Raw genomic sequence first — 115,343 nt, forward strand, 5'->3', positions numbered from 1 at the left:
CCGCATCTGGTAGAACTTCAGAAGAAACATAAAGAGAAACTCCAGATCGTCGCCATCCATGCCCAACAGCCTATGACACTCGGCGAACGGTCGATGCTCGAAAAGAGATTTCACTTCAACTATCCGATTTACGAGTACATGAACAACCAGGATTTCGTACAGTACATCTCCCACCGGGCGCAATGGAGCGGCGCTCTTCCCTTCTCCATCATTTTCGATAAACACGGAAGTGCCGCGAAGATCATCCCCGGCTATGCACCGAAAGAGGACCTAGAGAAATTCATCGGTTTTTTGATAGAACAGAAATAGGCTGCCCACGTTTCAAAAGCAGCCGGTAACCGACGATACCGGCTACGACCATCAACGATGAAAGCAGCTGTCCCATCGTCATCCAGCCGCAGCAGATGTACCCAAGCTGAATATCCGGCTGGCGCCAGAATTCGGCGACGAAACGCGCCATTCCGTAAAGGATGGCGTAGAGGGCGATCAACTCACCCTCGAAACGCTGCCGTTTGCGATAAAAAAAGAGAAACAGCGCGATAAGCACCCCTTCCAGAAACGCTTCGTAAAGCTGGGATGGATGGCGAAGTGTCTGGTTGACATAGATACCCCACTGCACATCGGTGACGCGCCCGACAAGCTCCTGATTCAAAAAGTTCCCGATCCGCCCGAAAACGTACCCCACCGGTACACTCAGCGCCACCAGGTCCATCCACATCCAGAACGACGTCCTGCTTTTTCGGACGAAAAGCCACGTCGCAACGACAAAACCGATCACCGCACCATGGTAGCTCATACCGCTGATACCAGTAAAGGTACCACCATGAAAGGGGTTGAAAATCTGCCAGGGATGGGTCAGGTAGTATGTTGTATGAGGGTCGTAAAAGAGGATATATCCAAGTCTCGCTCCGAGGATCACACCGATTTCGACATAGATGAAATAGCTCTCGAGTGTCTTGTCGTCTACGGGATAACGGTCATGTTTGACATACCATTTGGCCGCATAGAGTGCCGTGACGAGCGCCAAAACATACATGATGCCATACCAGTGGACTTTGATCGGACCCATAGTGAAGGCGATCGGGTCGAAATGGTCGTAGATATGCTGCCAGAATTCCACCAATCACCCTTTTTTCGAAACAAAGATCAGCCGGTGTTCATCGTCGAAAATCACAAGATTGCCCGCTTCGTCAAAGTGCCACCATTTTGTCCCTTTCAGCATACCCAAAAACATTCTTTCAACCTCTCCCGCTTCGCCAAGGCAGAACTTTCGGGTCGAGCCGATGGCGGAAAAAGTGATCGCGTTATCGGTCATGGAAACAGTTCCGAAGTAGTTGTTGCATCCTCCGAAGCCGCCCACTCTGTCTCCCTCGTAAAAACGGATCGTTGCAGGATGTTTCAGGAAGATTTCACGATTATCGAAAAGACGCAGTTCCCATGTCGGGCCATAGAGCTTCACTGTACACGCTTTTTCGGGCCGAGCAGATGCGTCGACGGCACAGCCGCTTAGGAAAAAAATCGTTATGAGCCCCAATCCGACAAAAAATTTAGGCATCTGACGCTTCCAGCGCATCGGCGATCAACTCGATCGGGTTTTTGAAAATCGCCTTGCTGTCGGCTTGATAGAGGGCGTTGCCCAACTGCATTCGGCAGGCACTACACTCTGCCGCCACGATGTCGGCACCTGTTGCGTCGATCATCGCCGCTTTAGGCTTGCCTGCCGCTTCGGCCAGGTGAAACTTCTCCGTCTGAATCGTCACACCGCCGAAACCGCAGCATCGGTTCGGATCGCTCATCTCTTTGAGTTCGTAATTTTGCTGAATTAGGTTGCGCGGCTCTTTGTAAATACCCTGCACTTTTCTGGCATGGCACGGATCGTGGTAAGTCACCAGCAAATCACTTTTGACACCTTTTTCTTTTAGTACCTCCGGCAGCTTCGTATGGTTGGCAAGCCACTCAGTCGCCATGAAGATCTTTTCGTTCAGTTTCTCGGCACGAGCCGCCCACTCTTCCTCGCCACGGTTTCTGAAAAAGACAGCCCAGTCATGCTTGATCATCGCCGAACAGGTCGCCTCGGGCACGATGATCGCGTCGACATCGTCGATGAAACTCTCGAAATATTCGATATTCTGTTTCGTCAGTATCTCGACGGTCCTAAAATCTCCGGTAAAGTAGGCGGGTGCCGAACAGCACTTCTGCTCCTTGGCGAAAAAGACGTCGATTTCGAGCGCTTTTAAAATCTTCACGAGGCCGTGGCCGATACCGGTGTAGTTGTAGTTGGCCAAACATCCGATGAAGATCGCCACGCGTCCTTTGCCGCCGTGGTCGATATTTTCAGGATAGGAGTTGAGCACACTCCTGCTCGCCATGCTCGGCAGAAGCCGATCTTTCTTGATGATCGGCAGGTTGAAACGCGGAATCAGCCCGCCGCGTTTTTCGTCCGTCTGCACCGCACACGATTTGAAGACATACCCCAGCTTGCTGGCGATATCCATGATTTTCCGGTGGCGAAGCAGGAAAAAGAAGAGCCGCTTGAACCATGCGATGCCATACTTGTCTGCGATCTCTTTACGCACCTCTTCGATCACCATGTCGGTCGGCAGGTCGTTGGGGCAGACATCGACACAGTTGGTACACAAAAAACAACTCTCGAAGATGTTTTTCGCCGTTCTGTCAAGTTCCAGTTCTCCCCGTTCATGCGCACCAAGAAGATCGATGAATCCACGCGGGCTCGTCACCTCGTCGGGATTGACCTGATGGATCGTACAGACCGGAATGCACTTCCCGCACTTGATGCAGTCGTCGCTGATTTTCGTATATTCAAAAAGATTTTTTGGCTCAGACACCGTAAACCCCTCCCCCATTTTCCATTCTCAATGTTTCATTCTCCATTCGCGAAGCGTCAAACCGTTTTGCTGAAAGTCTTTTTACTTGCCGCATGTTTTTGCATATAGGCATCGAATGGCATCGCGATGTTACGGATGACCAGCGTGCCGGTCTGCGACACCGTAATGGCACTGTCGGTGATGGCTACCAACCCTTCATCGACCATCGGCTGAAGCGCTTCCAGCGCATCGGCGAAATACTCCTTAAAGTCGATACCGAACTGTTTCTCAATCTTTTCAATGTCAAGTTTGAAGTTGCTCATCAAATCCATAATGACCGCTTTTCGGATACGGTCGTCAAGGCTGAGCTCAACACCGCGCCAGAACGGAAGTTTGCCGGCATCGATCGCCGCTTCATACTCGGGAAGCTCTTTATAGTTTTGGGCATAGTAATCCTCACCCTCTCCGATACTCGTAAGCCCAATGCCCAGCAGATCGACACCGCCGCGCGTCGTGTAACCCTGAAAATTACGATGCAACTCGCCTTTCTCGATCGCTTTGAAGAGTTCGTCGTCGGGTTTGGCGAAGTGATCCATCCCGATCATCTTGTAGCCGTTAGTGGTGAAATAATCGATCGTGTGCTGCAAAATCGCCAGCTTCACATCCGGACTGGGGATTGTCGTTTCATCCAGCTTGCGCATTGTCTTTTTAAGCCACGGCACATGGGCGTAGTTGAAGACGGCCAGACGGTCCGGGTCGAGCGAATGTGCCAGTTCCAGCGTCTTTTTGAAGCTCTCCAGCGTCTGGTAGGGCAGCCCGTAAATAAGGTCGATGTTGATACTCTCGACACCATATTTTCTCGCCAGTTCGACCGCCTCTTTCGTGATGTCGTAAGGCTGAATACGGTGGACCGCCTGCTGGACGATCGGCTCGAAGTCCTGCACCCCGAAGCTGATACGCGTGAAGCCGTGCTTTTTTAGTACCTTCATCTGCTCCTCGTTGAAAAAGCGAGGGTCGATTTCGCAGCTCACTTCGGCATCTTCGGTGAAATTGGGGAAGTGCTTCTTGACCGTGTTCATGATCCCGTCGAGCTGCTCGGCGCTGAAGAACGTGGGCGTACCGCCACCGAAGTGAAACTGCACGATGTCGCTCGAACTCTCCATCGTCTGTGAGAGCAGCTCCAGTTCGCGCGTCAGGTAGTCGATGTAGCGGACTTTTTTCTCTTCTTTGGAGGTGAAGACGACGTTGCAGCCACAGAAGTAGCAGGCACTTCGGCAAAACGGCAGATGGATGTAGATGGAGAGTGGCTTTTTCGCATCGCGGTTTTTCAGCTTTTCGACGTAGCGGTCGTAAGTGAAATCTTCGGAAAACTCGACGGCTGTCGGATAGCTTGTATAGCGTGGACCGGGTTTTGAGTATTTGACGAACTGTTTGAAATCGATCATAATATGAGAGCTCCCAGGTAAATTGGGATATTTTCCCATAAATTCGATAAATAAGGGCTAAACCGAAGGCAATAGTTTTATAATTATAAGAAAACATACTCATATCGACAATTAATAATATCAATTTTTATTATATTTTTCAAACAAAAAAAATACACGCCAGCCAACGGGATGGCTACCTCTTCGTCAATGCGAAGCTGGCCACCAAACAGGATGTGGTCATTATCGCAGAAACGAACAAAGGCGCGTTTTACAAAGCGAGCCAATATGTCCGGGTACCGCTCGGCGGATGCGGCTAAGGGGATCTTATGGGTAAAAAATTCAGAGCGGGGGCAAAGATCCTCGACAAAAACTACAAAGTTGGTGATGTCGTCAAAGTACAGACGATCATCATTCACCGGATGAATACGGGTTTCGCCAAAGACAAATCGACGGGAAAACGGCTTTCACAGTTTTACGTCACGAACGAAACGATCTACTATAACGACAAGCGGATCTGCGATTTCGAATTTGGTGTCTCGGCGAGTCACAACCCGAAACTCAAATTTCCGGTCAAAATCACGGGCCCCGTGACCATCAAAGTGGTCTTCGAAGACAATCGGGGCAACGGACAGGAGAAGAGGATCAAAGTCTATCCCAAATAGAACGTCGATTTTAGCTTGCAGCGGCGGTATGACACCATACCGCCCTCCTCATCAATAGTCTCTGACTTTATTCTCTTCCCACGATACACGACACCTTCGATCGCTTTCAAAGCCACCCGTCCGCTGTGCCGCGAACATGCCGGGCATCGGTCCAAAACCGCTCGCAAGAGCAGCGTTTTTGAAAAAAGCGTGACGATCCACTCCCTACAATCCGGCCTCGTCGAGATCCCGTTCGTCGATCTGCAGATCCTTGAGCGAATAGAAGAGATTGGGGTGCTGGCGCTTGATGCTTTTGACGAGATTTTCGAGGTTGACATTGGAAGCTTCGGCGCCACTCTCCTTCAGACGTTTTTGAAGTTCGTGCATCGCGACCGTCCAGACATCGTGAAAATCGATTGGAAGCTCTTTGGCGATCGCCCGCTCGAGGCGCGCTTTGAAGACCTCCTCGCCCATATGCTGGAGCGAATTCATGATTCCCATCATCGCCTCGGCAGAGGAGAGGACCATGAGCTTTCCATCCTCGTCGATGACGAACCATGGCTGTTCGTCACTCCACTTTCCGCGTTTGAGTTCGAGAATTTTATGCTCCCCGTCCTCCCCCGGTTTGATCTCCAGTACCGGCCGTTCCGAGGGTTTCGGCATCCCCAGTTTCTGTGCGACCAGATCGATCTCCTTGAGCTGCTGCTCTGCCGGTAGGTTTTTCAGACTTTTCATATCGCCCTCCATTCAGACCTCGTCCCGTTTTCCGTCGAGCCAGACCATCACACCCTTTTGGGCATGGAGTCGGTTCTCCGCTTCGTCGAAAACGACGCTCTGCGGCCCTTCGAGTACATCTTCGGTCACTTCGAGTCCCCGGTAAGCGGGAAGGCAATGAAGGAAAATGGCGTCGGCGTGGGCCAGTTTCATCATCTTTTCATCGACCGTGTAGCCGGCGAAGTCTCTCAGACGCTTCTCCTTCTCCTCCTCATCGCCCATCGAAACCCATGTGTCGGTCGTCACGACATCCGCACCCGCCACCGCATCTTCGGGGTCGTTCGTAAACAGAAGCGCCGCACCGCTTCGCTGGGCAAACTCCATCGCGTCCACGACGATCTCGGGATTGCATTCGTACCCCTTCGGCGTCGCGATACGAAGTTCGAAACCGAGTTTGGCTGCGAGCATCAGCCAACTGTGCGCCATGTTGTTTCCGTCACCGATATAGGCGACAACCGGATTTCGATCTTTGCCGTGTTCCATCATCGTCATATAGTCGGCCATGAGCTGTACCGGATGGTACTCGTCGGTCAAACCGTTGATAACCGGTACGTTCGAGAAGCTCGCGAACTCTTCGAGTTTGCTCTGGCTGTAGGTTCGTATCATCACCATGTCGCACATACGGCTGATCACACGTGCGGTATCCTTCATCGGCTCGCCACGCCCGAGCTGAATATCGCGTGACGAGAGGAACAGGCCCATCCCGCCCAACTGGTAAATTCCCGTTTCGAAGCTCACACGCGTTCGGGTACTGCTCTTTTCAAAAATCATCGCCAATGTCTGTTTTTCCAGATAAGGCGTAAACCGCTTCGCTTTCACTTCCGCTTTGATGCGAAGCCCCAGTTCGATAATCTCTAAAATCTCTTCTTTCGTATAATCTTTCAGTGTCAAAAAATGTCTCATTACCAAAAATCCTTAATTTTCTCTATCCAAACGGCCGGGGAGTGGTGACTAACGACCAAGAAGCAGCTTTGCCGCTTCCTTCGCATGATAACTAATGATGATGTCCGCGCCTGCGCGCTTGAAACCCAACAGCGTCTCCATCATCACCCGCTCATAGTCGATGACCCCCGCTTTGGCCGCCATCTTCAGCATGCTGTACTCGCCGCTGACGTTGTAGACCGCAAGCGGCAGGTCGCTCGCTTCGCGGATATCGCGGATGATGTCCATGTAAGCCAGCGCCGGCTTGACCATCAAAATGTCCGCCCCCTCGCGCTCGTCTTCGAGACTCTCTAGAATCGCTTCGCGGCGGTTGGCCGGGTCCATCTGGTAGCTACGACGGTCACCGAAGCTCGGCGCGCTCTCCGCCACGTCGCGGAACGGCCCGTAGTAGGCACTTGAAAACTTCGTCGAGTAGCTCATGATCGGGATATGGCTGAAGCCTGCATGGTCAAGCCCCTCACGAATCGCCGTGATCATCCCGTCCATCATGCCGCTGGGGGCGATCATGTCGGCACCCGCTTTGGCATGGACGATCGCCTGTTTGGCGAGGTTTTGGAGTGTTATGTCATTGTCGACCGTCTGCAGCGCAGGGTTGAGCACGCCGCAATGGCCGTGATCGGTGTATTCGCAAAAACAAAGATCGGTAATCACGAGCATATCGGGATGCGCCGCCTTGATTTCACGCAGCGCAGTCGCGATGATCCCATGCTCGCAAAGCGCGTCGCTGCCGACCGAATCCTTCACATCGGGGATGCCGAAAAGGATGATCGCTTCAAGACCCAGCGACTTGAGCGATTCACACTCTTTGACCGCTTCGTCGATGCTCATCTGGAAAACGCCCGGCATCGACGCCACTTCGTTTTTGATTCCCTCGCCGCTTCGAATGAAGAGAGGATAGATAAAGTCGTTCGGTGTCAAAACCGTCTCGCGGACGAGATCACGAAGGACGGGATGGAGCCGCTTGCGTCTGAAACGTGCGAACATGGGCAAAACCTTTACATATGGTATAATCGCAATCAATATTGAAAGCATGTATTTTACCAAAACATTAGGAAAAATCACGAATGAACGTTGAAATCTCCGAAGTCGCCAACCTCCCCACGAAGTTCGGCGACTTCAAAATCCAGGCATTCAAAGAACTTCTCTCCAACGGTTGCTTCAAAGAACACCTGGCCATCTTTACCGACCCGATCCCCGAAACTCCGGTCGTGCGAGTCCACTCCGAATGCCTGACCGGGGACGCGCTCGGAAGCCGCAAATGCGACTGCGGCGAGCAACTCGAATTCGCCCTTCACATGATCCAGAGCCAAGGCGGTATGGTGATCTACCTACGACAGGAAGGGCGAAACATCGGGCTTTTGAACAAAGTCAACGCCTACGCTCTGCAAGACCGCGGGCTCGACACCGTCGCGGCCAACCACCAGCTCGGATTCAGTGCCGACGAACGCACATACGAGATGGTCGAAACGATTCTGGCCCACTTCGAGATCGAAAAGATCCGCCTCCTGACCAACAATCCGAAAAAGATCGAAAGCCTGGAGGGGATCGAAATTGTCGAACGCCTGCCGATTATCGTCGAAGCCAACCCGCACAACATAACCTATCTACAAACAAAAAAAGAGAAGATGGGACACCTGTTTTGAGCCTGAAACGAACAATTGAAAATGTCGGTATCGACCTCTCTGAAACGATCCACAAAAACCTCGACGCTTTTGCCAAACACCTGATGAAGTGGAACCGTATCCACAACCTGACGGGCGCGAAAACCCGTACGGCGATCGATACACAGATCCTCGACTCGATCTGGCCATTGACCTTTCTACCCGAACGCGACTCGCTGCTCGATATAGGCACGGGTGCCGGTTTTCCGGGGATGGTCCTGGCCATCGCTCTGCCCGAAACCGAGTGTACGCTCTGCGAACCGCTTCGAAAGCGAGCGGCGTTTTTACGCTTCATCGCCCGTGAGCTGGGGCTGAAAAACGTCACTGTCGAAGCCAAACGTGTCGAAGCACTCGAGGTACGCCCCTACACGCTCATCACTTCCCGTGCCGTGACCGAGACACCCACCCTCATCGACTGGAGCCGCCCTTTTGTATCGGAAGGTACGCAGATGCTCTTTTACAAAGGAGAGCAGGTTTTCGAAGAGATCGAGGGGCTCGACGCATGTGGCGTCGAACTCATCTCGCGCGACAAGCGCAACTATTTATGGATAAAGGAAGCCTCCAAATGCTGAAAATCGTACTTACCATCGCCGTCATCGCGGCAGTCTATTTCTTTCTGATCAAAAAGCCGAAAGTCACCCAAAAACGACAGGAGCGCGCCGAAGCCGAAAAACGTAAACCCGGCAAAGATGAGGAGATCATGGTCGAGTGCGAAAAGTGTGGCACCTTCGTCAGTTCCCATGAAGCGATCATCGTCGGCGGCAAATACTACTGTTCCAAAAGCTGTGCTGGAGTGAAATGATGATCATTATCGGCCACCCCGATATTCCGTTCGACCCGCTTCACTATGTCGAGCGTATCGAAGAGATTGCCAAAACCCCGCCGAACAGCACATTGTGGCTCGGACCTTTCAGCGGCGCCAAAGCGATCGCAAAACACTGCTTCGAAAATCGCATTGCCTACACGGTGATGGCCGAGTCGGTGAGAGATGCCCTGCTGGCAAACGCTTTGCATGCGCGCTTCATCCTCGCTGACAAGACGCTGGCGCCCAAACTCCAGAAAATCGCCGAAACCTACCTTTTCGATGCCAAAATTATCGTACCGGTTTCCGAAGAGAGCGAGATGGAAGCGATCGCCCAAATGGGAATCGACGGCGTCATTTTTCAAAATGCGATTATTTTCTCTGAATAATCTTGACTTTAGTTGATTTCGATAGTATATTTTAGTCGACAGCACTAAAGAATCGACATGGAAATGGCGAAGCCATATCCTGAATTTTTCACTATTAATTTGAAAGGACTTCAAAATGGAAGCGGTCAAAACCGTTATATTGCTTACATTGATGACCCTTTTGATGGTCTGGATCGGTGGTATCTTCGGCGGTACGAGCGGGATGTTCATCGCCCTGCTGATCGCCGGCGTCATGAACTTTTTCTCATACTTCTACTCCGACAAACTGGTGCTTGCGCACTACCACGCCGTCGAAGTGGACGAACACAGCGCACCCGGGCTCATCGCCATCGTACGCCGCCTGGCCGACAAAGCGGGCCTTCCGATGCCCAAAGTCTACATCATCCCCGAACCCGTACCCAATGCCTTCGCGACGGGACGCAACCCGCAGCATGCGGCGGTGGCGGTGACCGAAGGCTTGCTCGATCTGCTTGACGAAGAGGAGATCGAAGCGGTGCTGGCCCATGAACTCAGCCACGTCTGCCACTACGACATCCTGATCGGAACGATCGCCGCGACAATCGCAGGCGCCATCGCCTGGATCGCCAACATCATGCAGTTCGGTGCCTTTTTCGGCGGCGGGCGCGACGAGAACAGCCCCAACCCGATCGTCATGATCGTTCTTTCGATCATCCTGCCAATCGCGGCAGGTATTATCCAGATGGCGGTAAGCCGAAGCCGCGAATTCGAAGCCGATGCCGGTGCCGCACGCCTGACAGGCCATCCGGAGTGGCTGGAGAGCGCACTCGTCAAACTCGAAAACTACAACCGCCAAGGCATCCTGCCCGAAGCGACGCCCGAGACGGCACATATGTTCATCGTCAACCCCTTCACCGGCAAAGACATCAGTTTCGCCAACCTTTTCAGAACCCATCCGACGACCGAACAGCGCATCGAGCGCCTGGAACAGATCCGACATGAAATGATGGGCGGCCGATGAGCCAGCGCTTTATCAACTACATCAAGTGTGTCGGCACCGGCTCCAAACACAACCGTGACCTGACACATGAAGAGATGCGCGATGCGGTGGCGCAGATACTGAGTCAAGAGGCGGCACCGGAACAGACGGCCGCCTTTCTGCTCGGCTGGCGCCTCAAGCCGGAGAGCGTGGAAGAGTTTCGCGCAGCACTGGAAGTACTCGACGAATCGACCGTGAAGCGTCCTGTCGAAAACGGCCTCGAGCTTGGCTATCCCTTCGACGGCAAAGCCGATAACCCTTACATCTTCACCCTCGCTGCGCCCATGGTCGCCCCATTCGGCCTCAATCTCGTCGTAAATGGCGGCGCCCTGCAGCCCTCCAAAGGGGGTGCGACGGTTCGGGACGTATGCTCCGCCCTGCCACTGCCAGAAAACATCCACTATTTCGACCGTACCGACTACTGCAAACCGCTGGCCGATTTGACACCGATCCGTCAGACACTGGGCCTGCGCACCGGCCTCAATACCATCGAACGCCTTCCGAACGTCGGCATGTGCGATACGGCGCTCATCGGCGTCTTCCACAAACCTTACGTCAAAAAATATGTCGAAATTTTCGGCAACCGCTACAAACGGCTGGTCATCGTCAAAGGGAACGAAGGCACACCCGAAATATTCGGCAAATGCCGCCTCTGGGTCTGTGAAAACGGAAATACCGAAGAGATTCTCCTCGATCCGGCCGATTTCGGTATAGAGTACAAAAAGTCGTTCGATCGCATCGACGAAGCCGAAGCCCTGGAGATGGTGAAAAATCCCTCCGACGGGTTGATGCAGATCGCGAAACTCAACGCCGCCCTTTGGCTCTTCGCCAAAAGCGAAGCCCCAAGTATCGAAGAAGCCTGGACACTGCTGAATGGATAAATTCTCCAATCACGTCAAAAACATTCTCCACGGCTTCTTTCTCGCCGTCGGCACCACGGTCGCCGAGCCGGCCACGATTCTACCGCTGATGGTCAACTACTTCGGTGGCAGTCCGGTGCTCATCGGCTTTTTCAGCGGCCTTCTGCGCGGCGGCGCGGTGCTGATGCAGCTCTTCGCTGCCTACAAAGCGCAACACTACGCCCGTATGCTCCCCTACCTGCGCCGCGTCTTCATCGCCCGCTTCCTGTCGTGGTTTTCGATCGGTGTGGCGATCATGCTCTTTGGTAAAGAGTACCCGACGCTGACCCTCTGGTGCATCGGCATCGGCCTCTTCTTCTTCTCCTTCAGCGCCGGGTTCGGGGCGATCTACTTCCGTGAGATCGTCGCGAAGATTTTCACCCACAAATTCCGCGGCAAGACGATGGCGTGGCGGCAGTTTTTCGCGGGGCTCGGCTCCATTATCAGCGGTGCCGTGGCCGCATATGTCCTCGAAGCTTTCGAACCACCCTACGACTTCGGTTACCTCTTCATGCTCAGCGCCATTCTGATGGGAGTTGGGCTTCTGGCTTTCGCCACTGTCGAAGAGCCCGTCAAGGAGCATTTCGAAACGAAGATCGAATCGTTCACCGGTTTTTTGAAACACGCCCTTGAAATCCTGAAAGCCGACAAACAGCTGCAGACTCAGATTTTGACCTTTCTTTTCGCCTATAGCTACCTCATTGCCCTTCCGTTCATCATCCTCGACGCCAAAGAGACCATCGACCTGACAGGCACCGCCATCGGTCTTCTTATCACGACTCAGATGATCGGTGCGATGGTCAGCAACATCGTCTGGGGGAAACTGGGGGCCGCAGGCCGCTACCGCCTCATCGCCAACATTGCCATCGCGATGCAGCTGGCCGCCGTCGTGCTCGCCTTCTTCGCCGACTCGCTGCCGACCTACATGCTCATCTTCTTCCTTTTCGGTGCCGCCGCCGACGGCAACCGAATCGCCTCGAGCAACCTCATCCTGATCCTGGCACCCGAAGCGAAACGCCCGCTCTACGTCGCTGTGCAGATGAACATCGTCTCGCTCGGAATGTTCTTTTCGATCCTCGGCGGCTTCGTGCTCCATTTCGGCAGTTACACTCTTCTTTACGCCATCGCCGCAGCGGCACTCCTTTTCGCACTGGTCATGTCGTTCCGATTGAAAGATTCGTTGAATTGATGAAAATCATAGATAGCAGGAACCGGATCGGATAAAATGCGGTCAAAAAACAAGGATTCGACCATGTTACGTTTGACCTTTCTGCTGATTGCGGCTCTCGATCTTTTCGCCACCCAGGGCTTCGTCAGTTCCAACGTCTGTAAAAAGTGCCACCCCATCATCTCCAAAGAGTACAGCGCTTCGATGCATAAAAACGCGTCGATCCACAACGATCCGGTCCACAGGGCGGTCTGGGAGAAACACCCGCTGAAAAAGAGCGGAAAGTACGTGTGCGCCTCCTGCCATACGCCAACCGATACGAAAATCATGCAAGCGCTCAAAAGCAAAAAATCCGCTCTGCCGGAAGAGAATGCCATACAGAAAAACGAACCGATCGGCTGTGCCTACTGCCACCGTATTAAAGATATCGAAATCCATGCGAAAGCGAATCTCAATATCCTTAACGAAACACCCAAGTTCTATTACGCTTCGAAAGAGGGCAAGAGCGAAAAGCGCGTCGTCAAGTTCCATGAGGAGAGCAGTTTTTTCGGTCTGAGCAAAAAGACCGCCGGCTCCCCTTTCCATACGATCGATTACGGCAATGAAAACTTTTCCGACGGCAAGATGTGCCTCGGCTGTCACGACCACAAACGCAACGACAAAGGTTTCGCCATCTGTTCGATGGATATCGAAAGCTCCGAAAAAAGTACAAACAACTGTATCAGCTGCCATATGCCACAGGTCGAAGGCTCCTACTCCACGATCGCCAAAAGCAAAACGCATGCCTACCACGGATTCACGGGGCTCCACAACCGGCCCGATATGCTTAAAAGCTACATTACGTTAAAAGCGACTGCGAAAGAGGGGAAACTCTCCGTTACGCTGAAAAACGGTGCCGATCACAAACTTTTCGCCCATCCGCTCCGCCTCGCACAACTGCGTATCGAGATCGGCCGCGATGGCAAAACGATTCGGCTGGAACCGGTCAACTTCTTCACGATACTCGGACATAACGGTAAACCGGCGATGCCATGGAGTGCGGATTCGATTCTGAAACAGAATGTGATCAAAGCGCATGAAGAGAAGCGAATCGACATGGCGTTCACTCCCCGAAAAGGCGACGAAGTACGCGTAACCCTCGGCTACTACATCGTCAATCCGAAAGCCGCCGGAAAACTGGGGATCACCCAAAAAGATTTCACGACATTCCGCACCCTTGTGTCAAAAATCTTCTTTTTCTAGCTGTAAAAATTGTTTTTATGAATATTTATGAATATTTAAGTTCGATTCTTTTATGATCTTATCTATAGTTTAAAATAATAATTCAAGGAGTGAATCGTCATGGGTCTTTCATTCAAAAACAAGATGAGCTCCCTGCTTCTTGCTGCATCGATCACCTTCGTCGGGTGCGGCGGTGGAGGCGGCGGGGGAGGCACTGAGCCGGCCGGAACCATTACGGCCAATGGCGTCACCGTGGTCTCGGGCACGACGGGTAGCCAAACCAGTGGAACCAGTGGCCGTTCGATCTTCAAGACACGCCAAACTTCGGGTACGGAAAGCGCGGCGGTTGCCAGCGTTACCGTCGATACGAACGAAGATGGAATTTTCGATGAAAAAGACCCCACATTCACCTCTAGCGTGGAAAATGGCGCTTTTTCGGTGGAAATTCCCCTTCAAAATCTCGAAAAAACCTATAAAGGCCGCATCAGTGTCATCGCCGACGGCTACGCTCCATACAACAAAATCATCGAAATAAAGGCAGGCCAAACGATCAACGTGCTGGCGGAAGCGGAAAAAATTCCCGTACTCAAAGAGACGGTGAATCTAAGCGATCTCAGTGAATCGGCGAGAATGGGATCCTATATCCGTTTTGGTATTCGCACCACTGCCGACGGTGGAGTGAACTCCTTTTCGAAACTGGTTTCTCTTTCCGAACTCAAAGCCGAAGCGGATGCAAACGCATCGCTTGGAAAAGAGGATCTGGCGACCTATACGTTCCCACTCGCTTCCGTCCCAAAAGAGGTTAAAACACTCGACGTGACGATGCAGGCTTTCGATTCGACGAAACCTGACGAACTGCAGTACTTCCCTGGTGAGTTCAAAGGCAAAGGGCTCTCCAACAAAGCGAATGCGGCAGACGACGAGGTCGGTCTCATATCCGCGGCTTTCGACATGTTCGTCATGAGAGACCAAAACGGCGACCCCGTCAAGCTCATCGAAACGGTGAACGACAAACTCTCTGCCAACGTGGACCTGAGCAATTGCAGTATGAAGTGGGTTCGCCGTATCACTCAGGCACAGGCACAGTTGATCGAAGGGTGGGGCGACTACGACCCATCCACTCCCGAATTCGAAGTACCAATCTGGAGCAACGACAATAGCGAAGGCACGTGGAAATTCGTAGGGGTCGGCAACGCCTACGATCTCAATGGCACCGACCCCTATTTCGAAGTCTGTATACCCGACGAGTGGAATTCGGGCTATCTCAATTGCGACTCCCCCATCTCCTTCACCCAGCCGATAGAAGTCTGTGTCGAAACCTACAACAACAATGGATTCCCTATCGAAGGCCTGCAAGTCTACGCCCAAAAGAGCAGCACCTACACCAGCAGCTATACGGACGCCAATGGCCATACCGTTCTCGAAATCCCCGATGCCGACATCACAGGCTGGAACTTCTACTACAAGGGTGCGATCACTGGATGGAGCGGTGTCGACGTTTCAGCTTCCCCCATCCCAGTAACCGACAATCCGGAATGTGCCTACGAACTCAATGTAACAGGCATTGTCGATCCCTATTCCGCAGGCATCTACGTCACGGCCTACAAAATCGATGGGACACCGGCAGCCAATGAAAACGTCTACCTGAAAAGCACCGACTACTACGACTACTACCACAAAAGCAAAACGACCGATGACGAGGGCAAGGCTTTCTTCAAGGTCAAACCCAACGTTTCCTATACCGCTACGTATCGTGCCGGTTCCGCGAACGTGAAAGTGGATGGCAATCTCGTTCCCCCGGAAACTGCCGATACTGGCCGTTACGCATCCGTGGACGTGAACGATACCAATATCGCACCGAGAGGACACATCTATTTCTATAAAAGCCGCCTCAAACCTTCGGCCGAGCATGTCAAATTCAACCTTTCCGCCAGGGATGCCAACGGCGACACCATCACCATCAAACAGCTGAGCCTCAACGGAACCGTTTTGAAAAACGGCAGCGACTATACGATACTGGATATCTACTCCTACACCAACGGCTATCTCAGTACCATTATGGAACTCAACCTCACCCGGGTTTCACACATCGCGCCACAGGCACTGCAAGTGGGTACATACCGGCTCGAAGCGGTCGTGACCGACGGAACGGCGGAGACACCCATTTCAGGTGAATACAGTGTCGTAGCCAACGCCGCCCCGATCGTCAACGGCGCCACTGCCTACGATGAAAACGGGAGGATGTACAATATCGGCTACCGGCCACTGCCAAGCGAAGGTTTATACGACTTCTATATCTACGCTTTCGATCCCGACGGCGACACCATAACGATTAACGCCAATCTCGACGGTACCCCCCTCGTCTGCAACGGTTTCTACTGCACCGATGCCAACCTCACCGTAGGGGACAGAACGCTTACAGTGACGGCAACCGACAGCGATGGCGCCTCCGGTTCGCATACATTCCGTTTCCATGTGGGCAACCTGCCTCCTCGTATCGCTTCAGCCGGTGCGACAAGAGATATCGTCGATATCAACAACCATGAAAGCTTCAGGCTCTTCGCCTATGCGAACGACCCTGAAGGAGAGAGCGACCTTCTTCTCAAAGCCATCGACCAGAACGGCACGGAGCACAACCTGACGAAGAGTCGGGGAAGCCTCTACCAGAGCGAAGCCATCGAACCTACCGACCCCGGCATCTACATCTACACGATCACGGCGCAAGACTCGAAAGGGGCGCTCTCCGGCGCCGCGACCGTCACGGTGGAGGTGATCGCGAGCAACAGGCCTCCGATCTTCACCAAACAGCCTCACGGAGGCCAAATTACCGTAGGAACGACTCAGACGTTCGAATGTGAAGCGATCGATCCCGAAGGTACGCCGGTAAGCTACAGCTGGAAACTCGACGATGCCGTTTTGCCGGCGACGGGAACCACCCTTTCACACCTTTTCGACGAAACGGGCAACTTTACCGTCACCTGTATCGCGACCGACCTGGACGGTGAAAGCAGCAGCGCTTCGGCGAAGGTCTATGTCATCGATCCGAACCAGAGCGGTACACTGACGGTCAGAACCTCCTTCCCTGGCGTTCTCGTCGGCATCCACGATGCCAGCGACCACTATCGACTCATCGGCTCCAAACGCACCGATTCCAACGGTGTGGCATCCTTCTCGGTCACGGGAGACAGGACCACCTTCTCCGTCACCGTCGAACCATCGATGATCCTCGATACCGACACCGTCTACGAGCTCCTCGTACCCATGCTCGTCAACGACGCCTCCTACAACTGCCGATATGGCGATATCAACATGAGCGAATGCGACAGCGCAGACTGGTGCGCCATCATGACGGCGGATTTTCTCCCGGCGTGGATCATCGATGCGGCACTGATCAAGGGTGGCAACGTCACATCGAGTGATGTCGACGCCAACGGCGACGGCATCGTGACCAGAGACGAATTCCATGCAGCCGCCATCGCCACTCTCGACAAAAACGGAGATGGAGCGCTCAGCCTGAAAGAGATATACGACGATGAAAACATCATTCTTTCACGGATGTACGCCAACGCCCCCGTCAGAACCTACGACATTCCTTTCGGCCCCTGGGGGTACTACACCGAAGGCGAAGAACCCTATTTCTATGAATGTTACGCGAACGAAGACATCGACTTCAACATCACCGTCACGAACGTTCCATCCCCGAACGCATACATCGATATGACCGGATCGTGCTACACCATGGGTTACGAAATCAACGGCTCCTCGTCCACGGCACACATCAAGGCTCGTGCCTACTATACCGACGAAAATGGAACGTACGATTTCGGTATCAAGTTCTCTTTCGCGGACCACAACGTTTCGATCTACCTCGCAACCGACAAGACGGCGGCAGATCTGGCGAACGGCGTGACGCTGGACTATGCGAATTTCGTTCCGTTCGACCGGCTCAAAGATGTCAACATCACCGAGCGTACTACCGAGTGGCTTTGGGTCACTCCGACTTATAAAAACGTGACCCTTGCGACGTACGAACAGTTGCGTGTCGATTATTTGGAGAAAGCCACCATCAGACATTACAAATATCTCGACGACGCCCGCCTGAACTACCCGATAAAGGGGCAGCAATCCATCAACAACCAAACGAAAGGCCATAACGACTACTATGGCGACGGCACGCTCCAAAGCGCTTACGATGGCCGCAACTACGCCTACCTGGACCTGAACATCACGTCTGAAAAAGGTAGCCAAACGGTCCGTTTCGTTGGAAACGACTGGCCCAAGATCGACATGACGACGCTGGACTATCGGACCGATCTTTATACCAGGGAACAAGACAATGAATTCTCTTTCACGTTGATCGACTTCGCCCCCTCTGCCACGATCGATTTCGGCGACGTCAACCTCTCGGAGATCTACCCCCAGACGGTCGCCGACGAAATTCTCTCCTTCGAAGAGAATGAATCGGCATCGCATTCCATGTCGGCCAATGCCGAGGAGTTCAAAAACATGACCTCCTATGAGTTCATCGATATCTTCTTCGACAGCGGATACGGGAAATACTCCTTTTACTTAAACGTTCCCGGCCGATACGTCACCGCTGATGGCCTCTACCAACCGATGGCAGCGTACTCTTCGCTTGGCAAAAAGAAAAAGCCCCATCGAAAAGCCAACCCGTTCACGATTCCTTTCGATCCTCGGCTTCTTCTGAGAAAATAAGACGCCCCCGGCCCATGCCGGGAGCTCTCGCATTGGCTATAATTTCATATGATTCGAATCGAAAGGCATTGGTGCAACCTCTTTCTCTTTTTCCTCTATGCAGCGATCGTATCGGGTTGCCATTCAGGGGGTTCCGAAACAAAAGAGCCGGCATACGGCTACGCCGTCATAGAGGGCCTGCTCGGTGAGGCGAATGTCTCTTTCTTCGATTTGGCATCGGGTGAAGCGATCGCCACTTCCCGGACCGGTGCCTGTTCCTGCAAAACTAGACCGGAGTGCGGGCGTTTCGCCATTCCGGATGCCGTTTCTCTGAACGTTCTATCCAAGCCGATACGTATCGAAGTCGTCGGAGGCTTCGATGCCGCTACCGGAAAACCCTTTACCGGAAGACTCGAAGCGGATATCGAAAGCCCTGTCTCCGATTCCTCCATCACGGTAAGCCCGATGAGTACGCTGCTCCATTTCGTTCAACGCCTGGAGACGAATACCACCGGGGTTATCGAAAGGGTATTCCTCGCTCCCGCGACAGCCGAGAGCTTCTATCGGTTCTCTTTTCCCGACATCCAGAAACTTCCATTCAAAAACCGGATGTTCTACAAGCGTCTGCTCGAAAGCGGATGGCTGGAAGCTCTGGATGAAAACGGCTCCACCGTGACCGCCTGGCTCCTGGAAGATAGCGATGGCGACGGACTGGAGAATCTCGAAGAGATTTTGCATCTTTGCGACACGCGCGATACCGACAGCGATAGGGACGGACTCGAAGACGGTTTCGAAGTGGCCGAAAGTCTCGACCCTTTCGATCCCGACAGCGACGGTGACAGTATAAGCGACGGAAACGAAACCTACGTTTTCCATACCGATGCCCGAAAAGCCGATACCGACGAAGATTTTCTGCCCGATGCCGTGGAGATCACCGACGGAACCGACCCACTGGATCCGGACGAAAATCGCGACGGCGTGCCGGACGGCCTGGAGGGCGATCCATTTTTCGACGAACAGTGGTATATACGAAGCGATGGCGATGCCGTGGCGAATACCGCCGGGGCCACCACCGTACCAGGAAACGACCTTGGCATACTCGATCTCAATCATATTACCCTCGGGGCCGGTATCGTCCAGATCGTCGACAGCGGTGTCGACGCCGAACACGAAGATTTGAATGTCGATCTCGACCACTCCTGGAACGTCGTCACCCATACCCACGACCCCACACCCGTCCACTACCACTCCAGCGATCCGGTCACGACCTTCTACAACGGCCACGGTACGGCCGTCGCCGGCATCGTCGCCGCCCGCGCCAACAACGGCAAAGGGATACGGGGAATCGCACCCCGTATAAAGATCGCCGGAAGTAATTGGCTGGAAACGGAAAATATCGACGACCTCGACCTTCTGTGGTTCAGTGCCTCCAATGCCGACGAGATTCTGGTAAGCAACAACAGCTGGGGCGGGTCATTCGTGGAGGATACCGCTTTCGAAGAGATTCTAAGAGCCGGGACTTCGCAGCTTCGAAACGGCCTGGGACGAATCTACGTCTTCGCGGCGGGTAACGACAGAGAGGAGCACGGAAACGCCAACCTATCATACATTACGAACAACCCCTACGTCGTGACGGTGGGTGCCATCAACCACCGGAACGAAGTGGCTTCCTACTCTTCGAAAGGAAGCAACATACTCGTTACGGCCTACGGTGGCGAGCACTACTACTCCGCACCGACCATCATGACCACTTTTCTGACCGGCGAATCGATGACCGAAGAGGAGCTCGGCGGAAGAAAAGGGCCTGTCACCGTCGGCGACGACATTCGAAGGGCCTACACGTTCGCGATGAACGGAACGAGCGCCGCGGCACCGATGGTAAGCGGTGCCATCGCTCTCGTGCTCGACGTCTGCCCGCAACTGAGCTACAGGGACGTCAAATGGATTATCGCCCATACCGCACGGCGGATCGACCCTGAAAACGAATCGTGGATCCGAAACGGCGCAGGCCTGTACCACAGTGTCGATTACGGTTTCGGGCTCATCGATACCATCGCGATGGTCGATAGATGCCGAAACAAAGGGTATGCGCCCCTTCCCGACGAACAGATATACAGCGTTCAAAGCGGAGATCTGCACATAAATATTCCGGATAGGGGAGATCCCGTTTTCGTGAACCTGCATGTTCCCAAAGATATGATTGTCGAATGGATGGGCCTTACGGCCGAGATCGACCATCCGTACGCAGGCGATATCCAAATCGACATCATTTCCCCTTCAGGGACCGATATGCCTCTCATCCAGCCGAATTTTCTCAACTTCAACGCATACAAAAGAGGGTTTCGTTTCGGCAGCGTCGCTTTTATGGGCGAACGTTCCGCCGGCCGATGGCGCATCCGAGTCCAGGATATGCTCGAAGAAGACTCGGGGACACTTCGTTCGTTGAAACTCGAAATCAGGGGGCATCTGCAATGAAACCTATTGCCACTCTCGCACTTTTGCCGCTCTTCTCTTTCCTCCATGGATTCTCCGCCGATATCGAATCGCTGCGCCTCTACAAAAAGAGCCATCCCGCAAAACAGATACCGCATGAGAAGAGAGCGAACCGCTTCCTCGTCAAATTTCATGCCATAGAGAGCGCCGACTTCCGGAAGATCGAAAAGGAGTGTGGGCTCCTTTTCGAAAGCTGTATCGCCGACGGCGTCTGCATCTTTACGACGGAAAAAGCTCTATCTATCGAGAATCTTAAGAAAAAGATCGACTCCCGTTGCCCGGAAATCGAAGAGATCCGCCTCTACCGTCCGGTACCTCTTCGCATCTATTGAAAGGAGGGGTCACCACTTCGAAACGATTCGCATGTAACGCTGCGGAAAAGTTTTGAAAGCCTCCACATGACCGGTACCTTCGAACCAGACGATACGGGCATCGGGGCAGAGGCTGCGCAGCTTTTCTCCGTGCCATGTTCCAAGGAGAGCGTCATCCTTCTCGAAAAGATAGAGAATATTGCGCCCGCACATCTTTTCGCATCGGCGCCGATTGTCGACGAAATCGAAATCCTGCCCGAAAAGGGTTTTGGCGATACGTTCGACATAGCCGTAAAAGAAGGAGGGAAGTGCGGCGCGGCGCCAAAGCTCCTGCCTCGCAAGTCGTCCGAAGTCGATCCACGAGGCGTCGGCCACGACGCTCTTGAACCGCTCCGGCGCACACTCCAGCATCATCAAAGCCGTCGCGGCCCCCATCGAAAAGCCGTGGATGCGCCAAGAGTAGAGCCCGGATGCATCGATGCGATCGAGCCAACCGAGCATATCCCTATGCTCCTTCAATCCGAACGTCACGCGGTTTCCACCACTCTCACCATGGGCGCGCAGATCGACCATCATCACGTTCCATCCCGCTTCGTGGTATCGGCGTCCCAGGTCGAACACGCCACTGTGATAGCCGTTTCGGCTGCCCCCTTTGCCGTGTAGCAGAATAACAGCTTTCAAACTTTTCGCGGGGATCCACCACCCTTTGAGTAAAATGCCGTCATCGGTTTCGTAGGCGATATCTTCGTAATCCGTTCCCCACTCGCCCGGGTTTCCGACAATCGGTTCATGCGTTCCGAGTGTCTGTCTATGTACGACCCAGACAGGATAGAGAAGTGCAAAAAGCGCGACAGTAACAAGCAGAAACATCATTCGACGACCCGCACGATGGCGGGGCTCAGTTTGACCAGAATATCGTATGCGATCGTATCGAACTGCTTCGCGGCCCTGCGCGCATCATCGAAAAGCTGGACCGATTCGTCCTTACCTTCGACAGTGACGGCATCCATCGAAACGCGTCCGACGATCTTTCGGCCGTCGGGAAGGGTATAGGGACGGGAAGCGTCACCCCGGAACCATCCATCACCATAGCCGATATCGTATGTCGAAACGATACCCCCTTTTGACAAAACCCCCTCTCCTCCGTAGCCGATACGCTCCGAAGGGGCCAGCTCTCTCGTCGCGATGCGGTCGGCCCAGAGTGACATGACCGGTTTGAGCGGAGGTACATTGAAGGAGTTCGGCATTTCCAGGCAGCCGTAGGCGGCGATGCCGATGCGGGCGATCCCTTCATCGAAATTCGTCGTGCGGAAAAGCGCCGCGGAGTTGCAGCTATGCCATCGCACCTCCCCGATTCCCAACTTTTCCGCTTCGTTCCGAATCCTCTCGAAGCGTTTGCGCTGCCAGAAGAGTTCACTTCCCATCTCGTCGGCGCTCCGGTAGTGCGTCATCACACCGGAGAGCTTCAAACCCTTCGCCCCGAGGCTTTCGAGCACTTGAAAAAACTCCGTCGGCGATATACCGTTACGGTGCATTCCGGTGTCGACCTTCAACTCCACCCGGGTCCCGGTGGGAATTTTCTCCAGATGCGAACGATCGTTCACCGCAATCCGGATCTTCGCACCGGGGTCGCTGACCGGTGTGTCGGAAAGCACCAGGATCGTCTCGAACCTTTCGTGAATCTCCCACGCCTCCGCCATCGTCCGTACCACGGCATGCCGTATGCCGGCCTCCTGCGCCAGTTTCGCCATGATGCCGAGGCCATGGCCATAGGCGTTGTCTTTGAGTACCAGTGCGATCTTCTCGACCGATTGAGTTTTTCGGGCGATTTGGCTAATATTGTAAAAAAAATTTTCGCGAGAAATTTTGATTGTCGACATGGCGACGATTTTACCGCATAAAGGATTAAGGAATGGACGGACGCATCAAAAAGCTCCTATTTTTTTCAGCGCTCCCCTTTTTGACCGCATCGCTTCAGGCTGCGCAGTTTATGCCCGAGAAGGAGTCCCATCCCATCGTCGCAGGGATCAAAATCGCGGGGATGATTGCGACAGCCATCTTCGTCGGCGTCATGCTCTACAAAAGTATCCGCGTCGTAAAGGATGACGAAGATGACAGCGTGCACCTTCCCGACTGAGTGGCATCGGCAAGACGCCGTTTTGATGGCATTCCCTCACGCCGGAACCGACTGGGCGAAGGATTTGAAGGGCGCATTGACCCCATTCGTCCGCATCGCCAGCTCCATCGCCTACAACGAACCTCTCATCATCGTCTGCGACGATGCCGAAAAGACCAAACAGCTCTTTTGTGAAATCCGAAACATCACCTTCGTCGAACTCCCGACCAACGACACCTGGGCGAGAGACTTCGGCCCCATCACCGTCTATATCGACGGCAAACGGAAATTTCTCGACTTCACCTTCAACGCCTGGGGTGGGAAATTTGAAAGCGCTCTCGACAATGCCGTCACCAGAGAGCTCGTCGAAAAGGGCTACCTCTACGGCGACTACGAGAAAGTCGACTTCGTTCTCGAAGGCGGCTCGGTCGAAAGCGACGGCAAAGGAACGCTGCTGACGACATCCAGATGCCTTCTGAACCCGAACCGCAATCCCCACATGAACAAAGCGCAGATCGAAGACTTTTTGAAAGAGAAACTCTGCCTGAAGCGCATTCTTTGGCTCGATTACGGCGAACTCGAAGGGGACGACACCGACGCACATATCGATACGCTGGCACGTTTCGTCGACGAACGGACGATCGCCTACGTCGCCTGCAACGACCCGGAAGATTCCCATTACGAGGAGCTAAAAAAGATGGAGGAACAGCTGAAAAGCTTCCGCACACCCGACGGCGAACCCTACCGTCTCGTCCCGCTGCCGCTTCCCTCACCCAAATATAAAGAGGGGCGGCGCCTCCCCGCGACCTATGCCAACTTTCTCATTACCAACCATGCTGTTCTGCTGCCGGTTTACAATGACGAGAAAGACAAAGAGATTACGGAACTTTTCAAAGGGCTTTTCCCCATGCGGGAGATTATCCCGATAGACTGTTCGAAGCTTATAGAAGAGGGAGGGAGCCTCCACTGTGTCACGATGCAGATCCCTTCCTTTTTTGAAGAATAGAAGAATAGATTCTATACTATAGTTTTACTCTCATGTCGGGCCGTCGGTCCCTTCCGATGGAGGAGGGGTCCCGTCGGAACCGCCTTCGTCGGCAGCCGGCGCGGAACCATCGCTATCCTCGACCACGTTGACATACCCTACAGCGGTATGAAAATCGTTCTTCAGAAGATCCCAGCCCCCCGTCAACGCCACGCCGTCGAACAGATAACCGACACTTGCGTCGAGTCCGAACTTCTTGGCCGGTGCCCAGGGGTAATAGGTGGCGCCTCCGGCGGCGATCACCTTGTTCTTTTCGTTGTTCGAAAGCACTTTGACGGTAAAACCGATATCGCCTCCTTCTATATTGTACGCGACACCAAACATCGCGGCAGGCCCTGCATAGGCTGCCGTCACGGCGATTACCGATCCTGCGGCGATCATCCGCTTCAGACGGCGCCATCCATATAACTTTTTCATAGGGGAACCTTTCCCTTTATAAAGACGAATATGTCGTTTCATCTTTCTTTGGCCTAAGCCATCCGTATATGTACTGTTCCAACATATACAACAGGTATCCAACTTCATTATCACGCTTATCGCATAAATACTTACTTAATACATAGGTATAGTTTCGGATATAATTATCTTTATTAAACAAAATATTATTTTGTTTTTCTTCGCCGTCCGAACTTTGCTATACTTTGCAATTAAAACTCCGAACGTGGCTTCGGCTGAAAGGAGATGGATGAAAAGTGCGCTGATCCAGCAGCGATGGACCGGTACGAAAGAGACGATGCGACGCCGCTCATGCGATTTGATCGCTGAAGCGAGCGAAGATGGTGCCGAACTTGTTGTCCTTCAGGAGCTTCATCAGGGCCCCTACTTTTGCCAATATGAAAATACTGGTCTGTTCGACCTGGCGGAAGATTTCGAAAACGATCTTTCGTTTTGGAGTGAAGTAGCGAAAACCGACCGTGTCGTTCTCGTCACCTCGTTGTTCGAAAAACGTGCCCCGGGGCTCTACCACAATACGGCGGTCGTTTTTGAAAAAGATGGCTCCATCGCTGGAAAATATCGGAAAATGCATATCCCCGACGATCCGGGTTTCTACGAAAAGTTCTATTTCACTCCCGGTGATCTCGGATTCGAACCCATCGATACCTCCGTCGGACGCCTCGGTGTTCTGGTCTGCTGGGACCAGTGGTATCCCGAAGCCGCCAGGCTCATGGCACTCAAAGGTGCGGAACTCCTCATCTATCCCACAGCGATAGGTTGGTTCGACGAAGACCCCGAAGAGGAGAAAAAACGCCAGCTCGACGCATGGGTTACCGTTCAGCGCGGCCATGCCGTCGCCAACGGCCTGCCGCTCATCGCCGTCAACCGCACGGGATTGGAAAAAGACGAAAGCGGTGTACTGAAGGGGATCCGTTTCTGGGGTACAAGTTTCGTCTGTGGGCCACAGGGAGAGTTGCTGGCAACCGCGGCAACCGACAAGGAAGAGATACTCTACTGCGACATCGACCTGAAACGGTCGGAAGAGGTTCGGCGATGGTGGCCTTTCCTGCGTGATCGCCGCATCGACGCCTACGAAGGGCTGCTCAAACGCTTTATCGACTGAAGCGGTCGAAAAACCACATGAACGCGAACAGAAGCCCGGGCGTCTTGACGATCGTTTCATCGAACATGAAACGCCGGGCCTCGCTCAACGGCAGCTCGATCACTTCGATCTGCTCCATCTCGATGCCGCCTCCATCACCCCTCTTCATCGTTTCGTCCACTTCGGCAAAGTAGAGCGTCTGTTTCGATCCGGCAAAGCCGACCGATGTGTAAAATGCCGTCACCTTTTCGATCGATTCGAGCGGGACGTCGTAACCACACTCCTCCTCAATCTCCTCCTTTGCAATCTGCAGCAGCGAACTCTCTTTGTCGACGATTCCGGCACAGAGTTCATAGGTGTGGCCATCGCCATTTTGCAGATAGACCGCCGGTCTAAACTGCTTGACGAGAATGAAAGCATCTTTCGTTTTATGATAGATCAAAATCGCGACACTGTCATGGGCGCGAATCACCTCCCAGCACTTTTCGACCCCCTCTTGCGTGTAACGCACCAGTGCCGGTCTTACGAAATGTGACTCCTCCAACGGTTCGATACGGAAATTTTCGATCATCCGCCGACACTCGCATTTTCATCGATACAGTAGTCGGTTTTGGAAAGATCGTCCAGCCGTACCGGGCACGCTTTCGTTTCGACCGCTTTTTGCAGCTTCTCTTTCATGATCTTCGCATAATGCAGGAACTCTTTTCTCGTCTTGCCGTAAATCGTCTTTTTGGTCACTTTGATCACGCCCAACGGGTTGATTGGACGGCCGTTTTTGTAAAGACCGAAGTGCAGATGGGGTCCGGTACTCATACCGGTCGAGCCGATATAGCCGATCACTTGGCCCTTTTTGACATATTTGCCGCGCCGCATACCGCGACGAAACTTGTGCATATGGGCATAGAGTGTCATGAAGCCATCTCTGTGGCGGATCTTGATGACGTTGCCATAGCCACCGAGCCGCCCCGCAAAGATAATGCGTCCATCCGCCGCCGCATAGATCGGCGTTCCTGTCCTGCCGCCGAAATCGACTCCGAGGTGGGCACGGTAGCGATGCAAAACCGGATGCCAGCGCCTGAGCGTGAAACGGGAAGTGATTCGAACGTGGTTGACCGGCTTTCTAAAAAGAAACCCCTCGACTTCACGCCCTTTTTCGTCGTAATAACGCTCTTTGAAACGGAAAAGGTAGGTCGGCTTTTTACGCTTTTCGATCATCGCCGCTTCGATCGTCGGAAGCCCGTAAGGGTGCCCAAGCCGCAGTTTCTCCTTGTAGACCACCGCGACCATATCCCCTTTACGAAGCCGTGTGAAATCGAAACTGTTTTTGAACGCATCGACGAAAGCGTACGCCAGAAGCCTGTTGTTCGTGGCTTTGATGATATCCTGGTAGGGAGAGCGTTCGATCGGAAGAGCGAAGATATCGGTAATCTCTTCATATGCAACGGGGATCATTTCGAATCGGTAGCCGTCGCCGTCGCGTACAAGATGAATCTGAAGCTCTTCGTTGATTGGAATCAACACCTGCTCGATCGTCGAACCGTTGTCGTCGGTCATCGTATAGTAGGTGACGCCTGCACGGATCTCCTCGCAAAGCTCCTTGTCCTCTTTGTCGAGGTTCCAGTAGATCGACTGTGGCATGCCGTGATGCTCGAGGAAGTGCAGAAAGCTTTCCCCCTGCGGCCACGGCGCCTTCTGGACAATGGAAGCCTGCAGAAACGAGGCCAAAAAAAAGATAAGAAATAAAAATGTTCTCATTGAGATTGCAATCGCTTAATTCAAAATAGCTTGTATTTTACTCGAAAGCGCGTTAAAGAGGCTTTAAAAGTTGGTTTGAGTATAATCAACCCAACTTCTACAACCAAGGATTTCGATTCCATGATACGCCTTTTTCTCTCTTTTCTCCTCTTCGTTCTAACGCTCGGTGCCGCGGAGGGTCCACGTAGTGTGACGGCGACTCTGCAAAATGTCGACAAAGAATATGCCACGATCGACATCGGAAACCTTCCAATCGGTGCAAGCGGAATCGTCATCCACCGCTATAACGATAGCCATCGCGCTATCGTCGCATCGGCTGCGATCACCGCCAGTGACGCAAGCGGTACGAAGATCCATTTGCTCCCCTATCACGGTCTCGTGCAACCCAAGCTTCCGACGATCAAAACGAAACCGCAAAACGGCGATACGGTCATTCTCGGATATCTTTACGACCGTGTCCTGCCGATCGTCCCCAATCAAAAATCGTTGGAAAAAGCGAAAGCCGAATTTCCCCATTTGACACTCGTTCACCCCGACCTTTTCGCCGCCGAACTCTCCAAAGTCAAAGAGCCGCTACCCCGCAAGCGCCATTTTCGGCGCATGTGTGAAAAGATGCATCTGGGCCTGGTGATGTTCATGTTCCAAGACGGCACCGACTTCATCGATTGCATCAGCTGGAAAAAGGTTGGCCATGCCGATGTCGCATCGGTCGACGAAAAAGAGTTCAAAGCTCCTTTCTTCCACCGTTTCGAATCGATTCCGAGCGCCTTTTTCGACTGGAGCGACTACACGATGAACGATTTCGACAGATACTACAAAAAAGTGGAGAAGAAGTGATGATAGATGCCAAACATATCGAAGCGCTGAAAACTTTTGTCGGAAATGAAAACGTCTACCACGACAAAGCCCACATGATCGCCTACTCCTACGATGCGACCCGGGAGCGATACGAACCCGATGCCGTCGTCTTTCCACGCGACGAAGCGGATGTGAGTGCCATACTCAGATACTGCAACGAACACAGGATTTCCATCGTCCCGCGCGGTGCGGGAAGCGGCTTCACCGGCGGTGCACTTCCAGCCAAGGGCGGCATTGTCCTGGCACTCGAGAAACATATGAACAAGATTCTCGAAATCGACATGGACAACATGGTCGCCGTCGTACAGCCCGGCGTCATCAACATGGACCTGCAAAAAGCGGTCGAAGCGAAGGGGCTCTTCTATCCGCCCGATCCGGCGAGTCAGGAGTACTCTACGATCGGCGGCAACGTCAGCGAAAACGCAGGCGGTATGCGGGCGGCAAAATACGGAATCACCAAAGACTATGTCATGGCGATCCGTGCCGTACGTCCGGGCGGCGACATCATCCGCGCCGGTAAAAAGACGATCAAAGATGTCGCCGGCTACAACATCGCCGGCATCCTGATCGCCAGCGAAGGGACGCTCGCCGTCATCACCGAAATCACCCTCAAACTGATCGCCAAACCGAAGCTCAAAAAGACGGCGATGGGCATCTTCCCGAGCGTCGAACGGGCGATGGAGGCGGTCTACAAAACGATGGCCAGTGGCGTCACGCCGGTGGCGATGGAGTTTCTCGACAACCTGACGATCCGTGCCGTCGAAGAGAAGTTCCACAAAGGGCTTCCGACTGAAGCGGGGGCGATCCTCATCACCGATGTCGACGGCAATCTGCCCGAAGAGATCGACTACCAGATGGAGGTGATCGAACGGGTCTTTATGGAAAACGGCTGCATGGAGTTCAAAAAGGCACGCAACGAAGAGGAGTCGGCCGACCTCTGGTTCGCCCGCCGAAACGCCAGCCAGTCGATCACGATCTACGGCAGCAAAAAGATCAACGAAGATATCACGGTTCCACGTTCTGTACTGCCGGAACTTCTGCGCCGCATCGACGACGTTGCACTCAGATACAAGGTCAAAGTCCCCTGCTTCGGCCATACCGGTGACGGCAACGTCCACACCAACGTCATGGTCGACGGCAGCGATCCGAAGCAACTCGAAATCGGCCACAAGGCGATCGAAGAGATCTTCCGCATCACCGTCGAGCTGGGCGGCACCCTCAGCGGAGAACACGGCATCGGCCTCTCCAAAGCACCTTTCATGCATCTCGCCTTCACCGAAGAGGAGATGAACCTTTTTCGGGACATCAAACGTGCCTTCGATCCAAACAATATCCTCAACCCCGGTAAAATGGCGCTTTGACGATTCCAGGAGAGGATGCATCCTCTCCAACTATGCTAAAATAACCGCATGCGACATAAAACCGAACGACTCATCAAAACCATCTACTGCAACCTCAAACGCTTTTACGATCCCGATATTCCCTACTATGCCGCGAGTCTGAGCTTCTACACGATCTTCACCATCATTCCGCTCCTGCTCATCAGTTTTTCGATTATCGTCCGTCTTCCAAACTTCAGCGAACAGTACGAAAAGATCAAATCCTTTATCTTCTCCAACATCATGCCCGCCTCGCACGACACCGTTGCACAATACATCGATACCTTTTTGGCCAACACCTCGAAACTGGGTGTCATCGGTTTCATCTTCATCATGATCGCATCGATCCTCTTCTTTCAAAACTACGAATATATCGTTGGGAAAATTTTCAAATCGAAGCAAAAGGGGTTCTGGAACGCGCTGACGACCTACTGGACGCTCATTACTCTGGGCCCCATGGGGCTGGCGGCCTCGATCTACCTTTCGGTCAAAATTCAGCAGCTTCTGAACCAGTCGAGTTACACCAACAGCATCGATTTTCTTGCACTCTTTCCCTACCTCATCATCTGGATGCTCTTTTTCGTCACCTACAAAATCTCGACCACCGTCGTCATCAAGTTCAAAGCGGCACTCATCTCATCCTTTTTCGCGTCGCTCATCTGGTACATCGGCAAAAACCTTTTCATCTACTACACGGTTCACAACAAAACCTACGCCACCATCTACGGATCGTTCAGTACATTGCTCTTTTTTATGCTGTGGATCTATGTTTCATGGATCATTTTCCTCTACGGCCAAAAACTATGCTATCTGCTGAACCAGGTAAAAGAGCCATCCGAGCGAAAGCCCAAACTGCATATAGAGTGCGATACGCCACCGGACGGCGGCGAGCGCAACGGCGAGGAAGAGCGAAAGGAACCATAAAGGCGTCGTCACATCTGCGGATGCCCCCGCCTCCGGCCAGTGAAGCAGCGCCACGATCCACCTGTCCGTCACCCCTCCGATACCGAGCAGATGGAGCGCCATCCAAAGCGGATAGAAGAGCGTGAAAAGCATCGTCAGAAGCGGTGATGCGAACTGATAGAACGAAAAAGTCCCGAAAATCGCGTGAACCACCGGAAGCATCGAAAGATAGACCCAGAGATTCAACCCGATAAAAATGGCCCACTTGGGCCACGCCACCGTCCATTTCAAAAAGAGATAGATGAAAAAGACACCGCCGACGGAGAGCCAGAACCCGATGGAGAGCAGGAGCGCAGGGAAGAGCGCCGTCAGCATGACGACACAAACCCCCAGAAACGTGAACGACAGAAGTTCGATCCCCAACAGCAGCGCGATCCACCCCACCACGACCATGAAGTAAGCTCGAAGCAGCGACGGCGGCGATCCGGTCAGGAGAAGATAGCCGCCCAGAAAAAGCAGCGTTAACGCTCCGACGTCCAGAAGCCTGTGCCGCCACGGAAAAAGCCTCTGAAACGGCTTGTAGAGCTGCGAAAGCAGACTGTAGAGAATGAGCCAGAGCAGACCCATGTGAAATCCGCTCAATGCCAGCAGATGGTTGACACCAAGCAGTGTCACGCGCTCTCTCAAATCCTTCGGGACGGGAAGTGCGAGAAAGAGCGCACCGAAAAGCTCCCGCATCCATGCCGTTTCATGCTGCTTCGCGATCGTATCGCTCAGCCGCATCCTCAAAGCTTCGGCATGGTGGGTGCGCAAAAGGACGGAGGGGATGTAGGGTGTCGCGAGATAGTCGGGGAAGGTGACCCTTTTGGGAAAGAGAAGCACCGAAACGTTTTTCCCCTCCAGATTCTCCAACGCTTTTTTCGACGTGGTATAGAAGGTGAGCCCCTCCGACGTTTCGAGCTTCAAAACCTCGTAGGTTTTACCCGCCCTCTTTTTGGTGTACTGCATCAGTACGTCGGCATCGGTGAATATCTTTTTTTGAGAGACGAAGAGGGTGTAGTCGTGGTATCGCCATCCGAGCGAAACGGTGAACAGGAGGAGGGAGAGGAGAAGGAACACTCCCCACTCTCGGCGCCCCTCAATGAGTGCCGGTTTAGATAGGCGGAAGCTCAATTTTCGTTTCGGCGCCCGTGTCGATGTTGGACTGTTCGTAGACCACTTCGACAGGCACGCGTCCGGCATCGACGAAGCGTGTGAAACGCTTCTGGAACTTCAGCTCGACGATCCCGGTTGGACCGTTACGCTGCTTGCCGATGATGATCTCCGCATCTTCCTCCTCTTTTTCATGGAAGTTGGAGCGGTACTCTTTGCCTTCGGCACGCGCCTTCATCTCCTTCTCCTTCTCTTCACGAATGCGGTAGACATCGTCGCGGTAGACGAAAAGGATGATGTCGGCATCCTGCTCGATCGCCCCAGATTCCCGGAGGTCGGAGAGCATCGGCCGCTTGTCGGCGCGCGCTTCGAGAGAACGGTTGAGCTGCGAAAGCGCGACAATCGGGATCTGCAGCTCCCGTGCCAGCATCTTGAGGCCACGGGAGATTTCGCTCACCTCTTGATGGCGGTCTTTGTTGCTTCCGCTGCTCATCAACTGCAGGTAGTCGATGATCGCCACTTTGATCTCGGGATGGTGCGATTTGAGTTTTCGCAGTTTCGCCCGCACCTGATGGATGTTGAGCGTTCCTTCGTCGTCGACGAAAAGTTTCTGGCCGCTCAGCCAATCGACCGCTTCACTGAGCCTGGTCCACTCTTCGTCCCGAAGATTCCCCACACGAAGATCCTGCAAGGCGATGGAGGTTTTGGCCGAAAGCATCCGGAGCACCAGCTGTTCCGCCGGCATTTCGAGCGAGAAAAAGGCGACGCCATCCCCATTTTCGAGGGCTTTGAGAGCCATATTGAGCGTCAATGCCGTATTATGGGTCACGGTCATGTCTTCCAGCAGAAAAAGATGGTTGCCGTCCAAAACGAATCCGTAATAGTCGTCCACCCTGTCTGGTTCGATCCATATACCCGTATGGGAGACATCCCGGGCTGCCTTTCTCAGTCTCGCCTTTTTTCTGGGGATCTTCGTCGGAATCTCCTCCAGATCCCCCACGATTCTGACCCGATAGACTTCGCTTTCATACTCGATCGAACGGATCGTCGCTTTTTTGGGGATCAGCGAGGTTCGAAAGCCGAGGGTATCCGCCAGCAATTTGATATCCTCGGCCAGCGATCTGCTCTTTTGGGTGATCTCGATCACGTGAAACTTGTCATCATAATATCCGTCGCTGTCGACCAGGCCCGCGAGCAGCTGCAGCCGTATTTCGCGACTGTTGGCGATATAGTCGCGGGGAATCCTTTTGGCTTCGAGCATCCCCAGATCGCGAAGGGATTTTTGCAGTGAAAAGGCTCCGTTCGGATCGACCGAGCGGCCATTGGTGATCCCGTACATCGGGCACTTACCCTCGGCGGCGTAGAGATAGAGCGTTAGACCCAGTTTTGCGGCGTACGCCTCGAGAAACGCCACCACTTCGGGATCTTCCGTCGCAATCCGTACATCACTGCCACGCCCGTCTCCCAGCCAGATGCCTAGGAAATAGGGGTCGACCGGCACCTCTTTTTCGGCGAACTCCACGGCGACCTTGTACCCTTTGTAATTGCTCTTGAATTTGTCGCTTTTTTTCAGATACTCTTTGAGGGGAATGTTCAGAATTTCGCCATGTCTATGACCGTTTTCGTTTCGGCTTCGCTTGAGAGAGAGTATGTGGCTCTCGTTGACACGGTAGTCGATACCCCTGTTTTGACGCACCCAATACATCATTTCGCGTCCCCTCGCCAGCGAAAGGACGCGTCTTGGTGTCGAGTCGTCACCCATCAGAAGATCACCCACCTCGACATCTTCGACCTTTTTGAGCGAACCGTCGTACATCAGGACTTTCGTTCCTTTACCCAGGCATTTTCCCATCGCCGGCCGCGCCGCGACAATGACCAGATCCCCTTCGCCAAATCCAGACGTCATGCGGTTGAGATCGTTGAAGCCGGTATCGACGCCGATCAGCATCGAGTTACCCCGCTCTTTCATCTTTTTGATATGTTCGAGCGTACTGAGCGCCATCTCCTGGCTCTCACGGAAATCCTGTGTCGACGCTTCGGAAGTGATGGCGTAGAGTTTCGCCTCCACCGCATCCATCACGTCGTCCGCCGGCAGGTCCTCTTCGATCGTCAGTTTTTTGATCTCCGTAGCCAGCGTCACGAGTGCGCGTTTTTGCGCCTTGGCTTTGATCTCTTTGATATAGGCATGGGTATTGGAGAGCGGGTTGGCGCTTAGAATGTCCAGAAACGCCACTTCATCGAACTGATGCTTATGGCTCAGTTTTTCACGAAGAAACTCTTCGTCGATCGGCTGGTCGGCCCTAAAGAGTTCTTCCATTGCCATGAAAAGATGCTGGTGAAACGGATGGTAAAAATCTTCCGCTTTGAGCTGCGCCGCGATCTCTTCATACTGCACCGGATCGAAAACAATCGTACTCAAAACAGCACGCTCGATATTTAGGTTATAAAGATGTTCTTCCACCGTTTACTCCGCCTCTTTCGCCATCTTTTCCACTTCCTGCAAAAAACGGCCGACCAACTGCTCTTCCGGCAGTTTCGCCACCACTTCGCCTTTGACCATTATCAACCCGCTACCCTTGCCGTAGGCGATCGCCACATCGGCACTTTTCGCTTCTCCGATCGCGTTGACGACACACCCCATCACCGAAACGTTGAGAGGGGTTTTGATATGCCTGGTTTTCTCCTCCACTTCGGCCACGGCTTTCACGAGATCGGCTTCGATACGCCCACAGGTCGGACAGGAGATGATGTTGAGCCCCTCCTTCGCCGCACCGCTGTCTTTGAGGATGGCACGTCCCACCTCGATCTCTTTTTCAAGTTCCCCGGTAATCGAAACGCGCAATGTGTCGCCAATACCTTCGAGCAGCAGTGTTCCCAGGCCAATGGCACTCTTGATCGTCGCATGAAAGACGGTACCCGCCTCCGTCACACCTAGATGAAACGGATAATCGACCAACGGACGCAGCGTCCGGTAGGCTTCGACGGTGCGCTCCACATCGCTCGCTTTGAGTGACACTTTGATGTCGGTAAAGCCGAGATCCTCGAGAAACTTGATGTTGTAGAGTGCCGACTCCACCATCCCTTTGGCGGTCTGGCCATACCTCTCTTCGAACTCTTTTTCCAGGCTTCCGCAGTTGACGCCGACACGGATCGGAATGTTGCGCTCGCTGCACGCCTTCACAACCTCTTTCACACGCGACTTCTCGCCGATGTTCCCGGGGTTGATGCGGATACAGTCGACCGATTCCGCCGCGATGAGCGCCAGGCGGTAGTTGAAGTGGATATCCGCCACCAGCGGCAAAGACGTCTGTGCACGGATCGCCTTCAGCGCTTCGGCATCTTCATAATCCGGTACCGCCACACGCACGATATCCGCGCCCGCAAAATGCAGCCGGTTGATCTGCTCCACCGTCGCCGCCACGTCCGCCGTACGCGAATAGGTCATCGACTGCACCGAAATCGGAGCATCTCCACCGACGGGCACGCTGCCTACAAAAATCTGTTTGGTTGGGTATCGTTGAATCATAATCGGATTGTAGCGAAAATGTGGATCACTGTCGCCAGATTTTTGAAAAATCGAAATCGAATCGACACTTTTTTGTCTCGAACTCTATCGTTTCATTGTCGAAATCACCGACTTTAACGTATTTTCCAAGCTCGTTGCATCGATATACTTTGGCGACCTGTCCGTCCGGATAGACAAGTACATAATATCCAACACCCTCTTTTTGGTAAAGTTCGAACTTGATCGTCTCATCGCGACGTCCTGTTGCAGGGGAAATGATTTCGAAAATGATCTCCGGTACCTTGTTGACGACTTCGCCAACCGGCTTGCATATCAGCAGTACATCGGGGCGTACAACCGTATCTTCCGATACTTCATAGTCGACATCCTGAAAGACTTTGCAATCTTCACAACCACTCTCTTCGATCTTTCGATAAAGCTGCATCGCAATCTGCAGCGATAGGCCCTGATGGGTCGTCGTCGGAGCGGGCGACATCGCATAAGGATGTCCATAGATCAACTCCCAGTCACCTTCCCAGCGTGCATAATCGGCTCTTGTATAGTGTTCGTCATAATGCAATGCTTCCATACCAAAGATTATACCACATCGTATTTACGCGAAATCGACCGGGTCCATGTCGACTTCGAAACTTCCGTCATCGACAGCCTTGACGACACGCAACAAATCGCTGCGGTTGGGGCTTCTAAGCAGGATGTTGAAACGGAACTTTCCCGCAATCTTCTCGATCGGAGCTTTGCCGGATCCGACGATTTCAACCTTGTCGAATCTCTCGATCAGTACTCTGACGCGCTCCACTTCGGCAAGCCCTTTTTTCTCGTCTTTGGAAGCGAAAAGCAGGCGGCACAGATGCATCGTGGGCGGATAGAGCCCTTCACGAAACTGCAGCTCCTCTTTCAAAAACTTCTCGTAGTCACCGATGTATTCACTGAAAAACTCCGGCTGGTTGGTCTGCACGATCACCGTCGCTTCACGCGCTCTTCCGGCGCGTCCCGCGATCTGCACGAAAAGCGACTGTGCCCGTTCCCTCGCCCGGTAATCCGGCAGTGCCAGAATGTAGTCGAGCCCCAAAACGATCGCCAGCGTTATGTCGGCATAGTCGTGTCCTTTGGCGAGCATCTGGGTACCGACCAAAACATCTGTCTCCTTGTTGGAGAATCTGTCGAGCGCTTTTTGGAGTTTGTTCGCCGTGGTGATCGTATCTTTATCGAACTGCTGGATTTTGATCTCCGGAAACCGCTCGCCCAACTGCTCGACCACTTCCGCCGTCCCGATGCGGTCCGCCCGGACGATCGACCCGCACTTCGGACAGCTTTCCGGGATCTTCTCGGCATAGCCACAGTAATGACAGCGCACCAGCCGGCGATTTCTATGCAGACTCATCCCCACCGAGCAATATGGGCACTCGACCGTATAGCCGCAGTTGTCGCAGTAAAGATATTTGAAGTTGGCCCTTGTGGGCAGAAACACGAGCGCCTGGCCGCCGGCCTTGTGATGCGCTTCGAGCGCTTCGATCATCGTCGGCGTCAAAGCGCAGCCACCCCGCTCGAAAATGTAGCGTTTTTTCGTTTTGACATAAGGGTCCCTGATACGAACGACAGGCTGTCTGGCATAGGTGGCGGCACTCGGTGTCGCACTTCCGAGCACGACCCTCGCCCCCAGCTTTTTCCCCATGAAAAGCGCCAGGTCTCTTGCATGGTAGCGGGGCCTGTTGTGCGCTTTGTAGCTGTCGTCGTGCTCTTCGTCGACGACGATCACTCCGATGTCGTGCAGCGGCAGAAAGAGCGCCGAGCGCGGCCCGGCGACAATACGCACCTCGCCACTTCGAATCTTTTCGAGTGTTTCGGTTTTTCTCTTTTTCGTCAGCTTCGAGTGCCATATCGCGACGCGATCGCCGAAATGGACCTTCAGCCGCTTCTCCATCTGCGGCGTCAGGCTGATCTCGGGCATCAGAAAGACGGAGCTTTTTCCCTCCTGCAAAGCCTTGGCGAAGAGTTTCATGTAAATCTCCGTCTTTCCGCTGCCCGTCGGTGCGAAAAGAAGGGCAGAGCCATGCTTTTGCAACGCTTCGAACGCTCTTTCCTGCGTATCGGAAAGCACGATATCGGTTTCAAATTCCGAATGTTGCGGCAAAGAACGGCCCATCTCGAAGGGTTCGAAAAGCGCCAGCGCCTCGCCGAAGGTACAGGCGTAATACTCTTTCACGAAGCGCGCCGTCTCGATCTGATAAGCGTCGAATCGGTAAGGCAAAGTCTCGACGATCGCATGCGTCTTGAAATCCGGTTTTTCAACCTCCGTAACAATCGCGGCCCTGTGCGTTTTTCCGCGTACCTCGACAACGACGAGGGTATGGGGTTGCACTTTTTCGTGAAAGCTGTAGGTGAAAAGCGGGGCCCGTTTGCCAAGCAGGCAAACTTCGTAGTAATTCATCGAATCGTCAATGGGTCAACGAAGCGCACTCTCCGCTGATACAGTCGAACCGGCCGCTTGTGGCGTTGTACTCGAAGGTGGCGTTGGTATCGTAGCCGATATGGTAGACATAGTAGTTGCCACTCTTGCTCCAGTGCCCCGGCGTCGTATCCGATGTCATTCCATAATCGAGAAGGTTGGCGAAAAGCGGTTCCCCTGTATCTTCCAGCGCCGAAGGGTAGCTGGCATTCCCTTCGAGCAGATTTTTCTGTCTCGAAGTCGCGATGGCACTTCGAATCGTCGCGACTTCCGCCCGTCCTTTGCTGATGATGGCATCAGTGCGCGTCACCCAAAGTTTTGGCATAGCAATAGAGGCGAGAATGCCTATCACTACTATGACAAAAATGAGTTCGATCATCGTAAACGCGGCTTTAGAATTTTGCAAGTTGTCCCCTTATCTTCATAACGTAATTCTGGTTGCCCAACAGTTTTTGCACCCCGTCGCAAATGGGATCGTCGCTTATATTCTGCCCCATCGTGACACTCAGGTTGAGCTCCTGGTTATTACCGACCAGACTCAACGACAAGCAACTGTTTTCCGAACCGGTATCGATCGTAATTTGACTACCGTCATGATTCAAAACCGCGACACCCTCCGCTATCATTTCGTTGACCATATTGGAATAGGCTGTGATATTGTTGTCCAGATTTCCGCTTGCCAATGCGTGAGATTTTATTTCATTGATACTGAGGATGATTTTTTGAGCCAATACGGAAGTTTTCGCATCGACCCTCGTCGCATTGAGTTTGGGTATGGCGACCGCCGCCAAGATACCGATAATCACAATGACAAAAACAAGTTCGACAATAGTAAACGCTCTTTTTTGCATTAAATATGACAAGGAGTGCCTTTTTGGAGGCACTCCTCACTCGAATCAGTATTTAACTGACTGTCCGCTGACCGTGATATTGGACTCTTTCACGAGACCCTTGACACCGGTACAAATGGCACTACTGGCGTCCGTCCCTTCTTTAATGACGATGTTGTTGCCAGCGTACTGCAACGTCATGCATGTCTCGTTGTGATCCTTGTCCAGAAAATTCACCGTTGCAGGACCTGACCCAGTGATGGTGATATCCTCTGATGAAACACCTTCGCTGATGATGTTCGAAGCTGTCTTATACCAATCAGCATCTATGTTCGTGGCGTTCGCTTCGGTTCCTTGCGCAACGACATAGGATGCAATTTCGTTTTTCGCCGCTTGAATATTGCTTGCGATTTTCGAAATTTTCGCATCATCTCGCGTTGCCGCAAGCTTCGGAATGGCAACTGCCGCCAAAATACCCAGAATCACGATCACGAAGATCAATTCAATCATTGTAAAACCACGTCGCATGGTTACTCCTTAAAAGTAGTATTTGTCCTTTGTCGCTACAAAGGCTCGGAACTATTATCGGCCAATCTGTGTAAAAGTTAACTTAATCTGGAAATTTTTTCAGAAGTTCGTTCAGTTTCTCTTCGAGTTCGAGGCACTCGATCTGTTTGGTGAGAAACGCCTGCAGCAGTGTTTTGGTCTCGTTGTCCTTGGCAGGATCGAAAAGTTCGGTCAACTCTTGTTCGACCGCTTCCGCAAACGGCTCTTCGAGGGTGATCGTATAGCGTTTGCCGCCGATGACGAGGGAGATTTTTTTCATCTCGCGTTACCCTCGATTGGATATGAGCGTCTCATTCGCCCAATATCGCTTCGATTTTTCCGATGACCTCTTCGATTTCGAGGTCTTTCATCGTCAGCTCTTCGTTCAACCTGTCGATCTGGGCATCTTTGGCTTCGTTCTGGGCTTTGACGGCGACCAGTTCGTTACGAAGACGGCCGTTCTCCTCTTCGAGCCTCTTCAGGCGTGCCAATACTTCGTCGATCTTTTTGGAGAGCTGGTCGATGACGGGGATGTTTTCCATACGGGGAATCCTTCGTAAGTTGAGTTTGCTGATATAATTATAGACTAAAATGGCAAGGTTTGTCATTAGAGGGAGTTTTGAGTTTTGAGTTTTGAGTTTTGAGTTTTGAGTTTTGAGTTTTGAGAAGGTGAGCACGGCTCGCCGAGCCTTGTCAAGAGTTTTAGTCAAATTCGGGACGAAAACCCATCCCAATTCCCAACACTCAACCCTCAACACAAACCGCCGTCCGCAAAGCGGACAAATGAAAAATGAAAAAGGAGTTCCTTGCTCTTCGAACTGAAAAGCGATTTCGAACCTTCCGGCGATCAGCCGCAGGCGATCAAACTGCTGACCAACTCCATCGAGGCGGGGCACCGCTACCAGACACTGCTCGGCGTCACCGGAAGCGGCAAGACTTTCACGATGGCGCAGATCATCCAGAAGCTGCAGATCCCGACGCTCATCATGACTCACAACAAGACACTGGCGGCACAGCTTTACAGCGAATTCAAGGGTTTTTTCCCCAACAACCATGTCGAGTACTTCATCAGCTACTACGACTACTACCAGCCCGAAGCCTACATCCCGAGGCAGGATCTCTTCATCGAAAAGGACAGTTCGATCAACGAAGAGCTCGAACGACTGCGTCTCAGTGCGACGGCGAGCTTGCTGACATATGATGACGTCATCGTCGTCGCATCGGTTTCGGCGAACTACGGCCTTGGTAACCCGATCGAGTTCAAAAAGATGGTCCAGAAACTGGAAATCGGTGACGAGATCGACCAGCGCACGCTGCTGCTGCGGCTGGTCGAGATGGGGTACAAGCGCAACGACAACTTCTTCGACCGCGGCGATTTCCGCCTCAGCGGGGACGTCATCGACATCTACCCCGCCTACAGCGAAGAGGAAGCCATACGCGTCGAGTTTTTCGGTGACGAGATCGAGGCGATCTACACTTTCGACCCACTGACCAACCGCAAGATCGAAGAGCTGAAAACCACGACGATCTACGCCGCCAGCAACTTCATCGTCGGCGGCGACAAGCTGCAGGAGGCGATCAAGAGCATCGAAGAGGAGCTGGCCGAACGGCTCGCCTGGTTCAAAAAAGAGGGCAAACTTCTCGAGTACCAGCGCCTCAAGCAGCGCACCGAGTTCGACCTCGAGATGCTCGAAACCACCGGTATGTGCAAAGGGATCGAAAATTACGCCCGCCACCTGACCGACAAAAAGCCCGGCGAAGCACCCTATTCTCTGCTCGACTACTTCGAGATCAAAGGCAAGCCATACCTCATCATCGTCGACGAATCACACGTGAGCCTCCCGCAGTTTCGCGGGATGTACGCAGGCGACAGAAGCCGCAAGGAAGTACTGGTGGAGTACGGCTTCCGGCTTCCCAGTGCGCTCGACAACCGGCCGCTCAAATTCGAAGAGTTTATCGACAAAGCGCCCCACTACCTCTTTGTCTCGGCGACGCCTGCCGAACTGGAGATCGAGCTGAGCGCCGTCGTCGCCGAACAGATCATCCGTCCGACGGGGCTGCTGGACCCGGAAGTGGAGATCGTCGACAGCGAATATCAGGTGGAGCACCTGTACGATCAGATCAAAAAGGTGGTCGAACGGAATGAGCGGGTACTCGTGACGGTGCTTACAAAAAAAATGGCCGAAGAGCTGACCACCTACTACAACGACCTGGGGCTGCGCGTCAAATATATGCACTCCGATATCGACGCTATCGAGCGCAACCAGATCATCCGAAGCTTACGGATGGGAGAATTCGACGTGCTGGTGGGGATCAACCTCCTGCGCGAGGGGCTCGATCTGCCCGAAGTGAGTCTCGTGGCGATCCTCGATGCCGACAAAGAGGGGTTTCTACGTTCCGAGACGGCGTTGATCCAGACAATGGGCCGTGCGGCGCGAAACCTCAACGGCCGCGTGTTGATGTACGCCAAAAAAGAGACCCCTTCGATGAAACGGGCGATCGACATCACGCAGCACCGCCGCGAACGGCAGATGATCTACAACGAAGAGCACGGTATCACACCCAAGTCGGTCGGACGGCGTCTCGACGAAAACTTGAAACTCGAAGACCACGGCATTCTCTACGAAAAGAAGAGTAAAATCGAAAGAATGCCGGCCAAGGAGCGGCAGAAGATGGTCAAAGAGCTGACCAAAAAAATGCAAGAAGCGGCCAAAAAACTGGAGTTCGAAGAGGCGGCCAGACTGCGCGACCAGATCAATAAGATCAAACAGTTGTAAGTGAATAGTGCGTATAAATTTATGGTATATTCTCTGAACTTTTCCTGAAGAGGAGTCAACATGTTGCTGCGATACAAAGAGTGGTTTCCGAAATTTGGCGAAAACACATGGACAGCGCCCGATGCCACCGTTATCGGGAATGTCGAAACGGGCGAGGAGTGCTCCATATGGTTCGGCTGTGTCATCCGCGGCGACGTGCACAAGATACGCATCGGCGACCGCACCAACATCCAGGATCTGACGATGATCCATGTCACCCACTATAAAAATCCCGACATGAGCGACGGCCATCCGACGATCATCGGCAGTGACGTCACCGTCGGCCACCGCGTCATGCTGCACGGCTGTACCATCGAAGAGGGCTGTCTTATCGGAATGAACAGCACCATTCTCGACGGCGCCGTCATCGGCAAGGAGTCGATCGTAGGGGCGGGCGCGCTCGTCACCGGTGGCAAAAAGTTCCCGCCGCGAAGCCTCATCATCGGTTCGCCCGCCAAAGTCGTGCGCCAGCTGAGCGATGAAGAGGTCGAAGAGCTATACGCTTCGGCTCGCCGATACGTCGCGTTCAAAAACGACTACATCGATTTCCTGGCATGAGCCTTTTTGCCGCAGCCGACGCGATCGGTCTCGTGACCTTTGCCGTCAGCGGCTTTCTGATGGGAGTACGCAAAGGGCTCGATCTACTCGGCATCGTCATCGCCGCGTTTCTGACGGCACTCGGCGGCGGCGTCATCCGCGACGTCATCGTCGGGCGCATGCCCATCGCCTTTACCGAAGGCAGCGTGCTTCTATTCGTCGTTGCCGGCATCGTGCTGGCACTCTCGCTCAAACTCCATAAAAAAGAGCGGCCCGAGCGTTTCGCCATCTTCATCGTCATGGACAGCATCGGGCTCGTCGCATTCGCGATCACGGGGGCGCTGGTCGGCATCGAAGCTAAGTTCAATCTCTTCGGCGTGATGCTGCTCGCCTTCATGACCGCCGTCGGAGGCGGCATGCTGCGCGACATGATGGTCAACGAAGTCCCCATCGTGCTCACGAGCGATTTTTACGGCACCATCGCCTTGCTGATCGCCCTTCTTGTCTACCTGTGCAGTCTCGTCGGATGCCTTGGTACCTTTACATTGATGAGCATCGCCGCCGGGGCGCTCTTTTTGCGCCTTCTCGCCTACTACAAAAAATGGCAACTACCCAAACTTGGAGGATAATCGATGAAACGCTATCTCTCGACCGAAACACTGACCATCGCCGCCATCTTTCTCGGCATCGCCGCAGGTGTCTGGATGCCGGAGACGATGCTCTCGCTCAAATGGGTCGGTGATCTCTTTTTGATGCTGCTGAAGATGCTCATCGTCCCGCTCGTCTTCGCTTCGGTCTTCGTCGCCATCGTTTCGCTCGGAAGCGGCGAAGCGCTCAAAAACCTCGGCCTCAAAGCGTTCGGCTACTACTTCCTCACCACCGCGCTGGCCGTGAGCACCGGACTGCTCGTCGTCAACATGATCGAACCGGGTTCGACGCACCAGATGGCAGCCGCGGCAGCAGTCTCCAAGCCTGCGGAGCACACCTTCGCCTCCCTTCTGCTCTCCTTCGTTCCAAGCAACATTTTCGCATCGCTCAGCGAAGGAAAGATCGTGCAGGTACTGCTTTTCGTCATCTTCTTCGCCGTGGCGGCCCTCCATCTCGAAACAGCCAGACGCGAGACGCTGCAGGATTTTTTCGAGAGCGTAAACGACGCGATGGGGAAGATCGCCGAATGGGTCATCGCATTGACGCCGATTGGCGTCTTTTCGCTCATCGGCTACGTGATCGCCAAAGAGGGGCTCGCAACACTGTGGGAGCTTAAAAGCTATGTGCTGGCGGTGCTCGTCGCACTCTTCATCCATGCGCTTGTCGTCCTGCCCGCCGTCGCGGCTTTCATCGGCCGCTTCAACCCCTTCGATTACTTCAAGAGAGTGCGCGAAGCGGTGCTCGTCGCCTTCTCGACCGCCTCGAGCTCGGCGACGCTGCCCGTCTCGATCGAAGTCGCATCCGTGCACGGCGGCGTCAAAAAGGAGAGTGCCGGGTTCATCCTTCCGCTGGGCGCCACCGTCAATATGGACGGCACGGCGCTCTACGAAGCGATCGCCGTCATGTTCATCGCCAACAGCTACGGCGTGGAGCTCGGTTTTTCGCAGCAGATCGTCATCTTTTTGACGGCGACCTTCGCTTCGATCGGTGCGGCGGGCATTCCGGGAGCGGGACTCGTGATGATGACGATGATTTTAAGTGCCGTCGGCCTGCCGCTCGAGGCGATCGGTCTTATCGCCGCCGTCGACAGGATCCTGGACATGTTCCGAACGGCGATCAACGTCTGGGGAGATCTGCTGGCGGCGAAGGTTCTGAACAGGTTTATATGAAAAAGTGGGTAGTGAGACGCCCGCTTTGCGGGCTTAGTGAGTAGTGGGTAGTGAGTAGTGGGTAGAGCATTATGGTTAATAGCGCTTCGCACGGGCTTTATCAAAGATGAAACCGACGTAGCCGTATCCGTAACTTTTAGTTTTTAACTTTTAGTTTTTAGTTTTTGGTTTTTCACTCTCCAGCAGGCGTTTCGCCTTCTTCACCGGAAGTTTCGTGAAATCGATCAGCTCTTCGGTCGTTACGACCGATTTCGGAACGTTTTTCAGTCCGATCTCCAGTACCTTGGAAGCGGTTATCGCATCGGCGTAGGCGCGGTGGTGAACGAGTGTGTTGATATCGAGCACGATATTGAGATGTCCCAGGCCGTAACGCTCCGCTTCGATCGTGCGACGGGCCAGTTCGATCGTGCAGAGTTTACGGTTGCCCAGCACCCCGAGGCCGAAACGCTCGAAAGAGTGGGAGATGAAGTTGTAGTCGAACGAAACGTTGTGGGCGACGAAAAGGGTGTCGCCGAGAAACGCCTTGAACTTCGGAAGCATCTTCGCCAGCGGCGGAGCCCCCTCGAGGTCTTCTGGATTGATTCCCGTGATTTCACTGATCTGATAGGGCAGATAGCTACAGGCGGCAAACGATTCGAAGCGGTCCACGATCTCGCCGTTTTTCCACTTCAGCGCCCCGATCTCGATGATCTGCGAGCGCATCGGCTGGCTTCCGTTGGTCTCGATGTCGACGATGCAGAAGGTCTCCTCCTCCCATGGCCTGAAACAGGTTTTCAGCACCACCTCGTCCCCTTCGATATCGATCGGCAAACCCGATGCGATGATCAGCTCCATCAGTGTATCGACATCCTCGAAGAGAGAATCCCTTGTTTTCATAATCAGCTGTCGAAACCGCTCGAGCTCCATCTTGCCGCCGCTCTTTTTCATCGCGGCGACGATATTGTCGATCAGTGGGCGCATCCAGCCTCCTTCGCGGCCTGAACGAACGCACGCACCTTTTCCGGATCTTTCTTTCCTTTCTCCAGCTCCACACCGCTGCTCACATCCACGCCGTAAAAGCCGTAGCGCCGAACCGCTTCCGCGACATTTTCCGGGGTCAAACCACCGGCGAGAACGATTCTTGAGCAGTCGACCCCTTCGAACCACTCCAGATTGAGCCGTTTACCGGCTCCGCCATAGCTCTCACAATAGGCGTCCACCAGCCGATAGTGTCCCGCGAAGTTCATCACCTCTTCGGGTTCCCGGGCACGCACCACCGGCAGCGTTTTGGTCTTCAAGGCATGCAGATAACTCTCGTCCACTTCGAAGTGGATCTGCGCCAGCCCCATGCCCGCTTCGGCACAGGCGATATCGACCTCTAGCGGCGTACGGTCGACGAAAAGGCCGACACGCTCCACGAAGGGCGGGAGCTGGTCGACGATGGCACGCGCCATTGCAGGGGTAATGAAACGCGGCGATTTTTCATAAAAGACGAAGCCGAGCGCATCGGCACCCGCTTCTATCGCCGCCATCGCATCTTCATACGAGGTGATACCGCAGATTTTGACGCGCGGCATTCGCGCCTTCTCACCTTCCCACCTTCTCACCTTCCCACCTTCCGACTTCAAACCTTCAAACTCTCGATCGCTTTGGCGATATTTTCGTGCTTGAAAACATAGCTTCCCGCGACGACGACGTCGACGCCGGCCGCTTTGAGATCATGGACATTTTTGTCGTTGACGCCGCCGTCAACCTCTATGAGACATTTGGGATTGCGCTTCTCGACCAGATCTTTCATCCGTTTCGCTTTCTCAATGACACTCGGGATGAACTTCTGCCCGCCGAATCCCGGATTGACACTCATCAGCAGTACCATATCGAGATCTTCGAGAAGAAACTCGATGCTTTCGGGCCGACTGTGAGGATTGAGCACGATCGCCGGCTTGATGCCGAGTCCCCGGATCTTCTGGATCAGACGGTGCGGATGCTTCTCCTCCTCGATATGGAAGGAGATGTAGCCCGGCGCCAGAGGTGCAAAGAGGTCGACGAAAAAGGTGTTGTTCTCCACCATCAGGTGGATGTCGAGCAGTTTGGTGGCGGCCTTGGCGACGGCCTCGACGACCACGGGCCCAATGGTGAGGTTCGGTACGAAATGGCCGTCCATCACATCGACATGGACCAAATCGCATCCGCCGTCGCAAATCGCTTCGACATCGCGTGCGAGATGTCCGAAATCGGCCGAAAGAATACTCGGGGCTACCAGCATAAACATCCTTTTTTACTTTATTTACGGGCTCAAATAGAATGTGAAAGGATAATCATCGAAACTAAAATTAACCTGAACACCCTGTACGCCATCGAGCGTCGAAGCGAGATCGTCGATGGAAGTGTAACTTCGCGGAAGGGTGATACTGATATTCACACCCTCCTCTTGCAAAAGTGTCTTGGACTTTCCCGCGACGATGTTGACCAGTTCGCTCAACGCATCCGCAAGAATCTCCGTATCGTCACTCTCCTCACCGATCAATAGCGCGCACGACTTTTTTACGAGCTCTTTGGGCATCACCAATGTCATCAACCCGCCAATATCCCCGTAAAATGCGATGGAACTGGCCATAAGTTCCTCTCCATGGGGTTCGAAAGGCCGAATCTTCATCTCCTCTTTTATGGCGATCATATTGACCATCATCTGCAGTGTGCCCATCGCCGCGGAGACCAGTACGGGCAGTCGGGCGACCACCGGCTTCGTGAGCCTGTTTTTCTCTTTTTTCGCGACCGCTCCGCCGCCGCTCATCGATTGCACCGTTTCGTCGCCGAAAAAATCCGCTTCACTTTCGAAAAACATGATGCCGGCATCTTCGAGCTCTTCGACAAAGCGCTTCGGAGTCTTCTCCAGATCGAGTCCCACAATGGCGATCAGCGCACCATACTCCGCACCCGCGGTAGAGAGCCGGGAGAAAAAATTCGCGGCATGGATGTTGAGCGAACTGACACGCGTGGCATCGAACATGAAAAGCTGAAAACCGACTTTGAGGCAGTTTTGATGGTAGACGACGTCGAACTGTTCCGTCACGGTGCCGTCGAGAAAGCCTTTGAGATAGTAGATAACGCAGTTGCCGCGTGTTTTGGCGGCGATGCGGTTGGCCATCATCCCCAGGTAGGTACTCTCGACGATCTCGACAAATTTCTCTTTATCCTCCGCACGCGATGCGAAATCCTCGAAGGTCTGGACCACCACCGGGTTGTAACCCCGATCGAAGACCTCTATCGCCTGCATACTCCGCTGTGTTGCATCTTCATTGTAGACAAGAACGTTCTCTTCACCCTCTTTCGCTTCGTTCCCCCCTGCGAAAAGCAATGCGATATCGATCGTTTTGAAAAGAGAAAAAGGGACTTCCCCATCGAAAAATTTGAAAAAGGCTTCGTATTGCCTTCGCGTATAGTCACAAAAACCGATCGTCACACGCATCTGTTTCTGAAGTTTCGTCAACATGTCGAGAAGAATGGTGATGCCGTTTATGTTGAAAAAGACCACCTTCTTCAAAGAGACGAGAACCATCGAGACATTGGTGCTGCGAACCGTTTGCATCTCCTGAATCGAAATGAGCTGCGATGCATTGTTTCCGTCGAGAAATCCCTGAGGTGCGAAAAGTGCGATCTTCTGTTTTTTGATAATCGGCCTCATTCGATTCCTATCACATTCTCGAAAGTCTCCAGTGCCGGTGTCGCAAACTCGGGATTGAAACTTATAAAGGCGTTCGCACCGGCTTCCAACATGATCGGCCGGCTGAGCTCGTAAAAAAGAAGCAGGTGCAGCAGACGTGCCAGACGGCACAGCGTATCGTCTCCTTTCGCTTCCATGCAGGAGAGGTTGCCGAAAGCCAGCCTCACGAGCCGAATGACATCCTCGTCCACCTCCCATTTTTTCGCTATGACGGCGACCAGCTGTTCGAACCTCAGATGGCTTACGCGCTCCAAAATCGTATCCAGATCGTAGTCTCCGCTCTCTCTCAGCAGCGCCACATCGGAAGCGTGTTCACCGAAAACCGCATCGGCCACCACGAGCCCCCCGCTCATCACGGCAGCGGCGCTCAAAAATTTTTCATCTGCCGATTCATGCCTTACAAGCATTTCCCATTTGTGCATCAATGCCGTCTGGAAATGGGTAAAATCATCGTTGGAAAGAGCGAAATAACGCCATTTTTCAGGTGCGATACGGCTTACCATATAGGCGTACAGCAACTCTTTCGCACGCTCGACGCCGAGTGCCGAAAAGATCTGTGCCGGATCGTTCACCCTGTTGCGAAAGCCGTAAGCGGCACTGTTGACGACCCGTTTGAGATAGCCGATCAATCCCGCATCCGAAGCGGCCGCTTTGGCGGCAGCCGCCAAATTCCCTTTTTCCAGGGCGTTCAGGCTTTTCTGTAAACTTTCCGGCAATGGCGGGACGCGTTGCAAATAGATATCGATCTGTTGGGGTGTAACCATCTACGGGCCTTGTGCTATTTGCCTTTATTATACACCATTTCAATCTACTTAAACAATACTCACGGCATCGCATGAAGCGATGCTCGTCGCACTTGGACACTTTGAGCGAGTCGACATGGACAAAAGCCGAACATTCTAAATCGATTCTTAATTTAAGCAAACTCTATGGTTCATTTCAATAGAATTAGCCAACTTAAAGTCCAGGCGAAGAAATGATCGCACGATTATTGCGGCAAGGACTTACATCACTCAAATTCAAAGGTTTAAACCATGGCACGTAAATGCGCAATTACCGGTAAAGGCCCAATGTCTGGCAACAACGTCAGCCACGCCCACAACAAAACCAAACGACGCTTTTTGCCGAACCTTCGTACGGTACGCATCACCCTCGAAGACGGTACACGCAAAAAGATCCGAGTTGCGGCTTCTACACTCCGCACGATGAAAAAACAGGGCGCTTAACCCCTGTTTTGCCAAAGGCGTCTCCTTTGGCTTGTCTCGACACTTTCCTTATCGTTCCAATTTTTTCTGCTTCTTTAACCCATTCCAGCAACTTTCCAGGAGTTTTCCATGTATACGCTTCTATCGATTGAAGGCGGTGTCTGTGCCCCGAAAGGTTTTTTTGCCGACGGAATCTCTGCAGGATTGAAACCCGACAACCAAAAAGACCTCGCCTTTATCCATTCGGAGACACTTTGCGATATCCGCGCCATTTTCACCACCAACCGCTTCCAGGCGGCTCCGATTCTTCATTTTAGAAAACATGCGATCGAAACGACCAATTTCGTACTGATCAATGCGAAAAACGCCAATGCCATGACGGGAGAGCGCGGCATCGAAGATATCGAAACGGTCTTGGAACATGCCCGTGCGACGTTCAAAAAGATCCAAAATCCCGTCATGAGCTCCACAGGGGTTATCGGTGTTCCCCTGCCCAAAGGGAAGATCATGAAGGGCCTCGAGCGTTTCGACCTCGCGAAGCGGGATGGGAATGCCGCCGCCAAAGCGATCATGACGACCGACAGCTACGAGAAACACGTTGCATTCGAAGTGATTCTCGAAAACGGTGAATCCTTCAGAATCGGTGCGATGGCCAAAGGTGCGGGGATGATCAATCCTGCGATGGCGACGATGCTCTGTTTCATCACGACCGATGCGGCGATTCCGGCGGATGAAATGGGGCCGATGTTGAAAGCTTATGCCGAAACCACGTTCAATGCCATCAGTGTCGACGGAGACACTTCGACGAACGATACCGTGATGCTGCTCAGCAACCGCTTGTCGGGAGTTTACGACAAAGAAGCGTTCGCCCATGCGATCGAAAGGGTCATGCATGAACTTGCACTGAAGATCGTCTCAGACGGTGAAGGTGCGACCAAATGCGTCGCATTCGAGATTACCGGTGCAGCCAACCGTGAAGAAGCCGCCATTGCCGCCAAAGCGCTCACCAATTCGCTTCTGGTCAAAACGGCCCTATACGGAGAAGACCCCAACTGGGGACGCATCGCATCGACGATCGGTGCGAGCGGGGTTGCGTGCGATCCGGCGACATTGACCATCACGTTCGGCAATGTCACCGTTTACGAGAGGGGAGAGATCCTTTTCGATGAAGAGCGGGAAGCCAAAGCGGCGAAAGTGATGCAAAAAGATGCATTCGCCATTCATTGTGACCTCGGCATCGGCAAAGGAAGCTTTACGGCCTACGGATGTGATTTGGGGCATGAATATGTCAAAATCAATGCCGATTACAGAACATAATAAGCAAGAATTTAATATAATCTGAAAAATTTAAACAGGAGAGAAAGATGCTTCACGAATATCGCGACATCATCAGCAAACTGAAAGTGGAAAATGCACATTTCGCAAAGATTTTCGAGCGCCACAACGAACTTGACAAAATTGTAACCGAAGTGGAAGAGGGACGCCAGCATATGGACGACCTGGAGCTCGAGAAGCTGAAAAAAGAGAAGCTGCGCCTCAAAGACGAAGCTTACAAAATGATTCTCGAATACAAGAAGAAACACAACCTCTAAAAACCCGTTGACGGCGGCAAAAAAGCCGCCGTTCCCCCTGTATCTTCGCTTTTAAACTACTTCTTTTCCGGTTCAGCAAACGCACCGAAACTCATCATCTTTTCGTAACGCTGCTGCATGCGCGCCTCTTTGCCCATCTCTTCGAGTGCCGCGACCTGTGAAAGAAAATAGTCGCCGACCGCTTGGGCGGCACCCTCTTTATCGCGATGCGCACCAATCAGAGGTTCGTCGATTATATCGTCGATCAGCCCCATTTTCGAAAGCTCGTCAGGGGTGATTTTGAGCGCTTTCGTCGCCTGCTCCACCTTCGCGGGATCGTTCCACAAAATAGCGGCACATCCCTCCGGTGAAATGACACTGAAGATCGAATAACGCATCATCGCGAGTTTGTCGGCGACACCGATCGCCAGTGCACCGCCGCTGCCGCCTTCGCCGATGACCACGGAAACGGTAATCGTATCGAGGCGGCTCAGTTCCAGCAGGTTTCGCGCAATCGCCTCGCTCTGCCCGCGTTCTTCCGCCCCGAGCCCGGGGTAGGCACCCGGCGTGTCGATCAGCATCAAGATCGGAAGGCCGAATTTTTCGGCCATCTTCGCGGCACGAAGCGCTTTTCTGTACCCCTCGGGGTGAGGCATGCCGAAATTTCTTTTCAGCTTGTTTTTCGTCCCACGCCCCTTCTGTTCACCGATCACCAGACATTTTCGGTCGTCGATATAACCAAGATAGCAGATAATCGCCGGATCGTCCCTGAACGTTCTGTCACCGTGGATTTCAACGGCGTCACGCATCAAAAGACGGATATAGTCGAGTGCGTAGGGCCGGTCGGGATGACGTGCAAGTTGGAGTTTTTGGTAGTCGGAGAGGTTTTTATAGACTTTCGCGAGCTCTTTTTCAAGATCTTTTTCGAGTATGACTATCGCTTCCGTATCGCCCCGCACTTTAGCGGAGGCGATCTCGTCCTCTATCTCTTTGAGTTTCTCTTCGAACGGAAGATAGGTAGCCACATCAGACCTTTTTGAAAATCAGGACACCGTTGGTGCCGCCGAATCCGAAGGAGTTGCTCATCGCGACCTCGATCTTCGCCTCGCGCGGCGTGTTCGGAACATAGTCGAGATCGCAATCCGGATCGGGGTTTTCGTAGTTGATCGTCGGGGGCATGATGCTGTCGCGCATCGCCATCAGCGTCACGACCGCTTCGATCGCTCCGGCGGCACCGAGACAGTGTGCCGTCTGCCCCTTGGTCGAGCTGACCGGAGGGCAGTTCTCCTTCCCCCCGAAAGCTTTCTTGATCGCCATCGTCTCGTACCAATCGTTGTATTTGGTACTGGTACCGTGTGCATTGATATAGTCGACATTTGGATTGCCGGCCATCGTCAACGCCGCTCTCATCGCACGATAAGCACCCTCTCCTTCGGGAGCCGGTGTCGTGATATGGTTGGCATCGCCGCTCTCGCCGAATCCGATCAGCTCGCCATAGATGCGGGCACCACGTGCAACGGCGGCATCGTACTCTTCAAGAACGAGCGCACCCGCCCCTTCTCCCATGACAAAACCGCCACGCTCCGCATCGAAAGGGCGTGACGCTTTCTTCGGCTCGTCGTTACGTGTCGATAGCGCTTTCATCGCCGCGAAACCTCCGATACCGACCGGGCAGATCGCGGCTTCCGCACCAACGACGAGCATTCTGTCGGCACCGCCGAGAAGAATGGTTTTCGCCGCTTCACTGACGGCATGGGTTCCAGCTGCACAGGCCGTGACACTCGAAAGGTTCGGGCCTTTGAGCTTGTGCTCGATCGAAACGAATCCGCCCAGCATGTTTACGAGTGCGGAGGGGATGAAAAATGGAGAGATTCGGCGCGGGCCTCTGTTTTCGCAGATGATGGCGTTTCTTTCGATATTCGCCAATCCGCCGATTCCGGATGCCGAAGAGACACCGAAACGCTCCCGTTCGACGCTATCGTCGATACCGGCATCCGCCATCGCTTCGGATGCCGCTTTGATGCCGAGTTGAATGAAGCGGTCCGCCTTTTTGACCTCCTTGGGATCCATCACAGTGGTCGGATCGAAATCTTTCACTTCCGCCGCGATCTGAACGCTCTGTTTGCTCGCGTCGAACAAAGTAATTCTTTCAATGCCACATTGTCCGTCAAGTATGGCTTTAAAAGAACTCTCTTTATCGTGTCCTACTGCATTGATCATTCCAAGTCCGGTTACGACCACTCGCCTCACATAATCTCCTTTATTCGTTCATCAATCCCGCACGAAGGCGGGAACAGTGTTACTTGTTTTCTTCGATATACTTGACCGCGTCACCGACAGTCTGGATCTTTTCAGCCTGGTCGTCCGGAATTTCGATACCGAATTTCTCTTCAAGGGCCATAACCAGTTCAACAACATCGAGGCTGTCGGCACCGAGATCCTCAACGAATTTCGACTCCATCTTTACTTCGTCCGGGTTGACGTTGAGCTGCTCTACAACTACCTCTTTTACGTCGTCAAAAAGTGCCATTACAATCTCCTTTTAAAATGAATTGCATAATGGTAGCAAAAATATCTTTAAATGAATAGAAATAAGGTGGTTATCGGTTATCGGTTTTTCGTTAACGGAGGAATATGGGGACGCGAAGCGTCACGCCATATTCATACCACCGTTGACTTTGAGGGTTTCGCCGGTAATGTAACTCGCGTGGTCGCTGAGAAGAAAAGCGATCGATTCTGCGACCTCTTTGGGGTCTCCGAAACGTGAAAGCGGAATACGGTCGATGAAAGCCTGCTTGATCTCCTCTTTCAACTCGTCCGTCATATCGGTCTTGATGAATCCCGGTGTAACGGTGTTGAAGCGAATGTTGCGCGCTGCTCCTTCGATGGCGAAACTTTTGGTCATCGCGATGAGCCCGCCTTTACTGGCACTGTAGTTGGTCTGGCCTGCGTTGCCCGTCTCTCCAACGATCGACGCGACGTTGACGACGGCACCGAAGCGCTTCTTGCCCATCACTTTGATCGCCTCGCGGCAGCCGATAAAGGCGGAAGTGAGGTTGGCGCGGATCACCGCTTCGAACTCTTCGACCTTCATACGCATCGCCAGTTTGTCTTTGGTGATACCGGCATTGTTGACGATGTACGCCAGTTCCCCATCGGCATCGACAATCGTTTTGACCGCATCGACATAGGCCGCTTCGTCACTGACGTCGAAACCTATTACCGCCGCTTCGCCGCCCGCCGCTTCGATCTCCGCCTTCACTGCGTCGGCCGCTTCCGCGCCGCTTCGGTAGTTGATCCACACTTTCAAGCCATACCCCGCGAGAACTTTCGCGATCTCAGCACCGATCCCTCGGCTCGCACCCGTCACCAGTACGTTTTTACCTGTAAATTTCAAAGAGACTCCTTTTTATAATTTCATAAAAATGATAGAGCGCAAAGCGCTCATCCAAAATTTCTCATCGCTCACTTCTCATTACTCACCGCCTAGATCAGCGGCTCATCCATCTCTTCCGGTATCGGAAGCTCCATCAGCTTCAATACCGTCGGTGCGATGTTGTTCAACGCTCCGGGTTTGACCTCTTCGACATCGGGCGCCATCACAAAACCCCAGACGTCACCGACCGTATGGTTGGTCAGGACATTCCCCTTCTCGTCCAGCATCTCCTCGCAGTTGCCGTGGTCGGAAGTGAGTACGAGGCGATAATCTTTCTCTCTCGCCTTCTCGACGATGCGCCCAAGCTCGCGGTCGACCGCTTCGACCGCTTTGACCGCCGCTTCGAAATTGCCTGTATGGCCCACCATATCGCCATTGGCGAAGTTGACGACGATAAAATCGTACGCCTCGTCCATTGCCGTCAATACCGCATCTCCCACCTGCGGTGCACTCATTTCCGGTTTCATATCGTAGGTCTTGACCCTCGGGCTTGGAATCAACACACGCGACTCGTTCAGCACCGGCTCCTCCACACCGCCGTTGAAAAAGAATGTCACGTGCGCGTACTTCTCGGTTTCGGCTGTATGCAGCTGTGTCAGGCCCGCATTGGAAATGACTTCCGCCAATGTGTTTTTGGGCACCTCTTTTCTGAAAAGTACCGGGTAGGGAAAGGACTTGTCGTATTCGGTCATCGTCGCGATATGCAGATGCAACGGTTTGCGCTCGAACGCGTCGAACTTCGGATCGCCGATGGCCGTGACGATCTCTCTCATCCGGTCGCTTCTGAAGTTCATGAACAAAACAGCGTCGCCATCTCTCATCCCCTCGTACCCGTCGAACGCAGTAGGCTCGATGAACTCGTCGGTCACATCTTCGGCGTAGCTGGCCTCGACGTACTCGAGGCAAGAGAGGTCGGTCTTCGGTGTCGCTTCGACGATCGCACGGTACCCTTTTTCTACACGCTCCCATCGCTGGTCACGGTCCATCGTATAGAAGCGGCCGCCGATCGTGGCGATGGAGATGTTGTCGTTCAGAATCTCTTCGATCTGTTTCAGATACTTCGGTGCCGATGTCGGAGAGACATCGCGTCCGTCGGTAATGAGATGCAAAAAGACCCTCTTGCCCGCTTCGGCCGCGATCTTCGCCACACCGATAATGTGCTCGATATGGGAATGAACCCCGCCGTCGCTCATCAAGCCGATCAGGTGGAGGCGGTCGCTTTCGCTCAAAAGCGCTTGCAGTACCTCGTTGCTCTTGAGGCTGCCGTCTTCGAGCGCCAGAGAGATCTTCACCAGATCCTGGTAAAGCACCCGGCCGCTGCCGATCGTCATGTGGCCCACTTCGGAGTTGCCCATCTGTCCCTCGGGTAGCCCGACATGGAGTCCGTAGGTGTGGATCAGCGTATGGGGAAGTTCTTTGAAGAGTTTTTCATACGTCGGTTTTTGCGCCGCTTCGAAAGCGTTGGCTTTGGAGTTCGGCTTGTAGCCAATGCCATCGGTAATGACAAGTATCGCCTTTTTTGACACGTTCATATCCCTTAATCGAGTATTATGGTAAATTTATACTGTTTTATGCGCAACTATATTAAAATACCGCTTTCAAGCTCCTAAAAATTCATAACGATATAGGTTTTAAAATAATGCTTTATTGGTTTTACCGACACCTCGATATCAACCTTTTTCAATACATCACCGTCCGTGCCGGTTTCGCCTTCTTCATCGCGTTCGTGTTCACCATCTACCTCATGCCTCTTTTCATAAGCTGGGCGAAGACGAAAAAAGCGAGCCAGCCAATCAACAAATTCGTCCCGAAAGCCCATTTGAAGAAGAGCAATACACCCACGATGGGCGGTGTCGTCTTCATCTTCTCCACCGTCGTCGCGACACTCTTGAGCGCCAACCTCAGCAACCTCTACATCATCGGCGGCCTCATGACGCTTGTCGGTTTCTGCGCATTGGGGCTCGGCGACGATCTCGGCAAAGTCGTTTCTGGCAACAACCTCAAAGGGCTCACCGCTCGGGCGAAATTCGCCATCCAGCTTCTTTTGGGGCTGGGAATCGGCGCTTTCTTGCTTGGCATCATCGGTTTCAATACCGAATTTTACGTGCCTTTCGTCAAGTTTCCGCTCTTCGACATGCAGTGGGGAGCCGTCCTTTTCTGGGCGCTCGTCATCGTCGCGGCGAGCAATGCCGTCAACCTCACCGACGGCCTCGACGGCCTTGCCACCGTCCCATCCGTCTTCGCCCTCTTTTCGCTCGGTGTCATCGTCTACGTCACCGGCAACGCGGTCCTCAGCCACTACCTGCTCTGGCCGAAAGTCATCGGCGTGGGGGAAGTGGCGGTCGTCGCATCGGCACTCATTGGCGCACTCATCGGTTTTCTGTGGTACAACTGCAACCCGGCCGAAGTCTTCATGGGCGACAGCGGCAGCCTCGCCGTCGGTGCTTTTTTGGGTTATATGGCGATTCTTGGCAAAAGTGAAATCCTGCTCATTCTCATCGGTGCGATCTTCGTCATCGAAACGGTTTCTGTCATCGCGCAGATCGGCAGCTACAAACTGCGTGGCAAGCGGATCTTCCTGATGGCACCGATCCACCACCATTTCGAGATGAAACAGTGGGCGGAGAACAAGATCATCGTACGATTTTGGATCATCGCCTTCATCGCCAACCTTTTGGCACTCATCACACTGAAGATCCGATGATGGCACGCATCACGCTTTTCGGATACGCAAAAACGACGCGGGCCATCGCCAAACGGTTCGGCCCTTGCACCTTTTTCGACGACAAAGTCACCGTCCCACACAAAGACGACGACGGCAACCTCTTGATGCCCCCATCGCTCTTCGATCCCGACAAGAGCGGTGTCGAAATCCCGAGCCCCGGATTCCCACCAAACCACCCGCTCATCCAAAAAGCCAAAAACCTCATCAGCGAATACGACCTGTTTCTTTCGAATCACGGAAAAAAATTTCTCAACACTCAGCACTCAATACTCAACACTCCTTATACCATCTGGATTTCAGGCACCAACGGCAAAACCACGACGACACAGATGATTACCCACCTGTTGTCCCATAGAGGGGCTGTCAGCGGCGGAAACATCGGGACACCGCTGGCCGAAATGGATCCCGACGCTCCGATCTGGATTCTGGAAACCAGTTCGTTCACCCTCCATTACACCAAATATGCCAAACCCGACCTCTACCTGCTGCTGCCGGTCACGCCCGACCATCTCGCGTGGCATGGCGGCGAAGAGGGATACATTTCCGACAAGCTCTCTCCACTAAAGCGGATGCGGGAAGGGGAGGCGATTCTGCTTCCAGAAATGTTTGCCGGCCGGCCAACCGACGGTTTCAAAATTCCCTACACATCGGTCGGCGATCTGGCGGAATATTTTGGCATCGACCCCAGAAAGATCCGTTTCGAAGGAGCCTTTTTACTCGATGCCCTGCTCGCACTCGGCGTATCGAAAATCCTTTTCGACGAAATCGATTATGAGAAGATCAACGCCTTCAGGCTCGATCCGCACCGCCAAGAGAAGATCGTCGACAGCCGTGACAGGCTATGGATCAACGATTCCAAAGCGACCAATATCGATGCGACGATCCAGGCACTGGTACCATTCAAAAAGAGAAAAATCTTTCTCATCCTCGGAGGCGATGACAAAGGAGTCGACCTCACCCCACTTTTCGACGCGCTGAAATCTTACGACGTGGCCATCTTCGCCATCGGAAAAAACAGTGAAAAAATCGCCGATCTCGCCGACAGACACGCCCTCCGGTGCATCGTAACCGAAACCCTTGACCATGCCGTCACCGCGATCGACAAAATCCATACGCGTGACGCCGTCGCCCTCCTCTCCCCCGCAGCGGCCAGCCTGGACCAATTTTCATCCTATGCCGAACGGGGAAATCTTTTCAAAGAAATCGTCAGCAGTTTTTAAGCGTAATTCTTCTATAATTTCGACCACTCAAAAGGCGGCCAGATAGCTCAGTCGGTAGAGCAGCAGACTGAAAATCTGCGTGTCGGCAGTTCGATTCTGCCTCTGGCCACCACCTCTTTTCTATTCTGCATTTGAAACATCAACGAAATCGAAACGCCCATTCAACCAGAGACTGCAACACCACCGATCAAGCCACAGAATAAGCGACTGCCATTTTAGCGAAGAAAACTTCAGCCGGCGTTTTGTAGCCCAACACTTTCCTGGGTCGGTGGTTCAACCGGTTTTGCACCGCCACCACCTCTTTGTCCGTAATCTCTTCGAAAGCCTTGTGCTTGGGAAAGTATTCTCGTATCAATCCATTGGTATGTTCGTTGAGTCCTCTGTCACAGGAGTGGTAGGGACGGGCGAAGAAGAAGCCGCTCTTTAGCCTTTCGCTGATGAGAGCGTGGTAAGCGAACTCCTTGCCGTTGTCGCTGGTGATGGTTCGGGTGATGGCTTTGACGGGTTCGAGCAGGTGGAGAATGGCCCGGGTCACGTCATCGGCTCTTTTGCTGGTGACCTTTTTCATCAGCGTGAATTTCGAATGCCTGTCCACCAGGGTTACAATCCCCTGATGGTGTCCTCTGCCGATGATCGTGTCGGCCTCCCAGTCACCCACTCGGCGCTTGGTCTCGACGATGGCGGGACGCGCTTCGATGCCGATTCGCCCTTTGATGCTCCCTCGTTTGGCGTAGTTGTCCGAACGCCTGGTGTACTTTTTGCGTTTGTGGCGCAAAAAGAGATAGAGCGTACCACCCTGCTTCTGGTCACGGTAGACATAACGGTAGATCGTTTCGTGACTCACAGGATCGAGTCCATCCAGCCGCATACGTCCGCTGATCTGTTCGGGACTCCACCCCTCTTGCAGATGTTGACGGATGTAGCGTATGTGACTATGGCTCATGCGACGGTTCTTCTTCTTGTACTGATACCGCAACCGTGCCTCGATGGCGGCCTTTTCCGCAATGTACTCACCACCTGGACTGCTGTTGCGTTTCAGCTCCCGGCACACCGTCGAACGGTGCACGCCGATGTGTCTGGCGATGGCGCTTTGGCTCAACCCCTCTTTTTTCAAAGCTTCGATCTGATATCGTTCTTTCAAGGTCAGCTGCGTATAGCTCATAAGTGTCCTTATCTTGCCGGATAATCTCACTTACTTATTCTATCGCAGCTGACCTCTTCTGATTATCCGCCTCTGATTTTCTTGCTGTTGCACTTTAAAGTTGAATGGGCGAAATATATACATCCAGTTCGACCCAAGAATTCTATCTTGATCCTCAAACATCTTCACAAAGAAAATTTCATCATAGTCTATCTCTTTTATATCCTCTAGTCTCCGGCCAAGTACCATGTCCGCTCGGCAGCAAGTCGATCGTAGCTCATACGTCTCTAAAAAACTGCACTTATTTTTTGAATCAACGATGATAATAATCACAGATTTAATCATTTTTTTATCGTTTAAGAGTGATAATATGTTTAATTAAAATATAATTAAATAAATATAGTTATACATTTTTAGAAAAAGTGTGAAAATATGATTTTATTCTTGAAGCGCTCGTTCAGGAGTGTTTCAAGGATGAAATATCTGTTTCATCGTTACAGTCGGGATGGTGGCGGCCTATCGTATTGCCGACCTGTTTTAAACGGTTGTTGTGTTCTTTTAGAGTTCTCTATCAATGGCATTCAAAATAGGGGGTTTGTTCAGGGTTTGGCTTTTGCCTCTCCTGTGATTGAAGTGGTATGCCGTCTTGAATCGACAGAGTTCAACTTCGTCGACATCGAAAGAAAAAAACAGATCGGTTATCTATCGCCATTGATCGCAAAGTTTTTACAGGCTTCTACTCCTTGTAGGTGATGAAACTGTAATTTGCTCGATGATCCATGATAGGAGGAAGATATGACGAAAGCAAAAATGTTCCGCGGAATCGGACGATTCGCCGTGACCGCGGCTATGATTGTGGCTGCCAATCCTCTGGCAGCCTCCTACTGGTCGGAAGGGTTGAAAAGTGGCAATGCTTCGTTAAAAGGTGATGGAAGGAGGATAGCCACCGCATCCGATGGTGGATACTGGCTATTGCGCCATTACAATCCTGGAATCGGTCTTTTCCGGCTCGATGAAGACGGCCGGATAGTATGGGCGAGATCCCATGGTGCCGGGGAAGCGTTCGCCGGTACTCCCACCCCCGACGGCGGATACGTGATTGCCGCCAACACGAAGGAGACGGATGATGACAAAGCATCGGACATCTGGATCGTGAAATTCGACGGAAGCGGGAACGTCGTGTGGCAGACTTACGCCAGCGCACAGGACAATCTGCATGCTATGGCTTACGACATCACACCCGTGAAAGGGGGCGGATATCTCGTTGCAGGATATGAACAGACGGAAAAAGGTGGATATGGCGATGCGCTTTTGCTGCGGATATCCGAAGATGGAAAGCTGCTTTGGAGAGGTCTATACGGCACAAAATACGACACTGCATCCTACTCGAACGATCCCTACGACGACAAATGTCATGGAGTGACCGAGACGTCGGATGGCGGATTCGTCGCTGTGGGCGATACCAGTAGCGCAGGGCCGAAATATAGACAGTTGATCTTCAAAGTGGATGAAAACGGTTCACTGCTTTGGAGCAAACAGGTTTCTCCGACCGCCCACTACGGAACGAAAAGCTCCGATACATACACGTATGCGGAAAGGGTGGTTTCCGGAAACGACGGAAGCGTGGTCGTGACCGGATACGACGGTGGATATTACGAAGACAGCAACGGAACTCGTAGAAGTTACGCATATCTGCGAACGATCAAACTCGACGAAAATGGAACGACTCTGTGGTCCGACGCGATTTCGGCGGATAAGCTGACTGTGCTGACGGCAAGAGGCTACGATATCGCACGCCTGCCTTCGGGAGGCTACCTGGTAGCTGGATGGACATCAGGATTCAACGATAACAACGCCAACGACGGCTGGCTTGTCGCCCTGGATGAAGAGGGTGAAATCCTCTGGCAGAAGGCCTACGGCTCCGCAACTACTCATCAGGAGTTCTATTCGGTCGCAACGCTGCCCGACGGCATACTGACAGGAGGATCCGACAGAGGGGATCTATGGCTTTTGAAACTCGATGAAGAGGGAATGATTCCGGAGTGTTCGGCCGACAGAGATGTACAGGCCCTTCGCAGAAGTGGAACAGTATCGCGAGATGTGAATTTGACATGGAAGGTCATACCCGGCACACTTGGGGATGCGAATCTTACTTTCGACGAATCGGCAGTCACCGACAGAAAAAAATGTCCTCCCCTTATCGACTCTTTCCGAGCCGTTCCCGCAACCGGTGGTGTGCCGTTGACGGTCACCTTCGAATGTTCAGCACGCTCTCACGATCCTCATGGCTCCATCCGTTACTACCGCTGGGATTTCGATGATGACGGACGAATCGATCGCATAACCCAAGAGGAGAGGGTGGACCATACCTACACAGCCACCGGTGAATACAACGCGACGGTGGAAGTGGTCGACACCAACAACCTGACCACTCTCTCCGCCCCACTCACCATCCGAATCACGCAACCCCCGGTTATCGACGCATTCGAGGCCGACACACGAGAAGGAAAAGCACCGCTGAAAGTCTCGTTCGAGTGTCGGGCCCACGATCCCGACGGCACTGTCGGCGCTTACGAGTGGGACTTCGACGGCGATGGAACCGTGGATAACGTAACAACCGGCGGTACCATCTCTTTTATCTATGACAAGGCGGGCGAGTACAACGCAACCGTCACCGTAAAAGACGACCTGGGCGTCCGTTCCGTCCCCTCCACCCTCACCTTGCGGGTGGCACCACCCAACCGGGCACCAGAAATCACGGTGCTGACCGCCGAGCCAACGAGAGGAAAAGCCCCTTTGAGCGTCGAATTCGAATGTGTCGCCAACGACAAGGACGGGAAAATCGTTTCCTATGGATGGGATTTCGATGGTGACGGAATCGTGGACGAAACCAGTGGATCGGGGCGTATCTCCCATACGTTCGAAACAGCCGGTCATTATGCCGTGACCGTGACGGTTCGGGACGACGATGGGGCCGAAACGAAATCCGAAACGGTAACGATCCGTGTCGATACGGCCGGAAAGAGACATCACCGCATTCCTTTGGCGAATGGTGGAGTGTTGATGCTCTGGGCACTCCTCTTGATAGGATTGGTACGGCTTGCTGAGAGGAGAAGAGTCTCGTGACGAAAGTCAAAACTCCCATCTTCGGAAAAAGTGCGCTCCATTTCGCCGCACTTTCCATGGGGATGCTGGTGCTGGTACACGGGACCGTATTACGCGAAGCGATCGATGCAACCTACTCCCCCTTTCTGGCACGCACCGCCTCCCATTTGCTTGGCTTGCTGGGAATCGAAGGGAAGGTGTCACACGCCACCATCATCCTTGCGAATGGTTCGATGGAATTGGCGTGGCTTTGCAATGGTGTGGATGTGACCTTGATACTGGCATGTGCGATCGCAGCGACCGCCAGGGTCACCCCCCTTCGCAAAGTGCTCTGGATCGCAGCGGGGGTACTGGTGGCAGCGATGATAAACCTATTGCGTATCGTCATCCTGGGATGGGTTCTGAAAAACTTTCCGAGCGGCTTTGAAGCGATTCATGACATCCTGACGATCCCTTCGCTCTTGTCGCTTGCACTGTTTTACTCTCTCTTTCTTTTTTCGAGCGGAGGTGCGGTACCGCCGATAAACAGGTGGGCATGACGCTCGACAGAGGCATCGTTTTTTCAGCGTTACAGCGCGATGCGCAGCTCCACTTTTACCACAATCCATCATTTTCCTCTCCCCTTTTACCACGCATTGCCAGAATGCAACACTTTTGCAACACCTCCGTACTACTATAAAAAAAAACGTATCGAAAGGGAAGGAAACCATGGCAGACGGAAATTATCAGATCTTTTCACTCAAAGACGATGTCGATACAACCAAAGAATGGGAGGGGATCGAATGGCTGCGCGCGAATGCCGGGTACGAGATAGGACTCGGGTTGTCGGCCGACGCGGAACTGTGCCACGGGATAGAATTGGCCCTGGGTGCGGATCTCGATGCCGAAGCGCAGGCGGCTCTTTCCATTTTTCTACGCCTTGCCGCCAATTTACAGCTCGAAGCCGCTGCCGGCATCAAGCTGCAGGCCCAACTCAAGCCAGACCTTTTTGAAGAGTTCGGCCTTCTGGCCAACGTCGGAGCCTATGCGAAAGCACAAGCCGCCGCAGGATTGGACATTGGGCTGGAGAGCGATCAGTTGATGCAGCTCTTCGAAGTGGAAGCGGCATCGAGAATGGACCCAGCCGAAGCCATTCTGGCACGAAAGATATTCCACCGTTTTCTCCAGCAGCTGGAAGCCAAAGCCGGTGTCTGGGGCAAAGCCTCTTTCTCCGCCATGGCACAAGGGTACTGCAACATCTACGGCACGTTCGCAGACCCGGACGCTTCCGGTTTTTTCATCGAAGCCGGCGGCGATGTCGGCCTTGAAGTGGGGTTCGGCGCCGACTTTTTCGCTGCGGGACGCATCAAATCCCCGGCACGCTTTCTCAGAAACGTCGGAATGGATATCGTTCCCTATCTTCAAATGAAGCTCGATTCGGAATATCCCGAATATGCCTCGAACGTGAAAATCGCCGCCTACGCTTTTCTCGCACTGGGAGGGTTGGGTTTCGTCGCCTGGCAGATCCATTCGGCCTGGATCGGTGCCCCGGACGAGAAAGCGACGAAAAAGGCGCTGGAAGCCCTTTTCGACAGTTACCGCATCATGATCCTTCATGCGATCAAAGAGAACATCACGACCATCAACAAAACGGTTATCGACGCCATCGTCGAAGCGCTGTTATCGTCCGACAGGTATTCCACCGAACAAAAAAGTACGATCAAAGCGTCGCTGCTCGAGATCGCGGAACGGATCGAGGGTGAAAAATTCAACGATTTTGCCGAGATCAACGCCATCGTTACGGAAGCGGCCGACATCATGGACCAACTTTTACCCGAAGCACGACGGAACTTGAGAGAACCGTTGACGATTCTATGGTGCAGTGTGGCGATCCTTCACGCTTTGAGCGATAAGAAACCCGACAAAAAATTGAAAGAGCAAAGCCTGGATTTGCCCGATGCTCCGGTCATGGTCATCGGAGAACTTGTCAGCGCGATGGAGATCGAAGAACCCCTTTCCACCATACCTGTCTCCCTGGCCATCGATTATCTGGCCACCCGGACGATTCACGAAACCCTCCCGAACGATCTTCCCGAGGAGTGGCAGCCTCTGATGGAGATCCTAACAAGCACCCTGCATCTAAGCCCCGGCACGCTCGTCTCCGCGCTACTGTACGCGCGCATCGGAGGAAACCTGACCGACACCCAGCTCTATGGCCGCCTGCGCGACGCACTCAAAGCTTTTTTGGAAAGAACGGAACACGAACTTCTGACCCAAACCCGCCTTTTGGAGTCCGAAGACCCTTTTGTCAAAGAGTACATGAGGTATACCGTGCTTCCCTCCCTACACCTGGCAAACAGTTTTTTGCTAAATCAGATCGACCTGCTGGTCATGCATTCGGGCGATTTCGACGAGGAGCGTTTTCGACAGGCATTGAGCGTGCTTTTCTACCGTATCGTCGCCAAATCGACCCTCACCTTCGCATTCATGCTGCAAGAGCATGTGGACAACGAGATCGTCAAAGCCCTCGACACACTCATAGAGCGGCTGAAAGAGGAAAAAGAGACGCCACTGCTGCACCTCGCCTCGGAGATGTCAGAAAAACTAAGTGCAGGGCTCGTGCAGGAAGAGCAGGCCGAGAAAGCGACGAAACGGTTGCTGATCGACCTTTTTACCCTGGCCAAAAGGCTCCAGGGCGAAGAGGTTTGGTCTCAGGCAAGAAAATCCCAGAGGCGTCAGCTCCTCGAAACCGCACTGGTCGGCAAAGAGATGCTTCCGAAGTTTTTCGAATCCCAGTCCATCGAAGCCTACCTGGAGTGGGTCATGGAGTGCAACATGGTGCCGAACCAGCAAACCCTTCAGGCACTCAACATTCTCTATGGCGAAGTTCTGGTCGATCAGATCACCCTGTTGTTAAACCGCCTGCCCTCGATCCTCTCGACTTTTTTCCTCACTCTTTCGACGGACGCTTACGAAGAGGCCAGAGAGCGGCTCGAAGAGACGGCAGAAGAGCTGGAAAGCCTCGTAGGGCAACTTCGGATCATCGTCGAAAATCTGGAGCGACAGGTCGAAGAGCTCGAAAATGTGTTAAGGGCCAGCCTGGAAGATCTGAGTCGACAATTGAATGATCTGAAAAACTACCTCGAATCCGACGAACTTCTGGAAAACGCCCTCAACGCCATACATGTCATGGCTCTCAAAATATGCGAAAACGACCTTTGCCGGAGTGCTTTCGAAATGGCATGGCCCGCGACAGAATTCTTTTTGTCCCCTGTCATCGAAGAAGGATTGATCCTGACGGAACCTCTCGTCAAAGCGGCCGCCGAAGAGGCTTCGTCACTCATCGACACCCTTTTGGATGCGGAAACCACCCTTTCGGACATCGAAACGAGCCTGGCGGCCAAGATCGAAAAGACTTTCCAGGACTTATGCGGCGGCGCCACGTTGCAATATCCTTTGACACCGGAGAACATCGGCAAGACCCTTTCCGCACTCATCGTTGCAGGAGTGCCCGCCTTCGAATCAGCCATACAAAACGAAGAAGAGCTTCGAAGCAAACGAACGACCCATGAAGAGAACCGAAACCGTTTGGAAACCACTCACAAATTGCGAGAGGATGCTTATCGCACCATAGAGGCCACGATACTTTCACCAGTGAACACCGTAGATCGCAGGCATCTTTACATGCATGGCGCCGAAGTTCCCCTCTCCATCTTTATCGAACATGGAACGTTGGAGATGGTGAGCCCTAACGGCTGGGATCGGATCTTGATCCATATCAATGGAAAAAAGTTGAAAACCCGAAAAAGCGACTGGCAAGAACACGAAAACGGCATTCTCTTCAGCAAAACGCTCCGCTACCCCCAAAGTGGCCTCAGGCCGGGACTCAATGTCATCGAATGCTCCGTCACCAATACCATCCCTTCGGCTTTGAGAAGAGGGCCGAGACACATGCCCCACTCCGGAAAAAGGACTGGCGACAACAGGCGTTCAACCACTTTCTTTTTGGACCCCTTGGCCACCCTGCCGAACGCCTTGCAGGTCGACCGGACCCTTTCACAGTTCGAAGTCCCCGGCAAGAACGATCATCTCTACACCAAAGAGGAGTACGTCACTTTCGTCAACCGTGGCGACAAACCCCTGAACATCGGTGGATGGACCTTGTCGGATGCCAAAGAGCATATTTTCGTCTTTCCGGAAGGTACGGTGGTCGAACCGGGGGCGACGGTGAGAGTCGTCACGGGAAAAGGCACCGACACCGCCACAGAGTTTTACATAGGCCGGCGTGCGGCCATCTGGAACAATCGTGGCGATACGGTTTTGCTCGTGAACAGGGAAGGGGTGTTGCACTCCAGTTTCATCTACTGAGTGCCACACAGCGCACTTGCCGGCGGCCCGGCAATCGGAGGGTCGCCCCAGACGACAGACGAAGTTGACACTGCTGCCGGTCCGGTATCCACCGTTTTGCATTCCGGTTATCCGGTTAGAAGCTGTAGACGATGCCTGCCGTTGTCGTCGTATCGGTTTTTTTCTTTCCGACAGGCGGGACGTTGTCGTATTTGAGCTCGAACCCGAGGCGGAACGACAGCTTATCGACGATCAGCATCTTCAATCCGAGATCGATGACGGTTTCGACATCCTTGACCCGTTTCAAATTGTCGAGAACATCCCATGTGGCCGTAAACTGATTCTCTTTGGGGCGGGCACGCAACTGGTTCTCCATACCGCGACACGCTTCCTCCATCCACTCCTCGATCTGCGCCGGTGTCAAATCGTACTTACGCGACACTTCCGCCACTGTCGTTTTACCCTGGAATATATCCATCACGAGTTCCGCCTTCTTCTTGGCGGTCATCCGTTTAATTTCTGGTTGTGACTCTCCCATTTTCTCTCTCCTGTCTCATGTATTATACATTGTGCAGGTGGTCTGGGGGGGGTCACTAAACATATTACAATGTCGTACTCAGTAAAACCTACAAAACGGAACTCGATCCCAGGATCGGTTTTCTACATGAGCCCAACTACAGAGCGCTGAGCCAGCATCTGGATATCGTCGAAATTTTCAAACCCGTCTTAGGAGACAACCTGATTTTCACCCTTCTCAATCGTGAGCAGATCACCGCCAAATCTTTCAAAACGGATGCCGGACTAATCCGCTTTACCAACGAAGCGATCAAAACCATCGAAACAGCCATGATCGGGAAACTGACCGAACAGATCAAAATCGGCACCCAACGTTTGACTTGGCGCCAGGTGATACGAAGAGAAGTCAACCATGTTAAACGTTGTATATGCGAATTCGATGCATATCAACCTTTCATTTACGAAAAATATCGATAAAGTGTTTTTTAAGAATAATTCATACCCTTGAAATCGGGTTCCGTAAACACTTTTTTAAAAATTAAGCATTGTTTCAGGGATTCTCTTAAAGACAAAAACTTGAAAAGTGCTATAATTATGGGGAATAGCTTGCTATTCTGATGTACCCTATGGGAATTGAAACGTCCGAAAATCCTAAATTTCATAGTCCCTCGCTATACATTCTGATGTACCCTATGGGAATTGAAACAGATCAGGCTCTGCGCAGGTATCGCTCCGTAATGTATTCTGATGTACCCTATGGGAATTGAAACTCGCCTGCTGACGCGTCCACATCGTCCGCCATGACATTCTGATGTACCCTATGGGAATTGAAACGAGATAACCCGGTATTTGTCTTTGTGTTTCGGATCCGATTCTGATGTACCCTATGGGAATTGAAACTCTTCGATATATCCCAGATCGTCATAATCGTTAAAATTCTGATGTACCCTATGGGAATTGAAACTAGCAGAGCCTCAACCGATACGCGGGAGAGGGGGATTCTGATGTACCCTATGGGAATTGAAACTCCAGAACAATGGCAATATATCAAAGATACGCAAATTCTGATGTACCCTATGGGAATTGAAACTAAGCTCCCCAGCCGTAAGTAACGGGCCATTCTTTTATTCTGATGTACCCTATGGGAATTGAAACCCTTCGTGAGTACACAATAGACATCGATCACGAAGGATTCTGATGTACCCTATGGGAATTGAAACTGGCGAAATTGGCGAAAGATGTAGCATTAGGTAAATTCTGATGTACCCTATGGGAATTGAAACCCGATGAATTTTCATAATCTTCCTGCCATTCTTCATATTCTGATGTACCCTATGGGAATTGAAACTTTCGCGATCGCTCGCGCGATCATCGAGCTGCATCCATTCTGATGTACCCTATGGGAATTGAAACTTCAAGCGATAGACAAGCTCTTCGCCGTAGGTTCTGATTCTGATGTACCCTATGGGAATTGAAACTATCTGATCGACACGACCTACTACAAGGACCGCCTGATTCTGATGTACCCTATGGGAATTGAAACAGGTTTCCTTAAACCTAAAATCTACAAATTGTAAATTCTGATGTACCCTATGGGAATTGAAACATCGATCTCCGGGTGTTCGGCCTTGAGCCGTTTGGATTCTGATGTACCCTATGGGAATTGAAACGAATGGTTGGTAGATGAAGGTAAATCGGCTATCGGAATTCTGATGTACCCTATGGGAATTGAAACCGACATTATATCACGACTTCAATTCCGACATCTATTCTGATGTACCCTATGGGAATTGAAACTAACGGCTTGCAGCTCGTCTATCTCCAACCCACCGAATTCTGATGTACCCTATGGGAATTGAAACCGCATCATGACACGGACACGGACACGAACACGGAATTCTGATGTACCCTATGGGAATTGAAACCCAGTGTGAACCTTGAATGATTCAAAGTTCTCTGTATTCTGATGTACCCTATGGGAATTGAAACGTGACACTTTTTTGTGGTTTAAGGAAAAAAGTAAAATTCTGATGTACCCTATGGGAATTGAAACTACGAATAGCGGATATTCAACGGACGATACACACAATTCTGATGTACCCTATGGGAATTGAAACTACTCTTCTTTAAACGCCTTCATAAGGTTATCTTATTCTGATGTACCCTATGGGAATTGAAACGTTTCGCTGTGGAGCGGATTTCCGCTCTCCGTCAATTCTGATGTACCCTATGGGAATTGAAACGGAATTTTTTGCCATTGATAGTCCACGATGAGTAGATTCTGATGTACCCTATGGGAATTGAAACTCGCTATAAACATAAGAAAGTCATATGCTTCCTGCATTCTGATGTACCCTATGGGAATTGAAACAGTCTCATTTTGCCTCCTTTTTGTGTCGTATATCGATTCTGATGTACCCTATGGGAATTGAAACCTGGTTTCACGTTCCTACAACCATGATCGACAGGATTCTGATGTACCCTATGGGAATTGAAACGACAATAGCGACACGGTTTTTTCGCTTTGTTTCAATTCTGATGTACCCTATGGGAATTGAAACCCAGAATGATGCCGCGCTGTCGCAGCGCCTCGCGGAAATTCTGATGTACCCTATGGGAATTGAAACTAGACTCCATAATCCGTGAGAAAGAAGACCAGTTGATTCTGATGTACCCTATGGGAATTGAAACTACGCTGAAGGTGGCGGAAGCGTCACATCGCCGAAAAATTCTGATGTACCCTATGGGAATTGAAACTTCCACGGGGCTATTGAATCCCATGTACCGTATAAAATTCTGATGTACCCTATGGGAATTGAAACTCCTACACAATCGTGCGGTTGGGTATGGGAACAAAATTCTGATGTACCCTATGGGAATTGAAACTTCGACATATGCCAGGCTTCGCGGCCGTGTCGACCAATTCTGATGTACCCTATGGGAATTGAAACCAGAGCGGTGGAAGAGCGATAACGAATACGCCGTGAATTCTGATGTACCCTATGGGAATTGAAACTGTTTTCCTCGATCTCAATCTCACAAGCGAAACTATATTCTGATGTACCCTATGGGAATTGAAACACAGGTTTGCGATTGTATACGACATAATCCCCACTATTCTGATGTACCCTATGGGAATTGAAACTCCGAACGAGATAAAAGTTTTGCTTCGCAACAATATTCTGATGTACCCTATGGGAATTGAAACCGAAGTGGTGCAAAAAGTACGGTTTCAAAGGTGTAAATTCTGATGTACCCTATGGGAATTGAAACACTGCTGTAATCGATTGAAAATTTTCGACAACTGCTATTCTGATGTACCCTATGGGAATTGAAACGAGGCTATCAAGTGGGAGGGGTGACATGGAAATAATTCTGATGTACCCTATGGGAATTGAAACGCCGCCATGTTCCATCACGCCATATCACGTAGCTTATTCTGATGTACCCTATGGGAATTGAAACCTCATCAACGCCCCCCGGGCGGCCCGGGCCGGCTCCATTCTGATGTACCCTATGGGAATTGAAACTGCCACTTGTTCCTATTCCGTTGATAGTGTCGTGATTCTGATGTACCCTATGGGAATTGAAACTGGGATAAATTTGCCGAATCACCTTTCACAAAAGATTCTGATGTACCCTATGGGAATTGAAACTTGACTCGAAAAAATCAGCGAATTTCTCGTCGTCAGATTCTGATGTACCCTATGGGAATTGAAACGTTGTTTTTTTTGTCACAACTGTCACAACTATACATTCTGATGTACCCTATGGGAATTGAAACTTCGGGTCCGGCAGGCATTGCAAAAGCGAAAAGCATTCTGATGTACCCTATGGGAATTGAAACCAAGCTCTTCATGTGTTACTCTTTTCATTTTTTCCATTCTGATGTACCCTATGGGAATTGAAACATCTGAAGCTGTTGGAGGCCTCTTTGAGCCGTGGATTCTGATGTACCCTATGGGAATTGAAACACGGCACTGCCGGAGATTTGCAGATCGCACAATATTCTGATGTACCCTATGGGAATTGAAACGTTTTTTCAACATCATGCGAATACCCCAATCTTTATTCTGATGTACCCTATGGGAATTGAAACCAGAAGCCGCGAAACTCGGCATCAAAATCGAGTTGATTCTGATGTACCCTATGGGAATTGAAACTCTTCTCAACGTGTTTGCCATTCAGCTCGATTTCCATTCTGATGTACCCTATGGGAATTGAAACGCTGTAACTTCCGCATTCGCTGACACTGCTGTTTATTCTGATGTACCCTATGGGAATTGAAACATGTACGCGTCGATGAGGTTCTCAGGGTAGTTGGATTCTGATGTACCCTATGGGAATTGAAACTTTGATTTTGATCCTGCTCGGCTCGTCTCTTGGATTCTGATGTACCCTATGGGAATTGAAACCACGGTATATCATCACGACACGCCACTCATATCAATTCTGATGTACCCTATGGGAATTGAAACTTAACACTGAATTGTAATATAGCATCTGCACAGACATATTCTGATGTACCCTATGGGAATTGAAACTCGACGATGAGCTGGATGTCGAACGTGCCGTCTCCATTCTGATGTACCCTATGGGAATTGAAACCACTTGTTACACGGGTCTTTTTTGTGGCAGTGTATTCTGATGTACCCTATGGGAATTGAAACTCAGGACCGCAACCAGACACATTGCTAACCCAACCAATTCTGATGTACCCTATGGGAATTGAAACTAACGAAGGAAGCAGGGGGAGGGGGATTCGGGCCGCTATTCTGATGTACCCTATGGGAATTGAAACTCCAGGACGATATAACATGGCACCGGAGGGGGCAAAGCATTCTGATGTACCCTATGGGAATTGAAACAGTATGGGTGGAGTGAAGAACGTCGATTCTACCCCATTCTGATGTACCCTATGGGAATTGAAACTTGTTTCAGATATGTGGGTATGTGATTAGCGGCGTACATTCTGATGTACCCTATGGGAATTGAAACCTGCCACGCAAGCCTAAGAAGCCGTGTGCCCATGATTCTGATGTACCCTATGGGAATTGAAACTACCAGTATGCAAGCACCGCGATTTTATGCCCCTTATTCTAATGTACCCTATACCTGCTCGTTCAGGGCGATCTTCTGCTTGATCGCATCGCGCGCGTTGGACGAGGCACTGAGAATGTCGCCTCTGCCTCTCTCCCATGCCGCGACTCTCGCCTCCGCCTTGGCGATCCGTCGGGAGTCTCTGGAGGCCAGGGCCGCCTTCAGCTCCTCTTTTCGAAGATACTCAGGGAATTGGATAAAAAATGTCGGCTTGATTACACTTATGGATTGAATATGCGAAGTCAATATAAAAACCCAAACAGCCAGAGAGGAATTTTGTTGCCAGAGCCTATTTCTATGTCATCGGCTGCCACAAAAGAGTTTTCCATATCTTTTATCTGCTTGAAACTTTTACGTTTGCCTCCTATCTCAAACAGGTATGTATCATCTACTAAAAAATCACCTTTTTTGGGAATTGAGAGTGTGTGCTCAAACAGCATACTTGCGAAAAACACTTCTCTTATTGTGCCAATTTGAGCTTTGTCGCAATAGCTGTAGTGTAAGTTTGTATTGTTTAGGTAAATTTTTTCCGGTTTGGTAAAAATATTGTCTCCTTTGCTTTTGGCTCTTATCACTTTTAAAATTTTGGCTCCGTTGAGATACTCCAAATATCGATAGAGGCTTCTGTAATCTTCACCCATCTCCATTTTTGCAAGGAGCTCTTTGATGTTTGGGGTATATGGTTGCCACTCGCATATGAGTCTTATGAGCTTTTTTAGATTTCGTATATTTTGATACTCGATGTTGAAAATCGATGGAATATCCACCTCTAAAACGGTGTTTATCGTTTCATTGAGCTTTAAATAGTAGTTGCTTTTTTTATCGAAATAAAATGGGTAATAACCAAATTGCAAATACTCTTGAAAGAGAGTTGTTTTATTAAATTTGTCTAATAAATCGGTAGCTATTTCGATGTGGTTTTGTAAGATGTCCTCCAAGCTAAAACTCGGCAGTTTCATGCCGCTTTTTAATTCTATAAACTCCCTGAAACTAAGTCCCTCAATTTCATAAATGACTGCCCTTCTGCTAAGGTCTGCTTTTGCATTATCTATTTTTAGGGCACTACTGCCACTAAAGATCACCTGCAGATCCAAAAAGTCGTATATCTTTTTTAGTTCGGTTTCAAAGCCTGGATATTTATGGATTTCATCGATGACCAAAAGATCTCCTTGCTCTTTGGAAAAAGCAAGTGCCAAATCGAACAAAGAATCTATAGTAATGGAGTCGGCACTGATATATAACTTTTTGTGCTTTGGTATTTTTGACTCTTTGATATATTGCAAAAGGAAAGTGGTTTTACCAACCCCTCTGGCTCCAATAATGCCTGTCAATCTGTCGAAATCAATTTTATCGAAGAAGTATCGTTTATAACTTGCTATTTTTTTTTGTAGAAGTAGCTGTTGTAATTCTCTTGCCTCTTGCAACATTTGAAGCCTTGGTTTGATATGCAAATCAAAATAATTATACTTTTAATTGATATAGATGTCAAACAAAATAAACATATTTTGATTTGAAGATCAAATATTTTATGCTGCTGAGTACTAGAAATATCTGAAAAACGATGCGATGCATCTATGCAATCGCATCGTTTTTGTTCTCTCGCAAAACACTCTGTCTATGTTTTAGTTTCGGTTCCGGTTAGAAGCTGTAGACGATGCCTGCCGTCGTCGTCGTATCGGTTTTTTTCTTTCCGACAGGCGGGACATTGTCGTATTTGAGCTCGAACCCGAGGCGGAACGACAGTTTGTCGACAATCAGTATCTTCAATCCGAGATCGATGACGGTTTCGACATCTTTGACCCGTTTCAAGTTGTCCAAAACATCCCATTTGGCCGTAAACTGATTGTCGTTGGTCATGTTGTAGGTATAGTCGAGTCCGCCTTTGAGATAGTAGAAGTTGTCGGATGGCTCGTCCGTGAAGTTGCTACGTCGATACTGCAGACCCGCCTTGCCTTTGAGAAACTGCTTCTCATCTTTGAAAATGTTGTAACCGAGACCGGCACCGAAGTTATACTGCTGGTTGTACCCCTCGAACGTATTTCTGAGAGCGGACGCTTCGCCGTAGGTGAAAACGTCGCCGTTGTAGTAGTGGTTGACATCGTAAAAGAGTCGATAGCGCTCGTCGCTCTTCTCTCCGCTCTTTTCACCGTAGAGGATATCCACTTTCGTATGCATGTCCGTCTTTTCGTCGTATTGGTAGTCGTTTTTATAGACACCGTTGAAGGACTGGCTGTCGGTATTGCCCGTCGAACCGATGTATCCCAGTTCGACCGACTGCTTGAAGGTTCCCGCCGGCTCTGCCGCCCATAAAGAACACCCTGCCAATGCGATTAGCGCCACTCTTTTCATATTCATTACTCCTCTTGTAAAAAATACCGGATTTTAACACAATCTTCGTGAACTTATCGCGAAGTCGGACGCTTTTCAGATTATGTTAAAATTCGAAAAAAAAGAGTCTGGAAAATATATGAACAAAAAATTGCATATCGTCTCTTTGGGATGCACCAAAAACCTTGTCGATACCGAAGTGATGCTGGGCCGGCTGAAAAGATTCGAGATGACCGATACACCCGATGAAGCCGATGTCATCATCGTCAACACCTGCGGATTCATCGATGCGGCGAAAGAGGAGAGCATCCAGACCGTACTCGATCTTCACGAAAAGCGGAAAGAGGACTCCGTTCTCGTGATGGCGGGATGCCTCAGCGAACGCTACAAATCCGAACTGCAAAAAGAGATGCCGGAGGTGGATATCTTCACGGGTGTCGGCGACTACGACAAAATCGACGAACTGATCGTCAAACGCCAGAGCCGTTTCACGCCGCACGTCTTTCTGGCCGACGAAAACCACGAACGTGTCGTCACCGGATCGCGTTCGCACGCTTACATCAAACTCGCGGAAGGGTGCAACCAGACCTGCAGTTTCTGCGCCATTCCCGGTTTCAAGGGCAAACTTCACTCCCGTACGCTCGAAAGCGTCGTCAAAGAGGTGAAACACCTCGTCGACCGGGGTTTCTTCGACTTCAGTTTCATCTCTCAAGATTCCAGCAGCTATCTGCGCGACCTCGGGACCGATGACGGGCTCATCGAACTGATCGGGGCGATCGAAGGGGTCGAAGGCGTCAAGAGCGCACGTATCCTCTACCTCTATCCAAGCACCACCTCGCCGGAACTGATCGAGACGATCGCCGCTTCGAAAGTTTTTCAGAACTATTTCGACATGCCGATCCAACATATCGATCCACGTGTGCTCAAAACGATGAAACGGGGCATCGGGAGCGACAAGATCAAAACGCTCCTGAACGCCATGAAAGCCGTACCGGAGAGCTTTGTACGCACCAGTGTCATCGTCGGCTTCCCGACCGAAACCGAAGAGGAGTTTCAGGCGCTGTGCGACTATATCGGAGATTTCGGTTTCGATCGTGTCAACATTTTCGAATATTCCGATGAAGAGGGGACGAGCGCTTTCGAACTGACGCCGAAGATCGATGCCGAGACCATCCACAAACGCGCCGAAAAACTTGGAAAGATCGTCAAAAAGAGCACCGAAGCGTCCTTGCGAAAAATGGTCGGAAAAAGAGTCGAGATGATCGTCGAAGGCCCCAGTGAAGAACACGACTTTCTCCTTTCGGCCCGGCCACTTCTGTGGGCCCCGGAGATCGATGGAGAAGTACTGATCAACGACAGCGAAATCGAAGGTGTGACATTCGGAAACGCTTACCCTGTCGAAGTGACCGAACTGGTAGGGCGACAGCTTCTCGGGCGCATCGTCGCCGACTGACGAACCGATGTTGGAGCCTGAAGCCCTCGATCGGCTTGAAAGAGGCAAGAATCTGCTCGCCTTTTCGGCAGGCATCGATTCGACGGCGCTCTACCACCTCCTGAAAGCGGAAAAGATCCCTTTCGATATCGCACTCGTCAACTACAAAACACGCGGCCAAAGCGATGAAGAGCAAGCGTATGCCGAAAAACTCGCCGCACTCGACCGAAAAAGAGCCTTCACGCTGGTGCAGCCACTCTCGGGCGGCGATTTCGAGCGGCAGGCGCGCAGTGTCCGTTACGCCTTTTTCGAAAAACTCATGGAAGAACACGGCTACGACAACCTCATCACGGCCCACCAGCTCGACGACCTGCTCGAATGGGGATTGATGCAACTCTGCAAGGGGTGCGGGGTAGCCGAATTCGTGGGAATGCAACCGGTCGAGAAACGCCGGCACTATACGCTGGTCAGGCCGCTCCTTTTTACGCCGAAACAGAGACTTCTGAGTTACCTGAAAGAGCATGCCATACGCTACTTCATCGATGAAAGCAACATCGACACCCGCTTCAGACGAAACCGCTTCAGACAGGAGGCCGCCGCCTTTTTGATGCGCGAATGCAGTGACGGAATCGCCCGCAGTTTCAGATACATGCTCGAAGACAAAGGAGCACTGCTTCCGGAACCGGCGATTCTCTTTCGACACCACGCGCTGACCCTTTTAACGCGCCCATTCGAAGATACGCAGGCCATTCGGCAGATCGATAGGGTATTGAAAGAGAACGGTTACATTCTCTCGAAAGCACAGAAAGATGAAATTCTCGAAAAAAAATCGGTCGTGGTCGGCGGAAAATGGGTTGTGGAACTGGAGTCGGAAAGAATCTGGATCGCCCCCCGAAGAGAGGCTATGATGCCCAAACCATTCAAAGAGAGGTGCAGAGTCGCGAAAATTCCAAAGAAGGTCCGTCCCTACCTCTTCGAAACCGATGGGCTGGACGCATTGCTCTCTTTTTTCTCCTCATAAACGCGGATGCGGAAAACCCCTTCGATCTGATCACCGCCATGCGCTTTGAAAGCGATGGGGAAATCGGCCTGAATAACGAAAGGGATCTCGGGGAGGGCATCCAGGAAGCGATAAAAGTTTTGAGGCGACTCCATTTTCGTCATGGCGTTGATCTCATAAATTTTGAACAGGGTATCGCTTATATTGATATCGACCGGTTTCAGTTCGATATGTAGAAAGTACTCTTTCGCTTTGGCGATGAATTTCCCTTCGTTCCAGCTGTTTTCAAAGGCTTCGATAACTTTTCGGTGTTTGCTTTTGAGCACTTTGAGACGGTCGTTGATCGTCTCGTAACCGTTCTGTGCATTCATGTAATAGGCTTTGGTCTCGATGTAGCTCTTGTTGACACGCTTGTAGCTTTTAACCGCCGGAATCACGAGAAGAAAGATGAGCAGAAAAAGCGTGACGAGATAGAGAAGTATCCACATCAGCATTCGGATAAGTCGAATCTCCTTCAAGCTCACTCTTCCACCTCGCTTCCGGTTTCGATACTGCCCTCATTGACCGAAACGAAACGCCACCAGCCGTTTTTCAACGGATAAAAAGTCGTCACATTCCTCTGAAAAACCGATTTGAGCGGAGCCAGAAGAAGGTAGTTGTAAACATCTTTGGAAGGCGTGACGCCGTAAAGAACCAAGCCGTTTCGGTCCAAAATCGCCTTTGTCAGCGTGATCTGATCGGGAACGAGATCGAAAAGATTCTGAATACTCTCTTTCAGCAATGTGTTGTTGGTGCTGATCGTTTCATATTTCCGAACCAGTTTTTCGATTCGTGCTATCTCTTTTTTGAACCTCGCACTATGGCTCTGCAACTGCCGGGTCCGCTCCTGCATCGACACGATCTCATGCTGCATCGAACGTTTCTTGAGCAGGATGAATGTGGAAAAACCGAGAATCAGCAGTAACGTTACAACGATGAAGATGGCCAGGATCCTGCTCTCGGGATCGATCCTGGGTTTCGGTTTGGGATGGATGAAACTGTACCGCATGTTAATTTCCCGTCTCTTCCGCGACGAGCTCCGCCATCGTCTCGATCGGATCGAATCTGTGCAGGCTCGCTTCCATAAAAAGTTCATCTCCGATATAGCGAACCAGGTCACTGCCCAGATCGTCCATATCGAAGATCGTCACCTTTTCGATAAACTCGTGGGGATATCTGTCATCGTGATAAAATTTTGCGATCGCATCTTTCATCTCTTCGAAAAGATCGAGATTGTACTCGAGAAGTTCAAGCGCGGAGGCATCCTCGACACCACGCTCTTTCGGTTCGAGCTCCTCTTTGAACTCTCCCAGCATATCGACATCGCTGATGGGCTCGACATCTTCTCCGATCTCCTCGAGATCGAATGCGAGTTCTTCGAGCCCCTCGTCCTCCTCTTCCATCATCTCCTCCTTCACTTCACCATCCGCAACGAGAAGGACCTGGGCATACCACATTCTCTCTTCCGAGAAGACGGCGAGAAAAAGTGTACCGCTTTGGTGCAGCACAAAAAGCCCCGGGCGCGCTTCGAGCAGCGGCCGGCACCTCCGGTAGAGCAACACGAAGGGAGAGTAGAGAAAATCGAAATCGACACCTTCGAACTTCTTTTCGAACCATTTCATCTCGACCAAAGAGGTGTAGGCGAGCCAGCTCTCATCGATACAAATGGAGTGGACGAGGGATGCATCGACACCGAAACGTTCGAACGAACTTTTCGAGCATGACGGAAGCGCTCCCTGGTTGATGGTATCGAGCATCGCGGAGACATAGATTTTGGGATAGGTACGACGGATCTCTTCGAGCCACTCTCCGAGTTCACGTTCCTTTCCGATCGCTATCGTCCTGCGCTCTTGAATGTCGACACCGCCTTCTTCGACATAACCGAACGCCGCTTCGATCTTCTCATCGTCCAGATAGAAAAGAAGGGCCGTTTTCGGCCAGAAATAGCGTCGCAGTTTGCCCACACCTTACCCTTACATGAAAAACTTGAATTATCTTGAATTATAATAAACTATTTTTGCTTAAGGATGCCTCTGAAACAACGAGCGATAGAGGTTCTGGAACTTTTCGTACATATCTCTTGCACGCTCCACCAACTCCTTCTCGGTCAATTTCGTCGGTGCGAGTTTCTCGTATCTCTCCATCATCACTTCGCACATCAATTTGATGCGCATACGGTCGGCATCGCTGATCGGAGGATGATCGGCGATCGTCTCGATCTGACGCAGGTACGCTTCACCCTCCCGGATATAGTCGATGAAGCGCTTCGCCACTTCCGTCTGGGTCATCACGGTAAAAGCCATGCGGTTGTAACGGTCGAGTTCATACGCCTCTTTTGCCAGCGTGTAGGCCTCGTCGTACTCGCCCATCAGATAGTGCCACTTCGCTTCGAACGCCTTTTCATAAGAGGGGTTGGTCCATGCAAAGATCGCCATACCGGCCAGGAGCAAGAGCGCCAAAAGCGCATAAACCATTCTACTCGACTGCATGTTCCAACATCCTTTCGCGCAACATTTTCTTGGCGGCACCTTTGTCCATTCCGGTGACATCGATCGGCTCGGAGATATAGAAGTCGATCGCCGAAAAGGGTTTGGGAACGGTAAATCTGTCCCAGCTGCCCGCCTGCCAATACGTTTGGGGACGGACATTGACGATCACGATGGGAATGCCCGCTTTTTGCGCAATAACGACGGCACCATCGGAGACCGAATGGCGCGGACCTCTCGGACCGTCCGGGGTGATACCGACATGCTCGCCCTCTTCCTTCACCGCCTTGATGGCCGAAATGAGCGCTTTGACCGCCCCTTTGCGCGATGAACCGCGGATCGTTTTCATTCCAAGCAACCGGGTCAGGCGCGCGACGATCTCACCGTCGAAATGGTCACTGATCATGATATTGAGTTTTCGAGAAGTTCCGAGTTTGGCGTAGATAAAAGGGGCCATCAGCAGTTCGCCATGCCAAAAGGCGATCACGACGGGTGAATCCGGAAATTCGCCCTTGAAGTGCCACCGCTTTCTGGCGGTGAGATACAAAAACCACATAAGCGTCCAAATAAGAGGCGGGAGGGTCCAAAGCGCGAGCGCCCTTGCGAACCGCTTACGCAACCACCACTCCCTGGCTCGAGAGGCGGTTCGTTTCGGTGATCTTCACCGGAACGATTCGGCCAAGAAGCTCTTCGCTCCCTTCCACCTGAACAAGCCAGTTGTTATCCGTACGCCCCGCCACTTTTCCGCCGGGACGCAACTCTTCGAAGTAGACTTCATAGACTTTGCCGATGCGTCCGCTTTTCATCTCGTCGAGCATTTCGTTGTGGCGTGCCTGAAGACGTGCCAGACGCTCCGAACCGACCTCGTCGGGTACCTGGCCTTCGTAATCTTTCGCCGGTGTCAAAGGCCTCGGAGAGTATTTGAAGCTGAAGATCTGCTCGAACCGAACCTGTTCGATCACATCCATCGTATCTTCGAAATCCTCGTCGCTTTCGCCCGGAAACGCGACGATGATGTCGGTACTGATCGAAACGTCGGGGACCATGGCCCGCAGTTTCGCCGCACGGTCGAGAAACCACTCTTTCGTGTAGCCGCGCTTCATCGCCTTGAGAATGCGCGACGAACCGCTCTGAAGCGGCATATGCATCGATTTACAGATCTTGGGGTTGCGGGCGAACTCTTCGAGAAACTCGTCGTCCATATGCAGCGGGTGCGGCGACGTGAAGCGAATGCGCTCCACCTCCTCGATCTCGCTGATGCGGCGCAGCAGGTCGGTAAAATTCATCTTCGGATGCTCGCCGCTGAAACGCCGGCCGTAATTGTTGACGTTTTGGCCCAGCAGAAAGATCTCTTTGGCGCCGCTTTGCGCCGCTTTGCGCGCCTCTTGAACGAGCAGATCGGCCGGGATGGAGACTTCGTCGCCGCGCGTATGCGGAACGATGCAGAAGGTACACTGCTTGTCGCATCCGATCGAAATGTTGACGTATGCCTTGAAAGGCGAACTTCGAAACTCGCCGAACGCATACTGGCTTTCATCGTAATCGATATCGACTTCGACCGCTTTTGGGGTGTGCAGCACTTGGGTGATCTTGCTGACGTTCCTCGCCCCCAGAACGAAATCGACAAACGGCGCACGCTTGATGATCTCTTCGCCCAGATGGCTCGCCGTACAGCCGCAGACACCGATTTTCGCACCCTCTTTCTTGCGCTTGTTGAAAACTCCAATTTCGCTGAAAAGCTTGTTGACCGGTTTTTCGCGCACGCTGCAGGTATTGATGAGAATGAGGTCCGCCTCTTCGAGCCTGTCGGTTGCCTCATACCCCTCTTTTCGTGTCAGTTCGGCGATCATATGCTCGCTGTCACGCACATTCATCGCGCATCCGAGCGTCTCGATATAAAACTTTTTACCCATAAACCGATTCTCCCGCTTACGCCAGGATATGCACCTCGTAAAGGTAGTCGTTCTCGTCCAGTCCGTAACGGATCTCCCGGAAGTAGACACTGTAGCCCTTCTCTTCGAAATGCTCCACCATCTCCATGAGATCTTTATGGGAGTTTTCGCGGTCGAAATAGAAAATCTTCTGGCCATCTTTTTCGAGTTCTTTTTCGATCTTCTCGACGCTGATCGTTTTCGGTTTTGCATTCAGTTCGGTACGTGCCGCTTTCAGTTCCATCATCTATCCTCATCTTTTTTGCGTAATTTATTGATATATTGTATCAAAACAAAGGTAAAGCCTTTATAAATGTTAAAGATTGCTTTCAGTATAATTGGATCCCTAAAAACAGGCTGCACACTTCTACTGCACAAAAAATCAATCACGAAAATTTAAAAGGAACTGTTGACGGATGGAAAAAATTATCGATATTATCGACTCTATTGCCCATGAAAAGGGCCTGCCGCCCGAATCTGCCAAAGAGGCGTTCAAAACGGCGGTGATTCAGACCGCGAAACGTGTCATCTGCGAAAACTGCGACTTCGAAGTCGAAATCGACGAAAAGCACAAGCACTACAACCTTTATCAAAAGATCACGGTCGTAGAAAACGGCGACCCGAGACTGGTCGATGAACCGGACAAATACATCTCCCTCGAAGAAGCCAAAGAACTCGACCCGGACGTCGAACTTGGAGACGAACTGACAAGCGAAGTGAATCTCGAAGATTACGGACGCAGCGCCGCAGCGGCTCTCTATCACGAGATCGAGTATCACATTCAACGCTTCGTCGAAGAGCAGATGTTCAACAAATACAAAGCGATGATCGGCACGATCGTCAACGGCCCGGTCACGCGCGTCGACAGCGAGCAGAACACCTATATCGAGATCGACGAAGTTCGGGCGGTACTGCCCAAGCGTAACCGCATCAAGGGCGAATCGTTCCGCGTCGGCGACACGATCAAAGGCATTTTGCGCTACGTCGGCATCGACAAAAAGTTCGGTATCCACCTCGAGATCTCCCGAACCATGCCGAAATTTCTCGAAGAGCTGCTGCGCCAGGAGGTCCCGGAGATCGCCGACGGCCTGGTCGTCATCGAAAAGTCGGCACGAATACCCGGCGAGCGGGCCAAAGTGGCACTTACCGCCACCAGCCCGCGTGTCGACCCTGTCGGTGCCACCGTTGGCGTACGCGGCGTGCGCATCAATGCCGTCAGCCAGGAGCTGCATGGTGAAAACATCGACTGCATCGAATACTCTCCGATTCCGGAGATCTTCGTCGCCAGAGCGCTCAGTCCCGCCATCATCAGCAGCGTCAAGATCGAAGAAGACAAAGCGATCGTCACGCTGCCGAGCGACCAGAAGTCCAAAGCGATCGGCAAGAGCGGCATCAACATCCGTCTCGCATCGATGCTGACCGGCTACCAGATCGAACTCAACGAGATCGCTTCGACGTCGGCACCATCTGCAGAAGGCGGTACCGAAGAGGAAGCCCAAATCAACCCGGACGCACTCAAAGCACTCTTCGGGGAGTAGTGAGTAGTGAGTAGTGAGTAGTGAGTAGTGAGTAGTGAGTAGTGAGTAACGGTAGCCTTTGGCTACCGGTTTGTCAAGATTTTGCTAAAAACCGTTTTTCACGCTTCCATCTTCCATCTTCCATCTTCCATCTTCCATCTTCCATCTTCCATCTTCCATCTTCCATCTTCCATCTTCCATCTTCCATCTTCCATCATCCCCTCTTCGCATACGGATTGAGTCTCCAAAGTGCCAAATCGGCCAGAACGTTTCCGAGCAGCGTCAGAAATGCCGTAATGATCAAAATCCCCATAATCACCGGATAATCCCGGCTCAGTGCCGACTGATAGAAAAGCAGCCCCATCCCGTTGATCGAGAAGATCGATTCGATGATGACGCTGCCGCCGATAAGCCCCGGCAAAGAAAGACCGAGGATCGTGACAATCGAAGGCATGAGATTCGGCATGATAAACCGCTTTCGGATATTTTTGTCGTCGATGCCTCGGGCCTTGGCGAAAAAGATGTAATCGCTTTTCAAAATCTCCAGCGTCAAAGATCTCACATACATCGTCAAACCGCCGATCCCTCCAAAGACCATGACGAAGATGGGGATGGCGAGGTGCCATGCGTAGTCGAACCACTTCATCAGACCCTCTTTGGGTTCGATACTCTGCAACCCGCTGATGGGAAACCAACCGAGCTTGAGGGAGAGAAAGAGAATGAGCAGAAGTGCGAGGTAGAAAGAGGGCATCGCGAAACTGACCAAAGAGAGCTGTTTGATGGCTCTGTCCGCCGGACTCTGCGCTTTCAGCGCCGCCTTGATACCAAGACGAAGCGAAATGAAAAAAATGAACAGCATGGAAACGATATTCATCGTCAAGGTTATGGGAATGCGCGAAGCGATCTCGCTGCTGACACTGTTGCCACTGGCGAACGAGAGGCCGAAATCGAGATGCAGCAGCGCCCAGACCCAGCGGACATACTGCTCCCACAGCGGCCTGTCGAGGCCGTAGATCGCCTTCAGATGCTCGATCGACTCTTTGGTGATGTTGGGGTTGAGCTCTCCTGCCGCGAAAAAACTGTTAGGCGCGGCGTGTATGGCGAGAAATGAGATGAGCGAAATGAGCCCGAGCATCCCGCCGATGTAAAGGAGTTTACGGATGAAAAGAGACATCGTGCCCTTACTGCACTTTGTGAAGTGTTACGGGAAATGTTTCCGACCGGTCGAGAAGCGTTGCATGATCTTTGGAAAGTTTCAGATATCGTGTAAATCCACCGACCGAAAAGAAGCCCATTTTCGTCGTTTCACCGGCGTTGAGATGGAATCTCAATGTATCGGGCTCGATATTTTCGATTTTGAAAGATTCTGTTTTCGATTTCCCATCTTTTGTGAAAGTGACCCTGTTGCCCTGGAAACAATAGGCAATCTTCCCATCTTTCGAGCTCCATTTGCCCTGTAACGCCTTGATGATCTTTTCCGCAAGGGGGCTTACCTTGGTCGCATCGACAGCGTTTTCCGGAATGATTTCCACTTTTTCCCATGTCCCGTCATCTTTCAAAATGATTTTGGTACCGTCTTTCAGTGTGGCGTATTGGCTTGCGAGTAATGGCAGCGAAGTTAGAAGAAGTAAAAACAGCCTTTTCACGATCTCTCCTTTTTTCGAGGATTATAGCAAAATCGCGAAAACTTTGGCATAAAAAAAGCCCGCCCGAAGGCAGGCAGGTTTTAAAGCTAATATACTTTAAATTAGAAGTTGTAAGTCAGATAGACTTGAACGGTATTGAACGCGTCGTCGTTGTTTTGATTTTCTGCATCTGTATAGATGTATGCCAAAGCCGCATCGAACGCACCGAAAGACTTATCAGCTGTCAAAGTGAATTCGGTAAGATCCTCGCCTCTGTCATTGCTGTCGGTTGCAGTATAGTATGCGCCGAGTTTGGCAATGCCTTCCGCCATGTAAGAAATAGATACATTGTAAGCATCCGTATCGGGTGCAGATACGTATCCGTAGTTCCACCATGCTTCAGTGTAGAGTTTGGACTGTGCACCGCCAACGTTCGTGAAACCGAGGTCACCTTTGTCGGCAGAAGAGTAGGCACCGGAGATATCGAAACCGGCAACGTTGACACCGACTTTAGCGGCCCATACAGTCGCATCATCGTTGATTTTATGAGAAAGAGCCGTACCTGCGAACTGTACACCAATTTCAAGTTTCATATCGCTGTCGATATCCGGCGTAACGTCGGCTTGCAGCCAATAAGCAGTGGCGACAGAGTCGACAGCATAGTACCAAGCCTGCGCAGTCGTCATCGGAATAGCGGTAGTTACAGCACCGAACGCGTAAGCGCCGTTGTCACCGAAAGTAGTGAAAGGCTGACCACCGAAACGATCGTCAGTTGCAACGGTAGCACCGCCATTGACATTGCTTCGCATAACCCATGCAGCGACGAGCGTCGTCTTTTCGAGATGGCTGTCGGCGACGACTGCAGCGTCATAGCTGTTTGCCGCGATGTTCCATCTTTCAGAGAAAACCATCGGCGTATCAAGGTACTGGCGTCCGAAGATGACGGCGGTTTTGTCGAAAACCGTTCCCTGGAGGTTCGCTTCGTCGAACCACATTTGAGAACCTACTTTGCTTCCTGCCCATACATCACTTACGATGCTGCTTTCGAGGCCCATCGTTTCAAGCATCGTGAAGCCGACTTTCGCTTTGATACTGTCGGCAAGTTCAGTCTCAGCATCGATACTTACCGCTGCATTCGCATAAGAGTTATCTTGTCCGAAAAGGCTCGCGTCCGAAGGTGTATGTGTAGAAGGGGGAGTTGTTTGAGCATTGCCCAGAACGCCATCCCATTTGTCGGCATCGTTCGTACCGTAGTAAACTTTGACGTCTCCGCTCACTTTTACATCAGCGAATGCGCTGATTCCCATTGCCATGATCGCCGCGAGGCTCAGTTTTGCAAATTTCATTCCTACTCCTTAGGGTTTTTGTTTTTTAGCTTGCAAGCGCCATTATACCATATAACAAACTTAAATAACTATTATAATGGATTATCTAGAGTTATCACGATCTTTGTTTACTTTAAGTAACACTTATTTCTGTTTATCCCAGTTCAGAACCGCTTTTCCGTCCTCTTCGTCGACGGCCGCCATGCCCATCAGGTTATAGCCCGCATCGACATAGTGCACTTCGCCGGTTACGCCGCTCGCGAGCGGGCTCAGCAGGTACATCGCGCTGTTGCCGACCTCTTCGATCGTGACGTTGCGGCGCAGAGGTGCGTTGGCTTCGTTCCATTTGAGAATGAAACGAAAGTCGCCGATACCGCTGGCCGCCAGGGTCTTGATGGGGCCTGCGCTGATCGCGTTGACGCGGATGCCCTTTCGTGGCCCGAGATCCGCGGCGAGGTAGCGTACCGACGCTTCGAGTGCCGCTTTGGCGACACCCATGACATTGTAGTTGGGAATGTACTTTTCGGCACCGAGGTAGCTGAGCGTGAGAATGGAGGCTCCGTCGTTCAGCATCGGAAGCATATGGCGGCTCAATTCGATAAGGCTGTAGACCGAAATGTCCATCGCCACATCGAAGGCCGCTTTGGTCGTCTCCACGAACGGATTGCTGAGCGCCTCTTTCGGAGCGAACGCCACGGCGTGAACGACGAAGTCGAACGTCCCCCACTTCGCTTCGAGATTCTCCGCCAGGGCTTCGAACTCTTCGGGTTTGCTCACATCGAGTGGGTAGACCATATCGCTGCCAAACTCCGCCGCGATCGGCTCGACACGCTTTTTGAGCGCGTCGTTGAGATAGGTAAACGCAAGTTCCGCCCCCTGCTCATGACACGCTTTGGCAATGCCGTATGCGATCGATTTGTTGTTTGCGACACCCACGATGAGGCCGCGTTTTCCTTTCATTATCATGAAAAATCCTTTTAATGAGAAATTAGCAATGAGAAATGAGAAATTCCGGATGCCCGCATAGCGGGCTTCCATTGAAATTGAAAATGGATTGCATTCAAACCTATCTCATTTCCCATTGTCAATGTTTTACCTGTTCTTTTAAAGTTTTTGTACTCGATACGAGAATCTTCAATAACGATTGGATATCGGGATGAATGCTCTGAAACATTTTATCATTGATTAGCGCGCTATCATATAAAAGATAGAGCCAGTATTTCGTTTCATTGGCTTCTTTCAAAGCGATATAGAGCTTGTTGAGAAAATCGGATCTCGATTGGGCGAACTCAGCTTCGTGAACCAGAGCACCGATCGCTGTACCGGAACGAAGCAACTGTTTGCTCAAAATATATTCGTTGCACTCTTCCTGAAGCCATCTACAGAGTTTCACGATTCTAAGAGCGAACCGATAACTCTGTCCTTTCAGCGGATCGTTGCCGTCTATTCCTATAGTTGTCCGCAAAGCGGCTCACTCCAATTTCTCATTGCTCACTTCTCATCTCTCATCGCTGTTTCCAGCATGGAAACCATGCTTTCGACGTCCCAACTCGCCGTGCCGATCAGTGCTCCGTCACAACCGGGAACAGCCAAAATGTCTGCAATATTTTGCGGTTTCACGCTTCCGCCATAGAGCAGCGGGCGGTCGCTCAATCTCTTGATGACGGCATGGGTCTGCTCGATCAGCTCCGGTGTGGCCGTTCGTCCCGTTCCGATCGCCCAGACCGGTTCGTAGGCCAATATCAGCTTTTCATACGCCGTATCGATACCTTCACACTGGTCGACGAGATAGCGGCGAACCGCATCGTCACCCGCTTCACGCACTTCCAAAGGCTCGCCGATGCAGTAGACGATGGTAAAGCCCTGCTCTTTGAACCATGCATATTTTTGTGCGATGAACGCCTGCGACTCACCCAGAATGTGGCGCCGTTCGCTGTGGCCTACGAGTATGGTGCCGATGCCGAACTCTCCAAGCTGCTCGAGGCCGATCTCGCCGGTAAAAGAGCCTTTGACCGTCGGATAGGCGTTCTGTGCGCCGATTCGGATGTCGGCTTTCGTCTCGAAACGGTCGAGCGCCGTCGCAGGAGGGAAGATGTAGGTCTCTCCTTTGTACCCCGATGCGTCCAGATGGGCATCGAGCGCTTCGATGTACGCACGGGTCGATGCGCGGGTATGGTTGGTCTTGAAGTTGGCGGCGAGTATTTTACTCATCGTCATCCCCGTCGACCTGCAGTGCCGCGATACCCGGCAGCGTCTTGCCCTCGAGCAGTTCGAGGCTCGCACCGCCGCCGGTGGAGATGAAGGTCATCTCGTCGTCGACGCCGACACGCTGGATCAGGTCGGCCGTGTCGCCCCCGCCGATAATCTTGGTGGCGTACGATTCCGCCACGTAGTTGGCGAGTTTGAAACTGCCGCGGGCGAACTTGTCCATCTCGTAGACACCCATCGGCCCGTTCCAGAGAATGGTCTGGCAATCCGAGAGCGCTTCTCGGAAGAGGCGTGTCGACGCCAGGCCGATATCGAGCCCCATCCAATCTGCCGGAATCTCCTGATAGGTGACGTATTTTACGGGGGCATCCTCTTTGAACTCGGGAGCGACGACGAAGTCGACCGGCAGATAGAGTTTGACACCCAGACGCTTGGCTTCCTGAACGATGTGGTTCGCGTCATCGAGCAAATCGTCTTCGACCAGGGAGTTGCCCACTTCCAGCCCCGCCGCTTTGAGGAACGTAAAGGCCATCGCTCCGCCGATCACCATCTTGTCGACTTTTGGAAGAAGGTTGATGAGCGCTTCGAGCTTGCCCGAGACTTTGCTTCCCCCGACGATCGCCATAAAGGGGCGTGTCGGCTTCTTGAGCAGCTTGTGGAAGTATTTGATCTCTTTTTGCAAAAGGAAACCGGCGCCTTTGTGGTCCGCATCGAAATAGTGGGTGATCGCTTCGACCGACGCATGGGCGCGGTGGCTGACGCCGAATGCGTCGTTGACGTAGAATTCAGCCATCGAAGCGAACTTTTTCGCGAGTTCCGGATCGTTTTTCGTTTCGCCCGGTTCGAAGCGCACATTCTCCAGAAGAAGTATCTCGCCGCCCTGGAGCGCCGCGGCTTTGGCCGTCGCATCGGGCCCCACGACATCTTTCGCCAGCGTCACGTCGTGATGGAGCAGCGCATGAAGACGTTTGGCTACCGGCTTGAGCGAATATTTCTCGCTGTACTCCCCTTTCGGGCGTCCCATATGGCTCGCGAGAACGATGGCACACTCATGGTCGAGGCAGTAGCGGATCGTCTGAAGCGCCGCGCGGATACGGCGATCGTCCGTGATGTTGCCAAACTCGTCGAGTGGTACATTGAAGTCGCATCGTATAAAAACTTTCTTTCCCGCAAGATCGAGGTCTTTGATCGTCAAAAGTCGCATCGGTGGATATCCTTTATTTTGAGATGTGTAGTGCCATGTCGACAAGGCGGTTGGCATAGCCCCATTCGTTGTCGTACCAGGCCATGATTTTGAGCATGTTTCCCCCGATCACCTGTGTCAGATCGGTCGCCACTATGCCGCTGCGCGTATCACCGCAAAAATCCTGGCTGACGCCGAATTTCTCGTCGATCCCGAGGATGCCTCTGAGCTCTCCTTTCGCCTTTTCCAGAAAGAGGAGATTGACCTCCTCGGCGGAGGTCGGTTTTTCGAGCACGAGGTTCAGGTCCATCAGCGAAACGTCGGGTGTAGGCACCCGTACGCTCTGGCCGTGAAGCTTTCCTTTGAGATTCGGAAGCACTTTGTAGATCGCTTCGGCGGCATGGGTAGAGGTCGGGACGAGGTTGACCGCCGCCGCGCGGCATCGACGCATATCGCTCGAGATCGCGGCATCCATCAGGCTCTGTCCGCCCGTGTAGGCGTGAATCGTCGTCATGAGCCCCGTCTTTATGCCGTAGATCTCGTCGATGACGCGGGCGATGGGGCCGAGGCAGTTGGTCGTACAGCTTGCGTTGGAGATTATCGCTTCGCCTTTGTAGGAGTGCGCATTGACGCCGAAAACATAGGTCGGCGTATCGTCTTCGGCAGGCGCGGAGATGACGACGCGTTTGGCGCCATGGCGAATGTGGGTCTGCACGATCTCGCTTCTCAAAAAGCGGCCGCTGCATTCGAGAACCACATCGGCACCCGCATCCGCGAACCTCAGGTTTTCCGGATCGGGCTCGCGAAAAATCTCGACCGACTGCCCGCCCAGCCTCAAAACGTTTCCCTCGACCAGGGCTTCCTCGTCGAGAGGCCCGTGGACACTGTCGAAATTGGTCAGATATTCGAGGGTTTTCGGATCGGCGAGATCGTTGATCGCGACCAGTTCGACATCGTCCCGTTTCGAAACGATGCGTGCCACGCTCCGCCCGATTCGCCCAAATCCGTTGATAGCGATCCTTAATGCCACACGCTTTCCTTAACCGTAAAGAATTACGTTGATTTTATCAAATCAAGTGTATAATCATTATTAAATGAATAGAACCCATCCCAAAAAAATCGCGATTTTCGGTGGCAGTTTCGACCCGCCGCACCTCGGACACCTCGAAGTCATCAAAAAGGCGCTGCAGTCACTCGATATCGACAAGCTCATCGTCGTGCCTGCCTATATCAGCCCTTTCAAAAAAGGCCACAGTGCACCGCCACAACTCCGTTTCGAATGGTTGAAAAAGATAACCGCCTTCGATCCGCGGATCGAAGTGAGCGATATAGAGATAAAAAAAGGCGGGCCGTCGTACACGATCGACACGGTCAACCATTTTTCCGAAATTTTTGATACAATTTACCTCATTATCGGCGCGGACAACCTCGAGAGCCTGCATCGGTGGCACCGCTTCGACGAACTGAACAGAAAAGTGAAATGGGTCGTCGCGACACGAAACGGCGAAAAGATTCCGGAAGGATTTATCCGCCTCGAAGTGAAGATGCCGATCAGTTCGACGAAACTGCGCCGAAACATCGTCCCGGAATGGATACCGGAACCGATCCGGGAAGAGGTATTACAATACTATTCAAAACATACGAAGGAGAATCGTGACTAACGAAATGCAATCACGTATCGACCGCATCGTCGATCAACTCGACCAGAAAAAAGCGGAAGATATTCAGGTTTTCGACCTGAGCGACAAAGAGTACCTTACCAGTTATGTGGTCATCGCCACCACACTGGGAGACAAACATACACTGGCACTGCTCGATCATTTGAGAGAAACTCTAAAACCCGAAGGGGAAAGTTTTATAGCGGTAGACGAAGGGGAGCAGTGGACGGTTATCGACCTTGGAGACATTATGATTCATCTGATGGTCCCGGACTACCGGGCGAAATACAATCTCGAAGAGTTTCTCGATTCACTGGGAAAACGGGATAATCGATAATCGATCGAAGAATTGTTTATTGAGCTCCGGAAAGACCGGAACAGTCTGCAAACTAAAATCCGGAGCTCTTAGCCTCATACATAGCAAATAGTGTTCCAAAAGAAGATGCGAGAAGCGGCATCTTCCTCTACATCTTTTTAAGCGCCGTGATCCCCAGCATTTTCAGGCCGACACGCAGAGAAAGTGCCACCATCGACGAGAGTTTCAGCAGCGCATCCTCGTTCGGCGTGCCGATGACTTTGTTGTCGTAGTAGAACTTGTGGTACATGCCTGCCAGGTACTTCAGATAGTCGGTGACTTTCTGCAACTGGCGGCTTTCGAATGCATCTTCGAGAACTTCGGGCAGAAGAAGCGCCGTAAAAAGAAGGTCGTACGCGTCGTCGCCCAACCCCTCGATCGAAGCGTGAAAAAGGTCCTCCTGGCTTTTGCCCGCCTTTTCGAAAAGAGAAAAGACACGTGCATGCGCATAGTTGATGTAGTAGATCGGGTTGGAGTTGTCCTCTCTTTTCAGATCTTCCACATCGAACTCGAGATGTGTATCGCTCTTTTTGGTCAAAAAGATGAAGCGGAGCGCATCGGCACCGATCTCTTTGACGATGTCCTGCATCAAAATGAAGTTTCCGGCGCGTTTGGACATCTTGTAGGGTTCGCCCCCTTTGAGCAGCGAAACCATCTGCGAAAGAATGATTTCAAGACGCTGCGGGTCGTGGCCGAAAAAAGCGATCGCCGCTTTGACGCGTGCGATGTAGCCATGGTGGTCGGCACCCCAGATGTTGATGTAATGGTCGTAACCGCGCTCGAATTTCAGGTAGTGGTAGATGATGTCGCCCGCCAGATAGGTAGGCCGGCCATCTTCACGCACGACAACACGGTCTTTCTCGTCACCGTGTTCCGTCGACTTGAGCCACCACTTGCCATCCTTTTCATAGACGGCACCGGCTTCGACGAGCTTCGTGAAAATTTCATCCCACTTCTCATAGAGAGATTTTTCGCTGACGTAATGGTCGAAAAAAATCCCGACTTCCGCAAGGTTTTGGTTGATGAGTTCTAGCATCTGCTCTTTCGCCCACTCCGAAATCTCCGGAATATAGGTCTCGTCCATGAACTTTTCACGCCCGAGCGCTTCGACCGCCTTATGTGCCAACTCTACGATGTATTCCCCGCGATAATACTCTTCCGGCCACTCCACATCGAGCCCCAACACCGCTTCGCGTCCGGCGAGATAGACGGAAAGGCCGAGCAGATAGATCTGGTTGCCTGCATCGTTGACGTAATACTCGCGCTCGATTTTGTAGCCGATATGCGTTCCGATGCGTGCGAGGACGTCGCCCCAGACAGCACCTCGCGCATGGCCGATGTGCAGCGGGCCCGTCGGATTGGCACTGACGAATTCCAGCAGGATGGAAGTGTCGTTTTCACCCTTTCCAAACGCCTCTTCATGCTCGAGTGCCCAAACGGTGTAGTCGTTCAGAAAGTTTCGGCTCAGCTTGATGTTGACGTACCCTTTGAGGGCATCGACCTTTTCGAACATCTCCTCTTCACGCAGTTTTTCGGCGAGCTCTTCGGCGATCTGCATCGGATTGCGGCGAAGAACTTTGGCCATCGAAAAAGCGATGGGAGTGGCATAGTGGCCGAAGTTTTTATCTTTGGGCTTCTCCAGCACGATCGGATGGTCGATGTGTTTTTGAAGAACTTTGTAGACGCGTCGTTTCAACAAGTTTCCTTACGCCTCTTTTTTCTCTTCTGTTTTTACGGTTTCGGCGCTTTCCGCCTTCTTCTCGACCTGCTTTTCAGCTTTCGCCGAAGCTGCGAGTTCCTCTTCCTCTTCCTCTTTCATCGCTTTTTTGAAATTGCGGATACCGCTCCCCATTCCTTTTGCGAGTTCTGGAATCTTTTTCGCTCCGAACAGCAATACGACGATTGCAAGAATGATCAGAAGTTCCGGCATTGATGGCATACCCATGAGTGTCTCCTTGTAAAATTTTGGTTTTATTATATCTATCGTTGGCTGTTGCACGCCTTATGATATCAACTAATCCTCCTGGCCTCTCCATCGATTGATAAACTGCAACGCCTGTTTTCTTCCTTTTTTCAGCCGGGCGGCTTTCGCCACGGCGATAAACGAGTCGACGGCTTTTTCGAACTCGTCGTTGACGATCAGAAAATCGTAAGCGGTGATGTATTCGATTTCGACAAGTGCATTCTGTATCCGTTTTTGAATGATCTCTTCACCGTCGGTCGCCCTGCTCCTGAGTCTTCGCTCCAGTTCCTCGAGCGTCGGAGTCGTAACGAAAACGGACGTGACGAGATCTCCCATGCGCTCCCTGGCGATGGCGTGCCCTTGCACATCGATATCGAAAATGACGAGTTTGCCGGCTTCGAGCGCTTCTCTCACGGGTTTGAGGGAGGTGCCGTAGTAGTTGCCGTGCACCTGCGCATACTCCAGAAACTCCCCGGCGCGGATATCCGCTTCGAACGTCTCTTTGTCGACGAAATGGTAGTCGACCCCTTCGCGTTCCCCTTCCCTCGGCGGCCGTGTCGTCGTCGAAATGGAAAAATAGTAGTCTCCGATTTTCTCTTTCGCGGCGTTTATCAAAGAACTTTTACCGGCTCCGCTGGGGCCCGATATAATCAAAATCGATCCAAACTTTTTTTGCATTCAACTCTCTTTCGGGAATGTGATGGTGATGTTGATCTGCGCGCCCGCGAGAAGCTTGCGAAGCGCCTCGGGATCCATACCGAGAAGTTTTGAAATCAACGCCGTCTCTTCGCTTTGCGATCTCATATCCGCCTCTTTCGCCGTCATTTTGGCGTTCTCTCCAGGAGTGGAGGTCCCTTCAGGCAGAAACGTTTCGCCCAATACCGCACCGAGCTCCTCTTCGGAGACGAGATCGAGCTCGTCTTCGGGGGTCTCCTCGGCGGCGGCAATCGCTTCGAACTCTTCGTAAAATCCGGCATCCATTTCCTCTTCGGCCGCCTCCGCCTCCACTTCGGCTTCTTTCTCTTCCGGTTCCGCCGCACTCTGTGTGCTCTCCATCGGCTTCCTCCCTTCCTCCGCGAGAGCCTCTTCCGGCAGCGCTTCGAAATCTTCCGTAACCTCCTCTTCCGGTTCCGAACCCTCTTCGAGAAGCTCCTTCACTTCGCTCACCAGCTCCTCATCGAGTACGCCGGAAAGGGGCTCTTCGGGCTCAGGAAGGCTGATCGGCTCCTCTTCGGCCGGCTCCTCCTCCCCCTCTTCCAGGTCGATCTCTTCGTGCAACGTCTCGATCTCTTCGGCTTCCGCCGTTTCAGGAAGGTTTTCATCCGATGGGAACTCCCGCTCTTCGACATCCATCTCTTCGAGCAGGCTTTCGAAGTCGATCTCTTCATCTTCGGAAATCTCTTCCGCCTCGCGCACCGCCTCTTCGGTAGCCGTTTCCCTCTCCGCCGCCGCTTCTTCGACAACGCTGCCGCTCTCTTCTTCCAAAACCGCTTCGTTATCCTCTTCCATCGATTGGAGCAGCGCTTCGAAATCCTCTTCCTCGCCCTTTGCCGCCTCCATTTCCTCTTCGGAACGAGGTTCGCTCTCTTCCATATCGATCTCTTCCAAAAGGGATTCGAAATCTTCAAAATTCTCCTGCGCTTCCGGTGTAGTGGAAGATTCCTCCGTCACTTTTTCTTCCGGATGGCCGACGCTCTCTTCCATTTCGGGAAGCAGCAAGTCGTCTTTGATCTCGCTCAGCAGATCCACCATCTCGGTTGGAAGGAAAGGCTTTTTTATGTAGTAGTCGAATCCCGGAATCTTCGCGTCATCGTCGGCATAGATCAGACATGCCTTCCGGGTGCCGCTGGCGGCTTTCAACTCTTCCGGGCTCATCCCCTCCAGACGGGCATCGTCGATGAACAACAGGTCGAACGTATCGTTCCCCATCTCTTCGATCGAGGACTTTTCCACGATATCGATACCCGATTTCTGGGCACTCAACCCCGCAAGTTTGGAGACGACGGGATTCTGGTTGATCAGAAGCATTCGCATTGTCAAAGCCTTTGATGAGAACCCACCCCAAACACCGTTTTCGAGGGAGGTTCCGTTATGTGTAGCAGTTGCTCAGGTACTTATTGTATAATCAACATCATTTATTTTTGCTTTAGAAAATCCCCCTCTCCTTCCTGAAGACCTTTGCCGCTCGTTTTGTCACGCTATTCTCTTTCGTCTATCCAGGACCGGATATTTTACACACTCCCTACCGAATCCACTGCATCAATACATCGATGGCAGAAAGAAACTCCCCCTTGAAGATCAGCATCATCGAGCCGAGCACGGCGAACCATACTGCCAAAGAGAGGGCGATCTTGATCGGAAATCCGACGACGAGCAGGTTGAACTGGGGCATCGTCTTCATCAGCATACCGAAGATGATGTCGGAAAGAAGGGAGAGGGCGACGATGGGGAACGCTACCGAAAACCCCATGACGAAAAGATGGCCCATCGCACTGACAATGTAGTCGAACATCTCATGGCTCAGCACGAACCCGCCGAGAGGGGCATTTCTCAGCGCTTCGACCATCCACGTCAAAATCATGTAGTGGCCGTTGAACGCCAAAAGGACGATCATCGCCAAAAGGGTCAGGAACTGGCTGACCAGCGGCGACTGGATCTGGCTTTGCGGGTCGATGACACTCGCCAGTGAAAACCCCATGACGAAGGCGATCTGCTCTCCGGCATAGGAGAATATTCCGAAGACGATGTTGAGCACGACGCCGGCTATCAGCCCCATGACCGCTTCGGAGAGGATGGCTGCAAAAAGAAGCGATGTACTCTGCGGTTCAGGTGTGACGGGCACGATCGGAAACAGGACCAGCGTCAGATAGAACGCGAATGCGGCTTTTATCTGCGGAGAGATGGTCATATGATTAAAAAAGGGCAAAAAGACGAAGAGGGTCGAGAGCCTCACGAAAAGAAGCAGGAATGTGTAGACGTTATCGGGTTGCAGCAAGCTGTACCAGCTCACTGAATCTGCTCCAATACCTGGTTTTCAAGCCGATAAACCCTGTCGCAGCTTCGGGCGATCCGTTCGTCGTGCGTTACGAGAAAAAGGGCTCCGGAGACCTTTTCGATATGTTCGAAGACCGCATCCATCACGATGTGCGCCGTCTCGTCGTCGAGGTTGCCCGTCGGTTCGTCGGCAAAGATGAGACGCGGATTTTTGGAGAGTACGCGGGCGATGGAGACCCGCTGCTGCTGGCCACCGGAGAGTTCCGTCACCCTTTGATGAACGACGTTTTCGATCCCCAAACGCTTCAGCAGGGCATCGTCGAATTCAGTGTCGCTCAACAGTGTCGCGATTTCGATATTTTCCGCCGCACTCATCCCTTTGAAGAGATAGTGAAATTGAAAGATGATACCGATTTCGAAACGTCGTATCGCAAGCTGCTGTTTCGGCGTCAGGCTGTAGATATCGGAACCCAGCAGTTCCACCGTTCCGTGTTGCGGCTTCAAAAGGGTCGCCAGGATATGCAGAAGTGTCGACTTTCCGCTGCCGCTGACACCGATGACGGCGACTTTTTCGTTTTCACGGATAGTTAGGTCTATATTTTCAAAAAGGGAGTAGTCGAATGCGTGGGAGAGTCGTTCAGCTTTAATCAGCTCCGGGCCGCCGGAGATCGGCGGCTCGAGCGTTGTCGAAAGAGGCATCGGGTCTTATTTGCCCATTTGTGCCGCAACTTCCGCTGCGAAATCTTCCTCTTTCTTTTCGATACCTTCGCCAAGCTCGAAGCGGATGAACTCGACGATCTTCGCCGTTCCGCCCACCGCTTTGGCAGCTTCGTCGAGAACCTGTCCGACGGTTTTCTTGTCATCCATGACGAACGGCTGGTTGACGAGAGTGTTGTCTTTGAGGAAACGCTTGATCTTGCCCGGGAGGATTTTATCCCAGATCTGCTCGGGCTTGCCCTCTTTTTTAAGCTGCTCGATCGCGATCTCTTTCTCTTTCTCGATCACTTCGGCCGGAACGGCTTCTTCGTCGAGATAGGAAGGATTCATCGCGGCGATGTGCATCGCGATGTTTTTGAGTGTCGGGCGGATCGCTTCGCATGTTTTGTCGCTGTCGCATTTCGCAGCGATAAGAACACCGACTTTTCCGTTGCCGTGGATGTAACCCTCGACCGTACCGTTTTCGCCGGCATCGATCGTGACGAAGCGGCGCATAACGATATTTTCGCCGATTTTCGCGATTTCGCCTTTCAGGAACTCTTCGAATTTCGTGCCGTCGATCTCTGTTTCGAGCAGATCCTCGACCGTGGTCGCCGTCGAGCAGTGGACATGGCGTGTCGCTTTTTTCACGAGCGACTTGAAGTTGTCGTTCTGCGCGACGAAGTCTGTCTCGGAGTTGATCTCGGCGATCGTCCCCTTGCGGTGATCATCGCTGATCTCGATGCTGATCGCACCTTCGGATGCGACACGGCCGGCTTTTTTGGCCGCGCTTGAGAGACCTTTTTTGCGAAGCCACTCGACGGCGGCTTCCATGTCACCGTTTGTTTCGGTGAGCGCTTTTTTACAATCCATCATCCCCGCGTTGGTCATCTGGCGGAGTTCTTTGACCATTGCTGCAGTAACTGCCATGGTTACGCTCCTTTTGTTTCAGTTGCTTCTTCGGCTTCGCCTTCGGCAACCGCTTCTTCCGTGACTTTCGCCATCTCTTCTTCGCTCACTTCCTCTTCCGTTTCGGCTTCCTGTGCCGCAAGCTCGCGTCCTTCGATGATCGCATCGGCCATCTCGCGGCAGAAGAGCTGGATGGAGCGGATCGCGTCGTCGTTGCCCGGAATCGGGTAGTCGATAATGTCCGGATCGCAGTTGGTATCGAGCGGTGCGATGACCGGAATACCGAGGCGGCGCGCCTCTTTGATCGCGATGCGCTCTTTGACCGCATCGACTACGAAGAGCATATCCGGAAGTTTTTTCATGTTGCGGATACCGCCGAGGTAATTCTCGAGCTTCTCTTTTTTGCGCTTGAGCATCAGCGCCTCTTTTTTGGTCAGAAGATCCATCTTTCCTGTCTCTTCCATCTCCTCGATCACTTCGAGTTTTCGGATCGACTTGCGGATCGTCTGGTAGTTTGTCAGCATACCGCCGAGCCAACGGGTCTGAACGTAGGGCATGCCGCAGCGCTGTGCGTGCTCGACGATCGCATTGCGCGCCTGCTTCTTCGTACCGACGAACATGACCGTTTTGCCATCGGCTGCCGCGTCGCGAACGACATTGTAGGTATAACGGAAATATCGAAGCGTCTTCTGCAGGTCGATAATATGAATGTTTTTTCTTACGCCGAAGATGAATTTTTTCATCTTCGGGTTCCAACGACGTGTCTGGTGTCCAAAGTGCATACCGCACTCGAGAAGGTCTTTCATAGTGACCATGGGTTCTCCTTGAGAATATTTTTGTTGTCTGTGCCATATGGCCAGGTTTGTTCCTCTGTGCCCATCAACGCGAAATCGCGCAACCTGTCAAGGATTGACACATGTGAGGTTTCCCTAATAAAAGGGAGTGCAATAATACTAAAATAGCTCTTAAATTAAGCTTTGTTTAACGAAAGTGAGACGCCCGCCATGCGGGCTCAGTAGGTAGTGGGTAGTGAGTAGCTTTTTACGGTAGCGGCAAAGCCGCATCCGAAACTTTTCACTTTTGGTTTTTAGTTTTTAACTCTTGTAATTTCTCTTTCACCGCTTCCACGTGTCCTTTGACCCGTACTTTGGGCCAGACAGCCGCGACGTTGCCCTCCGGATCGATGATGAATGTGGAACGTATCACCCCTTCATACTCTTTGCCATAGAGTTTTTTGAGTCCCCATGCACCATAAGCTTTGAGCACCTCTTTGTTCTCGTCGCTCAGGAGCGTGATCGCGAGGCCTTTTTTCTCGATGAACTTGCGGTGCCTCTCGGGCGAATCGGGGCTCACACCCAAAATGACGCCATCCAGCTCCTCGAATTGGGGCATCGCTTCGGTAAACTCGCACGCTTCCGTCGTGCATCCGGGCGTGAGATCTTTGGGGTAGAAATAGAGAATGACCCATTTTCCTTTGAGATCGCGCAGGCAGATTTCGACGTTATCTTGATTTGGAAGGCAAAACTCCGGTGCTTTTTCTCCCACTTCGACCATAATCGACTCCTCAATTTTTTTGCGTTAGTATACCATTCTATATTTTGAGGTAAGATATCCGAATGGAAAAAGAAAAATTGCTACACGAAATAGAAAAACTGCTCAGTTTCGACGGCAACGATACTACAATCAATCCCGATTATCTCGAATTCTTCACCGTGGAGGAGCTCGAGTCGATCAGACGGGAACTCGAAAGAAAATACAAGAATATGGTCGAAGAGAATCTCGACTGGATGCAGCAGTTCAAAAAATAGGAATGACACCCATGGAGCAAAAAGATTTTATCCGCGCGATGAAGCGCTGTACCGTTCTCTACGTCGAGGACGACCATGAACTCAGAGCCTATATTTCCGAATTTCTGCGCCGCTTCTGCAAAGACATCTACGAAGCCGAAAATGCCGAAAACGCCTATGATCTTTATCTGCGCAAACATCCGGAAATCATCCTGCTCGATATCAATCTGCCCGGCATGAGCGGCATCGATTTCTGCGAAACGATTCGCCGAAAGGATGCCAGAACCCGCATCATCATGTCGACTGCCTACACCGACAAAGATTTTTTGTTGAAGGTCGTCGAACTGGGCCTGACACGCTATCTGGTCAAACCGATGACGAGTGAGGAGCTTTTCGGGGCTTTCGACAAAGCGTTGCAGGAGCTCGAAGCGATCGACAACAGATTCGGAGCGGTCGATCTTGGAGAGGGGTTTTTCTACCAGTCGAAGGCAAAATGCCTTTACAAGGGCGATGAGACGATCCCTCTGCGCAAAAAAGAGATACAGCTGCTCGATTTTTTCATCGATCACCAGGAGGAGGTGGTCTCTTACGAACTTCTCGAACAGGCCGTCTGGCCGGATGGAGCGATGACACCCAATGCGATCCGAAGCCAGATACGGAATCTTCGCAGAAAAACCCATGACGGGATCCTTGAAAACATCAGCGGCATAGGCTACCGCCTCTACAGGAAACCCGCCTCATGATCAGCCTCAAAACTATCGCCAGGTGCGACGGATTTTCTCTCGACTCGACCGCTTCGGCAAAAGATGCACTCGCCACGATGCACCGGAACAAGAAAGGGTGTGTCGTGCTGCTGAAAGAGCAGATACCCGTCGGCATCCTCACCGAAAGCCATATCGTCAGGATGCTCGACAATGAGCTTCCCCTCGAAACCCCCGCCATCGATATCTGCGTCAAAAAGGTCATCAGCGCCAACGAAAACAGGCCGATCGACTTCGCGTTCGAGTTTTTGAGCAAAAACCAGATCCGCCGTATCGTCCTGACCGACGGTGCCAATCGCTTTTCCGGTATCGTCCTGCAGGAGGATCTTTTCGACTACCTCGACAAGGATGTCTATAAAATCGATCTGAAGCTCTCCGACATCCTCAAAAGCGGCCAGCATGTGACGATGCTCGGAAGAGACGAGACCGTCCGCAGGGCACTCGCCCTGATGAGACGGCTGCGCATAGGTTCGATCATCGTCGGCGACAAAAACCGCCCCGAAGGGATCGTAACGGAAAAAGATATCCTCGAACTCGCCTACAAAGAGGGCAACCCCGACGATTCGCTGCAAAAACATATGTCCGCACCGCTCTTTACAGCCAAACCGGAAACGGCCGTCACCTCCATCATCGATGTCATGAAAAGAAAAGGGTTCAGGCGGGTCGTCGTGACAGACAGGGACGGACAATGCATCGGCATTCTTACCGACCGTGACATTCTCAAGCAGATACGGGGCAACTATACGAAAATTTTGCAAAGCAAAATCCGCCATGCCCAGGAGATCATGGATATGCTTCCCGAAGCGATCGTGGAAGTTTTCGATGCCGACGGCCATCAGGTCATCCACTGGATGAACAAGAAAGCGGCCGCGCTCTTCGGCGAGGAGCTGATCGACAAAGAGATAGACCGCCTCTTCGCCCCTTCCCAGTGGGATTCGATCTACCATGAACTCAGGAGCGGCTCCATGGTCGTCGAAAAGAAAATGATCATCGGAAAACGTACCTTCGAAATCTCTTCCAGTGCGTCGGAAAACTACACCAACCGCTATATCAAACTGATCTTCAACGACGTAACCAGCCACGAAACGGCAAAACAGAATCTTCAGGCACGTATCGACGAAGAGATGAACAAACGTCTCGAACACGAATATCTGCTGATGCAGCAGTCCAAACTGGCGACGATGGGAGAGATGATCGGCCATATCGCCCATCAGTGGCGACAACCTCTGGCACAGATTGGCGGCATTTTCATGAATCTCGATGCCGCGGCCTCTTTCGGCGAGCTCAGTCCCGAGTATCTGCAGAAAAAGATCCGCAGAGGCAATACCCTGCTCAAATACATGTCACAAACCATCGAGGATTTCCGCCGATTTTTCGAACCGGGGAAAGAGAAAGAGCGATTCGACCTGCATGCCCACATTCAAAACGCGATTCATATCATCCAGGCATCCCTGACATATCATCATATAAAAATAGAGTATACGCCGCCGAAAAATTCCGTTTTCATTCTGGGGTACCCGGGCGAGTTTTCACAGGTCATACTCAACCTCATCGGCAACGCCAAAGACGTCCTGGTCGACCGTAACGTCGAAGAGCCGACGATCTGGATAGATGTACATCGCAGGGGGGAGAAAATCTCCATTCACATTATGGACAATGGCGGGGGCATCGAAGAGAAAAATCTTCCAAACATTTTCAACCCCTACTTTACGACCAAAAAACACAAAGACGGGACAGGCCTCGGGCTCTATATCTCGAAACTTATCATCGAAAGTAAAATCGGAGGGAAAATCTATGCGCTCAACGGCGACGGAGGTGCCGAATTCGTTATCGAGATAGATTCCGAACCGTACCCGGTAAGCGTCATCGCTCGTTGACACATCGACGATGCCCGCCTCGCTCGAAGGGTTTTTCGCCCCGTTTTTTACATAAAATGTACATTTTATTTCGATATGCTTTCCAAAACAACCATCTCCCAGGAGGTTAGTACGTTATGGATCAAGCCATCGTCAAAGCGGCGTCTCAAGAGTGCAAATCGGCCATCGATACTCTTGAAATCGTGACACCGTCCATCTACGCGTCGATATTTTCAGAAATCGCGAAAAAATATGGAATCGATCCCAAAACACTGACGGAAGTCGCGGAACGGTCACTTGTCATGCAGATCGAAAAACTTCTCGATCTGAACAAAAAAAGCAGCGAACAGGTCACGCATCTGGACAAAGCGTCGAAAAAGGCACTCGATGCGATGCAAGCACACGATGAGACCCTCCTGCGGGAGAGCATCAGCGAAACCGAAGCGCTCAGGCAGGAGATCGAACGGCTCAAAGAGAGTGTCTACACCGACTCTCTGACCAAAACATGGAACAGAAAATGGGTCGATGCCAACCTCCTCGACGAAAACGGCCACTTTAAAAAAGCGTGCATCCTCGCCATCGTCGACCTCAACTATTTCAAACAGATCAACGACACCCTCGGGCATATCGCCGGGGACAAGGTTCTAAAATACATCAGCTCCCATCTGAAATCACTCGGCATACCCGTCGTGCGTTACGGCGGAGACGAGTTTCTGCTCCTCTTCGACACGGAAGAGAGTGCCGAAAAAGCGGAAAAGAGAATGCACCTATGCCGGGAACTTCTACTGAAAAAGACATTGAAATTCAACGGACATTCGTTCAAAACCAGCTTCTCCTACGGAATCCACGCCTGCAAAGAAGGCGAATCTTTTTCCGATGCACTCGAAGCCGCAGATAAACAGATGTACGACGACAAAGAGGCGATTAAAAAGAGAGTTTCGGCACCGTTTTCGTAACAAATTTCTTTCTAGTAGTTGATAGAATCAAAAACGGTCGCCATGGATGACACGATCAAGTTTCAATTCCCATAGGGTACTTCAAAATAGTGTCCTGCAGAAGTACGACGTATTTCTTATTAGTTTCAATTCCCATAGGGTACTTCAAAATTGACGAGGATCGTCGGAAAAGGGCCGGGAGCGAAACGTTTCAATTCCCATAGGGTACTTCAAAATGATGACTGGTGGAAAGATGGTTTTTACGAAACAATGTTTCAATTCCCATAGGGTACTTCAAAATGCTTCGCCTGGGTTTGAAACTCTTTCGTTCCAAACTCAGTTTCAATTCCCATAGGGTACTTCAAAATAAAGTTGATTATCTGTTCCGTATTTTACGGAATACTTAGTTTCAATTCCCATAGGGTACTTCAAAATTCAGTTCTGCAACCAATGAAAATATCTTGATCGAGTTTCAATTCCCATAGGGTACTTCAAAATGCTTCGCCTGAGCTTGAAACTCTTTCGTTCCAAACTCAGTTTCAATTCCCATAGGGTACTTCAAAATATATATCCGCAGTTCGGACAGACGTATTTATTCAGTTTCAATTCCCATAGGGTACTTCAAAATTGTACGTTCGACTTTTTTCATGCCAAGCGTGGCAGTTTCAATTCCCATAGGGTACTTCAAAATCAATCGTACTTCCGTAAATTTCATCTTTCATTTGTTTCAATTCCCATAGGGTACTTCAAAATGTAGCTTCCGAAATCTGTCCGCCCACTCGTCGATGGGTTTCAATTCCCATAGGGTACTTCAAAATTGATAGAACCATAGTATGGGTCGTACCTGAAGCAGTTTCAATTCCCATAGGGTACTTCAAAATACAGGTCGGTGTCCTCCATGACGTCGCCAGGGACAGTTTCAATTCCCATAGGGTACTTCAAAATCCAAGACATTCTTTCAATGTCGTCACGCTCATCAGTTTCAATTCCCATAGGGTACTTCAAAATACTCTTTTAGTATATCGAAACCATGCTCATCAAGAAGGTTTCAATTCCCATAGGGTACTTCAAAATCGTAAACAGTGTTTAGGATCTTTGTAATGTTGTCATGTTTCAATTCCCATAGGGTACTTCAAAATTCGCCTAAGCTTGAAACTCTTTCGTTCCAAACTCAGTTTCAATTCCCATAGGGTACTTCAAAATAAAAGAATGGCCCGTTACTTACGGCTGGGGAGCTTAGTTTCAATTCCCATAGGGTACTTCAAAATCAGTTGTCGAAAATTTTCAATCGATTACAGCAGTGTTTCAATTCCCATAGGGTACTTCAAAATCTACTCATCATGGACTATCAACGGTAGAAAATTCCGTTTCAATTCCCATAGGGTACTTCAAAATCCAGTCTGTGGTAACATTTACCCACTCTGTATCAGGTTTCAATTCCCATAGGGTACTTCAAAATTAGCTTCCGAAATCTGTCCGCCCACTCGTCGATGGGTTTCAATTCCCATAGGGTACTTCAAAATGCTTTTCGCTTTTGCAATGCCTGCCGGACCCGAAGTTTCAATTCCCATAGGGTACTTCAAAATAAGAAGCTCATCGAGGAGTATACTTCCGCATCGTCAGTTTCAATTCCCATAGGGTACTTCAAAATGAGAGGATATATATATTCCTGTCGATGTAGATGGGTTTCAATTCCCATAGGGTACTTCAAAATAAAAGTCAAGTTGATCTTTTATCCTTGCACTGAAATCTGGTTTCAATTCCCATAGGGTACTTCAAAATGAAGTTAGTGATAGTTGAAACGTCTATCTCAATCGTGTTTCAATTCCCATAGGGTACTTCAAAATAGCACCAATTACTCCATAAGAAGGAGCTTTCAGGTATCCATTTCCTTAAAATTATACCTGAAAAACAGCTGCTATCCAAAAGTTTTCTATTTAGCTATTCCCATAAAAATAGGGTTTTAAAAATCTTAAAAATCACTTTACTTGGGTTTACCCTGATAAAAAGGACGATACTCGTCATATTCACAAATGCAGCGTTTAAGGTGATTGACCTCGCGACGGATTATCTGTCTCCAAGTGAGCCGCTGCTTACCAATAGTAATCTGTTCGGTTAGTTTGCCGATCATCGCCGTTTCGATTGTCTTGATGGCGTCGTTGGTAAAACGGATGCGGCCGGCATTCACTTGGAACGATCTGGAGGTGATCTGCTCACGGTTGAGCAGGGTGAAGATGAGATTGTCTCCAATGACGGGTTTGAAGATCTCCGCAACATCCAGATGAAGGCTCAAAGCCCGATAATTTGGCTCATGTAAAAACCCGATGCGCGGATCGAGTTCTGTTTTGTAGATTTCACTAAGTACCACGTTGTAAATACGAGTGTTGACATAGGATATCATCGCGTTAATCTTATCGGCTGGTGGGCGTTTGGTACGGATGGTAAACTTGAAGCTGCGCTGGTTTTTGACAATAGTATTCCAACGCTGGTAGTACTCTTTTTTAAACGCACCCTCTACCGCCATCACTTCACCGATGCTTCGGGCACTTTCCAGCGCTTCCAAATGGGGTTTTTCTTCCATCTCCACCCCACGTCGGATACAATTGTAGACGCCATTGCGTATCTGTCCCTCGGTGAAGGCTTTGGCAATATAAAGACGCTGTTTCGGATCGTCGAAAGCCCGTACCTGTTGCAGCAGCACGAAACCGCTTTTATTGACGCTATTCGGGGTATTGGGATAGAAGTTTCCTCTAAAACTCTGGTAAGGGCTGAAGAAATGCAACAGGATATTATTGTCAGCCAGAAAAGCTAGAGTGTAACTGTCAATCTCCACTCTGGCTAGTACATAGATTTCATCGATGGCGTTTATGGGTAAAATTTTCGCCTGCACCAACGTCTCATCTTCGTTATAACGGTCGAAATAGAGATTATTGTCTCGGCGTCTAAGCCTCCCGGGACTCAGTATAAAATGAGTACGGTCATTTTTTTGCATATTTGCTCCTAACTGAAAAGCGGCTCGTTCTTGTCGATACCGATGACCTCCCTACGAGTATAGCTGGGTTTGTCGAATTCGTATATGACGATGGAATCAAGATCGTGTTCGCACTCTTTTTTTAGCTTCGCTTTGAGCTTTTTGAGATCACTTGGTCGAATCTCCCCTTCGAAAACCGAATATTGCACCCTGGGCAGATACTTCTCGACCGCTTTCCGAATGCTCCGGCTATTATCTTTTTCCTTCATGGAACGATCGGCAATGTCATAAAATAAAATCACATACATATGTAACCTTCAATAACAGTAGTTACGGTATCCGCATTTGGCGCAAAAGGCGATCTTTTCAGGCTTGGGTGGCCTTGGCTCATCCAAAAACCGGCTCATCTCTTCAAGTAACGCCTCCATCATCCGCATATTTTCCTCATTTCCTTCGACGAAAAGCACCTTTTTGCCACTGATGACCTTACCGTCGATTTTCCTGAGTTTAAGATTCTTTTTGAGCAGGTACATGTAAAAGAGCAGCTGCATCTTCGCACCTTCCGGATTTCTAAAGCTTTTTTTGTATTCCGTGACTACGTAATGACCCCGTTCTTTGCCAATTTTGTCGAACTTGAGGTTGGAAAAGGCGAAATCCTCAAGCTGTTTTTCCTCCTTGATCTCCGCAAGTGCCCGCCCCATAAGGATATTTTCATCGTTTTGGTCCGCTGAAATTCTGTGGGCGAAGAGCCATGCCTCTCTCTTGCAGGTAACGTAATACTGCACCGTCGTACCGGTGATGAGATCGGGGTCATACATAATGAAATCTGCATTGGGCGACGATCAGACAATCACCGTCTACCTTGTAAACCAGCCGATGCTCGTCGGTAATTCGCCGGGAAAAGTAACCGGCTAGATTACCTTTGAGCATCTCCGGTTTGCCAAGCCCATGATTGTCTTGAGGATTGCGCGTGATATCTTTAATGAGCAGGTTGATCCGTTTGAGCACTTTTTTATTGGTCTGCTGCCAATGGAGATAATCTTCCCAGGCAATGTCGGAAAACGCTACAATCACTCTTCTACCAACTCTCTTTCCTGAAACCTTCCGGCTTCAATCTGACGAATCGACTCCAACAAACGCTCCCTGTTGGCAGGAGTCGAAAGCAAATAGAGCGTCTCCTTCATGCTGTTGTATTCATCCACCGAAATAAGTATCGCCTTGGCATCGTTTTTGGTAGTGATAAGATACTCCTCGAAATTTCGATCCACATCCTCAATCAACGATTTGAGATTGTTTCTAGCATGAGAGTAGTTGACGGCTTGCATTTTTTCTCCTTTTTGACAAAATATTGTCAAATTGTAGCCTATTGACAAAATATTGTCAAAACAATTCGAACAACCCTTCAATTCCCTGCTCCTCTTCAATCAAAAAGCCTGTTTTTTCGCTGTATATTCCCTGATATTCTTCCAAATAGAGCAGTCCAAACAGATCGCTTTTCTTAAATATCACACCACTTTTTGTGATATCTCTCTTCTTGATATTGAGAATATGTGGGAGAAACGATTTGAACATTTTCTCTTTTGCACGCTTCAATTCCCATCGCCCAAACTCTTTTTCAAGTTCGAAATATCGCCGTTCCATTTCACGCAGATCGACGCCGAGCACCACTGAATCGGTATAGTCGTCTTCGAGCCGGAAAATTTTCCGTAAGGCCTCGCCAATTTTCGGAAAGTCAAATTTTTCGATCGCTTTCAAAATTTCGTACCGGTCCGACAGGGTCAAATCCAGTGTGGCAAAAAAGCTCTCTACCAGTTTCAGAATCTGCCGCTCCTCTATCCCGTCACACTCCTGCAAAGCGATCAAAAGATGATTGCGCGTCGCGCTCATCAAAGAACTGTCATAAATCTCATATCCCAACTTATCGAATATCTTCACTTCCGCCTGCCCTCGCAACCCTTCACGATTGATCCGACCCGCAGTTTGAATAATGGAGCTAAGAGGCGCGAGCTCTCTGAACCCTATATCGAAATCAAGGTCCACTCCCGCTTCCACCACTTGAGTGGAGATCAGCACTTTCTCTTCTACCCGATTGGACGTTTTTGTACGTAATGCACTCAAAGTCTTTTCGCGATCGACCGGCAACATATAGGAGTTGAGTGCATAGAGCCGTTCCTCTTCGATATTCTCTTTCAAACGCCCATACAACCGTTTGGCATTTTTGATAGTATTGACCACACAAAGCACCGAACGTCCTCTGCCGGCGGCATCGATCACTTCCATTGCCAGCTCTTCAAGCTTTCGTTCCTCATCGGTTTCTTTTAGATCGATCCATTTCAGAATGTAACGGTTTTTACTCCGAAAAAGCACCTTCTTATCCGCCAGTTCGGGAACGTTTCTGGCCACGATCGGCATCGTAGCGCTCATCAACACAAAAACTGTGCCTAATATCTTTGCCAAAGGCTCGAAAAGTTGCTGCATCACCTTCCACAACTCAAATGGAATCGCCTGCACCTCATCGAGCACCACCACGCTGTTTCGCAAACTTTGAAATTTGATGTTGTCACTGTTGTGTTCACTGAAAAGCGCGAAAAAAAGCTGATAGAAAGTGGTTACAATAAAAGGATGGCTCCAGCTCTCTACCAAATATTTGATCCTGTCATAGTCGTTGTGCCCCTCTTCGTCCATCTCGGGATAGGCCACCCTGTAATGATGGGCCGTGATGCCTCCTGAAAAAATCTCCGAAAAAATCGCGACAGTTTGGTCAATGATACTGGTAAACGGAATAGCGTAAATGATACGTTTTTTACCCTCTTTTTTGGCGATAGTCAATGCCAGTTCCAAAGAGGCAAGTGTTTTTCCTGCACCTGTAGGCGCCGTGATGGTTACCACCCGTTGGGGGTCTTCCTTCCAATTCCTCACAATATGATGCGCCGCTTTAGAGCGAAACGACGTTGTATCGAAACCTTTTCTCTTTTTGTAGTGTTCGAGATCTTCGACCGAACACTTCAGAGCAGGAGGATGAAAGGTCTTCGAAGTGATTGCTTCATATTTATCAGCGAAAATCAGTTTTGAATAGAGCAATTTCTGGTGGATGAAATCTTCCGGACCCATCTGCAGCTCGTCGAAATCGAAACCCAAGTCTTCCAACAGTTCTTTGTCCATTCCGGGAAGGTTCCACCATCTTTCAACTTCCTCGTTCGCCAACAACTCGGCATATTGCCGCTGCCAAAGATTCCAGGACCATCCCATCTGCACCGAAAGCGTTTCAGCCAACTTTTTTCTACTTTTTAACGGCGTATGGTGCGAAAAGATCGCATCGGAAATCATAAGCAGCTCTTTGGATGAGAGTCTATCGGCATTGGCCAATAAAAAGGCCAGTGCCGAAACACCTGCATGAGGATCCGCCGAATCGCTCTTGTTGCGAATGTAGCACTGGAAAGATTCGGTACACTTTCCTAGATCATGAAACTTTGCGGCCAAGATAAAGAGCCTATCTCCATCAAAAGCTTCTATCCGGCCGATATGATCGATCAGCCTTTTACCCGGGTGTGAAAGAATTTCGCTCAACTCCATATAACACGGCTACCTTCCACTTCGTACACGCCCACATCGCGACAACGAATCGAACGGCCTGATGTCTCTACCAAATAATCCCTGAAACCTCCGAATTCTCGCCCATTTGCGATCCGGGTCGCCATCCGCACATCGGTATAGGATTTCCCATCCTCCAACTCGAAGTCGACATCCAGAGGAACCATGGAATCCACCATTACATCATCATATCGGATCGAACACCCCTCAGCAATTCCCAAAAATGAATAGGAGGCAAGACAGAAGTTGACTCCCATATAGAGAGGATAATAAGCCCTTCCATCTTCCATCGCGAAGAGTAGACGGTCGCGGACATCTTTTCCCACCTCCGAAAGATCGCAGTAGATTCTGTAATGTGGTGACACCAGAAGCTCCCGGTAAAACTGTTTACGCCCTTTACGAAAGCCGTTTCGCTCCTTGGACGGATCGAGCTCAATGAGAGCATCCTTGATACCATTGAAGCAAAATTGCCGTTTCCCCTCCAGTCGCTCCACAACCACAGCATACCTCATGGCATTGAACGACAGATAATCTTGCACCCCCATAATGGCTCCCAGCATTCCCATCACAGTGGTCTTGGGCGGTACGGGGTAGGTGAGTGAACTGTAATTCGTGGCCGGATGGCTGAAATGACCATAATCGGCCTCGATACGCCAAACCAATACCATCGCTATATCCCAAAGTCCCTGCGTTGCCACGTTTCGGGTATCGGTTCGATCGTGAGGGCTTCATCGTACCAATACTCCACCATGGCGATTTTGTCAGCGGCTTTATCCATCTTTTCAATCAGTCGGATGAGATCGATGCGGTATTCATCGATGGTCCGGATTTCGTTTCGCGCCTCCTTGTTGCTCACAAGATCCACCAGGTTATCGAGTGCACCGATGTAATGGCCTGGTTCTTTATAGGTGATTTTGAGCAAGAAACGGGGCATCTGTCCAAATTTGCTCCGAGAGATCAGGTTTTTTGTCCCCATCCAGAGCCCTTCAAGTACCGCTTTCACATCCTCTTCGCCGAGTTCGGTATCCGTTGCGGCCAAGGCATTGACGATGCCGTAGGTACCGAAGATCGCATAAGGCAGGATGTATTCTTCCCGAAAAGTTTTATTCTCTTTGCCCGCCTGACTGGCGAACGCTCCCGTCCCTTTGACGAAGACAATCTCCGTCTCATGCAGCGACTTACTCATCTTGAACTGCATGGGACCGGTCAGGCTGTTGGTCTGCTTTTCAACGGGAAAGACTCCACCAAAAGCTCTCACATCGATACACTTTTGCAAAATGGCACGCTCAACGTCTTCGGCGGCACCCGCTACGGTCTTGACTCGCTGTTTTCCGTCAGCCAGTCCCTTCCCACTCACCTCTTCCTTGACGAAAATCTCATATCCTTTGGCATCCAGATAATCGCGAATCGTCCGTTTGATCCGTACGTCGCTCACCAATGCTCTACGGCTGACCTCATCATACCTCGGCGCATTGGCATTGAGTATGTCGCCATTTGGATTCCAGTTTTCTCCATCCCACAAAAAAAGCAGTTCCGCTTGCTTTGCAATCTCTTTTTCAGCCATTGTTTTCCTCCTTTTTCGGTCTGTTTTCACGATACGTTTTTAAATCCACAGCTCCCATGACAAAGGCGATGTTTGCCTGATCAATCGAAACGATATCCTCTTTCTTCAATGTCTCTTTCACCTCGGCATAGAGCGTCATCAAATCATCGTAGTCGCTTCCATACATCGAGTATTTGCGGCTCGCCTCGTAGATCTTGCGAAAGACACGGTCACTGTTTTGCATCGACAGCGCCCCGATGCCGTCGAGATATTTCTGTAGCGCATCGCTACCGTTTTGGTACTGCCAGTCCATCACAAATTTCGCCAACGCTCCCAATACATAAAATTCCCGTGCCCTCGGCTTTTGTCGAAGCAGCTCCACCGCTTCGAACTTCTCTTTCGCCAATTGCGAAAAACGCTTACCTTCCTGCATCCTCACCTCCTTGTTCTCATGTAAATAGTCGTTTACGTTAAAACCCACTACGCCGAGTTTTCTCAGAAAATCCAAAAATCTCTGGTGCTTTTTGAAATCTATATCTTCGATATAGTATCCGTGAACGATCTCAGAAAGTTCCCGGCGTTCGCCGTTTTCCCGATTGTCGCCATAAAATATTTTCCTGGCGACCCAACGCTCAAGCAGTGGCATTGTCGGAATCGATTCTTTGCCAAATATCAGTTTTGCCAGCAGCAATCCATCTTCAATATAGTCTCCTAGATAGACCCTATGGAGTTCCCGATTCTTGACTTTGATAAAGCGTGACGCTTTGCCTTCCATTCCATCCTCGTCCATTAGGGCAAACGCCCGTACAATCCTGGAAGGTGCCACATCTTCGATGAGATGGTGCAGATCGATGGCATTGTTCTGTTTGTGGGCAAAAAGAAAACTTAGCAGCACCTTTTTGCCCATCCGTTCACCTACCAATCCTTTTGCCAGCCTCTGCAACTGCTTTTCGGCCATCACTTTACTTTCGGCACTCCCTGAATCCTCCCTGGAAAGCTGTGCCAGCTTGTCAAAAAAGTGTCGCTTCTCCTCAAAAAAGAGTGTTGGGAGTAGATAATAATTCAAACCGAATAGAGAAAAACGAAATATCTTCGCTTCGAAAAGTTTGACAAACCCCTGTTTCACCAGACATGCTTCGTCACGCCCCAAAGGAAGCAGTCGGTATTTGGTGATCTTCTGCAAAGGCTTGGGCAATTCGTTGACACTACAGAAATTGAGTCCTGCATCATATCCGATAACCATATCGTCGCTAAAATAGCTCGCACCTCTTTTCGTAAATACCCCTTCGCAAACCTTCTGCGCATAATTCTGCGCAACTTCAGGAAAAAGCTCATAAAAGGTCTTCCCATCCACTGTGAGGGCCAAATAGAGGTTTTTGATCTCCTTGTAGGGTTCAAGCAGGGCTTCGATCCTATCAGCATCGATGCGTTCATCAAATTTTCTGAGCTCTTCACGTCTGGCTTCGTCGAGGTATCTACGCATATTTTTAAATGCTTTTTTCAGCGCCTCTTTTAGTTTGTCAGGAGTATAGAAGAAAAAAGGATAGAGATTTCCACCGTTTGAAGAGGTCACCCGTAAAAAGAGTCTGGACCTAATCGCTTCTTTGTCGTAAATCTCCACCCGATCCATATCGTCGATATCTACCAGTGCAATCTTTTCAATCGTCTTGACGTCGATCTGATTGTAATCCTGTAACGCTTCGTCCCGATACGCCACACCCACATCCCGAAATATTTTTACCAGATCTGCCATCACAATATCTCCAAAAATCCCAGATTTTTCATCGTGTCGCTTCCCATCCCGGTTTTCAGAAGAAGATTCAGCATCTCTTTGTCCGCTTCTATCTCATATCTAGCATTCCAAGCAACATAGGGAATATTTTCGTACCAGAAAGTCTGAGGTTTTGGACTTTGCCATTTGGGAGTGACGATCAGTTTTCCTTCATAAGGTTTTCCAAGCAAGGCTTCAAACTTTTGCAGCGAATGCTTGAGAACGATCCCAGTGTGTCGGTTTTCACCGGGTTCTAGAAAGATCTTACGGCCCGTCAGCGGATTTTTGACAGCGGCACATACAAATCCTCGTACCTGCAATCTGCCTTCTTCTGGAGCTTCACGTTCCACCAGACTTACCGACGTCTGGGCAAAATGTACCTCTCCAAGCTTCAACCCCTCTTTGAGTACTGCCATGGCAAGCTCTTTTTCATGCAGAGGATTGAGTGCGGTGAAGTCGATCTCAAAACGGTCTTCGAAGTAGCGGATGCGAAAATTGGTGCTCTTGAAGCGTTTGCCGGTAGAGTGGGCATAGCCTTCATGCTCCTTCGGAGGTAGACAGGTATACGAAAAGGCTTGAAAAAGGCGGGCCATGCTCCTTCTTATCCGCACTCTTTCAGTGGAGGTTCTAGCAACGATATGAAGCACTCTTGATCCTTTCAAAACCGGTTATGGCGTATCGTATCCAGTGAAAACGACAGCATCGTGTCTGGTTGAAAAGATTATACTGTTTTTTGGTTTATTTTGTTAAACAATCAATAATTTTCGTCGTCCACCGCTTCGATACCCCGGGCTTTGGCTTCGGCGGCCATGATGCCGGCCTCTTTTTCGCTGATGAGATTGCCCTCTTCGTCATAGAGTTTTCCGGTACGGACACCGCAGCTGGGGCTTCTGGCCTTCCCGACGAAGAGGTCGATGTCGGGATGGTCTTCGAAAAACTTCTCGGCATATTCGACGATGGGTTCGGTACGGTCGGCTTTGGAGTATTTGGTAAGTGCTTTGACGCCCTCGGGGGTGACGGTGAGGTCCATCGCTTCGCGCGGGGTGCCGAAACAGGCGTCTTCGGGGCAGAAGAACACGATTTCACACCCCTCTTTTTCCAGTTTTTCCATCACTTCCGGATTGCCCTTTGGCTCACCGTTGTAGCGGCAATTCTTTCCGGCCAGACAGGCGCTGACGGCCACTTTTTTACCCATTTCAGAAAATCACCACCGACTGGATCTCCGTGAACTCCTCCAGGGCGAACTGCGGTCCTTCGCGGCCGACACCGGAGAGCTTCATGCCGCCGTAGGGCTGGATGTCGAAGCGCACCGTCGGGACATCGTTGACGACGATGCCGCCGCACTCGAACGCATCGAGCGCGCGCTGCGTCATACGCAGGTCGTTGGTGAAGATGGAGAACTGCAGGCCGTAGGGGGAGTCGTTCATCTTCCGGGCCGCTTCGTCGAAACTTTCGACTTTGACGAGGCTGACGATCGGGGCGAAGACCTCCTCGCAGACGATGGCCATATCGTCCGTGACGTCGGCCATGACGGTCGGGGCGAAAATGCCGTCTACGAGCTCACCCCCCGCGACGACGCGGGCACCCTCTTTTGCGGCACTCTCGACCCACCGCATCGCCCGCTCTTTCGATTCGTCGTTGATGAGCGGGCCCATGAAGGTGTCGTCGTCGTAGGGGCTGCCGACTTTGAGCTTTTTCGTCTCTTCCGCCAGCGCTTCGGCGAAGTCGTCGTAAACCGCGGCATCGACGTAGATACGCTGCAAAGAGATGCAGACCTGGCCGGAGTTGACGAAGGCACCAAAGGCGCAGCGCGCTGCGGCATGGGCGATGTCGGCGCTCTTTTCGACGAATGTCGCCGCGTTGCCGCCGAGCTCCAGGCTCACCTTCTTGATACCCGCGCTTTTCGTGATGATGTTGCCGACC

114 protein-coding genes, 1 tRNA gene, 3 pseudogenes and 2 CRISPR repeat arrays (2 of these 120 running past the window's edge) are annotated in these 115,343 nt (G+C 51.5%); of the genes and pseudogenes, 45 read left to right on the top strand and 73 right to left on the bottom strand.

From position 1 onward, the window contains the following. Positions 1–309, top strand: partial view of a TlpA family protein disulfide reductase gene (locus QUD54_RS04795; RefSeq protein WP_286337819.1) — the 3' portion only. 219 nt of this gene lie to the left of the window's left edge; the window shows 309 of its 528 coding nt (coding positions 220–528); its start codon lies off the left edge, out of view; it ends in the stop codon at positions 307–309. Here the strand turns inward: QUD54_RS04795 and lgt are convergent. From lgt to hemN, 4 genes are read right to left on the bottom strand one after another with little or no spacing between them, the layout of a single operon-like run. Beyond that, positions 281–1,120: a prolipoprotein diacylglyceryl transferase gene (gene lgt, locus QUD54_RS04800; RefSeq protein ID WP_286337820.1), complete on the bottom strand. Its 840-nt coding sequence runs from the start codon at positions 1,118–1,120 to the stop codon at positions 281–283. The two genes, QUD54_RS04795 and lgt, sit on opposite strands and share 29 nt — an antisense overlap. A gap of 3 nt (positions 1,121–1,123) precedes the next feature. Continuing rightward, positions 1,124–1,555, bottom strand: coding sequence for an META domain-containing protein (locus QUD54_RS04805; protein ID WP_286337821.1), 432 nt, complete (start codon positions 1,553–1,555; stop codon positions 1,124–1,126). Next, positions 1,548–2,846 (bottom strand): (Fe-S)-binding protein, encoded by a 1,299-nt coding sequence (locus QUD54_RS04810; protein WP_286337822.1) that lies wholly within the window; start codon positions 2,844–2,846, stop codon positions 1,548–1,550. The genes QUD54_RS04805 and QUD54_RS04810 overlap by 8 nt, the downstream gene beginning before the upstream one ends. A gap of 56 nt (positions 2,847–2,902) precedes the next feature. Further along, positions 2,903–4,270 carry an oxygen-independent coproporphyrinogen III oxidase gene (hemN, locus tag QUD54_RS04815; RefSeq protein ID WP_286337823.1) on the bottom strand — a complete coding sequence of 456 codons (1,368 nt, stop codon included), beginning with the start codon at positions 4,268–4,270 and terminating at the stop codon, positions 2,903–2,905. Positions 4,271–4,467: 197 nt separating this feature from the next. Between hemN and QUD54_RS12030 the strand changes: the two genes are divergently transcribed. Both QUD54_RS12030 and QUD54_RS04820 read left to right on the top strand, forming a co-directional pair. After that, a complete protein-coding gene (locus tag QUD54_RS12030; protein ID WP_406600586.1) occupies positions 4,468–4,569 on the top strand; it encodes a thiosulfate oxidation carrier protein SoxY in 102 nt (33 codons plus the stop codon). Positions 4,570–4,578: 9 nt separating this feature from the next. Further along, entirely contained in the window at positions 4,579–4,914 is a 336-nt protein-coding gene (locus QUD54_RS04820) for a thiosulfate oxidation carrier complex protein SoxZ (protein ID WP_286337824.1), read from the top strand. A gap of 204 nt (positions 4,915–5,118) precedes the next feature. On the opposite strand, the gene QUD54_RS04825 is transcribed toward QUD54_RS04820, so the two are convergent. Genes QUD54_RS04825 through hemB form a run of 3 tightly spaced genes read right to left on the bottom strand, consistent with a single transcriptional unit; the run spans position 5,119 to position 7,593 of the window. Next, positions 5,119–5,628, bottom strand: a complete 510-nt coding sequence (locus tag QUD54_RS04825; RefSeq protein ID WP_286337825.1) for a DUF2603 domain-containing protein — start codon at positions 5,626–5,628, stop codon at positions 5,119–5,121. Positions 5,629–5,640: 12 nt separating this feature from the next. Beyond that, positions 5,641–6,570, bottom strand: coding sequence for an ornithine carbamoyltransferase (argF, locus tag QUD54_RS04830; protein WP_286337826.1), 930 nt, complete (start codon positions 6,568–6,570; stop codon positions 5,641–5,643). Positions 6,571–6,618: 48 nt separating this feature from the next. Next, the gene (gene hemB, locus QUD54_RS04835; protein ID WP_286337827.1) at positions 6,619–7,593 is read right to left on the bottom strand and encodes a porphobilinogen synthase; all 975 of its coding nucleotides are present in this window, start codon (positions 7,591–7,593) and stop codon (positions 6,619–6,621) included. A gap of 80 nt (positions 7,594–7,673) precedes the next feature. Here hemB and ribA point away from each other — a divergent pair, with 80 nt between their 5' ends. The 11 genes from ribA to QUD54_RS04890 all read left to right on the top strand — a co-directional run bounded on the left by ribA (position 7,674) and on the right by QUD54_RS04890 (position 21,266). Beyond that, positions 7,674–8,252 carry a GTP cyclohydrolase II gene (gene ribA / locus QUD54_RS04840; protein ID WP_286337828.1) on the top strand — a complete coding sequence of 193 codons (579 nt, stop codon included), beginning with the start codon at positions 7,674–7,676 and terminating at the stop codon, positions 8,250–8,252. After that, on the top strand, positions 8,249–8,842 hold the full coding sequence (gene rsmG / locus QUD54_RS04845) for a 16S rRNA (guanine(527)-N(7))-methyltransferase RsmG (protein ID WP_286337829.1): 594 nt from the start codon (positions 8,249–8,251) through the stop codon (positions 8,840–8,842). The genes ribA and rsmG overlap by 4 nt, the downstream gene beginning before the upstream one ends. Beyond that, positions 8,836–9,072, top strand: a complete 237-nt coding sequence (locus QUD54_RS04850; RefSeq protein WP_286337830.1) for a PP0621 family protein — start codon at positions 8,836–8,838, stop codon at positions 9,070–9,072. The genes rsmG and QUD54_RS04850 overlap by 7 nt, the downstream gene beginning before the upstream one ends. Further along, on the top strand, positions 9,069–9,461 hold the full coding sequence (locus tag QUD54_RS04855) for a hypothetical protein (RefSeq protein WP_286337831.1): 393 nt from the start codon (positions 9,069–9,071) through the stop codon (positions 9,459–9,461). The genes QUD54_RS04850 and QUD54_RS04855 overlap by 4 nt, the downstream gene beginning before the upstream one ends. Positions 9,462–9,576: 115 nt before the next feature. Continuing rightward, positions 9,577–10,440, top strand: a complete 864-nt coding sequence (htpX, locus tag QUD54_RS04860; protein ID WP_286337832.1) for a zinc metalloprotease HtpX — start codon at positions 9,577–9,579, stop codon at positions 10,438–10,440. Next, positions 10,437–11,339, top strand: a complete 903-nt coding sequence (locus QUD54_RS04865; protein ID WP_286337833.1) for an anthranilate phosphoribosyltransferase — start codon at positions 10,437–10,439, stop codon at positions 11,337–11,339. Before htpX ends, QUD54_RS04865 begins: the two co-directional genes overlap by 4 nt. Beyond that, positions 11,332–12,546, top strand: a complete 1,215-nt coding sequence (locus QUD54_RS04870; protein ID WP_286337834.1) for an MFS transporter — start codon at positions 11,332–11,334, stop codon at positions 12,544–12,546. Before QUD54_RS04865 ends, QUD54_RS04870 begins: the two co-directional genes overlap by 8 nt. Positions 12,547–12,609: 63 nt before the next feature. Next, positions 12,610–13,767, top strand: a complete 1,158-nt coding sequence (locus QUD54_RS04875; protein ID WP_286337835.1) for a multiheme c-type cytochrome — start codon at positions 12,610–12,612, stop codon at positions 13,765–13,767. Positions 13,768–13,866: 99 nt separating this feature from the next. Next, positions 13,867–18,462: a PKD domain-containing protein gene (locus tag QUD54_RS04880; RefSeq protein WP_286337836.1), complete on the top strand. Its 4,596-nt coding sequence runs from the start codon at positions 13,867–13,869 to the stop codon at positions 18,460–18,462. Positions 18,463–18,510: 48 nt separating this feature from the next. Further along, positions 18,511–20,916, top strand: coding sequence for a S8 family serine peptidase (locus QUD54_RS04885; RefSeq protein ID WP_286337837.1), 2,406 nt, complete (start codon positions 18,511–18,513; stop codon positions 20,914–20,916). Then, entirely contained in the window at positions 20,913–21,266 is a 354-nt protein-coding gene (locus tag QUD54_RS04890) for a hypothetical protein (RefSeq protein WP_286337838.1), read from the top strand. Before QUD54_RS04885 ends, QUD54_RS04890 begins: the two co-directional genes overlap by 4 nt. 9 nt (positions 21,267–21,275) lie before the next feature. On the opposite strand, the gene QUD54_RS04895 is transcribed toward QUD54_RS04890, so the two are convergent. Beyond that, positions 21,276–22,118 carry an alpha/beta hydrolase gene (locus QUD54_RS04895; RefSeq protein WP_286337839.1) on the bottom strand — a complete coding sequence of 281 codons (843 nt, stop codon included), beginning with the start codon at positions 22,116–22,118 and terminating at the stop codon, positions 21,276–21,278. Continuing rightward, a complete protein-coding gene (locus QUD54_RS04900) occupies positions 22,115–23,125 on the bottom strand; it encodes an alanine racemase (protein ID WP_286337840.1) in 1,011 nt (336 codons plus the stop codon). The genes QUD54_RS04895 and QUD54_RS04900 overlap by 4 nt, the downstream gene beginning before the upstream one ends. 32 nt (positions 23,126–23,157) lie before the next feature. Between QUD54_RS04900 and QUD54_RS04905 the strand changes: the two genes are divergently transcribed. Next, complete coding sequence (locus QUD54_RS04905; protein ID WP_286337841.1) at positions 23,158–23,382, top strand: hypothetical protein; 225 nt, start codon at positions 23,158–23,160, stop codon at positions 23,380–23,382. Further along, positions 23,357–24,367, top strand: a complete 1,011-nt coding sequence (locus QUD54_RS04910) for an agmatine deiminase family protein (RefSeq protein ID WP_286337842.1) — start codon at positions 23,357–23,359, stop codon at positions 24,365–24,367. The genes QUD54_RS04905 and QUD54_RS04910 overlap by 26 nt, the downstream gene beginning before the upstream one ends. Before the next feature lie 30 nt (positions 24,368–24,397). Here the strand turns inward: QUD54_RS04910 and QUD54_RS04915 are convergent, their stop codons facing one another. Beyond that, entirely contained in the window at positions 24,398–24,823 is a 426-nt protein-coding gene (locus QUD54_RS04915; RefSeq protein ID WP_286337843.1) for a hypothetical protein, read from the bottom strand. Positions 24,824–25,091: 268 nt separating this feature from the next. On the opposite strand from QUD54_RS04915, the gene QUD54_RS04920 reads away from it, so the two are divergent. Then, entirely contained in the window at positions 25,092–25,964 is an 873-nt protein-coding gene (locus tag QUD54_RS04920; protein WP_286337844.1) for a carbon-nitrogen hydrolase, read from the top strand. Here the strand turns inward: QUD54_RS04920 and QUD54_RS04925 are convergent. Both QUD54_RS04925 and QUD54_RS04930 read right to left on the bottom strand, forming a co-directional pair. Further along, positions 25,954–26,514 (bottom strand): NUDIX domain-containing protein, encoded by a 561-nt coding sequence (locus tag QUD54_RS04925; protein WP_286337845.1) that lies wholly within the window; start codon positions 26,512–26,514, stop codon positions 25,954–25,956. The genes QUD54_RS04920 and QUD54_RS04925 overlap by 11 nt on opposite strands. Beyond that, positions 26,511–27,698 (bottom strand): peptidoglycan DD-metalloendopeptidase family protein, encoded by a 1,188-nt coding sequence (locus QUD54_RS04930; RefSeq protein WP_286337846.1) that lies wholly within the window; start codon positions 27,696–27,698, stop codon positions 26,511–26,513. Before QUD54_RS04930 ends, QUD54_RS04925 begins: the two co-directional genes overlap by 4 nt. Before the next feature lie 120 nt (positions 27,699–27,818). Between QUD54_RS04930 and QUD54_RS04935 the strand changes: the two genes are divergently transcribed. Genes QUD54_RS04935 through QUD54_RS04945 form a run of 3 tightly spaced genes read left to right on the top strand, consistent with a single transcriptional unit; the run spans position 27,819 to position 30,859 of the window. After that, complete coding sequence (locus tag QUD54_RS04935; RefSeq protein WP_286337847.1) at positions 27,819–28,535, top strand: plasminogen-binding N-terminal domain-containing protein; 717 nt, start codon at positions 27,819–27,821, stop codon at positions 28,533–28,535. After that, positions 28,535–29,917 (top strand): FAD-linked oxidase C-terminal domain-containing protein, encoded by a 1,383-nt coding sequence (locus tag QUD54_RS04940; protein WP_286337848.1) that lies wholly within the window; start codon positions 28,535–28,537, stop codon positions 29,915–29,917. Before QUD54_RS04935 ends, QUD54_RS04940 begins: the two co-directional genes overlap by 1 nt. Before the next feature lie 48 nt (positions 29,918–29,965). Continuing rightward, positions 29,966–30,859: a YihY/virulence factor BrkB family protein gene (locus QUD54_RS04945; protein WP_286337849.1), complete on the top strand. Its 894-nt coding sequence runs from the start codon at positions 29,966–29,968 to the stop codon at positions 30,857–30,859. Here the strand turns inward: QUD54_RS04945 and QUD54_RS12005 are convergent. The 10 genes and pseudogenes from QUD54_RS12005 to QUD54_RS04995 form a co-directional block, all read right to left on the bottom strand. Continuing rightward, positions 30,815–32,080 (bottom strand): annotated as a pseudogene (locus QUD54_RS12005) (ComEC/Rec2 family competence protein); the annotation flags it as partial. The gene QUD54_RS04945 and the pseudogene QUD54_RS12005 sit on opposite strands and share 45 nt — an antisense overlap. Further along, a complete protein-coding gene (gene dnaB, locus QUD54_RS04955; protein WP_320051891.1) occupies positions 31,992–34,451 on the bottom strand; it encodes a replicative DNA helicase in 2,460 nt (819 codons plus the stop codon). The pseudogene QUD54_RS12005 and the gene dnaB, both read right to left, overlap by 89 nt. A 3-nt stretch (positions 34,452–34,454) precedes the next feature. After that, entirely contained in the window at positions 34,455–35,516 is a 1,062-nt protein-coding gene (gene ispG / locus QUD54_RS04960; RefSeq protein WP_286337850.1) for a flavodoxin-dependent (E)-4-hydroxy-3-methylbut-2-enyl-diphosphate synthase, read from the bottom strand. Positions 35,517–35,541: 25 nt separating this feature from the next. Beyond that, the gene (locus QUD54_RS04965) at positions 35,542–36,084 is read right to left on the bottom strand and encodes a Uma2 family endonuclease (protein ID WP_286337851.1); all 543 of its coding nucleotides are present in this window, start codon (positions 36,082–36,084) and stop codon (positions 35,542–35,544) included. 24 nt (positions 36,085–36,108) lie between these two features. After that, positions 36,109–37,944 carry a primosomal protein N' gene (locus tag QUD54_RS04970; protein WP_286337852.1) on the bottom strand — a complete coding sequence of 612 codons (1,836 nt, stop codon included), beginning with the start codon at positions 37,942–37,944 and terminating at the stop codon, positions 36,109–36,111. Positions 37,945–37,951: 7 nt separating this feature from the next. Beyond that, positions 37,952–38,368 (bottom strand): type II secretion system protein, encoded by a 417-nt coding sequence (locus QUD54_RS04975; RefSeq protein WP_286337853.1) that lies wholly within the window; start codon positions 38,366–38,368, stop codon positions 37,952–37,954. Then, positions 38,355–38,813 (bottom strand): type II secretion system protein, encoded by a 459-nt coding sequence (locus tag QUD54_RS04980; RefSeq protein WP_286337854.1) that lies wholly within the window; start codon positions 38,811–38,813, stop codon positions 38,355–38,357. The genes QUD54_RS04975 and QUD54_RS04980 overlap by 14 nt, the downstream gene beginning before the upstream one ends. A 45-nt stretch (positions 38,814–38,858) precedes the next feature. Further along, a complete protein-coding gene (locus tag QUD54_RS04985; protein ID WP_286337855.1) occupies positions 38,859–39,320 on the bottom strand; it encodes a type II secretion system protein in 462 nt (153 codons plus the stop codon). 82 nt (positions 39,321–39,402) lie between these two features. Further along, positions 39,403–39,618, bottom strand: a complete 216-nt coding sequence (locus tag QUD54_RS04990) for a hypothetical protein (RefSeq protein ID WP_286337856.1) — start codon at positions 39,616–39,618, stop codon at positions 39,403–39,405. 31 nt (positions 39,619–39,649) lie between these two features. Further along, the gene (locus tag QUD54_RS04995; RefSeq protein WP_286337857.1) at positions 39,650–39,880 is read right to left on the bottom strand and encodes a hypothetical protein; all 231 of its coding nucleotides are present in this window, start codon (positions 39,878–39,880) and stop codon (positions 39,650–39,652) included. A gap of 264 nt (positions 39,881–40,144) precedes the next feature. Between QUD54_RS04995 and uvrB the strand changes: the two are divergent. The 5 genes and pseudogenes from uvrB to QUD54_RS05015 form a co-directional block, all read left to right on the top strand. Beyond that, a pseudogene (gene uvrB / locus QUD54_RS05000) lies at positions 40,145–42,049 on the top strand (excinuclease ABC subunit UvrB); the annotation flags it as partial. Further along, a complete protein-coding gene (locus tag QUD54_RS12035) occupies positions 42,035–42,115 on the top strand; it encodes a UvrB/UvrC motif-containing protein (protein ID WP_406600587.1) in 81 nt (26 codons plus the stop codon). The pseudogene uvrB and the gene QUD54_RS12035, both read left to right, overlap by 15 nt. A gap of 60 nt (positions 42,116–42,175) precedes the next feature. Then, positions 42,176–42,712 (top strand): gamma carbonic anhydrase family protein, encoded by a 537-nt coding sequence (locus QUD54_RS05005; RefSeq protein ID WP_286337859.1) that lies wholly within the window; start codon positions 42,176–42,178, stop codon positions 42,710–42,712. Continuing rightward, entirely contained in the window at positions 42,709–43,320 is a 612-nt protein-coding gene (locus tag QUD54_RS05010) for a trimeric intracellular cation channel family protein (protein ID WP_286337860.1), read from the top strand. Before QUD54_RS05005 ends, QUD54_RS05010 begins: the two co-directional genes overlap by 4 nt. A 3-nt stretch (positions 43,321–43,323) precedes the next feature. Continuing rightward, a complete protein-coding gene (locus tag QUD54_RS05015; RefSeq protein ID WP_286337861.1) occupies positions 43,324–44,508 on the top strand; it encodes a dicarboxylate/amino acid:cation symporter in 1,185 nt (394 codons plus the stop codon). A gap of 150 nt (positions 44,509–44,658) precedes the next feature. Here QUD54_RS05015 and QUD54_RS05020 read toward each other — a convergent pair whose 3' ends face one another. From QUD54_RS05020 to QUD54_RS05040, 5 genes are read right to left on the bottom strand one after another with little or no spacing between them, the layout of a single operon-like run. Next, on the bottom strand, positions 44,659–45,468 hold the full coding sequence (locus QUD54_RS05020; protein ID WP_286337862.1) for a 3'-5' exonuclease: 810 nt from the start codon (positions 45,466–45,468) through the stop codon (positions 44,659–44,661). Beyond that, positions 45,456–46,064 carry a phosphoribosylanthranilate isomerase gene (locus QUD54_RS05025; RefSeq protein ID WP_286338009.1) on the bottom strand — a complete coding sequence of 203 codons (609 nt, stop codon included), beginning with the start codon at positions 46,062–46,064 and terminating at the stop codon, positions 45,456–45,458. Before QUD54_RS05025 ends, QUD54_RS05020 begins: the two co-directional genes overlap by 13 nt. 47 nt (positions 46,065–46,111) lie before the next feature. Then, entirely contained in the window at positions 46,112–46,753 is a 642-nt protein-coding gene (gene rpe, locus QUD54_RS05030) for a ribulose-phosphate 3-epimerase (protein WP_286337863.1), read from the bottom strand. 21 nt (positions 46,754–46,774) lie between these two features. Further along, positions 46,775–48,172, bottom strand: a complete 1,398-nt coding sequence (locus QUD54_RS05035; RefSeq protein WP_286337864.1) for a chemotaxis protein CheX — start codon at positions 48,170–48,172, stop codon at positions 46,775–46,777. Beyond that, entirely contained in the window at positions 48,169–48,975 is an 807-nt protein-coding gene (locus tag QUD54_RS05040) for an HDOD domain-containing protein (protein ID WP_286337865.1), read from the bottom strand. The genes QUD54_RS05035 and QUD54_RS05040 overlap by 4 nt, the downstream gene beginning before the upstream one ends. A gap of 270 nt (positions 48,976–49,245) precedes the next feature. On the opposite strand from QUD54_RS05040, the gene rpmB reads away from it, so the two are divergent. From rpmB to QUD54_RS05055, 3 genes are all read left to right on the top strand, one after another. Next, positions 49,246–49,437, top strand: a complete 192-nt coding sequence (gene rpmB / locus QUD54_RS05045) for a 50S ribosomal protein L28 (protein WP_286337866.1) — start codon at positions 49,246–49,248, stop codon at positions 49,435–49,437. Between the two features lie 108 nt (positions 49,438–49,545). Beyond that, positions 49,546–50,733 (top strand): bifunctional glutamate N-acetyltransferase/amino-acid acetyltransferase ArgJ, encoded by a 1,188-nt coding sequence (gene argJ / locus QUD54_RS05050; protein WP_286337867.1) that lies wholly within the window; start codon positions 49,546–49,548, stop codon positions 50,731–50,733. 47 nt (positions 50,734–50,780) lie between these two features. Beyond that, positions 50,781–51,008, top strand: coding sequence for a YdcH family protein (locus tag QUD54_RS05055; RefSeq protein ID WP_286337868.1), 228 nt, complete (start codon positions 50,781–50,783; stop codon positions 51,006–51,008). A gap of 56 nt (positions 51,009–51,064) precedes the next feature. On the opposite strand, the gene accA is transcribed toward QUD54_RS05055, so the two are convergent. The 5 genes from accA to gpmI form a co-directional block, all read right to left on the bottom strand. Continuing rightward, entirely contained in the window at positions 51,065–52,012 is a 948-nt protein-coding gene (gene accA, locus QUD54_RS05060; protein ID WP_286337869.1) for an acetyl-CoA carboxylase carboxyl transferase subunit alpha, read from the bottom strand. A 1-nt stretch (position 52,013) separates the two neighbouring features. After that, positions 52,014–53,237: a beta-ketoacyl-ACP synthase II gene (locus QUD54_RS05065; RefSeq protein WP_286337870.1), complete on the bottom strand. Its 1,224-nt coding sequence runs from the start codon at positions 53,235–53,237 to the stop codon at positions 52,014–52,016. A gap of 49 nt (positions 53,238–53,286) precedes the next feature. Then, positions 53,287–53,517, bottom strand: a complete 231-nt coding sequence (acpP, locus tag QUD54_RS05070; RefSeq protein ID WP_286337871.1) for an acyl carrier protein — start codon at positions 53,515–53,517, stop codon at positions 53,287–53,289. A 120-nt stretch (positions 53,518–53,637) separates the two neighbouring features. Continuing rightward, complete coding sequence (gene fabG / locus QUD54_RS05075) at positions 53,638–54,384, bottom strand: 3-oxoacyl-ACP reductase FabG (RefSeq protein ID WP_286337872.1); 747 nt, start codon at positions 54,382–54,384, stop codon at positions 53,638–53,640. An 89-nt stretch (positions 54,385–54,473) separates the two neighbouring features. Next, the gene (gene gpmI, locus QUD54_RS05080; protein ID WP_286337873.1) at positions 54,474–55,949 is read right to left on the bottom strand and encodes a 2,3-bisphosphoglycerate-independent phosphoglycerate mutase; all 1,476 of its coding nucleotides are present in this window, start codon (positions 55,947–55,949) and stop codon (positions 54,474–54,476) included. A gap of 113 nt (positions 55,950–56,062) precedes the next feature. Here gpmI and mraY point away from each other — a divergent pair, with 113 nt between their 5' ends. The 3 genes from mraY to QUD54_RS05095 all read left to right on the top strand — a co-directional run bounded on the left by mraY (position 56,063) and on the right by QUD54_RS05095 (position 58,480). Beyond that, a complete protein-coding gene (gene mraY / locus QUD54_RS05085; RefSeq protein ID WP_286337874.1) occupies positions 56,063–57,127 on the top strand; it encodes a phospho-N-acetylmuramoyl-pentapeptide-transferase in 1,065 nt (354 codons plus the stop codon). Continuing rightward, positions 57,127–58,368 carry a UDP-N-acetylmuramoyl-L-alanine--D-glutamate ligase gene (gene murD, locus QUD54_RS05090; RefSeq protein ID WP_286338010.1) on the top strand — a complete coding sequence of 414 codons (1,242 nt, stop codon included), beginning with the start codon at positions 57,127–57,129 and terminating at the stop codon, positions 58,366–58,368. Before mraY ends, murD begins: the two co-directional genes overlap by 1 nt. 36 nt (positions 58,369–58,404) lie before the next feature. Next, positions 58,405–58,480: transfer RNA gene (locus QUD54_RS05095), tRNA-Phe, on the top strand. 75 nt (positions 58,481–58,555) lie between these two features. Here the strand turns inward: QUD54_RS05095 and QUD54_RS05100 are convergent. Beyond that, positions 58,556–59,530, bottom strand: coding sequence for an IS30 family transposase (locus QUD54_RS05100; RefSeq protein WP_286337875.1), 975 nt, complete (start codon positions 59,528–59,530; stop codon positions 58,556–58,558). Between the two features lie 453 nt (positions 59,531–59,983). Between QUD54_RS05100 and QUD54_RS05105 the strand changes: the two genes are divergently transcribed. The 4 genes from QUD54_RS05105 (at position 59,984) to QUD54_RS05120 (ending at position 66,961) form a co-directional block, all read left to right on the top strand. Continuing rightward, a complete protein-coding gene (locus tag QUD54_RS05105) occupies positions 59,984–60,262 on the top strand; it encodes a hypothetical protein (RefSeq protein WP_286337876.1) in 279 nt (92 codons plus the stop codon). A 42-nt stretch (positions 60,263–60,304) separates the two neighbouring features. Beyond that, a complete protein-coding gene (locus QUD54_RS05110; protein WP_286337877.1) occupies positions 60,305–62,635 on the top strand; it encodes a PKD domain-containing protein in 2,331 nt (776 codons plus the stop codon). Further along, positions 62,632–63,153, top strand: coding sequence for an archaeosortase/exosortase family protein (locus tag QUD54_RS05115; protein ID WP_286337878.1), 522 nt, complete (start codon positions 62,632–62,634; stop codon positions 63,151–63,153). Before QUD54_RS05110 ends, QUD54_RS05115 begins: the two co-directional genes overlap by 4 nt. 169 nt (positions 63,154–63,322) lie before the next feature. Further along, positions 63,323–66,961: a lamin tail domain-containing protein gene (locus tag QUD54_RS05120; protein WP_286337879.1), complete on the top strand. Its 3,639-nt coding sequence runs from the start codon at positions 63,323–63,325 to the stop codon at positions 66,959–66,961. A gap of 115 nt (positions 66,962–67,076) precedes the next feature. Here QUD54_RS05120 and QUD54_RS05125 read toward each other — a convergent pair whose 3' ends face one another. Continuing rightward, entirely contained in the window at positions 67,077–67,478 is a 402-nt protein-coding gene (locus QUD54_RS05125; protein ID WP_286337880.1) for a DUF481 domain-containing protein, read from the bottom strand. A 65-nt stretch (positions 67,479–67,543) separates the two neighbouring features. Between QUD54_RS05125 and cas1 (QUD54_RS05130) the strand changes: the two are divergent. Further along, a pseudogene (cas1, locus tag QUD54_RS05130) lies at positions 67,544–67,933 on the top strand (CRISPR-associated endonuclease Cas1); the annotation flags it as partial. Positions 67,934–68,067: 134 nt separating this feature from the next. Further along, a CRISPR array of direct repeats spans positions 68,068–72,517; the repeat unit is 29 nt; unit sequence ATTCTGATGTACCCTATGGGAATTGAAAC. Positions 72,518–72,565: 48 nt separating this feature from the next. Here cas1 (QUD54_RS05130) and QUD54_RS05135 read toward each other — a convergent pair. The 3 genes from QUD54_RS05135 to QUD54_RS05145 form a co-directional block, all read right to left on the bottom strand. After that, entirely contained in the window at positions 72,566–72,802 is a 237-nt protein-coding gene (locus QUD54_RS05135) for a hypothetical protein (RefSeq protein ID WP_286337881.1), read from the bottom strand. Next, positions 72,799–73,983 carry an ATP-binding protein gene (locus QUD54_RS05140; RefSeq protein WP_286337882.1) on the bottom strand — a complete coding sequence of 395 codons (1,185 nt, stop codon included), beginning with the start codon at positions 73,981–73,983 and terminating at the stop codon, positions 72,799–72,801. Before QUD54_RS05140 ends, QUD54_RS05135 begins: the two co-directional genes overlap by 4 nt. A 211-nt stretch (positions 73,984–74,194) precedes the next feature. Beyond that, positions 74,195–74,905 (bottom strand): DUF481 domain-containing protein, encoded by a 711-nt coding sequence (locus QUD54_RS05145; RefSeq protein WP_286337883.1) that lies wholly within the window; start codon positions 74,903–74,905, stop codon positions 74,195–74,197. A 118-nt stretch (positions 74,906–75,023) separates the two neighbouring features. Between QUD54_RS05145 and rimO the strand changes: the two genes are divergently transcribed. After that, positions 75,024–76,337: a 30S ribosomal protein S12 methylthiotransferase RimO gene (rimO, locus tag QUD54_RS05150; RefSeq protein ID WP_286337884.1), complete on the top strand. Its 1,314-nt coding sequence runs from the start codon at positions 75,024–75,026 to the stop codon at positions 76,335–76,337. A gap of 7 nt (positions 76,338–76,344) precedes the next feature. Then, positions 76,345–77,337, top strand: coding sequence for a tRNA lysidine(34) synthetase TilS (gene tilS, locus QUD54_RS05155; RefSeq protein ID WP_286337885.1), 993 nt, complete (start codon positions 76,345–76,347; stop codon positions 77,335–77,337). On the opposite strand, the gene QUD54_RS05160 is transcribed toward tilS, so the two are convergent. Genes QUD54_RS05160 through QUD54_RS05190 form a run of 7 tightly spaced genes read right to left on the bottom strand, consistent with a single transcriptional unit; the run spans position 77,283 to position 82,016 of the window. Next, on the bottom strand, positions 77,283–77,840 hold the full coding sequence (locus tag QUD54_RS05160) for a hypothetical protein (RefSeq protein WP_286337886.1): 558 nt from the start codon (positions 77,838–77,840) through the stop codon (positions 77,283–77,285). The two genes, tilS and QUD54_RS05160, sit on opposite strands and share 55 nt — an antisense overlap. Then, positions 77,837–78,364, bottom strand: a complete 528-nt coding sequence (locus QUD54_RS05165) for a hypothetical protein (RefSeq protein WP_286337887.1) — start codon at positions 78,362–78,364, stop codon at positions 77,837–77,839. The genes QUD54_RS05160 and QUD54_RS05165 overlap by 4 nt, the downstream gene beginning before the upstream one ends. A 1-nt stretch (position 78,365) precedes the next feature. Next, positions 78,366–79,319: a hypothetical protein gene (locus QUD54_RS05170; protein WP_286337888.1), complete on the bottom strand. Its 954-nt coding sequence runs from the start codon at positions 79,317–79,319 to the stop codon at positions 78,366–78,368. A 57-nt stretch (positions 79,320–79,376) separates the two neighbouring features. Further along, positions 79,377–79,844, bottom strand: a complete 468-nt coding sequence (locus tag QUD54_RS05175) for a hypothetical protein (protein WP_286337889.1) — start codon at positions 79,842–79,844, stop codon at positions 79,377–79,379. Beyond that, the gene (locus QUD54_RS05180; RefSeq protein ID WP_286337890.1) at positions 79,831–80,397 is read right to left on the bottom strand and encodes a lysophospholipid acyltransferase family protein; all 567 of its coding nucleotides are present in this window, start codon (positions 80,395–80,397) and stop codon (positions 79,831–79,833) included. The genes QUD54_RS05175 and QUD54_RS05180 overlap by 14 nt, the downstream gene beginning before the upstream one ends. 55 nt (positions 80,398–80,452) lie before the next feature. Beyond that, positions 80,453–81,754 carry a tRNA (N6-isopentenyl adenosine(37)-C2)-methylthiotransferase MiaB gene (gene miaB, locus QUD54_RS05185; RefSeq protein WP_286337891.1) on the bottom strand — a complete coding sequence of 434 codons (1,302 nt, stop codon included), beginning with the start codon at positions 81,752–81,754 and terminating at the stop codon, positions 80,453–80,455. A gap of 16 nt (positions 81,755–81,770) precedes the next feature. Beyond that, entirely contained in the window at positions 81,771–82,016 is a 246-nt protein-coding gene (locus tag QUD54_RS05190) for an HP0268 family nuclease (RefSeq protein ID WP_286338011.1), read from the bottom strand. Positions 82,017–82,188: 172 nt separating this feature from the next. Between QUD54_RS05190 and nusA the strand changes: the two genes are divergently transcribed. After that, positions 82,189–83,310 carry a transcription termination factor NusA gene (gene nusA, locus QUD54_RS05195; protein WP_286337892.1) on the top strand — a complete coding sequence of 374 codons (1,122 nt, stop codon included), beginning with the start codon at positions 82,189–82,191 and terminating at the stop codon, positions 83,308–83,310. Positions 83,311–83,503: 193 nt separating this feature from the next. Here the strand turns inward: nusA and QUD54_RS05200 are convergent, their stop codons facing one another. From QUD54_RS05200 to gap, 8 genes are all read right to left on the bottom strand, one after another. Continuing rightward, entirely contained in the window at positions 83,504–84,463 is a 960-nt protein-coding gene (locus tag QUD54_RS05200; RefSeq protein WP_286337893.1) for an ABC transporter permease, read from the bottom strand. Positions 84,464–84,470: 7 nt separating this feature from the next. After that, the gene (locus QUD54_RS05205; RefSeq protein ID WP_286337894.1) at positions 84,471–84,935 is read right to left on the bottom strand and encodes a DUF3157 family protein; all 465 of its coding nucleotides are present in this window, start codon (positions 84,933–84,935) and stop codon (positions 84,471–84,473) included. A gap of 101 nt (positions 84,936–85,036) precedes the next feature. Continuing rightward, positions 85,037–86,260 (bottom strand): hypothetical protein, encoded by a 1,224-nt coding sequence (locus tag QUD54_RS05210; RefSeq protein ID WP_286337895.1) that lies wholly within the window; start codon positions 86,258–86,260, stop codon positions 85,037–85,039. Positions 86,261–86,383: 123 nt separating this feature from the next. Beyond that, on the bottom strand, positions 86,384–87,205 hold the full coding sequence (gene fabI, locus QUD54_RS05215; protein ID WP_286337896.1) for an enoyl-ACP reductase FabI: 822 nt from the start codon (positions 87,203–87,205) through the stop codon (positions 86,384–86,386). 118 nt (positions 87,206–87,323) lie between these two features. Then, on the bottom strand, positions 87,324–87,632 hold the full coding sequence (locus QUD54_RS05220) for a four helix bundle protein (RefSeq protein ID WP_286338012.1): 309 nt from the start codon (positions 87,630–87,632) through the stop codon (positions 87,324–87,326). Positions 87,633–87,730: 98 nt separating this feature from the next. Next, positions 87,731–88,450 (bottom strand): triose-phosphate isomerase, encoded by a 720-nt coding sequence (locus QUD54_RS05225; protein WP_286337897.1) that lies wholly within the window; start codon positions 88,448–88,450, stop codon positions 87,731–87,733. Then, on the bottom strand, positions 88,443–89,651 hold the full coding sequence (locus tag QUD54_RS05230) for a phosphoglycerate kinase (RefSeq protein WP_286337898.1): 1,209 nt from the start codon (positions 89,649–89,651) through the stop codon (positions 88,443–88,445). The genes QUD54_RS05225 and QUD54_RS05230 overlap by 8 nt, the downstream gene beginning before the upstream one ends. A 13-nt stretch (positions 89,652–89,664) precedes the next feature. After that, positions 89,665–90,660, bottom strand: a complete 996-nt coding sequence (gene gap / locus QUD54_RS05235; protein ID WP_286337899.1) for a type I glyceraldehyde-3-phosphate dehydrogenase — start codon at positions 90,658–90,660, stop codon at positions 89,665–89,667. Between the two features lie 64 nt (positions 90,661–90,724). Here gap and nadD point away from each other — a divergent pair, with 64 nt between their 5' ends. Both nadD and rsfS read left to right on the top strand, forming a co-directional pair. Then, a complete protein-coding gene (gene nadD / locus QUD54_RS05240) occupies positions 90,725–91,291 on the top strand; it encodes a nicotinate (nicotinamide) nucleotide adenylyltransferase (protein WP_286337900.1) in 567 nt (188 codons plus the stop codon). Positions 91,292–91,295: 4 nt separating this feature from the next. Next, the gene (rsfS, locus tag QUD54_RS05245) at positions 91,296–91,625 is read left to right on the top strand and encodes a ribosome silencing factor (RefSeq protein WP_286338013.1); all 330 of its coding nucleotides are present in this window, start codon (positions 91,296–91,298) and stop codon (positions 91,623–91,625) included. A gap of 127 nt (positions 91,626–91,752) precedes the next feature. Here the strand turns inward: rsfS and argS are convergent, their stop codons facing one another. The 9 genes from argS to bcp all read right to left on the bottom strand — a co-directional run bounded on the left by argS (position 91,753) and on the right by bcp (position 99,759). Then, positions 91,753–93,339 carry an arginine--tRNA ligase gene (argS, locus tag QUD54_RS05250; protein WP_286337901.1) on the bottom strand — a complete coding sequence of 529 codons (1,587 nt, stop codon included), beginning with the start codon at positions 93,337–93,339 and terminating at the stop codon, positions 91,753–91,755. Between the two features lie 9 nt (positions 93,340–93,348). Further along, the gene (gene tatA, locus QUD54_RS05255) at positions 93,349–93,588 is read right to left on the bottom strand and encodes a twin-arginine translocase TatA/TatE family subunit (protein WP_286337902.1); all 240 of its coding nucleotides are present in this window, start codon (positions 93,586–93,588) and stop codon (positions 93,349–93,351) included. 69 nt (positions 93,589–93,657) lie between these two features. Beyond that, positions 93,658–94,284, bottom strand: coding sequence for a guanylate kinase (gene gmk / locus QUD54_RS05260; protein WP_286337903.1), 627 nt, complete (start codon positions 94,282–94,284; stop codon positions 93,658–93,660). Next, a complete protein-coding gene (locus tag QUD54_RS05265; RefSeq protein ID WP_286337904.1) occupies positions 94,285–95,640 on the bottom strand; it encodes a hypothetical protein in 1,356 nt (451 codons plus the stop codon). 208 nt (positions 95,641–95,848) lie between these two features. Next, entirely contained in the window at positions 95,849–96,616 is a 768-nt protein-coding gene (gene fliR / locus QUD54_RS05270) for a flagellar biosynthetic protein FliR (protein ID WP_286337905.1), read from the bottom strand. After that, positions 96,613–97,299, bottom strand: a complete 687-nt coding sequence (locus QUD54_RS05275) for an ABC transporter ATP-binding protein (RefSeq protein WP_286337906.1) — start codon at positions 97,297–97,299, stop codon at positions 96,613–96,615. The genes fliR and QUD54_RS05275 overlap by 4 nt, the downstream gene beginning before the upstream one ends. A 6-nt stretch (positions 97,300–97,305) precedes the next feature. Beyond that, positions 97,306–98,226: a translation elongation factor Ts gene (gene tsf, locus QUD54_RS05280; RefSeq protein ID WP_286337907.1), complete on the bottom strand. Its 921-nt coding sequence runs from the start codon at positions 98,224–98,226 to the stop codon at positions 97,306–97,308. Between the two features lie 2 nt (positions 98,227–98,228). Next, entirely contained in the window at positions 98,229–99,020 is a 792-nt protein-coding gene (gene rpsB / locus QUD54_RS05285; RefSeq protein ID WP_286337908.1) for a 30S ribosomal protein S2, read from the bottom strand. A 259-nt stretch (positions 99,021–99,279) separates the two neighbouring features. Continuing rightward, positions 99,280–99,759 (bottom strand): thioredoxin-dependent thiol peroxidase, encoded by a 480-nt coding sequence (gene bcp, locus QUD54_RS05290; RefSeq protein ID WP_286337909.1) that lies wholly within the window; start codon positions 99,757–99,759, stop codon positions 99,280–99,282. 62 nt (positions 99,760–99,821) lie between these two features. Between bcp and QUD54_RS05295 the strand changes: the two genes are divergently transcribed. From QUD54_RS05295 to QUD54_RS05310, 4 genes are all read left to right on the top strand, one after another. Next, on the top strand, positions 99,822–100,013 hold the full coding sequence (locus tag QUD54_RS05295; protein WP_286337910.1) for a hypothetical protein: 192 nt from the start codon (positions 99,822–99,824) through the stop codon (positions 100,011–100,013). 11 nt (positions 100,014–100,024) lie between these two features. Continuing rightward, positions 100,025–100,735: a response regulator transcription factor gene (locus tag QUD54_RS05300; protein WP_286337911.1), complete on the top strand. Its 711-nt coding sequence runs from the start codon at positions 100,025–100,027 to the stop codon at positions 100,733–100,735. Continuing rightward, the gene (locus QUD54_RS05305) at positions 100,732–102,630 is read left to right on the top strand and encodes a CBS domain-containing protein (protein ID WP_286337912.1); all 1,899 of its coding nucleotides are present in this window, start codon (positions 100,732–100,734) and stop codon (positions 102,628–102,630) included. The genes QUD54_RS05300 and QUD54_RS05305 overlap by 4 nt, the downstream gene beginning before the upstream one ends. Before the next feature lie 116 nt (positions 102,631–102,746). After that, entirely contained in the window at positions 102,747–103,565 is an 819-nt protein-coding gene (locus tag QUD54_RS05310) for a GGDEF domain-containing protein (protein WP_286337913.1), read from the top strand. Positions 103,566–103,624: 59 nt separating this feature from the next. Then, a CRISPR array of direct repeats spans positions 103,625–105,391; the repeat unit is 29 nt; unit sequence GTTTCAATTCCCATAGGGTACTTCAAAAT. 137 nt (positions 105,392–105,528) lie between these two features. Here the strand turns inward: QUD54_RS05310 and cas1 (QUD54_RS05315) are convergent. The 12 genes from cas1 (QUD54_RS05315) to QUD54_RS05370 form a co-directional block, all read right to left on the bottom strand. Then, complete coding sequence (gene cas1, locus QUD54_RS05315) at positions 105,529–106,536, bottom strand: CRISPR-associated endonuclease Cas1 (protein ID WP_286337914.1); 1,008 nt, start codon at positions 106,534–106,536, stop codon at positions 105,529–105,531. An 8-nt stretch (positions 106,537–106,544) separates the two neighbouring features. Continuing rightward, on the bottom strand, positions 106,545–106,823 hold the full coding sequence (gene cas2 / locus QUD54_RS05320; protein WP_286337915.1) for a CRISPR-associated endonuclease Cas2: 279 nt from the start codon (positions 106,821–106,823) through the stop codon (positions 106,545–106,547). A 9-nt stretch (positions 106,824–106,832) separates the two neighbouring features. Then, entirely contained in the window at positions 106,833–107,333 is a 501-nt protein-coding gene (gene cas4, locus QUD54_RS05325) for a CRISPR-associated protein Cas4 (protein WP_286337916.1), read from the bottom strand. Continuing rightward, a complete protein-coding gene (locus tag QUD54_RS05330) occupies positions 107,326–107,589 on the bottom strand; it encodes a Txe/YoeB family addiction module toxin (protein ID WP_286337917.1) in 264 nt (87 codons plus the stop codon). The genes cas4 and QUD54_RS05330 overlap by 8 nt, the downstream gene beginning before the upstream one ends. After that, complete coding sequence (locus QUD54_RS05335) at positions 107,586–107,840, bottom strand: type II toxin-antitoxin system Phd/YefM family antitoxin (protein ID WP_286337918.1); 255 nt, start codon at positions 107,838–107,840, stop codon at positions 107,586–107,588. Before QUD54_RS05335 ends, QUD54_RS05330 begins: the two co-directional genes overlap by 4 nt. A gap of 55 nt (positions 107,841–107,895) precedes the next feature. Continuing rightward, positions 107,896–110,088 carry a CRISPR-associated helicase Cas3' gene (gene cas3, locus QUD54_RS05340; protein WP_286337919.1) on the bottom strand — a complete coding sequence of 731 codons (2,193 nt, stop codon included), beginning with the start codon at positions 110,086–110,088 and terminating at the stop codon, positions 107,896–107,898. Beyond that, on the bottom strand, positions 110,079–110,804 hold the full coding sequence (gene cas5, locus QUD54_RS05345; RefSeq protein ID WP_286337920.1) for a CRISPR-associated protein Cas5: 726 nt from the start codon (positions 110,802–110,804) through the stop codon (positions 110,079–110,081). Before cas5 ends, cas3 begins: the two co-directional genes overlap by 10 nt. Further along, entirely contained in the window at positions 110,777–111,670 is an 894-nt protein-coding gene (cas7b, locus tag QUD54_RS05350) for a type I-B CRISPR-associated protein Cas7/Csh2 (RefSeq protein WP_286337921.1), read from the bottom strand. Before cas7b ends, cas5 begins: the two co-directional genes overlap by 28 nt. Next, positions 111,663–113,402, bottom strand: coding sequence for a TM1802 family CRISPR-associated protein (locus QUD54_RS05355; protein WP_286337922.1), 1,740 nt, complete (start codon positions 113,400–113,402; stop codon positions 111,663–111,665). Before QUD54_RS05355 ends, cas7b begins: the two co-directional genes overlap by 8 nt. Then, on the bottom strand, positions 113,402–114,013 hold the full coding sequence (locus QUD54_RS05360) for a CRISPR-associated endoribonuclease Cas6 (protein ID WP_286337923.1): 612 nt from the start codon (positions 114,011–114,013) through the stop codon (positions 113,402–113,404). The genes QUD54_RS05355 and QUD54_RS05360 overlap by 1 nt, the downstream gene beginning before the upstream one ends. A 161-nt stretch (positions 114,014–114,174) precedes the next feature. Continuing rightward, positions 114,175–114,615, bottom strand: a complete 441-nt coding sequence (locus tag QUD54_RS05365; RefSeq protein ID WP_286337924.1) for a DUF523 domain-containing protein — start codon at positions 114,613–114,615, stop codon at positions 114,175–114,177. A gap of 1 nt (position 114,616) precedes the next feature. Then, positions 114,617–115,343: the 3' portion of an aldehyde dehydrogenase family protein gene (locus tag QUD54_RS05370; RefSeq protein WP_286337925.1), read on the bottom strand. Its footprint extends 692 nt past the window's final position; the window shows 727 of its 1,419 coding nt (coding positions 693–1,419); the start codon falls outside the window, past its right edge — the gene reads right to left on this strand; the stop codon is at positions 114,617–114,619.

Origin of the sequence: Hydrogenimonas cancrithermarum, assembly GCF_030296055.1 — a bacterium.
GTDB lineage: Bacteria > Campylobacterota > Campylobacteria > Campylobacterales > Hydrogenimonadaceae > Hydrogenimonas > Hydrogenimonas cancrithermarum.

Excerpts from the sequence above, each read along its gene's own strand:
- QUD54_RS05120 (WP_286337879.1), top strand. The coding sequence starts at position 63,323 with ATGGCAGACGGAAATTATCAGATCTTTTCACTCAAAGACGATGTCGAT.
- QUD54_RS05295 (WP_286337910.1), top strand. The coding sequence starts at position 99,822 with ATGGAAAAAGAAAAATTGCTACACGAAATAGAAAAACTGCTCAGTTTC.
- QUD54_RS05335 (WP_286337918.1), bottom strand. The coding sequence starts at position 107,840 with ATGCAAGCCGTCAACTACTCTCATGCTAGAAACAATCTCAAATCGTTG.
- QUD54_RS04920 (WP_286337844.1), top strand. The coding sequence starts at position 25,092 with ATGAAAAGTGCGCTGATCCAGCAGCGATGGACCGGTACGAAAGAGACG.
- QUD54_RS05005 (WP_286337859.1), top strand. The coding sequence starts at position 42,176 with ATGTTGCTGCGATACAAAGAGTGGTTTCCGAAATTTGGCGAAAACACA.
- QUD54_RS04805 (WP_286337821.1), bottom strand. The coding sequence starts at position 1,555 with ATGCCTAAATTTTTTGTCGGATTGGGGCTCATAACGATTTTTTTCCTA.
- QUD54_RS05305 (WP_286337912.1), top strand. The coding sequence starts at position 100,732 with ATGATCAGCCTCAAAACTATCGCCAGGTGCGACGGATTTTCTCTCGAC.
- QUD54_RS04935 (WP_286337847.1), top strand. The coding sequence starts at position 27,819 with ATGATACGCCTTTTTCTCTCTTTTCTCCTCTTCGTTCTAACGCTCGGT.
- QUD54_RS04875 (WP_286337835.1), top strand. The coding sequence starts at position 12,610 with ATGTTACGTTTGACCTTTCTGCTGATTGCGGCTCTCGATCTTTTCGCC.
- QUD54_RS05020 (WP_286337862.1), bottom strand. The coding sequence starts at position 45,468 with ATGCGCCCACTGATCGACAATATCGTCGCCGCGATGAAAAAGAGCGGC.
- cas3 (WP_286337919.1), bottom strand. The coding sequence starts at position 110,088 with ATGGAGTTGAGCGAAATTCTTTCACACCCGGGTAAAAGGCTGATCGAT.
- QUD54_RS04905 (WP_286337841.1), top strand. The coding sequence starts at position 23,158 with ATGGACGGACGCATCAAAAAGCTCCTATTTTTTTCAGCGCTCCCCTTT.
- QUD54_RS05225 (WP_286337897.1), bottom strand. The coding sequence starts at position 88,450 with ATGAGTAAAATACTCGCCGCCAACTTCAAGACCAACCATACCCGCGCA.
- QUD54_RS05355 (WP_286337922.1), bottom strand. The coding sequence starts at position 113,402 with ATGGCAGATCTGGTAAAAATATTTCGGGATGTGGGTGTGGCGTATCGG.
- rimO (WP_286337884.1), top strand. The coding sequence starts at position 75,024 with ATGAACAAAAAATTGCATATCGTCTCTTTGGGATGCACCAAAAACCTT.
- QUD54_RS04885 (WP_286337837.1), top strand. The coding sequence starts at position 18,511 with ATGATTCGAATCGAAAGGCATTGGTGCAACCTCTTTCTCTTTTTCCTC.
- QUD54_RS04865 (WP_286337833.1), top strand. The coding sequence starts at position 10,437 with ATGAGCCAGCGCTTTATCAACTACATCAAGTGTGTCGGCACCGGCTCC.
- QUD54_RS05025 (WP_286338009.1), bottom strand. The coding sequence starts at position 46,064 with ATGCCGCGCGTCAAAATCTGCGGTATCACCTCGTATGAAGATGCGATG.
- fabI (WP_286337896.1), bottom strand. The coding sequence starts at position 87,205 with ATGATAATGAAAGGAAAACGCGGCCTCATCGTGGGTGTCGCAAACAAC.
- QUD54_RS05105 (WP_286337876.1), top strand. The coding sequence starts at position 59,984 with ATGAAATATCTGTTTCATCGTTACAGTCGGGATGGTGGCGGCCTATCG.
- QUD54_RS04895 (WP_286337839.1), bottom strand. The coding sequence starts at position 22,118 with ATGATGTTTCTGCTTGTTACTGTCGCGCTTTTTGCACTTCTCTATCCT.
- argF (WP_286337826.1), bottom strand. The coding sequence starts at position 6,570 with ATGAGACATTTTTTGACACTGAAAGATTATACGAAAGAAGAGATTTTA.
- QUD54_RS05110 (WP_286337877.1), top strand. The coding sequence starts at position 60,305 with ATGACGAAAGCAAAAATGTTCCGCGGAATCGGACGATTCGCCGTGACC.
- rpe (WP_286337863.1), bottom strand. The coding sequence starts at position 46,753 with ATGCTGGTAGCCCCGAGTATTCTTTCGGCCGATTTCGGACATCTCGCA.
- argJ (WP_286337867.1), top strand. The coding sequence starts at position 49,546 with ATGTATACGCTTCTATCGATTGAAGGCGGTGTCTGTGCCCCGAAAGGT.
- QUD54_RS05010 (WP_286337860.1), top strand. The coding sequence starts at position 42,709 with ATGAGCCTTTTTGCCGCAGCCGACGCGATCGGTCTCGTGACCTTTGCC.
- QUD54_RS05275 (WP_286337906.1), bottom strand. The coding sequence starts at position 97,299 with ATGCCTCTTTCGACAACGCTCGAGCCGCCGATCTCCGGCGGCCCGGAG.
- hemB (WP_286337827.1), bottom strand. The coding sequence starts at position 7,593 with ATGTTCGCACGTTTCAGACGCAAGCGGCTCCATCCCGTCCTTCGTGAT.
- QUD54_RS05210 (WP_286337895.1), bottom strand. The coding sequence starts at position 86,260 with ATGAAATTTGCAAAACTGAGCCTCGCGGCGATCATGGCAATGGGAATC.
- ispG (WP_286337850.1), bottom strand. The coding sequence starts at position 35,516 with ATGATTCAACGATACCCAACCAAACAGATTTTTGTAGGCAGCGTGCCC.
- QUD54_RS05040 (WP_286337865.1), bottom strand. The coding sequence starts at position 48,975 with ATGGTTACACCCCAACAGATCGATATCTATTTGCAACGCGTCCCGCCA.
- QUD54_RS05125 (WP_286337880.1), bottom strand. The coding sequence starts at position 67,478 with ATGGGAGAGTCACAACCAGAAATTAAACGGATGACCGCCAAGAAGAAG.
- murD (WP_286338010.1), top strand. The coding sequence starts at position 57,127 with ATGGCACGCATCACGCTTTTCGGATACGCAAAAACGACGCGGGCCATC.
- QUD54_RS04995 (WP_286337857.1), bottom strand. The coding sequence starts at position 39,880 with ATGGAAAACATCCCCGTCATCGACCAGCTCTCCAAAAAGATCGACGAA.
- QUD54_RS05100 (WP_286337875.1), bottom strand. The coding sequence starts at position 59,530 with ATGAGCTATACGCAGCTGACCTTGAAAGAACGATATCAGATCGAAGCT.
- QUD54_RS04880 (WP_286337836.1), top strand. The coding sequence starts at position 13,867 with ATGGGTCTTTCATTCAAAAACAAGATGAGCTCCCTGCTTCTTGCTGCA.
- QUD54_RS05165 (WP_286337887.1), bottom strand. The coding sequence starts at position 78,364 with ATGCGGTACAGTTTCATCCATCCCAAACCGAAACCCAGGATCGATCCC.
- miaB (WP_286337891.1), bottom strand. The coding sequence starts at position 81,754 with ATGGGTAAAAAGTTTTATATCGAGACGCTCGGATGCGCGATGAATGTG.
- QUD54_RS05190 (WP_286338011.1), bottom strand. The coding sequence starts at position 82,016 with ATGGAACTGAAAGCGGCACGTACCGAACTGAATGCAAAACCGAAAACG.
- QUD54_RS05200 (WP_286337893.1), bottom strand. The coding sequence starts at position 84,463 with ATGTCTCTTTTCATCCGTAAACTCCTTTACATCGGCGGGATGCTCGGG.
- ribA (WP_286337828.1), top strand. The coding sequence starts at position 7,674 with ATGAACGTTGAAATCTCCGAAGTCGCCAACCTCCCCACGAAGTTCGGC.
- QUD54_RS05265 (WP_286337904.1), bottom strand. The coding sequence starts at position 95,640 with ATGCGAATGCTTCTGATCAACCAGAATCCCGTCGTCTCCAAACTTGCG.
- QUD54_RS04990 (WP_286337856.1), bottom strand. The coding sequence starts at position 39,618 with ATGAAAAAAATCTCCCTCGTCATCGGCGGCAAACGCTATACGATCACC.
- QUD54_RS04820 (WP_286337824.1), top strand. The coding sequence starts at position 4,579 with ATGGGTAAAAAATTCAGAGCGGGGGCAAAGATCCTCGACAAAAACTAC.
- QUD54_RS04945 (WP_286337849.1), top strand. The coding sequence starts at position 29,966 with ATGCGACATAAAACCGAACGACTCATCAAAACCATCTACTGCAACCTC.
- QUD54_RS05015 (WP_286337861.1), top strand. The coding sequence starts at position 43,324 with ATGAAACGCTATCTCTCGACCGAAACACTGACCATCGCCGCCATCTTT.
- gmk (WP_286337903.1), bottom strand. The coding sequence starts at position 94,284 with ATGCAAAAAAAGTTTGGATCGATTTTGATTATATCGGGCCCCAGCGGA.
- tilS (WP_286337885.1), top strand. The coding sequence starts at position 76,345 with ATGTTGGAGCCTGAAGCCCTCGATCGGCTTGAAAGAGGCAAGAATCTG.
- QUD54_RS04980 (WP_286337854.1), bottom strand. The coding sequence starts at position 38,813 with ATGCAAAAAAGAGCGTTTACTATTGTCGAACTTGTTTTTGTCATTGTG.
- nusA (WP_286337892.1), top strand. The coding sequence starts at position 82,189 with ATGGAAAAAATTATCGATATTATCGACTCTATTGCCCATGAAAAGGGC.
- QUD54_RS04890 (WP_286337838.1), top strand. The coding sequence starts at position 20,913 with ATGAAACCTATTGCCACTCTCGCACTTTTGCCGCTCTTCTCTTTCCTC.
- hemN (WP_286337823.1), bottom strand. The coding sequence starts at position 4,270 with ATGATCGATTTCAAACAGTTCGTCAAATACTCAAAACCCGGTCCACGC.
- QUD54_RS05300 (WP_286337911.1), top strand. The coding sequence starts at position 100,025 with ATGGAGCAAAAAGATTTTATCCGCGCGATGAAGCGCTGTACCGTTCTC.
- bcp (WP_286337909.1), bottom strand. The coding sequence starts at position 99,759 with ATGGTCGAAGTGGGAGAAAAAGCACCGGAGTTTTGCCTTCCAAATCAA.
- QUD54_RS04985 (WP_286337855.1), bottom strand. The coding sequence starts at position 39,320 with ATGCGACGTGGTTTTACAATGATTGAATTGATCTTCGTGATCGTGATT.
- QUD54_RS05035 (WP_286337864.1), bottom strand. The coding sequence starts at position 48,172 with ATGAGGCCGATTATCAAAAAACAGAAGATCGCACTTTTCGCACCTCAG.
- QUD54_RS04970 (WP_286337852.1), bottom strand. The coding sequence starts at position 37,944 with ATGAATTACTACGAAGTTTGCCTGCTTGGCAAACGGGCCCCGCTTTTC.
- QUD54_RS04870 (WP_286337834.1), top strand. The coding sequence starts at position 11,332 with ATGGATAAATTCTCCAATCACGTCAAAAACATTCTCCACGGCTTCTTT.
- QUD54_RS04900 (WP_286337840.1), bottom strand. The coding sequence starts at position 23,125 with ATGTCGACAATCAAAATTTCTCGCGAAAATTTTTTTTACAATATTAGC.
- QUD54_RS05145 (WP_286337883.1), bottom strand. The coding sequence starts at position 74,905 with ATGAAAAGAGTGGCGCTAATCGCATTGGCAGGGTGTTCTTTATGGGCG.
- rpsB (WP_286337908.1), bottom strand. The coding sequence starts at position 99,020 with ATGGTCACTATGAAAGACCTTCTCGAGTGCGGTATGCACTTTGGACAC.
- rsfS (WP_286338013.1), top strand. The coding sequence starts at position 91,296 with ATGCAATCACGTATCGACCGCATCGTCGATCAACTCGACCAGAAAAAA.
- QUD54_RS05310 (WP_286337913.1), top strand. The coding sequence starts at position 102,747 with ATGGATCAAGCCATCGTCAAAGCGGCGTCTCAAGAGTGCAAATCGGCC.
- cas4 (WP_286337916.1), bottom strand. The coding sequence starts at position 107,333 with ATGTATGACCCCGATCTCATCACCGGTACGACGGTGCAGTATTACGTT.
- QUD54_RS05360 (WP_286337923.1), bottom strand. The coding sequence starts at position 114,013 with ATGGCCCGCCTTTTTCAAGCCTTTTCGTATACCTGTCTACCTCCGAAG.
- QUD54_RS04940 (WP_286337848.1), top strand. The coding sequence starts at position 28,535 with ATGATAGATGCCAAACATATCGAAGCGCTGAAAACTTTTGTCGGAAAT.
- nadD (WP_286337900.1), top strand. The coding sequence starts at position 90,725 with ATGAATAGAACCCATCCCAAAAAAATCGCGATTTTCGGTGGCAGTTTC.
- tsf (WP_286337907.1), bottom strand. The coding sequence starts at position 98,226 with ATGGCAGTTACTGCAGCAATGGTCAAAGAACTCCGCCAGATGACCAAC.
- cas7b (WP_286337921.1), bottom strand. The coding sequence starts at position 111,670 with ATGGCTGAAAAAGAGATTGCAAAGCAAGCGGAACTGCTTTTTTTGTGG.
- QUD54_RS04930 (WP_286337846.1), bottom strand. The coding sequence starts at position 27,698 with ATGAGAACATTTTTATTTCTTATCTTTTTTTTGGCCTCGTTTCTGCAG.
- htpX (WP_286337832.1), top strand. The coding sequence starts at position 9,577 with ATGGAAGCGGTCAAAACCGTTATATTGCTTACATTGATGACCCTTTTG.
- rpmB (WP_286337866.1), top strand. The coding sequence starts at position 49,246 with ATGGCACGTAAATGCGCAATTACCGGTAAAGGCCCAATGTCTGGCAAC.
- QUD54_RS05140 (WP_286337882.1), bottom strand. The coding sequence starts at position 73,983 with ATGTTGCAAGAGGCAAGAGAATTACAACAGCTACTTCTACAAAAAAAA.
- QUD54_RS04925 (WP_286337845.1), bottom strand. The coding sequence starts at position 26,514 with ATGATCGAAAATTTCCGTATCGAACCGTTGGAGGAGTCACATTTCGTA.
- cas2 (WP_286337915.1), bottom strand. The coding sequence starts at position 106,823 with ATGTATGTGATTTTATTTTATGACATTGCCGATCGTTCCATGAAGGAA.
- QUD54_RS12035 (WP_406600587.1), top strand. The coding sequence starts at position 42,035 with ATGCAAGAAGCGGCCAAAAAACTGGAGTTCGAAGAGGCGGCCAGACTG.
- QUD54_RS04965 (WP_286337851.1), bottom strand. The coding sequence starts at position 36,084 with ATGGAAGCATTGCATTATGACGAACACTATACAAGAGCCGATTATGCA.
- mraY (WP_286337874.1), top strand. The coding sequence starts at position 56,063 with ATGCTTTATTGGTTTTACCGACACCTCGATATCAACCTTTTTCAATAC.
- QUD54_RS04850 (WP_286337830.1), top strand. The coding sequence starts at position 8,836 with ATGCTGAAAATCGTACTTACCATCGCCGTCATCGCGGCAGTCTATTTC.
- QUD54_RS04915 (WP_286337843.1), bottom strand. The coding sequence starts at position 24,823 with ATGAAAAAGTTATATGGATGGCGCCGTCTGAAGCGGATGATCGCCGCA.
- QUD54_RS05230 (WP_286337898.1), bottom strand. The coding sequence starts at position 89,651 with ATGCGACTTTTGACGATCAAAGACCTCGATCTTGCGGGAAAGAAAGTT.
- QUD54_RS05365 (WP_286337924.1), bottom strand. The coding sequence starts at position 114,615 with ATGGGTAAAAAAGTGGCCGTCAGCGCCTGTCTGGCCGGAAAGAATTGC.
- QUD54_RS04910 (WP_286337842.1), top strand. The coding sequence starts at position 23,357 with ATGACAGCGTGCACCTTCCCGACTGAGTGGCATCGGCAAGACGCCGTT.
- tatA (WP_286337902.1), bottom strand. The coding sequence starts at position 93,588 with ATGGGTATGCCATCAATGCCGGAACTTCTGATCATTCTTGCAATCGTC.
- QUD54_RS04855 (WP_286337831.1), top strand. The coding sequence starts at position 9,069 with ATGATGATCATTATCGGCCACCCCGATATTCCGTTCGACCCGCTTCAC.
- QUD54_RS05175 (WP_286337889.1), bottom strand. The coding sequence starts at position 79,844 with ATGCAGTCGAGTAGAATGGTTTATGCGCTTTTGGCGCTCTTGCTCCTG.
- acpP (WP_286337871.1), bottom strand. The coding sequence starts at position 53,517 with ATGGCACTTTTTGACGACGTAAAAGAGGTAGTTGTAGAGCAGCTCAAC.
- cas1 (WP_286337914.1), bottom strand. The coding sequence starts at position 106,536 with ATGCAAAAAAATGACCGTACTCATTTTATACTGAGTCCCGGGAGGCTT.
- QUD54_RS05180 (WP_286337890.1), bottom strand. The coding sequence starts at position 80,397 with ATGTGGTTTTTGTATCTCACCGCCAGAAAGCGGTGGCACTTCAAGGGC.
- QUD54_RS04825 (WP_286337825.1), bottom strand. The coding sequence starts at position 5,628 with ATGAAAAGTCTGAAAAACCTACCGGCAGAGCAGCAGCTCAAGGAGATC.
- QUD54_RS05055 (WP_286337868.1), top strand. The coding sequence starts at position 50,781 with ATGCTTCACGAATATCGCGACATCATCAGCAAACTGAAAGTGGAAAAT.